The following is a 114,337-nucleotide window of genomic DNA, read 5'->3' on the forward strand; positions in this document are numbered from 1 at the left end:
CGATCTCCAGCCGTAGCTGGTCGTTCAGTTCCATGAGTTCGGCGGTGCGCTCGCGGACGCGCTGCTCGAGGTTCTGGTAGGCCTTGTGCAAGGCTTCGGCGGTGCGGCGGCGGTCGGTGATGTCGCGGATGAGCACGAAGATGCCCACCACCTCGCCATTGGCCTGGCAGTTGGGTACGTAGGACCGCAGCATGTAGCGCTCCTGCCCGGCGTGGTTGGCCTCGGCCATCTCGAAGCTGACGCTCTCGCCGGCCAGGGCGCGGTCGACGTAAGGTTCCAGACGCCGCCACTGCGCCTCGCTGTGGACGTCCCGCAGGCTTTGGCCGAGCATTGCGCCGCGTGGCCAGCAGTACCACTCCTCGTAGACCTTGTTGGTGAATTCGTACACCAGGTTGGCGTCCAGGTAGGCGATCAGCGCCGGAACGTGGTCCGTGATCAGCCGAATCCAGCGCTCGCTCTCGCGCAGCGCCTCGGCATGGCGATAGCGCTCGGTGATGTCGGTGAAGGTGTTGACGTAGCCGCCGGCCGGTAGCGGATGGGTGCGAATTTCCAGCATGCGGCCGTCGAACAGCCGTTGCTCCAGCTCGCGAATGGGTCGCCCGGCGTCATCGCGACTCGCGGGCGTGAGCAGCCGCAGCTCGCTCTCGGCCATCACCTCCTCGAACGCGCGGTGAGCCTGGATCGGCGCCAGCCCGCACAGTTCGAGAAAGCGCCGGTTCCACAGCTCCAGCGCTCCCTCGGTATTCACCATCGCCACGCCTTGCGACAGGTTGTCGACGGCGCGTTGCAGCAGGTGCGACTTCTGCGCCAGCGCCTGCTCGCGGCGGATGGTCTCGCTCTGCTTCACCTCGGTGATGTCGGTGTAGAGGATCACCCGGCCGCCCTCGCGGGTCGGCCGCTCGCTGACCTGCACCCAGCGCCCATTGCGCAGGCGGTAGAGCGTCGGCTCGGTGCCGCTGCCGGGGTGTTCCTCGACGATCAGCCCGGAGCTGCTCGCCAGCCGCCGCACTTCCGACAGCCGTGTGCCGGCGGTGATACGCGCGCGGGTCTTGGCCCAGAAGGACTTGAACCGGCTGTTGAACAGCACGATGCGCTGTTCCCGGTCGAACAGCACGAAGCCATCGGAAATGCTCTCGATCGCGTCGATGAGGTGTTGATGGGCCGTCTCGGCGCGCAAGCGGGCATCGCTGAGCAGCTGGTTGCTGGCGCGCAACTCGCCCATCGCCTGGTTCAGCGCATCGGTTCGTTCGCGCACCTGTTCGGCGAGCACCACCGAATGCTGGAACGCGGTGTAGGACGCGTCCCGCACCGAGCCGCTGGATTCGATGCGTTCGATCAGCGCCGCATTGATGCGTCGCAGCTTGGCATTGTCGTGTTCGAGCGCGGCGACCCGGGCCTCCAGCTCAGCGACAGGCCCGGCCTCTCGGGCGGCCGATGGCGACGCCGGTGAAGGTCTGGTTGATATGCATGCCATTGAACTGTTCCCCGTAGGTGTTGAAACCGATCACCCGCTGCCGACGAAGAAAGGCAGACGCCTGCGCCACCGTCGCCGTGGCTTCGACTTCCAGGCGCCGCAGGAAACAGTCGCAGCCGATGGTCAGCAGCGGCGGTCCCAGGCGCTGTTCGAGCCGCTCGAATACGGCCTCCAGGTTCGGCATCAGTGGACCGGTTCGCATGGCCGTCAGCACGATGCCGGTCTCGACGGCGCAGTAGAACGTCAGGCTGCCGTCCGGGTGGGCCTTCTGGATCGAGCGCACGTAATAGCGTTCGTTGATGCGTACCGCCAGCGGGTGGGCGGCGAACACGCGGTGATCAAGCGACTCGACCGGCACGCCGATCAACCGCGCGTATTCGTCCGCCGCCGGCTCGGCGTTGAGCTCGAAAACCCGTCGCGCGTGGCTGTCGGCGTGGGTCACCACCAGCTTTTCATCCCTGGGCAGGATGTGATGAGTGGTGAACACCTCGAAATCCAGCCAGGTATTGATCAGCACCACCGCCGCCGCCCCGCTGTGGAAGCGACCGTCGTAGTAGACGTGCGTGTTGGTGAGGTGGTTGTCGTCGCCGGCCGAGCCGCCGAAATGAGGAATGCTGCCGAACGCCGCGCTCAGCGCCGCGAGCACCACTTCCTCGCGGCTCGACAGGCCATCGAGCAGGGTCAGGGCGAAGCTGTGGTCCTTGATCGGGGCCAGCGAATTGCTGCGGCAATCGCCCACCAGCCGCTCGACCAGCTGCTGGGCCTCGAACAGGTTGAAGCGATCCATCTCGTCGATCAGCCCGCAGGCGATGGAAAAGCTGCGGTGGTCGAAGCCGATCGCGCTGACGCAGCCACGACCGTAGCCCTGCGAGGTGATCTCTCCGGCCGTCGTGCAACCGACCAGCCTCACGCCGCCGAAGTAGTGCCGCAGCGAATCGCCCAGCGCCTGCAGGTCGTATTCGGCCGAACAGAAGAACAGCACGAAGCCGAGGTGCGGGTGAATCAGCTGGCGGGCCAGGTCCTGCGCGACGGTCTCGGCATCCGGCGCCTGCGACATGGCGGTGCGCAGCATTTCGTTCTGTTCGTGCGACACCGGCCATGCCCCTTGGCTATCCGACGGACAACCCCATTCTAGGGAGCGGAAAAGGCCGGCAAATGCTACTTCAGTACCGGAGCCGCACTGCCAAGGTAGCGATCGCTGCGCCTGGCGATGGCGGCATCGGGAATCAGAACACCATGTCGGACAGACGCCAGACTTCGAAGGCCGGTGTCTCGTAAGGATGGGCGCGCTTGAGCGCCTTGACCACGTCGTGGATCAGCTCGTCGGCGACGACCAGCTCGACCTTCCATTCGGCGACCCGCTCGAGCTGGCCGACCTGACCGAGATAGGGCTGGCTGCCTTCCAGCGGACGGAACTGGCCCTGGCCGAGGGCCTGCCAGCAGCAACTGTCATAGGCGCCGATACGACCGCCACCGGCACCGAACACTGCCTTCTTCACGTCATCGAGATGGGATTCGGGTACGTAGAAGCACAGCTTGTACATCGGACAACTCCGAAAGATCACGGCATGCACCGGTATCCCGACCGGGCACTGCTGCCATCGACTGTCGCATCCGGGCGACAGCAAAGAGGGAACCGACTAGTTGGAACCCGCGAAACGGCACCTGTTCGGCCCGCCAGAAACGAATGTGCCAGGCTGTGAAGCCTGGCACATCGGGTTCTACAGGGTGCGGGCGGTCAATCGACCCAGACCCGTGCGTTGCGGAACATGCGCATCCAGGCGCCGTCTTCCTGCCAGTCGTCCGGGCGCCAGGAGTTGGTCACGGCGCGGAACACCCGCTCGGGGTGCGGCATCATGATGGTGACGCGACCGTCGCGCGTGGTCAGGCCGGTGATGCCGCGCGGCGAGCCGCTGGGGTTCGCCGGGTAGCGTTCGGTCACCTTGCCGTGGTTGTCCACGAGCCGGACGGCGACGCAGCCGGAGAGGTCCGCCTCGAGCAGCGCCTCTTCGCTTTCGAATTCCGCATGGCCTTCACCGTGCGCGATCGCGATCGGCATGCGCGAACCGGCCATGCCTTGCAGGAAGATCGACGGCGACTCCTGAATCTGCACCATGGCCACACGCGCTTCGAACTGCTCCGAGCGGTTGCGCACGAAGTGCGGCCAGACATCGCTGCCCGGAATCAGCTCATGCAGGTTGGACAGCATCTGACAGCCGTTGCAGATGCCGAGACCGAAGCTGTCCTTGCGCTCGAAGAAGGCGCTGAACGCATCGCGTGCGCGCGTATTGAACAGGATCGACTTGGCCCAGCCCTCGCCCGCACCGAGCACGTCGCCATAGGAGAAACCACCGCAGGCGACCAGGCCCTTGAAGCGGTCCAGCGTGACGCGCCCGGAGAGAATGTCGCTCATGTGCACGTCGATCGCGGCGAAGCCCGCCCGATCGAAGGCGGCGGCCATCTCGGTCTGACCGTTGACGCCCTGCTCGCGCAGGATCGCCACCTGCGGGCGGACACCGGTCCTGATGTAGGGCGCGGCGATGTCTTCGTTGACGTCATAACCAAGCTTGACGCTCAGGCCGGGGTTTTCCTCGTCCAGCAGCAGCTCGAACTCTTCGTCGGCGCATTCGGCGTTGTCGCGCAGGCGCTGGATGCGGTAGCTGGTTTCCGCCCACTGGCGCTGGAGCGCGCGGCGGTCGGCGCTGAACGCCTCGCGGTGATCGAACAGGACCCGCACCTCGGCATTGTTGATCGGCTGGCCGATCACCATGACGCACTCTTCCAGGCCGGCGGCGCTGAACTGGGCAAGCACTTCCTCGGTATCGTCCTGCCGCACCTGGATCACCGCGCCGAGCTCTTCGTTGAACAGCAACGCGCCGATCTCGCTGGCATCCTGCACCAGCCCGTCGAGGGACAGGTTGAGCCCGCAATGCCCGGCGAAGGCCATCTCCAGCACGGTCGTCAGCAGGCCGCCATCGGAGCGGTCGTGATAGGCCAGCAGCTTGCCGTCGCCATTGAGTCCCTGGATCACGGCGAAAAAGGCCTTGAGGTCTTCGGCATCATCGACGTCCGGCGCCTGGCGGCCGATCTGCCCGTACACCTGCGCCAGGATCGAACCGCCCATGCGCGCCTGGCCGCGGCCCAGGTCGATGAGAATCAGGTCGGTCTCGCCCTTGTCCAGCCGCAATTGCGGGGTGAGCGTGCGGCGCACGTCGCTGACCGGGGCGAAGCCGGAGACGATCAGCGACAACGGCGAGGTGACGCTCTTGTCGGTGCCCGCCTCGTTCCAGCGGGTCTTCATGGACATCGAGTCCTTGCCCACCGGGATGGTGATGCCCAGCGCCGGACACAGGTCCATGCCTACCGCGCGGACGGTGTCGTACAGGCGCGCGTCTTCGCCCGGGTGGCCGGCAGCGGCCATCCAGTTGGCGGAGAGTTTGATGTCGCCGAGTTTTTCGATCGGTGCGGCGGCCAGGTTGGTCAGCGTTTCACCGATGGCCATGCGACCGGAGGCCGGCGCGTCGAGCAGCGCCAGCGGCGTGCGCTCGCCCATCGCCATCGCCTCGCCGGTATGGACGTCGTAGCTGGTGGCCGTCACGGCGCAGTCGGCAACCGGCACCTGCCAGGGGCCGACCATCTGATCGCGAACGACCTGGCCGGTGATGCTGCGGTCGCCGATGGTGATCAGGAAGCTCTTGCTGGCCACCGCGGGGTGGTGCAGGACACGGCTGACCGCCTCGGCCAGGTCGACCTGCGCGGGATCGAAGTCATCGCCCGGCAAGGCCTCGCGACTGGCGCTGCGGTGCATGCGCGGCGGTTTGCCGAGCAGCACTTCGAGCGGCATGTCGACCGGCTTGTTGCCGAAGTGGCTGTCGGCCACGGTCAGGTGAGGCTCGGCGGTCGCCTCGCCCACCACGGCAAAGGGGCAGCGCTCGCGCTCGCAGATGGCCTTGAAGCGCTCGTAATCCGCTGCATCGACCGAGAGCACGTAGCGCTCCTGCGATTCGTTGCACCAGATTTCGTGCGGCGCCATGCCCGGCTCGTCGTTGGGAATGTTGCGCAGCTCGAAGCGGCCGCCGCGCCCGCCGTCGTTGACCAGCTCGGGGAAGGCATTGGAGAGGCCGCCGGCACCCACGTCATGGATGAACTTGATGGGGTTGTGCTCGCCCAGCTGCCAACAGCGGTCGATCACTTCCTGGCAGCGGCGCTCCATCTCCGGGTTGTCGCGCTGCACGGAGGCGAAATCGAGGTCCGCCGAACTCGCACCGGTGGCCATCGACGAGGCCGCGCCGCCGCCCAGGCCGATAAGCATGGCCGGGCCGCCCAGCACGATCAGCTTGGCGCCGACCGAGATTTCGGCCTTCTGCACGTGCTCTTCGCGGATGTTGCCCATGCCACCGGCGAGCATGATCGGCTTGTGATAGCCGCGCACTTCTTCGCCGCGCGGCGTCTGGATGGCCTGCTCGAAGGTGCGGAAATAGCCGTTGAGCGCCGGTCGGCCGAACTCGTTGTTGAACGCGGCACCGCCCAGCGGGCCTTCGATCATGATGTCCAGCGGCGTGACGATGCGCTCGGGCTTGCCGTAGGGCTTTTCCCAGGGCTGCTCGAAACCGGGGATGTTCAGGTTGGAAACGGTGAAGCCGGTCAGGCCCGCCTTCGGCTTGGCGCCACGGCCGGTCGCACCCTCGTCGCGAATCTCGCCGCCGGAGCCGGTCGATGCGCCCGGAAACGGCGCGATGGCGGTCGGGTGGTTGTGGGTCTCGACCTTCATCAGGATGTGCACCGGCTCCTGATGCGCGGCGTACTGGGCGCTGTCCGGCTCGGGGAAGAAGCGGCCCGCCGGGTGGCCGACGATGACAGCGGCGTTGTCCTTGTAGGCCGAGAGCACGCCTTCGCCGTGCATCTGGAAGGTGTTCTTGATCATGCCGAACAGGGACTTCTCCTGGCTCTCGCCGTCGATATCCCAGCTGGCGTTGAAGATCTTGTGCCGGCAATGCTCGGAGTTCGCCTGGGCGAACATCATCAGTTCGATGTCGTGCGGGTTGCGACCCAGGCCCTGGAAGGCCTTGACCAGGTAATCGATCTCATCGTCCGCCAGCGCCAGGCCGAGCGTGACATTCGCCTGTTCCAGCGCCGGGCGTCCGCCGCCCAGCACATCGACCGCCGTCAGTGGGCGGGGCTCCGCGTGGCTGAACAAGGGTTCGGCCTCTTCGAAACGGCTGAGCACCAGTTGGGTCATGCGGTCGTGCAGCAGGGCCGACGCGGCGGCCACGTCGGCATCCGAGAGGTCACCCTCCAGGTAGTAGGCGATGCCGCGCTCCAGCCGCTGGATGGCGCCCAGGCCGCAGTTGTGGGCGATATCGGTGGCCTTGCTCGACCAGGGCGAAATGGTGCCGAAGCGCGGCACCACCAGCAGCAGACGGCCCGTAGGCTCCTGCACCGGCACGCTGGGGCCATAACGAAGCAGACGGGCCAGCACCTGCTGTTCGGTTTCCCCGAGCGTTCCGAGGGTTTCGGCGAAGTGTGCGAACTCGGCGTAAAGGCCGCGAACCGCGGGGACCTTCTGGGTCAGTTGGGCCAGCAATTTGCCGTGACGGAAGGCGGAAAGTGCGGGAGCACCGCGCAGGATCAACATCGTCGGAACAGCCTCGGGAGGGGTGGCATGAGGCCGTGCATTCTAGCCGAACAGCAGCGCCGAGGCTAAAGGAGAACAGGCGACGGGCGGCGAACAGGTCGGCTCAAGCAGAGGCGCGGCAAGGCGTGCCGCATGCACACGCCTGCCTGCCCGCCACGGCATGGCCGGAAGCGGCGCCTCCAGCCTGCCGCCCGTGGCCCTAGTGCAGTATCTGACTGAGGAACAGCTTGGTCCGCTCGTTCTCCGGGTTGGTGAAGAACACGTCCGGCGCCGCCTGTTCGACGATCTCGCCCTTGTCCATGAAGATCACGCGGTTGGCGACCGTGCGCGCGAAGCCCATCTCGTGGGTCACGCAGAGCATGGTCATGCCGTCCTCGGCCAGCCCAATCATGGTGTCGAGCACCTCCTTCACCATCTCCGGGTCGAGCGCCGAGGTCGGCTCGTCGAAAAGCATGATCTTGGGCCGCATGCACAGCGCCCGGGCGATGGCCACGCGCTGCTGCTGGCCGCCCGAGAGCTGCCCCGGAAACTTGCCCGCCTGCTCGGGAATGCGTACCCGCTCGAGGTACTGCATGGCGATTTCCTCGGCCTCGCGCTTGGGCATCTTGCGCACCCACATGGGTGCCAGCGTGCAGTTCTGCAGCACGGTCAGGTGCGGGAACAGGTTGAAGTGCTGGAACACCATCCCAACCTCGCTGCGTATCGCCTCGATGCGCTTGAGATCGCTGGTCAGTTCATGGCCGTCGACCACGATGCGCCCCTGCTGGTGCTCTTCCAGCCGATTCAGACAGCGGATGGTCGTCGACTTGCCCGAGCCGGACGGCCCGCAGAGCACGATGCGCTCGCCCTGCCGGACCCTGAGGTTGATGTCCTTGAGTACGTGGAACTGGCCGTACCACTTGTTCACGCCCTCCATCTCGATCATCAGCGGATCGGCCGCCGGTTTTGCCTGTACGTCGTTCATGTCAGCTCCTCAATGCTTGTGGCCGGTATCCAGCTTGCGCTCCAGGTGCATGGAGTAGCGGGACATGCCGAAACAGAAAATCCAGTAGACGAGCGCCGCGAAGACATAGCCTTCGGTGGACATGCCCAGCCAGGCGGGATCGGTGGTGGCGCGCTTGATGCTGTTCAGGAAGTCGAACAGGCCGATGATGATCACCAGGCTCGTGTCCTTGAACAGCGCGATGAAGGTGTTCACCAGGCCCGGAATGACGAGCTTGAGCGCCTGCGGCAGGATCACCAGCACCATGCTGCGCCAATAGCCCAGGCCCATCGCCGCCGCGGCTTCGTACTGGCCCTTCGGAATGGCCTGGAGGCCGCCGCGCACGACTTCGGCGACGTAGGCCGCCTCGAAGAAGACCACCATCACCATCGCCCGCAGCAGCTTGTCGAGGTTCATCTCGACCGGCAGGAACAGCGGCAGCATCACCGACGACATGAACAGCACCGTAATCAGCGGCACCCCGCGCCAGAACTCGATGAAGGTCACGCAGATGACACGGATCGCCGGCATGTCGGAGCGTCGTCCCAGCGCCAGCATGATGCCCAGCGGCAGCGCGCCGGCGATGCCGACGGCAGCGATCACGATGGTCAGCATCAGCCCGCCCCAGCGGGTGCTCGGCACGGTTTCCAGGCCTAGAAAGCCGCCGTGCAGCAGCCAGTAGGCCACCAGCGGGTAGACCAGCAGGTAGCCGATCCCGTAGCGCACCTTGTGCGGCATCGCCTTGATGAACAGCGGCGCCGCACCGGCGATCGCCAGCACTGCCGCCAGGTCGACGCGCCAACGCAGCTCCGGCGGGTAGAAGCCATACATGAACTGGGCGAAGCGCGACTGGATGAAGACCCAGCAGGCACCTTCCCGGGTGCAGTCCTGCCGCGTGGTGCCGGTCCAGTCGGCCTGGAAGATCGCCCACTGTAGAAGCGGCGGCACGATGAGCCAGAGCAGGTACAGCCCCAGCAGCGTCAGGGCCGCGTTGAACCAGCTCGACAACAGGTTGGCGCGAATCCAGCCCAGTGCGCCGATGCTGGTGGTCGGTGCCGGAAGGTCCGGCTTGAACGTATGTGCGGTCATGCGCCCTCCCTAGCGTTCGATCAGCGCGATGCGCTTGTTGTACCAGTTCATCAGCAGCGAAATGCTGATGCTGATGGCCAGGTACACGCTCATGGTGATCGCCATCGTCTCGATCGCCTGCCCCGTCTGGTTGAGGACGGTACCGGCGAACAGCGACACCATGTCGGGGTACCCGATGGCGGCGGCGAGCGACGAGTTCTTCGCCAGGTTCAGGTACTGGCTCGTCAGCGGAGGGATGATCACCCGTAGCGCCTGCGGGATGATCACCAGGCGCAGGGTCTGGCCACCGCTCAGTCCGAGCGAGCTGGCCGCCTCGGTCTGCCCGTGGCTGACCGACTGGATGCCCGCCCGCACCGTTTCGCCGATGAAGGCCGCGGTGTAGATCGACAGCGCCAGCACGATCGAAACCAGCTCCGGGATCACCACCCAGCCACCGCGTATGTTGAAGCGCCGCAACTCGGGAATCTCCCAGTCGAACGGCGCGCCGACGATCATCACCGTCAGGCCGGGGACCACCAGCAGGATCGCCAGGCTCACCCAGAACACCGGCAACCGCTTGCCCGTGGCGTGTCGCAGGCCTTTCGCCCAGACCGCGAAGATCACCACCGCGAGCACGGCTACCGCGATGGCGACCAGGAACGGCCACATGCCGGGCGCGGCCAGCGGGGCCGGCATTTGCAGCCCTCGGTTGTTGACGAAGAACATGTCCGCCAGCGAGAGGCTGTCACGCGGACCCGGCAAGGGCGCCAGCACAGCGAAATAGAAGAAGAAGATCTGCAGCAGCGGCGGGATATTGCGGAAGGTCTCGATGTAGATGGTCGCCAGCTGGCGGATCAGCCAGTTCGACGAAAGCCGCGCCACGCCGAGGATGAAGCCCAGGATCGTCGCCAGGACGATACCAAGCACGCTGACCAGCAGCGTGTTGAGCAAGCCGATCCAGAACACCCGGCCATAGCTGTCGCTCTCGCTGTAATCGATCAGGTGTTGGGAAATGCCGAAGCCGGCGGCATTGTCGAGAAAGCCGAACCCGGAGGTGATGCCGCGGTTGGCGAGGTTGGTCTGGGTGTTATGGAAGAGATACCAGCCGATGCCGACCACGGCGGCGACGGCAATGATCTGGAATAGCCAGGCGCGTGCACGGGGATCGCTCAGGAGCGAGCCGCGCGCAGGCGTGGCGTCTAGGGTCGTACGCATTCAAAGCCCCCACGCGACGCACCGGCCAGGTGCCGGTGCGTCTATCAACGGTTTGCGGTCGCCACGGCGACCGAAAGGTCAACGCACCGGAGGCGCGTATTGCAGACCACCGTCTTTCCAGAGGGCGTTCAGGCCGCGCTCGATCTTCAGGTCGCTGTCGGCACCGACGTTGCGCGCGAAGACCTCGCCATAGTTGCCAACCTGTTTGATGATCTGGACGGCCCAGTCCTTCGGCAGGTTGAGGTCCTTGCCGTATTCACCTTCGGCACCAAGCAGCCGTGCGACGTCGGGGTTCTTGGTCGTCTTGGCCATTTCCTCGACGTTGCTCGAGTTGATGCCCAGTTCCTCCGCGTTGAGCATCGCAAAGAGCGTCCAGCGCACGATGTCGAACCATTCTTCGTCACCCTGGCGTACGGCCGGGCCGAGCGGCTCCTTGGAGATGACTTCCGGCAGCACGATGTACTGCTCGGGGTTGGCCAGCTTGATGCGCTGCGCATAGAGCTGCGACTGGTCGGAGGTCAGCACATCGCAACGACCGGACTCGAGCGACTTGGCGCTTTCATCCGAGGTGTCGTAGGTGATGGGCGTGTAGTTCATGCCGTTGGCACGGAAGTAGTCGGACAGGTTCAGCTCGGTGGTCGTCCCGGCCTGGATACAGACGGTCGCCCCGTCCAGCTCCTTGGCGCTCTTGACGCCGAGCTCCTTGTTCACCAGGAAGCCCTGGCCGTCGTAGTAGGTCACGCCGGTGAAGTTCAGGCCCATCGCCGCATCGCGCGAGCTGGTCCAGGTGGTGTTGCGCGAAAGCATGTCCACTTCGCCCGATTGCAGCGCGGTGAAGCGCTCCTTGGCGGTCAGCGGGCTGTACTTGACCTTGCTCGCGTCGCCGAACAGGGCGGCGGCCACGGCCCGGCAGATATCCACATCGATTCCCTTGTACTGGCCCTTCGCGTCGGCATAGGAGAAGCCCGGAAGCCCGTCGCTGATGCCGCACTGCACGAAGCCGTTGTTCTTGACCGCATCGAGCGTGGCGCCAGCATGGGCATTGGCGCCCACCCCCAGTGCCACTGCCGCCGAGAGAACAGCCAGCGTGGATTTGATCTTCATCTGAACCTCCAATGTGTTTTTTATTTTCGCGGAGTGAAGCAGCGCGCGACCGGACCATTGCGTGTCGGCCACGAAGCTTGCCGGACAGTCTAGTTGCTGACTGACGAACGGCAACCCCTGGCACGGTTCGCCAATGGTCGAAGGCCGCGCTGTTGCCTCCCCTGCGAAAAATCCTCGCCGCCGGTCGAGCGAAGCGGCGCCATTTCGCTTCAAGCAAGCGTCATACCAGCCGGCATAGAGTCGCCGCCGCGCGCAGCCGTACCGCCGCGCCCCGCGCCGCTCGTTCGCCGGAACACGCCGGACCGGGTAACCTGCGAGCCGCATCGCGAGCCTGCGCTCGCCCCAACGTGTAGCCGAATGCCCCGATCTGGAGCCATTGCATGACCGAACCCCTGATTCTCGAACCCCGGCAGGCCGTCGACGCCTGCGTCATCTGGCTGCACGGTCTGGGCGCCGACCGCTTCGACTTCCAGCCGGTCGCGCAGATGTTGCAGCAGCGCCTGCCCAGCACCCGCTTCGTCCTGCCGCAGGCACCGACGCAACCGGTCAGCATCAATGGCGGCTGGGCCATGCCGAGCTGGTACGACATCCTGGCGATGAGCCCGGCGCGGGCGATCGACAGTGACCAGATGGAGACTTCGGCCCAGACCGTCATCGGCCTGATCGAAGCCCAGCGCGACAGCCACGGCATCGACCCCGCACGCATCGTGCTGGCCGGCTTTTCGCAGGGCGGCGCGGTGGTGCTGCACACGGCCTTCTTGCGCTGGCAGGGACCGCTTGGCGGCGTGCTGGCGCTGTCGACCTATGCTCCGACGTTCACCGAAACCTTCGCCGTCGCCGAGACGCGCCGAGCCTGCCCGGTGCTCTGCCTGCACGGCACGCAGGACAACGTGGTGCTGCCGACGATGGGCCGCGCCGCGCACGATGCCCTCGCCGCGCAGAACGTTCCGGTGCAATGGCGCGATTACCCGATGGCTCACGAGGTGATCGGCCCGGAGATCGAAGACATCGGCCAGTGGCTGGTCGAGCGCCTGGCGCGATAGGGCACCGGACCGTCGGCCGGTGTGCTACGCCGGTCCGACGTCTTGCATTACACTGCCGCGACATCAATTCGACTGAATGAGAAAGCCGTGCTCAAAGCACTCAAAAAGCTCTTCGGCGCCCCAGACGCCGCGCCCACCGAGACGGCCCTGACGCCGCCCGCCACCCCATCCCGAGCCCCTTCCGCCGAGCCGACGCAACGGGCCGAACCGGCACCCAAGGCGGCAGAGCGCAAGCCGCGCAAGCCGCGTTCACGCGATACCGCGCCGGCCAAACCGGTACAGCCAGCCTGGTCGCTGGAGGATTTCGTCGTCGAACCCGTCGAAGGCAAGACGCGCTTTCATGACTTCACCCTCGACCCGCGGCTCATGCACGCCATCCACGATCTGGGCTTCCCCTATTGCACGCCGATCCAGGCGCAGGTGCTGGGCTTCACGCTCAAGGGCCGCGACGCCATCGGCCGCGCCCAGACGGGCACCGGCAAGACGGCGGCCTTCCTGATCTCCACGATCACCCAGTTGCTGCAGACCGAGCCGCCGAAAGAGCGCTACATGGGCGAGCCGCGCGCGCTGATCATCGCGCCGACCCGCGAACTGGTCGTGCAGATCGCCAACGACGCCCTCGGGCTGGCGAAGTACACCGGACTGAACGTCATGAGCTTCGTCGGCGGCATGGATTTCGACAAGCAGCTCAAGCAGCTCGAATCGCGCTATTGCGACATCCTGGTCGCCACACCGGGTCGCCTGCTCGACTTCAACCAGCGCGGCGAAGTGCACCTGGACATGGTCGAGGTGATGGTGCTGGACGAAGCCGACCGCATGCTCGACATGGGCTTCATCCCGCAGGTCCGCCAGATCATTCGGCAGACGCCCATGAAGGGCGATCGCCAGACTCTGCTGTTTTCCGCCACCTTCACCGAAGACGTGATGAACCTGGCCAAGCAGTGGACCGTCAACCCGGCCATCGTCGAGATCGAGCCGGAAAACGTCGCGAGCGATACCGTCGAGCAGCACGTATACGCCGTGGCCGGCAGCGACAAGTACAAGCTGCTCTACAACCTGATCTCGCAGAACGACTGGATTCGCGTGATGGTCTTCGCCAACCGCAAGGACGAGGTGCGCCGCATCGAGGAACGCCTGACGCGCGACGGCATCAGCGCGGCGCAGATGTCCGGCGACGTGCCGCAGCACAAGCGGATCAAGGTGCTGGAGGGGTTCCGCGAGGGCAAGATCCGCGTGCTGGTCGCCACCGACGTCGCCGGCCGCGGCATCCATGTCGAGGGCATCAGCCACGTCATCAATTTCACCCTGCCGGAAGACCCGGACGACTACGTGCACCGTATCGGTCGCACCGGCCGCGCCGGCAGCAGCGGCACCTCGATCAGCTTCGCCGGCGAAGACGACGCCTTCGCCCTGCCGCCGATCGAAGAACTGCTGGGACGCAAGATTCACTGCGAGATGCCACCGGATGAGCTGCTCAAGCCGGTGCCGCGGGCGCACAGAAGCTGATCGCCCGCCGCGTCGAACCCGCCCGGAAAAGCGAAGCGCCAGCTTCGCTTTTTTGTTGCTGAATCCCAACTCGGCGATGTTTGCCGCGTACGGCAAGCCTGCTGGAAGATTTCAGGCCGACTGCCTGCCCGGCTGTGTGAGCCGTGTCCTCAGACGAGGGTCAACACACCGACTGCGCTCAGTCGCGCTGGCGAAACAGCGCGCCTGAGGCAGCCACGTTTCGCCTGGTTCAGCGCTTCCAGCGCTCGATCGCCTGCTGGTCGCTGTCGCGCCCTTCGACCCATCGTTCGCCCGCGGCGGTGTCTTCCTTCTTCCAGAACGGCGCGCGGGTCTTCAGGTAATCCATGATGAAGTTGCACGCATCGAACGCCGCCTGCCGGTGGGCGCTGGCGACACCGACGAAGACGATCGGCTCCGCGGGCTCCAGCCGGCCCACCCGATGCACCACCTCGACCGTCAGCAGCGGCCAGCGCTCCCTGGCCTCCTCCACGATGCGGCCGAGCGCCTTTTCGGTCATGCCGGGGGCATGTTCGAGGTACATGCCCGACACCGGCTCGCCATCGTTGTAGTCCCGGACATAGCCGGTAAAGGCCACCACCGCACCGACGCCCGCGTTCGCCGCATGGACGGCGTTCAGCTGTGCACCCGGGTCGAACGTCGCTTGCTGAATCCGCACGCTCATCTCAGCCTCCCGTCACGGTCGGGAAGAAGGCGAGCACATCGCCATCGGCGACCGGCTCGTCCAGGTTGCAGAGTTCGTCATTGCGCGCGCACATCAGGTTGCGTTCATCCAGCACGCTCCAGGGGCCGCCGCGCCCGACGAGCGACGCGCGGACATCGTCCATGCACCTGAGCCCCTCGTGCCATTCGAGACGGTCCTGATCGCAGCCGAGCGTTTCGCGATAGCGCGCGAAGAATTGCACCCGAATCATGCCTCGACCTCCCAATGCCCGCTTTTGCCGCCAGACTTCTCGAGCAGCCGCACCCGCTCGACCGTCATGCCGCGATCGACCGCCTTGCACATGTCGTACAGCGTGAGCGCCGCGACGCTGGCGGCGGTCAGCGCCTCCATCTCGACGCCGGTCTGGCCGGCCAGTCGACAGCGGGCGACGATGCGTACGGCGTCCTCGCCCTCGGGCGTCAGGTCGACCTTGATACTGGTCAGCAACAGGGGATGGCAGAGCGGAATCAGCTCGTGGGTCTTCTTCGCTGCCTGGATGCCGGCGATACGCGCGACGGCGAACACATCGCCCTTCGGGTGCGCTCCGTCGGCAATCATGCGCAGGGTGGCTGGCTGCATCCGGACCAGCGCCTCGGCGGTGGCTTCGCGCGAGGTCACGGCCTTTTCCGTGACATCGACCATGTTGGCGCGCCCCTGTGAATCGAGATGGGTGAGCATGGGAATCCTGTTCGGAATGGAAAAAGGACGGCCAGTTTAACCAAGCCAACGCCGCCAGGTTCGACACGATGGGCGCTACCGGCGCTTTGCTTGTTGGATGCACCGCCTGCTCACCCCAGGCACTGGCGCCGCTGCGTCTCGCAGGGCGACCGTGGTCGCCCTATAGACCGACCCTCCGAGCAGGTCCGGCGTGAAAGCCCGCTACATATGCGCCTCGGCATATTCAGCCAGCACCGAGCGTGGGACGCCTTGCAGGGTGATGTGCACGCCGTGGGGGAAGTCCTTGAAGCGCTCGGTGAGGTAGGTCAGGCCCGAGCTGGTCGCCGACAGGTAGGGCGTGTCGATCTGCGCGAGGTTGCCGAGGCAGACCACCTTCGAGCCGGCGCCCGCACGGGTGATGATGGTCTTCATCTGGTGCGGGGTCAGGTTCTGGCACTCATCGATGAGGATCAGGCTCTGCTGGAAGCTGCGACCACGGATGTAGTTCAGCGATTTGAACTGCAGCGGCACCTTGCTGAGGATGTAGTCGACGCTGCCGTGGGTGTTCTCGTCCTCCATGTGCAGCGCTTCGAGGTTGTCGGTGATGGCGCCGAGCCAGGGCTCCATCTTTTCCGCCTCGGTACCGGGCAGGAAGCCGATGTCCTCGTCAAGGCCTTGCACGCTGCGCGTCGCGATGATGCGCCGGTACCGCTTGCTGACCATGCTCTGCTCGATGGCCGCAGCCAGCGCGAGGATCGTTTTGCCCGAACCCGCCGCCCCGCTCAGGTTGACCAGGTGGATGTCCGGCTCGAGCAGGGCGAACAGCGCCAGCGCCTGGTAGATGTCCCGCGGCCGCAGCCCCCAGGCTTCCTGATGAAGCAGCGGCTCCTGGTGCAGGTCGAGCAGCAACAGCTCGTCGGCACGGATGCCCTTCACCCAGCCGACGAACCCCTGCTCGTCGAGGATGAATTCGTTCATGTGCAACGCGGGCAGGTTGTCCGTCAGTTGCACGCGGTGCCAGGTCCGCCCGTGGGTCTGGCGGGTATCGACCTTGCTGACACGGTCCCAGAAGGAACCGGGCAGATCGTGGTATCCGCGCGACAGCAGCCCGACGTCGTCCACCAGCTGATCGGTGTGGTAATCCTCGGCGGCCACGCCGCAGGCCCGCGCCTTGAGGCGCATGTTGATGTCCTTGGTGACCAGCACGACCGGCGTGCCGGCGTGGCGGGTCTTGAGCTCGACCACCTGATTGATGATCCGGTTGTCGTTCAGGTCTTCCGGGAGCCAGGTCACCGGCTCGGCACGCTTGCTCATCAGGATCGACAGCGCGCCACTCGGGCCGCTCGGCCCCCGCTCGATCGGCACGCCCTGCTCCACCTGCTCGGGCGTGGCATTGCCCAGCACCTTGTCGATCAGGCGGATGGCCTGCCGGCATTCGGCCGCGACCGTATGCTTGCCGGTCTTGAGCTTGTCCAGCTCCTCCAGCACGGTCATCGGGATGGCGACATGGTGCTCCTGGAAATTCAGCAGCGCGTTGGGGTCATGGATCAGGACGTTGGTGTCGAGGACGTAGAGCGTGGGCCGGGTGGAGCGAGAACTGCCGTAATCATCCATACGCGATCACCTCTGCTGGGTCGGGCGGCGGCGTAGTCGCTACGCCGCGAAGAACCGCCGTGCGCCGTGGGGTGAGCGGGCTGGGAAGCCAGTGGGTTCGGAGCTCCCGAGGCCGCCACCTGTGTCGCAGGGTTCGGCGGTCTGCTTCGGTAATACCGCAAAAAAGATGACAGGCAAAAGTCTTTTCCGCCGAAAGCGCTCACCGGCACCCATCGCCCGCAAGACAGCGATTGACCTCCGTCGTGACGTGTACCAGCTCCGGGATCCGCGCCAGCGCGGCCTTGTAGCGATCCGGCGAGTGGCTCTGGTGCGTCACCACGCTCGCGACGCAGCTGTACTGATTGCGCCCGACACGCCAGAGATGCAGGTCGGCCACCTCGGTATCGGGCACCGCTTCGAGACCGGCGCGGACACGCTCGACCAGCGGCGAGTCCATTTCCCGATCGAGCAGGACTTTGCCGGTTTCGGTCAGCAGGCCCCGTGCCCAGAATGCGATGACGATCGCACCCAGCACGCCGATCAGCGGGTCGAGCCACGCCCAGCCGAACAGCTTGCCGCCCAGCAGCGCGAGGATCGCCGCCACCGACGTCAGGCCATCGGTCAGCACGTGGATGAAAGCGGCGTGGCGGTTCAGGTCTCGGCCACCGGCGCCGTGGTCGTGATCGTGATCGTGATCGTGATCGTGATCGTGATCGTGATCGTGATCAGCATGCCGGGCATGGCCATGATCATGCCCGTGGCTGTCACGCAGGAGCCAGGCCGAGGCCAGGTTGACCAGCAGCCCGATCACAGCCACCCACAGCGCCTGATCGAAACGGATCGTTGCCGGTTCGAACAATCGCCAGATCGACTCGTAGGCCATCAGCAGCGCGACCATCACCAGCAGCAGCGCACTGGCAAAGCCGGTCAGCACTTCGATCTTCCAGGTGCCGAAGGCGAAGCGGCGATCCTGTGCGTAGCGACGGGCGAAGAAGTAGGCCAATGCCGCCATACCGATGGCCACCATGTGCGAAGCCATGTGCCAACCGTCGGCGAGCAGCGCCATCGAATCGAACAGGTAGCCGGCGATGATCTCGGCGACCATCGTGAGGCCGGTCAGGAGCACCACCGCCCAGGTCTGGCGCTCCGAGCGGTTTTCCAGCGGACGGTACTCATGGGAGGGATGCCAGCGTGCGTGATCGCAGTCGTTCATACGGGTTCCTCTTATCAAGGCCTCCAGCCTGGCACTTGCCATGATGGGAAGGTCAACCCCGTCGGCGGCTGCCGGTCGGCTGGTAGAATCGCCGCGATCTGAACGGGAGCCTTCGCATGCTGATGGTGATTTCCCCAGCCAAGACGCTGGATTTCGATGCGCCGCCGACCACCTCGGCCTACACCCAACCCCGCCACCTCGACGACGCCGAAACGCTGATCGGCCTGCTGCGCGATTATTCGCCCAGCCAGCTTGGCGAACTCATGCATCTGTCGGACAAGCTCGCGGCCCTGAACGTTGCGCGGTACGGCAGCTGGTCCCGGCCCTTCACTCCGCAGAACGCCAAGCAGGCGCTGCTCGCGTTCAAGGGCGATGTCTACACGGGGCTACAGGCCGAGGACTTCAATGAGGACGACTTCAGCTTCGCCCAGGGCCATCTGCGCATGCTCTCCGGCCTTTACGGCCTGCTTCGTCCGCTGGACCTCATGCAGCCCTATCGCCTGGAGATGGGCACCAAACTGCCGAGCCCACGCGGCAAAGACCTCTACGCCTTCTGGGGTGCCCGGATCAGCGAATGGCTCAATAGCGCGCTGGCCGAACAAGGCGACGACGTGCTGCTCAACCTGGCCTCGAACGAATACTTCGGCGCGGTCCAGCGCAAGGCGCTCAAGGCGCGTGTCATCGACGTCGATTTCCGCGATCTGAAAAACGGTGAGTACAAGATCATCAGCTTCTACGCCAAGAAGGCGCGCGGCCTCATGGCCCGCTACGTCATCAAAGAGCGCCTCACCGATCCGGCCGCGCTGGTTCGCTTCGACTATGCCGGCTATCGCTTCAGCGAAGAGCGCTCCAAGACGGACCGCCTGGTGTTCCTGCGCGACACCCCCTCCGACTGAACCCGCACCGCCGCTGCCGGCCGCAGCGGCGCACATCACACCCCCGCGCTACCGGCCCGCACAGGGTCGCGGGCCTGCCCGACAGAACGCACATTCGCCCACCCCTGGCTCGGGAACTATCCGAACCCCCTGCACTCATAAGGCGCGTACCGACAATTCCAGTCTGGAAAGGGAAGTCGCACATGAACGTGCTCAGGGTCTTGGAACTGCAACCTGTCGAGTCCGCCGACAAGCGGACGGCAATCGATCGGCGAACGCCGACCACCTCCGATAGCCCCATAACCAGCCGCTGCTGGCCGGCCTCCCAGGACCTTCGGCTCGCGCACGGCCTCGTCGCGCGAGTTTCCAAGCGCCTCGAAACCAGCCCCGAGGCCGCGCATCTCATCCGCGTCGTACAGGACGAACATCACCGCCGGCCTCGGCTCACGATGGCCGTGACGAACCCCTGCGTCGGATCGGCCGCATCGTCGATCCGCCGAGCCTGATGGCAGAACTGTGAAAAGGCGTAGCCAGGCATTTGCGCCAAGGCGAACAAGAAGAAAGACCCTTCAACGAATCAGGAGACACACATGATCCCGGTCATTCTCTCAGGCGGAAGCGGCTCCCGGCTTTGGCCCCTCTCCCGCAAGCAGTTCCCCAAGCAGTTCCTCGCCCTCACCGGCGAGCAGACCCTCTTCCAGCAGACCGTCGAGCGGCTTGCCTTCGAAGGCATGCAAGCCCCGTTGCTGGTCTGCAACAAGGAACACCGCTTCATCGTCAAGGAGCAGCTGGCCACCCGCAAGCTGAGCGTGCAGGGCCTGCTGCTCGAGCCTTTCGGCCGCAATACCGCACCGGCCATCGCCATGGCCGCGATGAAGCTGATCGAAGAAGGCCGCGATGAGCTGTTGCTGGTCCTGCCGGCGGATCATGTGATCGAAGATCAGAAAGCCTTCCAGCGTTCCCTCGCCCTGGCGACCAATGCCGCCGAGCGCAACGCCATGGTGCTGTTCGGCATTCCCGCCGTCCGCCCGGAAACCGGCTTCGGCTACATCAAATGCGACCTGTCCGACCGCAAAGGCCTCCCGGAAGGCGTCAACAAGGTCGTCCAGTTCGTCGAAAAGCCCGACGAGCAACGCGCCCAGAGCTTCGTCGAATCGGGCGACTACTTCTGGAACAGCGGCATGTTCCTGTTCCGCGCCAGCGTCTTCCTCGATGAGCTGCGCAAGCACGACCCGGATATCTACGACAACTGCGAGCTGGCCCTCGCGCGCAGCCAGCGCAACGGCAATGAACTGCTGATCGATCCGGACAGCTTCGCCTGCTGCCCCGACAACTCCATCGACTACGCCGTGATGGAAAAGACCGACCTGGCCTGCGTCGTACCGCTCTCGGCCGGCTGGAACGACGTCGGCTCCTGGTCGTCGATCTGGGATGTGCACGAGAAGGACGAGAACGGCAACGTCATCAAGGGCGACGTGATCGCCGAAGACACGCATAACAGCCTGATCCACGGCAACGGCAAGCTGGTCACCGTACTGGGCCTGGACAACATCGTCGTCGTCGAGACCAAGGACGCGATGATGGTCGCCCACAAGGACAAGGTGCAGGACGTCAAGAAGCTCGTTGCCAAGCTCGACGCCAAGGAACGCTCCGAAACGCAGAACCACTGTGCCGTCTACCGCCCGTGGGGCTGGTATGACTCGGTCGACATGGGCGGCCGTTTCCAGGTCAAGCGCATCTGCGTGAACCCTGGTGCGAGCCTGTCGCTGCAGATGCACCACCATCGGGCGGAACACTGGATCGTCGTGTCGGGAACCGCGCAGGTCACCTGCAATGACAAGACCTTCCTGCTGACCGAAAACCAGTCGACCTACATCCCGGTCACGGCCATCCACCGCCTCGCCAACCCGGGCAAGATTCCGCTGGAAATCATCGAGGTGCAGTCGGGCAGCTACTTGGGCGAAGACGACATCGAGCGGCTTGACGATGTCTACGGCCGAGCCCCGGAACATGAATCCGAGGCCAATAGCGCACGGTAAGTCGCTTCGCGCTCCACAAAAAACCCGCGTTCGCCGCGGGTTTTTTCATGAGGCAATCGAACGATAACCTCCGCATACCGGCCCGCTCATTGGCGAGGCTACTGTCGCGAGTCCTCGGAAGCAGCTATCGACGCGTGGCTAGGGGGGGTTCGAATCCGCTTCCGTTTCGGCAGCGTCCGCCGCAGCGTCGCCGAGCCGACCGAGCAGTGCAGCCGCAGCGCTGAAATCGGCACCGCTCTCCTCGTTTAGCGCATCCGGATCGAACCGACTCAGACAGCCCTCGCCGATCGACGCCGGCAGGCCAGCCGCACCACGCTCCAGCGGATCTTTCATCGCGCCCTCTTCAGTTGAACACGACCGTCTTGTTGTCATGCACCAGCACCCGGTCTTCGAGGTGATAGCGCAGGCCACGGGACAGGACCATTTTCTCGACGTCCTTACCGAGTCGAACCATGTCTTCGATACTGTCGCGATGACTGATCCGCACCACGTCCTGTTCGATGATAGGCCCGGCATCCAGTTCCTGGGTCACGTAGTGACAGGTGGCGCCGATCAACTTGACGCCGCGCATCGACGCCTGGTGATAAGGCTTCGCACCGACGAAGGACGGCAGGAAACTGTGGTGGATGTTGATAACCCGCCCGGCGTATTCCTCGCAGAGCGAAGGCGGAAGAATTTGCATATAGCGAGCCAGTACAATGACATCCGCGTTCTTCTCGGAAACGATGGAAGCAACTTCGGAAAACGCCGCCTCCTTGTTTTGCGGATCGACCGGTACATGGCGATATTCGATCCCGTGCCATTCGACCATGCTGCGCAAGTCATCGTGATTGGCGATGACACAGGGGATGTCGCAATCCAGCTCACCGCTGTGCCAGCGATGTAGCAGATCGGCCAGGCAATGCGACTGTCGGCTCGCCATCAGTACCACGCGCTTTCTCTGGTCCGAATCAGTCACGCGCCATTGCATGGAGAACTCGCGGGCGATCGGCGCGAACGCCTGGCGAAAGCCATCTATATCGAACGGCAACGAATCGGCCCGTATCTCGTGACGCATGAAGAACCAGCCGCTCTGCTCGTCGGAATGGTGGCTGGCCTCGGTAATCCAGCCGTTGTAGGTCGCCAGGAAGTTGCTGACCTTGGCGACGATTCCCACGCCATCAGGGCATGCAATTACCAGCCTGAAAGTTCGCATCCGACAACACTCCTGCAGCGCATAAAAAAGTCGCGCATTCTAGCCTGTGCCTCTCCCGGCGGCCAACACGGAAAGACTCGTCATCCCGAGCCGGACTAAGCCCCCAAAAGCACATTAATCATCACCTCGTTCACATTCGGTTAATAAACTTAGCTGCTCTTTTATATTTACTTGAGCCTTTTGGCTGACTATGATTGCCGCAGTCATCGTTACTACTAACAAGGAAGCCCTCATGTCTCTCATCAGCGAATACCGCGCCACCGAAGAAGCCATCAAGGAACTGCAAGAACGGCTGAAAAACCTGTCCCAGGATGAAAAGCTGAAGAAAGAGCTGGAGTTCGAAGGAAAGTTGCGCGAACTCATGAAGGCTTACCAAAAAGACGAGTCCGACATTGTTGCATTGCTCGATCCGGATGCGCGCAATCGCAAAACGACCCGCAACACCAGCAATAACAAGGCCCCGACTTCCGGCAAGCGGGCACGCCGCGTCAAGCAATACAAGAATCCGCATACCGGCGAAGTCATCGAAACCAAGGGCGGAAACCACAAAACCCTCAAAGAATGGAAGGGCAAGTGGGGTGGCGACACGGTCGAAGGCTGGGCAACCCTGCTGGGCTGATCGATACGAGTTCAACGAAAAGGCGCCAATGGGCGCCTTTTCTATTTCTACGTCATGTCTACTTCTATAAGCGATAGCGCGTTTTCAATTCACGGGCGTGTTCGAGCCACGCCTGCAGCATCGCTTGCTCGGCCGGGGACACCGTAGCCAGCAGCGCTCGGGCGGCCTGCTCGAACGCTGCGAGCGTGTTCGGCGCTCCAGCGCCTGGATCGTTCAACCGTGTTGCGCAAAAAGCCGCCCAGCGTGCCTGTTCGGCGGCGGTTAGATATTCCGGGTGATTGCGTGCCTTGTAACGAAACAGCAACTCGGCCAGGCGTGGATCGGCGAACTTCCACCGATCGCAATCCAACGACTCACCGGGCTCCGATCGCACGCGATTACACAGCAGGCGATCTTCGTCACCCAGGAATCCGTCATAAAGCTGCTGCTCGGGATCGGTTGTCTCGAATCCTTCACCGGGTCGATACATTTCGCTCAGTTTGGGCGCCCAGTTGGCTTGTTGGGCAACCAGCGTCTGCGCGCGAGCCAAATAAAGGTCCATGTCCAGACCAAGACGTTCCTTATCTTCCGGGCGCAACACACTCAATGGCGCTATCACCGGACACCGGTTGATATGCAGCAACTTAAGGGGCACCGGCAACTCCCCTGCCATCAGGGCATCGCGCCGGAGATAAAGACGCCGGCTGAGTTCATCCGGATCTTCTTCAAGCAAGGGCGCCGGATCGCTGTGCAGATCGCACACGATAAGTGCATTGCGATTGACCGGATGCCAGGCCAGGGGCAAGGCGACGGCAAGATAGTGACGCTCGGCCGCATAGCGCCCGGATACATGCACCAGCGGCTCGAGCAGGCGAATCTGTTGCTGTACCGCATGTTTATGGCGCAAGCGATAAAGATAGGCATACAAGCGTGGCTGCCGATCGCGAATCAGGCGCGCCAGGGCGATCGTCGCACGCACGTCGGACAACGCGTCGTGTGCCTGCAGGTGTTCGAGTCCGTTTTCGCTGGCCAGTCGCTCCAGCTTGAGCGTCGGGCGACCGTCGTCGACGGGCCAGCGAATACCTTCCGGACGCAGCGCATAGGTCGTACGAACCAGATCGATCAAATCCCAGCGGCTGTTCCCGCCCTGCCATTCCCGCCCATAGGGATCGAAGAAATTGCGATACAGGCTGTAGCGCGTCATTTCGTCATCGAAACGCAGATTGTTATAGCCGGCCACGCAGGTGCCCGGCACCGAAAAGACCTCATGCAGGCGGGACATGAACACTGCCTCGCATACGCCCCGCTCTCGCAGAAGCGCTGGCGTGATACCGGTTACGAGGCAAGCGGCCGGGTGCGGCAGGATGTCATCGCTGGGGCGGCAATACAGGTTGAGGGGCTCGCCTACCTCCTGGAGCGCTTCGTCAGTACGAATACCGGCCACCTGAAGCGGGCGGTCGCAGCGTGGGGAAATGCCGGTCGTTTCGTAGTCGTACCAGAAAATGGTGGCAGCCAAGGGATCCGTCCTCGTCGTGTGAGCGGCAAGTCTATCGCAGCGGTCGGGTGCATCGCCGCTATCCCTCGAGCGGCCCGGCTTGCCGCCGGAGGGTGCGCGCTTTAGCATCCCGCGCCCCGGTATCTCGCCTTCATGGATGAGTCGATGAGACACCTTTTTCCGTGCGCCTCCCGGCGCGTCTGCAAACCTCGCCTGTCGTTCAGCCTGCCGACCGGCAATGCCGATCCGTCGTGGTTCTGCCTGCCTGCTCACCCACATGAATTGATCGGCGGCCGTCTTGGCGCATAGCATCGCCCTGCCCGACGCTCGCCACAGGTCCTTACCGTTGTCTGCGCCCAATACGCCTGCTTATCCGCTGGACAACCTACATCGCGTCGAAACGCCGGAAGGCATCGACCTCAACCTGCACCCCGCCGGCCTGGTGCCGCGCGCGCTTGCATTCGCCATCGATCTGGCCATTCGTGCCGTCCTGTTGATCGCGCTTGGCACGTTGCTGGCCATGCTCGGCGGGTTCGGCATCGGCCTCGGCGCCATGCTGCTGTTCGCCGTGCAATGGACCTACATGGTGGTGTTCGAGGTGTTCAACCAGGGGCGCACGCCCGGCAAGCAGTGGCTCGGCCTTCAGGTGATCCATGACGACGGCACGCCGGTAGGCTGGGCCTCGTCCCTGACCCGCAACCTGCTGCGCTTCGTCGATTTGCTGCCGTTCGGCTATTTTTTCGGCGTGATCTGCTGCCTCTGGCACCCATCGTTCAAACGCCTGGGAGACCTGGCCGCCGGCACCCTGGTGATCCACCGCCAACCCGCACCCGCCTCGGTACAGTTGCCTGTCGGCCCGGAACGGCCGCCCGCGCGACCGCTCGGTCTCGATGACCAGCGCACGCTGGTGGCCTTCGCCGAGCGCGCACCGTCGCTGTCCCCCGAACGACGACAAGAACTGGCCGAGATCCTTGCGCCCCGGTTCGGCGTGGCGCCCGAGGCGATGGAGAGCCACCTGATGGACATGGCCCGCTACCTGGTGGGCCGATCATGAGACAAGCGCACTTCGAGCGTCTGCATCGGCCCGGCTGGAACGCGTTCCAGCACAGCCTTCTCGCGCTGGAGAAAGGCCGCCGGCAGGATGCCGCAGCCGATCGCTTTCCCGCCGATTACCGCCGCCTCTGCCATCATCTGGCCCTGGCCGAGTCTCGCGGCTACAGCCGTCAACTGGTCGACGAGCTGCGCAACCTGGCCACGCGCGGCCATCAGCAGCTCTATCGGCACCGCAGCCTGCTGATGGCCAAGGTGCTGGGGTTCATCACTGGCGGCTTCCCGCGATTGGTGCGGGCCGAGCGCGGCGTCGTAACCTGCGCCTTCGCCCTGTTCTTCGGCGCCTTGCTGCTCACCGCCGCCTGGGTGGTGCTGTTTCCCGAGGCGGTCCACGCCATCGTTCCGCCCGAACAGCTCAGCGAAATGGAAGCCATGTACGACCCGGACGAAACCGGCCACGGCCGATTCGCCAGGCGCGGCTCCGATACCGACTGGTCGATGTTCGGCTTCTACATCATGAACAACATCGGCATCGCCTTTCAGACGTTTGCCAGCGGCCTGCTGCTGGGGCTGGGCAGCCTGTTCTTCCTGCTCTTCAACGGCATCACCATCGGCGCGATCGCCGGCCACCTCACCGCGATCGGCTATCACCAGCCCTTCTGGTCGTTCGTCATCGGTCATGGCGCCTTCGAGCTGACCGCCATCGCCCTCGCCGGTGCCGCGGGCCTGAAACTCGGTGTCTCGCTGATCGCGCCCGGCCATCGCACACGTCTGCGTTCGCTGCAGCACGCCGCCACCCGTGCCATCCGACTGGTGGCCGGCGCGGCGCTGTTTTTGCTGGTCGCCGCGTTCATCGAAGCCTTCTGGTCATCGACGCAGACGTTCGATGTCGCGTTCAAATATGCGATCGGCGCCCTGCTCTGGCTGTTGGTGGGTCTGTACCTCGGCTTCGCCGGGAGGTCCCGTGCGACCGAGTGACCTGAACCTGTCGGTGCGCCCGCGGCCGGCGCGGGAAGCACTCGACCTGGGCACCTTGCTCGCGCAGCGTCATCTCGGGTTGCTGATGGCGAACTGGGCGCTGCTGACCCTGCCGCTTCTCGGTGTGCTGACGCTGTTGCTATGGGATCACCCGACCGTCGTGTTCGTGCTGTTCTGGTGGCTCAAGCCCCTCTGCGACCGCCTGCCGCTCTACATCCTGTCACGCGCGATTTTCGGCGAAACGCCCACGCTGCCCGACTGCCTTCGTGCCCTGCCAGGGTGCCTGAAAGGGCATTGGCTCAGCGATCTGGTGTGGCGGCGCTTCACGCCGGTGCGCAGCTTCACCCTGCCCATTCACCAGCTCGAAGGGCTGTCGGGGCCTGCACGAGCGCGCCGCCAGGCGATCCTGTCTCAGCGCGACGCGGGCGCGGCGACCTGGCTGACGCTGGTCGGCGTGCATGTCGAATGGGTCCTGTCGCTCGGCCTGATGGGCGTGATGTTCCTCATGCTGCCGCATCAATGGGTCGAGCAATGGGATTGGCAGGTGCTGCTCCAGCAAGGCAGCGACTGGCTGTGGCTCGAGCATGCGAGCAACCTGCTCTACGCGCTGGTGCTGATCCTCTGGGAGCCGATCTACGTGGCCGGCGGCTTTACGCTGTACCTCAACCGACGCAGCCAGCTCGAGGCCTGGGACCTGGAACTCGGTTTCCGGCGCATGAGCGAGCGCTTGCGCGGCAGCCTGCCCGGCGCCGTCCTGACCCTGGTGCTGGTCGCCGGCTGTTTTGGCTCGCCGACCGACAGCTACGCCGCTCCCGCTCCGGAACAGCCGGCGACCGCCTTCGAGGAAACGCCCCAAGCCGCGCAGGCGCGCGAGCGCATCGAGTCGATACTGGCGGCCGAACCGTTCGAACACCGGGAAACCGTGACCCGTTGGCGCCTGCGCGGCAGCGATGAAGCGCCTGGCTGGCTACCCGACTCGCTGCCGCGCCTTCACGGCCTGTGGGATTTCATGGGGCAGGCCGCGCTCGTGCTGGAAATCCTGCTCTGGGCCGTCGTCGTTGCGCTCGTGGGTCTGCTGGCGTGGCGATACCGGCTGTGGCTCGCCATCTATGGCGGCAGGCTGGGCCATCGGCGGCGCCGCCCGTCAAACCGGCCGACCATCGAGCAGCTCGATCTTGCCGCCGAGACGCTGCCGGCCGACGTCGCCACCGAGGTCCTTCGGCTCTGGCCGAGCCAGCCACGCACTGCGCTGGGCTTGCTCTACCGCGCCCTGCTTCGCCATCTGGTCGAGCGTCACCAGCTGCCGCTCAGGGCTTCGGATACCGAGGCACAGGTAGTGGCGCGGCTCGGCGACCTGAATTCGCCGGCGCTGGCTGACCTGGCCGAACGCATCGCCCGGACCTGGAGCTCGCTGGCCTACGGTCATCGCCTGCCTGCCAGCGCCACCGTCGAAGAGCTCTGCCACCAGTGGCGAGAGCTGGCAGGAGAACGCCCGTGAACCGCCGTCGTGTCGGATTCATCCTCGCGCTCGGTCTGCTCGCCGTTTTGCTGGCGCTGATGCTGTCACGCCTCGAGCGCTACGAGGAAGTCGTCGATCACGGGCCCTCGCCGGCCGCGCAGGCAGACCCCTACCTCGCGGCCGACCGTTTCCTGGCCGAAAGCGGCCTGGCGGTGGAACGCGCGCGGCTGTCAGATGCGGTCGTCCGCCAGTCACCGGCAAACCACACCCTGCTGCTGCTCGGCGAGCGAGCCGACATGACCGCCGCCCAGAGCGAACGCTTGCTGGACTGGACCGCCCGCGGCGGGCATCTGGTCTTCGTCGCCGAGCAACTGTGGGACGAAGCATCCGGGCGCAGCGGCGACCTGCTGCTCGATGGCCTGGGCTTGCAACAGCATGAGGTCGAGACGAGGCGCACATCGGAAGCCGAACCGCGATCGAGCGAACCCGGCCCCGAGCTCACCCGGCTCTACATCGAGGAGCAGAGCGCACCGGCCTACCTGGCCTTCGATGTGCGCTTCCACCTCTACGACCCGAACGGCCGCGCCCATGCCTGGGCCAACAGCGCCGGCGCCACCCACATGCTGCAACTGCGGCACGGCGAGGGCCTGGTCACGGTCCTCACCGACGCCTGGATCTGGCAGAACGACCGCATTGGCCAGTACGACCACGCCTGGCTGCTCTGGTACCTGACTCAGGATACGCAGGTCACGATGGTCACCGAACGGTCATCGGCCAGCCTCCTCGCCCTGCTCGCCCGGCATTACCCGCTGAGCCTCGCGGTGCTAGGGCTGATTCTGATCCTGGCGCTCTGGCACTTTGGCTGGCGCGAGGGACCGATCCGGGACAGCGCGCAGCCGGCACGCCGCAGCCTCACCGAGCATCTGCGCGCCACCGCCGCCTTCCTGCTGCGCAATGGTGCCAGTGCAGAACTGATTCAACCGCTGCAGGCCGACATCGACCGCCGTGCAATCCGGCGTCGCCCCGGCTACGGCCAGCTGTCCATGGATGAGCGCCTGACGCTGCTCGCCGAGCTCAGCGGACTGCCCTCCGACAACGTGCGGATCGCCATGCGCCCCGCCGCCGGCAAATCCTCGCCGATCGAATTCACCCAGCAGGTCGCCCACCTGCAAAGCCTAAGGAACGCCCTATGAGCGATAGCCCCATGAATGACAGCGTTCGCGAAGCCAGCGACTCCGGCACGTTCGACGAACAGCGGCGGCGCGCCATCGAGCATGTCGCCGCCCTGCGACAGGAAATCCGCAAGGCGATCATCGGCCAGGATGCGGTGGTCGATGGCGTGCTCACGGCCCTGATCGCCGGTGGCCACGTGCTGATCGAAGGCGTGCCGGGACTCGGCAAGACCCTGCTGGTCAGGGCGCTGGCCCGCTGCCTTGGCGGGAGCTTTTCGCGCGTACAGTTCACCCCTGACCTGATGCCGGGCGACGTCACCGGGCATGCCCTGTTCGACCTCAAAACCGAGCAGTTCCGCCTGCGTCGAGGCCCGGTGTTTACCAACATCCTGCTCGCCGATGAAATCAACCGGGCCCCGGCCAAGACGCAGGCTGCGCTGCTCGAGGTCATGCAGGAAGGTCAGGTGACGATCGAAGGCCGCGCCCTTCCGGTTCCCCAGCCCTTCCTGGTGCTCGCGACGCAGAACCCGATCGAGCAAGAGGGCACCTATCCGCTGCCCGAGGCCGAACTGGACCGTTTCATGCTCATGCTGCGCGTCGATTATCCCGAGCTGGACGCCGAGCGGCTCCTGGTCCGCGCCGTGTGCGACGCACCGACCGATCTGCTCGTCGCGGCGGCGTTGCGCCCGTTGTGCCAGCCGGCCGATGTCTCGGCACTGCAACGCGTCGCCGCGGCGCTACCGGTGGATGATCAGGTCGTCGACTACGCGGTGCGCCTGGCACGGGCGACGCGCAACCAGCCGGGACTCGTGCATGGGGCCGGCCCCCGCGCCTCGATTGCGCTGGTCCGCTGCGCACGTGCGCGGGCACTGCTCCGCGGCGGCGAGTTCGTCATGCCGAGCGACGTGCGCGACTGCGCGCTCGATGTGTTGCGCCACCGTGTCCGGCTGTCGGCGGAGCTGGAAATAGAAGGCATCGGCATCGATCAGGTGCTCAACGGTCTCATTACGGAAACAGCGGCACCTCGGCTGTGATGACCGCCCACGTGCTCCCGAGCATCCGGCCATGAGCCCGTCCCTGCGGCTGGTGCAGCTGGTGTTGATCCTGTTGTTGCTGGCGCTCGCGCTGGAAAGCCTGGCGCTGCTGCATGCGCCGGCCGAAGCCGCGGTCATTCCCGCTTGGGGTGCGCTGGCGCTGGCCCTGTTGGTGGCCATGATCGATGCGGGACGCGCCCTGCGATTGCCGACGCCGTCGCTGACGCGCCAGTTGCCCGGCAACCTGCCGCTCGGCCGCTGGGCGGACGTGCGCCTGGTCATCCACTCCACCGCGCCACGCGCCGTGCAGCTCGATCTCATCGACCATGTGCCCGATGGGATGGAGATTTCGGGATTCCCCCTGGCCATCCGGTTGGCCGACGGCTCGTCGTCTCGCGTTGGCTATCGAGTACGCGCCACGCAGCGTGGCCGCTTCCGCTTCGAGCGGTGCGACGTCGTCCTCGGCAGTCCGCTGGGTCTGTGGCGCGTGCGGCGGCGAATCGCGCTCGAAGACGACACCCGCGTCTATCCCGATTTCATCGGTTCGCCCGTTACCGAGATGACCGGCATGGATGGCTGGCTCGATCGCCTGGGCATCCATCGCCAGACGCGGCGAGGGCATGGCCGGGACTTCCGCCAGCTGCGCGAGTACCGCGAAGGCGACACGCTGCGGCAGATCGACTGGAAAGCCACCGCCCGCATGCGCACGCCGATCGCCCGCGAGTACCAAGACGAACGCGACCAGCAACTGGTGATGCTGCTCGACTGCGGACGGCGCATGCGCAGCCAGGACGGCGAGCTTTCGCACTTCGATCATGCCCTCAACGCCTGCCTGCTGCTGTCGCACGTGGCGCTGCGCCAGGGCGATGCGGTGGGACTGGAAACCTTTGCGCTCGAACAGCCACGCCGATTGGCCCCCGGGAAAGGAGCCGGCCAGCTACGCGCCCTGCTGGACGCCTCGTGTGATCTGCAATGCACCCGCCAGCCGTCGGACTACAGCGAAGCGGTCGCGCGCCTGCTGCAGACCCATCGACGCCGCGCATTGGTCGTCCTGTTCACCAACCTGCGGGACGAAGAGACCGATGAAGACCTGGCCGCGGCGCTGCGCCTGCTGGGCGGCCGGCATCAGGTCCTGCTCGCCAGTCTCAGGGAAACGGTGCTCGACGATATCGGACGCCAGCCGGTTCGCGACGTCGAGGCTGCGCTCGCCTACGGGGGTGCGATGGCGTACCAGGCGGCGTGCCAGGGCCTGAAGGCCCGCTTGAATGCCCAGGGCATCCCCGTGCTCGAAAGCACGCCGCAGTCGCTTGGCCCGGCGCTGGTAGAGCGCTACCTGGCGCTGAAACGCGCCGGAACGCTCTGATTCAGCGCCCGTCGCGCAGCGGGACGGTCTCTCTCGGCGAACGGTTCGCGACGCCGAGCCCCAGCGAAAAACTGAAGTACTGCTGCAGGGCGGCGATCATGTCGCCCACCTCGGCCGGCGGTTCGACCATGCTGAAGCCGGAATCGAAACTGCCTGGCGTGACGTCCTCGCGGGACCAGAGGCAGTCGGCGTCGAAGTCGATCAGCCGCAGGCGTCCGTCCTTGCCTGGAATTTTCAATCGCATGCTGAAACGGGCCGACACCAGCATCGGATAGGGGCTGATCAGCATCAGTCCCGTCTCCGACAGGTTGCCGATGAAGCCCAGGGGTTTATCCGTGGTCCGGTTGAACACCTTGAGGTAGTACGGCAGTTGATGCCGCTCGATACGACGCTGATTCGCCATGCTTGATATCCCTTAGCCACCACGAGTATGGCTGCAAGGCATCGGGGCGACCAGTCACCGGCAACTACCGTTCATCTGGTCGCTCAAGGCCTTGCGCGCCGCCTCGATCTGCGCATCCGAGTAATAGTGCCGCTCGCCCGCCGCGTCCTGGCTGAAGTAACGACCGCCCTGTGATAGCGCCGCGAGTCGGCGCTCCAGCCCCTGGCATTCGCGCTCCCGTTCACCGCGCCGTTGCGATGCCTGCTGGCGTGCCGCATCGCGCTCCTCCCGGCGGGCATCGAACCAGCGCGCCGCGCGCTCGCGACCGTCGGCATCGCCTTCGATCACTTGCGGGCGTACCTCGACACGCTGGGCGCCGGCCGGCGGCCGCTCGCCGAAGTGCACCTGCCCCTGCGCATCGGTCCAACGGTAAACCTCGGCCGCCGCGCACGACGACCACAGCATTGCAATCCCTAGCCAAACGCGCATCGGCGCCTCCTGACGGTTCGTCCTCAGCGAGCCGCAGGGTGAGCGACCGCCGGTTCGCTCGGACGATGATGCCCGAGCTGTTCGAGCGTCTCCAGCCGTGCGCGGGCGCGGTAGGCGTATTCACTGCCAGGATAGCGCCCGATGATGAACAAATAGGTCTGTGCAGCGTCGACGAACAGGCCCTGCCGCTCCAGGCATTGCCCACGCAGCATGGAAATCTCCGGCTGCACCGCCGCGCCGGCTCGCACGCGGCGCTCGGCCTGCGACAGCGCGAGCATGACCTGCGCACAGTCGCCGGCTTCGTATTGCCGGTAGGCCTCGTCAAGGTGGCGATCGAGCGCGCCGCGGCTGCTGCAGCCAGGAATCAGCGCCAGGGTGAAGAGCAGGAATAGAGTGCAACGCATGGTGAGTCCTCCGTGTCCCTGGCTTATCGGCAGCCGCCCCGGTTACTCCAATCGAGGCGCCAACAGCGATGCGGACACGTCGAAAGGGTAGTAACGACGCGACGATGACTACACCGTCACCGCATAGTAGCCTCGCCGGCAATTCGTACAAGGAGCCCACAATGACCTCGCGCCGCACCAAGATCGTCGCCACCCTAGGCCCGGCCAGCAGTTCGCCGGACGTACTCGAGAAGATGATCCTCGCCGGGCTGGACGTTGCCCGCCTCAACTTCTCCCACGGCACGCCGGACGAACACCGCGCCCGCGCCCAGCTGGTTCGTGACCTGGCCGCCAAGCACGGTCGCTTCGTCGCGCTGCTCGGCGACCTGCAAGGCCCGAAGATCCGTATCGCCAAGTTCGCCAACAAGCGGATCGAGCTGGCCGAAGGCGATCAGTTCCGCTTCTCCGTCACGCACCCGCGCGATGCCGGTACTCAAGAGGTGGTGGGGATCGACTATCCCGACCTGGTGAAGGACTGCGGCGTGGGCGATGAACTGCTGCTCGACGACGGTCGCGTCGTCATGCGCGTCGACAGCAGCACCGCGGACGAACTGCACTGCACCGTACTCATCGGCGGGCCGCTTTCGGACCACAAAGGCATCAACCGCCGCGGCGGCGGGCTCACCGCACCGGCGCTGACGCCCAAGGACAAGGCCGACATCAAGCTGGCCGCCGACATGCAGCTCGACTACCTGGCCGTGTCCTTCCCGCGTGACGCGGCGGACATGGACCTGGCGCGCCGCCTGCGCGACGAGGCCGGCTCCAGCGCCTGGCTGATCGCCAAGATCGAGCGCGCCGAAGCGGTCGCCGACGACGAAAGCCTCGATGCGCTCATCCGCGCCAGCGATGGCGTCATGGTGGCTCGCGGCGACCTGGGCGTCGAAGTGGGCGATGCCGAGCTGGTGGGCATCCAGAAAAAGATCATTCTCCACGCGCGCCGCAACAACAAGATCGTCATCACGGCCACGCAGATGATGGAATCGATGATCCACAGCCCCATGCCGACGCGCGCCGAGGTCTCGGATGTAGCCAACGCCGTGCTCGACTACACCGACGCGGTGATGCTGTCGGCGGAGAGCGCCGCCGGCGAATATCCGATCGAGGCGATCAAGGCGATGGCGCGGGTCTGCATCGGCGCCGAGAAGCACCCTACCAGCATCAAATCCGGTCATCGTCTGGGCCAAAGCTTCAGCCGCTGCGACGAGAGCACGGCGCTGGCCGCGATGTACACCGCCAACCATTTCCCGGGAGTAAAGGCAATCATCAGCCTGACCGAGAGCGGCTACACGCCGCTGATCATGTCGCGCATCCGCTCCTCGATCCCGATCTTCGCCTTCACGCCGCACCGCGATGCGCAGGCGCGCGTCGCGCTGTTCCGCGGCGTCCAGACCGTGCCGTTCGACCCGGCGTCGTTGCCGGCGGACAAGGTCAGCCAGGCCGCGGTCGACGAGCTGATCAAGCGCAACGTCGTGCAGCCCGGCGACTGGGTGATCCTGACCAAGGGCGACCGTTATCACGGCACCGGCGGTACCAACACGCTGAAAATCCTGCACGTCGGCGATCCGCTGGTCTGATCCGACAGGGCGTGCCTTCGGGCGCGCCCTCCCCTCACGCGCCTGTTCCGCTCCCGCTCACGAAGCATTCGGCCCTGACCTGATTGCGCGGCAAGCCCGCCAGGTACAGCCCTCGCACGCACGCGTCCACGAAACCCTCGCTGCCGCATACCAGGGCGATCGTTCGCCTCGGCATCCGCCGCTCCTGGGCCAGCAGGTGGGCAAGCCCGCTGCGATCCAGCCACTCGACGCTCAATGACGGATGAGACGCCGCCAACGCCATCATGGGTTCGCGCAGGTAGGCGTCCCGTGCGACGTGCACCAGCCTGATCGGCCCGACCTGTCCCTTGGCGAGCGCATGCCGCGCAACGCTCCATAACGGAGCCAGGCCAGTGCCACCACCCAGCAGCAGCAATGGCTGATCGTCCCATTCCGGCTCGTAGGCCAGCGGCCCGCCCTGCACATCCGCGACCAGCAAGCGATCGCCTGCGCTGAGCGTGCGTGCGTGCGAGGCGAAGGCACCGGGTCGCGAACAATCGATGTGAAACTCCAGCCCGCTCTCCTCGCCAGGCACGCTGGCCATCGAATAGCGGCGCGCCAGACCCGAAGGGGTCCACAGCGCGGCGTGCTGGCCGGGCCGATAGCGAACCGGCGAGATGGTCGACAGGCGCAGCCGCAGCACCTCGCCCGCCAGCCACTCCGCCTGCTCCACGCATGCCGGCTGCCCGTCGCGCTCGGGCGAAAACGGCTCGACATGCAGGTCGCCGTCGACACGGCACTGGCAGGCAAGGCGCCAGCCCTCGCGACGTTGCACCGCGTCGAGGACGTCGGGCAAGAGATCGATCGGTTCACCCTCGATGCAACGCACCTTGCACACCTGGCAGCTGCCGGCGCGGCAACTGAAGGGAACGCGCTGCCCGGCGCGATGGAGCGCGTCCAGCAGGTTTTCCCCGCGTTCGGCGATCGACCGATGCGCGCCGCAACGCAGCTCAGGCACGGGCGGAAATCCAGTCCGCCTCGCAGCGGTTGCGTCCGCGCCGCTTGGCGCGATAGAGCGCCTGGTCGGCCCGGCTCAGCGCCAGATCGAGGTCATCGCCCCCCTGGAGCAGCGTCATGCCGATCGACAGGCTCAGATGGCCTGAACTGATCGCCGTATCGGCCGGCTCGGCCAACCGATACGCCTCGCGCAGGCGCTCGCAGCAGGTGGCCAGTTGCGCCGCATCCACGCCCGGCACCAGCAGGACGAACTCCTCGCCGCCATAACGAGCCAGCAGATCGCCGTCGCGCAGGCAGCCGGTCGCCGTGTGAGCGAACGATTGCAGAACGCGATCGCCGACCGCATGGCCATGCAAGTCGTTGATGCGCTTGAAATGATCGAGATCGATGATGGCCAGCCCGCTCTGCTGGCCCGGCCCCAGCCGACGCAGCTCCGCCTCGGCCTCGACCACGAAATGCCGGCGATTGCGCAAACCGGTCAGCCCATCGGTCGTGGCCAGGTCTTCGAGCTGGCGCATCATGCCGCGCAGGGTTTCCTGGTGCGCCTGGAGTGCCAGCCGCCGTTGCCGCATGCGCTGGCGAAGCCGATGCACGTAGCTGACGAACAGGCACAGCCAGACCAGCGTCACCGCCAGGATGCAGCCCTGCAGGAGCGCCATCTCCGGCTCGATCAGCCGGTGTTGCGGGACATCCCAGAGCGTGACGCCGATGAAGCTGCATAGCGCCAGCGCAGCGTAGCGCATGAACAGCGACGGCGGCAGGAACACCGCGAACGCCAGCACGAGGATATAAAGGACGAGAAACGAGCCGCGCGCGCTGCCGAGGTTGGACAGGAAGTAGGTCGCCCACAGCAGCCCGACCATCACCTGCGCCTCGGTCAGGCTCGGGTCCTTGAAGCGCTGGTTTTGGCCACTGGCGAACAGGCAGAGGAAGATCAGCTGGCTGGCGATGATCAGCACACAGCTGAGCAAGGCGCTGGACGGTGGCGCGTCGTAGTAGCCGACGAAGACCGTGATCCAGGTCAGCAACAGGGCCAGCCCATAGCTGAAGGCTGCCATGCCGAAGCGCTTGAGGTGCAATTGCTGCAGTTCCGACCGCTGATGCTGGGTTTGTGTCGAACCCATGACGTCCATTCCATCGTAGCAATTGGCCATCAATGTATCCCTTCTCGCCATGAAAGCCTAGCTGCGCATCGGCCATCCCTGGCTGCGGATGTGCCCGTCCGTCGGCCGCGCTATACTGCCGCGCCCCAAATTTCCCGCGGTGCCTTCGGCCGGCAGGCCGTCCCGACATCGCGGACCCGCCCGACAGCCCCGACAGAGGACGCGCTGCATGACCGTGATCAAGCAAGACGACCTGATTCAAAGCGTCGCCGATGCCCTTCAGTTCATCTCCTATTACCACCCCGTCGATTTCATCCAGGCGATGCACGAGGCCTACCAGCGCGAGGAGAACCCGGCGGCACGCGATGCCATCGCGCAGATCCTGATCAACTCGCGCATGTGCGCCACCGGGCACCGTCCGATCTGCCAGGACACCGGCATCGTCACGGTGTTCATCAAGGTCGGCATGGACGTCCGCTGGGACGGCGCCACCCTGAGCGTCGACGACATGATCAACGAAGGCGTACGCCGCGCCTACAACCTGCCGGAGAACGTGCTTCGCGCTTCGATCCTCGCCGATCCGGCCGGTTCCCGTAAGAACACCAAGGACAACACGCCGGCCGTCATCCATTACTCGATCGTCCCCGGCGACAAGGTCGAGGTGGACGTCGCGGCCAAGGGCGGCGGCTCCGAGAACAAGTCGAAGATGGCCATGCTCAACCCGTCCGACTCGATCGTCGACTGGGTGCTCAAGACCGTCCCGACGATGGGTGCCGGCTGGTGCCCGCCCGGCATGCTCGGCATCGGCATCGGCGGCACCGCCGAGAAGGCCGCGGTGCTGGCCAAGGAATCGCTGATGGATGAGATCGACATCCATGAACTCAAGGCCCGCGGCCCGCAGAACCGCCTGGAAGAGCTGCGCCTGGAAATCTTCGACAAGGTGAACCAGCTCGGCATCGGCGCGCAGGGCCTCGGCGGCCTGACCACCGTGCTCGACATCAAGATCAAGGACTACCCGACCCACGCCGCCTCGCTGCCGGTGTGCATGATCCCCAACTGCGCGGCCACCCGGCATGCGCACTTCGTGCTCGATGGCTCCGGCCCGGCCGCCCTCGAAGCGCCGCCGCTGGATGCCTACCCCGAGATCGTCTGGGAAGCCGGCCCGAGCGCCCGCCGCGTCGACCTCGATACCGTCACGCCGGAAGACGTGCAGAGCTGGAAGCCGGGCGAAACCCTGCTGCTCAACGGCAAGATGCTGACCGGCCGCGACGCCGCTCACAAGCGCATGGTCGACATGCTCAACAAGGGCGAGACGCTACCGGTCGACCTCAAGGGTCGCTTCATTTACTACGTCGGCCCGGTCGATCCGGTCGGTGATGAAGTGGTCGGCCCGGCCGGCCCGACCACCGCGACCCGCATGGACAAGTTCACCCGCCAGATTCTGGAGACCACCGGCCTCCTGGGCATGATCGGCAAGTCCGAGCGCGGCCCGATCGCCATCGAGGCAATCCGGGACAACAAGGCCGTCTACCTGATGGCCGTCGGCGGCGCCGCCTACCTCGTCGCCCAGGCGATCAAGGGCTCGAAGACCCTGGCCTTCCCGGAACTGGGCATGGAGGCGATCTACGAGTTCGAGGTCAAGGACATGCCGGTGACCGTTGCAGTCGACACCAACGGGGAGTCGGTGCATATCACCGGCCCTGCGATCTGGCAGAAAAAGATCGCCGAGAACCTCGCGGTCGAAGTGCAGTGACGCAGCGACGACGCATGAACGAGAAACCCGGCCATCAAGCCGGGTTTCTCGTTTCCGGGGCCGCGACGATCAGAGCGTGATGCGCGTACCCAGCAAGGCCAGGAACTGCGCCAGCCAGGCCGGGTGGGCAGGCCAGGCGGGCGCGGTGACGAGGTTGCCCTCGGTATGCGCCTGGTCCACCTCGATCTCGACGAAACGCCCGCCCGCCAGCCGTACCTCCGGCGCGCAGGCCGGATAGGCGCTGCAGGCTCGGCCTTCCAGCACACCGGCTGCCGCCAGCAGTTGCGCCCCATGACAGACCGCGGCGATCGGCTTGCCCGCCTCGGCGAACGCACGGACCAGCGCCAGTACCTGATCGTTCAGGCGCAGGTACTCCGGCGCACGTCCACCGGGAATCACCAGCGCATCGTAGGCCTCGGCCCGCACCTGATCGAAATCGAAATTCAGCACGAAGTTATGCCCAGGCTTCTCGCTGTAGGTCTGGTCGCCCTCGAAATCATGAATGGCGGTGCGCACGTGCTCGCCGGCCTTCTTGCCCGGGCAGACCGCGTGCACCTTGTGGCCGACCATCAGTAGCGCCTGGAAGGGCACCATCGTTTCGTAGTCCTCGGCGTAATCGCCGGCCAGCAGGAGGATGTTCTTGGCGGCCATTGCGTTTCTCCTTCGTTGAGCCTTGTTGCCGAAACGGCGTCCAGAACCATAGTCGGCCCAGACCCTCTGTGCCAGCCGCTCAGCCGTTGAAGAAGCGCATCACCACGCGGTCGACCGTGCCCCAGAACGCCTGGTTGACCCGCGTGAACCAGGAGCGTTCGCGCCAATCGTCGAGGTCGATCAGCTCGCTCTGGGCGAAATCGTTGCTGAAGCATTCGTGAACCTGCCCGGCAAGCGTCGGATCGACCGCCTCCAGATTCGCTTCCAGGTTCCAGCGCAGGTTCCAATGGTCGAAATTGCAGGAGCCGACGCTCACCCAACCGTCGACCATCGCCATTTTCAGGTGCGAGAAATGCGGCTGGTATTCATAGATCCGCACCCCGGCGCGGAGCAGGCCGGGATAGAAGCGCTGCCCGGCATAGCGGACCGGCGGGTGATCGGTATTGCGGCCGGTGAGCACCAGGCGCACGTCGACGCCACGGCGTGCGGCGCGAAACATCGCCCGGCGCAGCTTGCCGCCGGGCAGAAAGTACGGTGTGGTCAGCCAGATACGCTCGCGCGCCTGCGCCATCGCCCGCACCAGGCTGCGCACCACGTCGCGATGCTGACGTGCCGCGGCATAGGCCACCCGCCCATGGCCCGACTCGCCCCAGGGGATGTCCGGCACGTCCGGCGCCTTGCGCGGCAACGGCAACTGCCAGATGCGCCGCTCGATGCACGAATGCCACTGGCCGTCGAACAGGACCTGCCAGTCGTCCAGCACCGGTCCTTTGATTTCTACCATCGCCTCGTGCCAGAAGGCACCGCCCTTCTCCGGGTTCCAGAAATCATCGGTCACGCCGGCGCCGCCGACGAAGCCGATGCAGTCATCGATCAGCAGGATCTTGCGGTGATCGCGATGCAGGTTGCGAAAGCGCAGGCGCAGCGACAGCGGGTTATAGACGCGCAGCGCCACACCGACCTCGGACAGCCGCCTGCGATTGGCCTGACTGAGGTTCAGGCAGCCGAAGCCGTCGAGCAGGCAGCGAATCTCCACGCCCCGCGCGGCGGCCTGGCAGAGCACCTCGATCATGCGGTCCACGCAGTAGCCGTCTTCTACGAGGTACAGCTCGATATCGATGCGGTGTTCCGCGCGCCGGATGGCCTCGATCATGCGCGGGAAGAAAGTCGGGCCGTCGACCAGCAAGCGAAAGTGGTTGTCCGGGTGCCACTGGAATACAGGGCCGGCAAGTTTCATCGGTATGGCTCCAGGGTGCGCTGACGAGCCGGAGCGAGACGAACACTGGGCATGAAAGTCCTTTTCGTGCGCCTCATGGGCGCTGCTGGAAGTCGAGAATTGCCGAAACCGGAACCTCGGATGCGATGGCCGGCAGGTTGGCGACCTCGCGCAGCCGCTTCAAGCCGTCCTGCATGTCGAACAATTCAGCCTTCAGCACCACGGGCTCGAGCGTCGCGACCTGAATGCGCTTCTCGGCCAGGCGACTGACCATCACGTCGGCTTTCAGGCGCTGCTGGTGGCCGTGCAGATCGAGTTCGAAGTCGACGGTTCCGATTTCCGACTCGCCGACCGGCAGCTGCTCCCACTGCGCCAGATCGACCTGGCCGACCAGCTCGGCCTGAGGAAAGCGCTCGCTGCGAAACAGCAGATCGCGCATGCGCTCGTCGCGCAGCGCCAGCCCGCTGTCGAGGTCGGCGAACGGCATGACCACCCGCACCGCGCCCTGACCGTCGATCATTCCGGTGATGTTGGTGAACCGCTGCACCTCGGCGATATCGCCACGCTTGACCGACACGAAGCTGATGCGCGAATAGTCGGGCTCGACATGCCAGTCAGCCATCGCCCAGGGGCTGAGCAGCGACAGAAGGAGCAGCAGATAGCGGCGGCGCATGGGGACTCTCCTCGTTCACGGTCGGTTCGCTGGGTCCGCCAGTTATAGGCCAGAGGGCCGTGGGCGAGTTCCCTGGCGCTAGCGAGCCGCTACCGGTCCGGCGAGGCCCAGGTCCAGCCCGCACGCAGCCAGCGCCTTTTCCAGACGCCGCGCTCGTGCCTCCCCGGCGAGCGCCAGCACGGCGCGGTCGCGCCGCCAGGCAACGCCGTGCGGGCTGTCGCCGAGCGCCCGATCCAGTTCCACTGCCAGCGCATCGAAGGTCGCATTCAGCCCGGCCAGCAGCACATGGGTCTGCGGCGCCCGAACCGGGCCGCGCGCCGCTTCGCCGAGTCCGGCCAATAGCGCTGCCAGGCGCAGCGACAACGCCCCCGGCCACGACTGCTCCAGCGAGACGCCGTAAAGCCAGGCCGCCAGCGCGGCGAGCACATGCACATCCTCCAGCGTGCGGAAGGGTTTGACGTAATCCTCCCAGCCATCGCCGGCCAGGCGCTCGCAGGACGCATCGGTCAATCGCAGGCGGGCATGCGGAACGTCGGGCAGCAACGGCAGCTGCGGCCCTGGCGCGAGGGTGACGCCGGGATCGCCGACATGGACGACGCACAGGCTCAGGTGCGCCGCCTCGCCGGCGGCTTCGTCCCGCCCGCTGACGAGCAGCCACTGCGCGGCCGTGCCGCCGGTGACGAAGTCCTTCTCGCCGCGAAGCTGCAAGCCCTCGAGCCGGGTGTGCTGGTCGGCCGGACGTAGCCGGCGCTGCTCCGTCACGCACAGACCGCCCGGTCCGTCCGGGGCCGACGGCCAGAGCGCACGCAGCGCCGCCTGATAGCCGGCGAAAAAGGCCAGCCCTGGCGTGGCCGCCAGGCGCCCGCCGAGAACCGCCTGCTGGAAGGGCGTGGCGGAACCGGTCCGTTCGCGTAGCTGGGCGTACCAGGCGTCCAGCGCGAGCGTCGCGTCGAGTCGTGATTGGGGGCCGAGCAAGGCTTGCCAGGGCATCGCGTTTTCCTCGTGGGCTGTCATCGGAGCATCACCGGCCTGTCATGGAGGTGCCACTGCCCCTGCCTAGCCTGAGCGTGCACCGGATCGACGGCCCACACCATAACAACTCCCGCGCGCCGGATGCACTGCCAGCCGCGCCACAGGCGCAACAGGAGATCGCATGACCATGATGGCAATCAGTGTCCCCGTTCAACCCCGTCGCCTCCAGGCCGAACGCCTGTCCGGCGAACAGGCCCTGCGTGAAGCCCAAGGATTGCGCTACCGCGTCTTCAGCAGCGAATTCGGTGCCCGTCTCGCAGGCGCCGAGCAACGCCTGGATCTGGACCCCTACGACCCGCACTGCAGCCACCTGGGCGTCCGCGACCTGGACAGCGGCATGCTGGTCGCCACTACCCGGCTGCTCGACCATCAGGCCGCACGCCGGCTCGGCGGTTTCTACAGCGAAAGCGAATTCAGCCTCCACGGCCTGGGCGAACTGGACGGGCCGATCCTCGAGATCGGTCGCACCTGCGTCGACCCGGCCTACCGCAACGGCGCCACCATCGCCGTGCTCTGGAGCGAGCTGGCCGAGGCGCTCAACCAGGGCGGTTACGGCTACCTGATGGGTTGTGCCAGCATCCCGATGCGCGATGGCGGCATTCAGGCACGCGCCGTCATGCAGCGGCTGCGCGAGCGCTACCTGTGCCATGCCCATCTTCGCGCCGAACCGCGCAACCCGCTGCCACCGCAAGAGGTGCCCGCGAACGTGACCGCCGAGCTGCCGCCGCTGCTCAAGGCCTACATGCGACTCGGCGCCAAGGTGTGCGGCGAACCTTGCTGGGACCCGGACTTCCAGGTCGCGGACGTGTTCATCCTGCTCAAGCGCGCCGACCTCTGCCCGCGCTACGCACGCCACTTCAAGGCGGCGGTCTGATGGCGCTGCATACCCTGGCCCGTGCGGGCCGCCTGCTTGGTGTGGTCGCCGGCGGCCTGGCAGTCGCTACCTGGCTGGCCTGTCGCCCGCGTACCGGCGTCGCGCGTCGACAGCGCTGGACCCAGTGGTTCCTCGGCCGCCTCGCACGGGCGCTGCCGCTGACCATACAGGTGCATGGCCGCTGCGCACCCGGCCCGGCACTGTGGGTTTGCAACCATGTGTCCTGGGTCGACATCGCCGTGCTGGGCTCGCTGGCGCCGTTGTCGTTCCTGTCCAAGGCGGACGTGCGTGACTGGCCGATCGCCGGCTGGCTGGCGCACCAGGCCGGCACGCTGTTCATCCGCCGCGGCGCCGGCGACGGCATGCGCACCAACCAGCAACTGGCCGAGCGGCTGCAGACAGGCCATTCGCTGGTGATATTCCCCGAGGGTACGACCACCGATGGTCAGCAGCTACGGACCTTCCATCCGCGCCTGCTGGCCTGCGCCATCGATACGAGCACGCCCGTCCAGCCGGTGGCGATCCGGTATCGGCGCGACGGCGCGCCCGACCCGCTGGCACCCTTCATCGGAGACGACGATTTGCTGAGCCATCTGCGCCGGCTTCTGGCAGCCGACCGGGCGATCGTCGAGGTGCACCTGCTGCCACCGATTCGCTCGACGGGCCTTGACCGCGGCACGATGGCGGCGCAGGCACAGGCGGCGGTCGCCACTGCGCTCTTCGGCGTGATCGCCACTCAGCGGGACGCTGCCTGACCGGTAGCGCCGGCCGGGCGGGTCTCGGCTAAGCTGCCGCCATGAACTACCTCGCGCACCTGCACCTGGGCGGCAGCACGCCGCCCGAACTGCTCGGCAGCCTGTACGGCGATTTCGTCAAGGGACCGCTCAAGGGCGACTACGCCGACGCCATCGAAGCCGGCATCCGCCTGCACCGCCAGATCGACGCCTTCACCGATACGCACCCTCGGGTGCTGGCGGCGAAGGCGCGCTTCCCAGCGGAGCGGCGCCGTTATGCCGGCATCCTGATCGACCTGTTCTTCGATCACTGCCTGGCCGCGCACTGGTCCGGGTATAGCGAAGAGCCGCTCGACCGCTTCACCCGACGCGTCTATCTCGCGCTCTCCAGCGAACCCGCCCTGCCCGGCAAGTTAGCCGTGATCGCGCCACGCATGGCCGCACAGGACTGGCTCGGCAGCTACCGTGACTTCGGCGTACTGGAGCAGGTACTCGCCAACATGAGCCGTCGCCTGTCACGACCCGAAGGCCTGGCGGGCGGCATGCAGGAGCTGGAGCGGCTTTACCGGCCGCTCAGCGATGACTTCCAGGCGTTCTACGCGCAGTTGCAGGCCTTCGCCGAACGTCAGCTGGCAATGGAGGCTGCCGCGCTCGACAGCGCCGCACGAAACGCCAGGTAGTGTTCGAGCACGGCGTCGGGCGCTTCGATCTGCGGGTAATGGCCAATGCCCTCCAGCAGCACGCAGTCGGGGCGTTCGATCAGCGCCTCGTAGCGCCGAACCATGTGCGCGCCGGACACCGGGTCGAGGGCACCATCGATCACTCGCAGCGGCACCGCGGCGCGCTGCATCGCTGCCACCCAGCGCTCGCGCTGCTGGCGTCGCTCCGGGATGTAGCGAATCAACCGGTGCATCACGGCCGGTCCGTCGTGCGCCGACAGCAGGCTCCAGAACGCATCGATCTCGCGCTCGCCGGGCGGCGTCTCGGGGCCGAAGACCCGGGTCAAGCCCTGGGCCAGACGGTCGCGATTGAACATCCGGGCGACGATCGGCCCCAGCGGGCCCAACAGTAGCTTCTGCACCCGGACGGGGTGGTGCGTTTCCGGGAACAGACCGCCATTGAGGAACACGCAACTGGCGATCGGCCCGCGCCCTTCGCAATGGCGGGCGAGCAGCTCCTGCGCGACGCTGTCGCCGTAGTCGTGCGCCAGCAGATGGACCGGACCGTCGACACCCAGGTGCGCCAGCAGGTGCTGTTGCAGGTCGGCCTGCTCGAGCAGGCTGTAGCGATGGCCGCGCGGCTTGGCCGAATCGCCGAAGCCGAGCATGTCGCAGGCGATGACCCGATAACGCTCGGCCAAGGGCCGCCACAGGTAATGCCAGTCCCACGCCGCGGTTGGAAAGCCGTGGATGAGCAACAACGGCTCGCCCTCACCCGCCTCCCAGTAGCGGATGCGGTGCCATTGAAAGTTGAAGTCCCGCCCCTCGGCCCGCCACTGCGAGAGGGCGATGCCCGCCAGGGTCGTCATGCGTCGTAGCCCGGGTTGAGCCTGTCGAGCTTGCGCAGCAGGGCGGGCCACGCCAGCGCGCCACCCAGCCCGCTCTTGCTGCGCGTGACGCCCGCCGCCATCGCCCGCGCGCCATCGAGTATCGCCTGCGGAATCGGAATGAGCGCGCCACCGCCCGCCTGCGCCATGACCTGGATTTCGCACGCCCGCTGGAAGGTGAACATCATCAGGAAGGTATCGGGAATGCTGGGGCCGCAGGTGAGCAAGCCGTGGTTGTGCAGCAGCATGAAGCCGCACTGGCCAAGATCGCGCTGCAACCGCGCTTTTTCGTCATGGTCGAGCGCCACGCCTTCGTACCCATGGGTCGCCAGGCCGGAGAGCACGAACAGCGATTGCTGGCTCAGCGGGAGCAGGCCGTCGCGCTGCGCCGACACCGCCACCCCGGCCGCGGTGTGCGTGTGCAGCACGCAGGCGACATCCTCGCGCACCTCGTGGATGGCGCTGTGGATGGTGTAGCCGGCGGGGTTGATGTCGTAGGGGCCGTCGTCGAGCTTGTTCCCGGCGAGGTCGATTCTGACCAGGCTGGACGCGCTGATCTCGTCGAAGGTCTGCCCGTAGGGGTTGATCAGGAAATGCTCGGTACCGGGAATCTTCGCCGAGATGTGGGTGAAGATCAGATCGTCCCAGCCATGCAGCGCGATCAGGCGATAACAGGCGGCGAGGTCGACGCGGGTTTGCCATTCCTCGGCACTGACCTGGCGGCGCAGCGGGGACGGGTTCATCGAAGCGGGCTTGTTCGAAGCGGGCACGTTCATCGAAGCGGGCATGGGGCACCTTTGGGTGTTGTTCTTGTGCCCCACAGTCTAGCCGCGCCGCCGACGGCAATTGAGTCGCCTTGGCAGCCACCTCGGTGGCCGCGCGGGCCAGTCTCAGCCGCGCAGCGCCTCGGCGAAGCGCTCCAGCCAGGGTTCGGCGTCGCTTTCCGGCGTGACCGTCTCGCTGGCATCCAGGCGCAGCATCTCGATCACCTCACGCACGCCGAGCTCGGCATACAGCTCGCGGATCAGCTCGCCGCCGCCGCAGAAGGTGTCGCCATAGCTCGCGTCGCCCAATGCGATGACCCCGCCCGGCAGCCCCTGCCAGGCCGGCACGCGCTCGCGAATCTGGCCGTACAACGGCAACAGCCCGTCGGGCAGCTCGCCCATGCCGGTCGTCGAGGTGACCACCAGCAGCGCCTGCGGGGCGAATTCGAGAATGTCCTGCAACTGCGCGCGAGGCCCGTGCCAGGTGTCGAAACCGGCGGCCTTGAGCTGGTTGGCGGCGTGCCGCGCGACGTCTTCGGCGGTGCCGTAAACCGTGCCGGACAGGATGGCGACCTTCATCTGCTTCTCCTCTATCGAAAGCGCGAAGTATGCCGCACTGAGCGCACCATCGCCGACCGGATCGCCGCCTGGCCGGCAAACTAATGGCACCCCGCGCGGTCTATGCCTCGCGTACACAGGGACTCAGGCCGGGCCGGCCTGTCTCGCACCGCCCCAGCGAGGGACGATCATGGCGGATCAGAACATCCTCTCCAGCGAAGAGCTGGAATTCATCGGCAGCCTCATGGGCACCAACGGACGCGGCACGCCGACCACCACGGCCAGTTTCCGGGTCGATGGCGGGCCGCAATCGAACGACTTCCTCATGCGCCTGGTCGGCAACGCCGGATTGACGCTACAGGCGCAGTTCGACCAGTACTGCCTCGCCTTCTCCATGCACCTGGCGCAGGACGAGTTCCATAGCCTGCAGATGACGCTGAGCGCGCCGACGATCTACGAGCGCGGCCCGGTGCCACGGGCCTGGCGCCTGCAACTGGAAACACCGCTCCCCCTGCTCGAAGTCGACGGCAGCCGCAGCCCGCTCAGCGTGAAGGAGTTGTCGCCCAGCGGCCTGCTGGTGCGCAACAAGCCATCGCGCAGCGCACCCGAGCGATTCCATCTGATGCTCGCCCTGCCCGAAGGCGAGGCCCTGCCGGTCGATGCACGACGTGTGCGCCACGTCGCCTCGGACCTGACCGCCTACACCGTCGACTTCGCCGAGGAGCGCGACGCCGAGCGTGTCCGCCGCTACCTGTTCGAGGAACATCGCCACCGTCATCCGGAGCTGAACGAACCCGCGCTGCAACTGGGTTAAGCTGCGGCCAGCGCCGGGCATGCCGTCCGGCCCGAGCCTGATGGAGCGCCATGACAGCCCCGCCCTTGCCCGTCCTCATCACCGGCGCTGGCCAGCGCATCGGCCGCTACTGCGCCGAGCGCCTGCTCGACGACGGCCAGCCGGTGATCTTCACCTACCGCCGCGAGCGCGCCGGCCTCGATGCCCTTCGTCAGCGCGGCGCCATCGCCATTGAGGCCGACTTCTCGACCGACGCGGGCATCTTCGCCTTCATCGGCACGCTCAGGGCGCAGGTCAGCGCGTTGCGCGCGATCGTCCACAACGCCTCCGAGTGGTCAGCCGACGAACCGGATCCTGCCCACGCGATGCACCGGATGATGCAGGTCCATGTCCAGGCTCCCTACCTCATCAACCTGCAATGTGCCGACCTGCTCGCCCATGGCGGACCGGCCGACATCGTCCACATCAGCGATGACGTGACGCGCAAAGGCAGCGCCAAGCACGTCGCCTACGCCGCCAGCAAGGCGGCCCTGGACAACCTCACCCTGTCGTTCGCCGCACGGCTCGGCCCGGCGATCAAGGTCAACGGCATCGCCCCGGCGCTCATCCAGTTCAATGAGGGCGACGATGAAGATTACCGGCGCAAGGCATTGGCCAAGTCGGTGCTCGGCATCGAACCGGGGCCCCAAGTCGTCTATCAAAGCCTTCGCCACCTGCTCGACAACCCCTACGTCACCGGCACCACCCTGACCCTCAACGGCGGCCGCCACCTGCGCTAGCGGCGTCGCTCGGCAGCGCCGGAGCGGGTTAGACTGCCGCGCATCCGGCGGCCGAGCCGCAGAACCGACCCAGGAGTATCCCGCATGCCACGACTCGAACCCGGCATGGCCCGCATCCGTGTCAAGGACCTGAGCCTGCGCACCTACATCGGCATCAAGGAAGAGGAGATCAACAACAAGCAGGACGTGTTGATCAACCTGACCGTGCTCTACCCCGCCGACGCGGCGGTGCGCGACAACGACATCGATCACGCGCTGAACTACCGGACCATCACCAAGGCGATCATCGCCCACGTCGAGGAAAACCGTTTCGCCCTGCTCGAGCGCCTGACCCAGGAGATCCTCGATCTCGTGATGCGCCATCCCTCGGTGCGCTATGCCGAAGTGGAGGTGGACAAACCGCACGCCCTGCGCTTCGCCGAGTCCGTCTCCATCACCCTCGCTGCCCATCGCGATTGAGCAGCGTTGCCCGGCGAGCCGCGTTTGGCTCGTCTTTCCGGCGGCGCTATGATCGCGCCGATCCCCGCCAAGAGGCCTGAAACATGACTGACGAGCAACGCACCGAACTCGAGGCAGCCGCTTTCCGCCGCCTGATCCAGCATCTGCGCAGCCGCCCGGACGTTCAGAACATCGAGCTGATGAACCTGGCCGGTTTCTGCCGCAACTGCCTGTCCAAGTGGTACAAGGCCGCCGCCGACGACCTGGAGATCGAGGTCAGCCCGGAGCAGGCGCGCGAAGCGGTCTACGGCATGCCCTATGCCGAATGGAAAAGCCGCTACCAGAAGGAAGCGACGCCCGAGCAGCAAGCCGCCTTCGGCAAGGGGAAGGACGCATGAGTGCGCTGGGCGATTTTCGCCAGCAGCTGCGCAGCGGCGAGGCGCGGTTCGCCGACACGCTGGCGTTCGTCGAGGCGCACTACGACTATCGCCCGAGCGCCTTCGTCAACGGCGAGGTAAGCAACGCGGCCGATGAAAACGCCGGCTCCTGCAAGACGCTCGGCCTGGCCCTGCTGGAGAAGCTCACCGACGAAGAAGCCCTCCTGGCGTTCGGCGAGCATTACCGGGCCGTACTGGCCAACCCCGCGGGCAACGACCATCGCAACATCCGCGCCCTGATGCAGCACGGCCTTGCCGGCGTTCGCTTCGACAGCCTGCCGCTGTCACGCAAGACCGCCTGATCGGAAGCGACGCCGCGTCGAAACGGCATGGCGGTCGATCCGGTGCCCGGCATTCACCGCCACCGGCTCGACTCACTCCGCCGGATAGCTTCAGCAGCCCGGCTGGCCCCGAGATTCAGACCGGGACGATCGGGCGCCTGCCACCCTCACGCACCCACAGCACCGTCGCGCCCGCGACGGCCGCCGGCATCACCAGCACGTTCAGCCCCGGCACCAGCAGGGCGGCGTAGGTCACGGCGCCGAAGCTCAGGCTGCGCCAGCGTCGCTCCCTCAACCAGCCCATCATCTCGTCCCAGCCCAGCTTGTGGTTGTCGGCCGGGTAGTCGATGTACTGGACCGCCATCATCCAGACACCGAACGCCAGCCACAGCGGCGGGGCCAAGAGGTTCAGCCCCGGAATGAAGGACAGCACCAGCAAGCCGATCGCCCGCGGCAGGAAATAGCGCAGCTTGCGCAGTTCCCGCGCGACGGTTCGCGGCAGCATGGCCGCCAGTTCCGACCAGCGGAACGGCGGGAACAGGTCTTCGCCGCGCACCACGACTTCCACCTTCTCCGCCAGGAAGCCGTTGAACGGCGCAGCCACGATCGTGGCGAACAAGGTGAAGCTGAAGAACACGATCAGCACCACCAGCGCCACGAAGATCGGCCAGATCAGGTATTCGAGGAAGGCCAGCCACTGCGGCAGCGCCGGCATGAAGGCCTCGAGCCAGACGTCGAACTGCGCCACGGCGAAGTAGATCAGCGCGGCGAAGATGATCAGATTGACCAGCACGGGCAGGATCACGAACTGGCGCAGACCGGGACTGAGCACCAGTCTGAACCCTTCGCGCAGGCACTGCGGGCCGGTGAGAGCGGAGGTGGGCATGCAAAGGCTCCAAGAGAATGGCGACGCGACCTTACCGGCTTTGCCGAAGTGACGAAAGCAGGCGACCCGCCAGCTAGCGGCGCCCGGCCGGCATAGAGCGGCCCTATCGGGGACATCGAACAAGGGCATTGGGCGCCGCAACGCCGCCTCGCTACGCTCTGCGCCATCGATTTACGGGGCCATCCACCCAAGCCTTCCCCAAGATGCTCGGATGGCCCCTTTTTATTCCGGAGGTCCGCCATGTCGGTACGTCACGCTCGCCTGATCATCCTTGGCTCTGGCCCGGCCGGCTACAGCGCGGCGGTGTATGCCGCGCGGGCCAACCTCAAGCCGTTGCTGATCACCGGCATGCAGGCCGGCGGCCAGTTGACCACCACCACCGAAGTCGACAACTGGCCGGGCGATCCGCATGACCTGACCGGCCCGGCGTTGATGGCGCGTATGCAGGCGCATGCCGAACGCTTCGATACCGAAATCGTGTTCGATCACATCAATGCCGCGGACCTGGCCGGCCGGCCGTTCACCCTGCGGGGCGACAGCGCCACCTACACCTGCGATGCGCTCATCATCGCGACCGGCGCCAGTGCCCGCTACCTCGGCCTGCCCTCGGAAGAAGCCTTCATGGGCCGCGGCGTCTCGGCGTGCGCCACATGCGATGGCTTCTTCTACCGCAACCGTCCGGTCGCCGTGGTCGGCGGCGGCAACACGGCCGTCGAGGAAGCGCTTTATCTCGCGAACATCGCCAGCAGCGTCACCCTCATCCATCGCCGCGACGGCTTTCGCGCCGAGAAAATCCTGCAGGACAAGCTGCGCGAGCGGGTCGCCGAAGGCCGGATCGTTCTCAAGCTCGACGCTCAAGTCGATAGCGTGCTCGGCGATGCATCAGGCGTGACCGGCGTGCGCCTCGCGACGCCCGCGGGAGCGGAAGACATTCAGGTGGATGGCCTCTTCATCGCCATCGGGCATACGCCCAATACCGGCCTGTTCGAAGGGCAACTGGCGCTACGTGAGGGTTATCTGGTGGTCAATGGCGGCCGCGACGGCAACGCGACGGCGACCAACGTACCGGGCGTATTCGCCGCCGGTGACGTGGCCGACCAGGTCTACCGCCAGGCGATCACCTCGGCCGGGGCCGGCTGCATGGCCGCGCTCGATGCCGAACGCTTCCTCGACGGATTGCTCTGACATACCCCATGAACGACGAACCGGCCAGTTGGCCGGTTCGTCGTTCAGCGGGCTCGCTCACACCAGGGTTTTCAGCGCCTCGCGGCTGAACGGCAGGATGTCCTGCTCACGTCCGTCGCGTACTTTCTGCGCCCAGTCCGGGTCGACCAGCAGCGCCCGGCCGACTGCGACGAGATCGAACTCCTGCCGATTCATCCGCTCGATCAGGCTGTCCAGGCTCGCCGGCTGGGCGACCTCGTCGGTCTTGCCGAAGAACTGGGTGAACTCGCTGCCATCGAGGCCAACGCTCCCCACCGTGATGGTCGGCTTGCCGGTGAGCTTGCGCGTCCAGCCGGCCAGGTTCAGGTCGGAGCCTTCGAATTCCGGAATCCAGAAGCGCCGCGTCGAGCAATGGAAGATGTCGACACCCGCCGCCGACAGCGGCTCGAGAAAGGCACCCAGCTCCTCGGGCGTCTGCACCAGGCGTGCGCTGTAGTCCTGCTGCTTCCACTGGGAAAACCGGAAGATGATCGGGTAGTCGGGGCCGACGGCGTCGCGTACCGCACGGATCAGCTCGATGGCGAACCGCGAACGGTTGGCCAGGCTGCCGCCGTACTCGTCGGTGCGCTGGTTGCTGCCTTCCCAGAAGAACTGGTCGATCAGGTAGCCGTGCGCGCCGTGAATCTCGACGCCGTCCATGCCGATCGCCTTGGCATCGCGGGCCGCCTGGGCGAAGGCGGCGATGACGTCCTGGATGTCCTGCCGGGTCATGCCATGAACCACGACATTGCCGTCCTTCACTTTTTCCATCGGACCGAAGCCCGGTACCGCCGGGTCCGGCTCGGTGCCCAGGCGGCGCACGTTGCCCACATGCCACAGCTGGGGCGCGATCTTCCCGCCGGCCGCGTGGACGGCCTCGACCACGCGCTTCCAGCCGGCCAGCGCTTCATCGCCGTAGAAATGCGGAACGTTCGGATAACCGTTGGCGGCCGGGTGGCCGACCGTGGTGCCCTCGGTGACGATCAACCCGACGCCGCTGGCGGCGCGGCGACGGTAATACTCGATGACCGCCTCGTTCGGCACGCCGCCCGGCGAGAACGAGCGGGTCATCGGCGCCATTACCACGCGAGTAGGCAGGCTCAGCGGGCCAAGCTCGAACGGTTGGAACAGCGGTTTGGCAGCGGCATTCATGTGCGGTACTCCATCCGAAAGACAACGGCGGGCGCCCGTTCGGACGACCACCTCGTGTTAGACGACGAAGGATAGGAGTCGCTCGCCGCGGCGGCACACCATTATTGACGGGACTTATCGAGCGCCAACCACAGCCGGTATCGATCGTGCAGCTAGAGCCCGAGTGCGCGCTCGATCGCCTGCACGAGCGCCGGGTCGTCGGGCGCCGTGGGCGGCGAGAAGCGCCCCAGCACGCCACCGTCCGGGCCGATCAGGAATTTCTCGAAGTTCCAGCTGATGTCGCCGGGGTATTCGGCGCCCTCGCCCGCCAGCAACTGATACAACGGATGGCGCTGCGGGCCGTTGACGTCGAGCTTGGCAGTCATCGGGAAGGAGACGCCGTAGTTGAGGCGGCAGAAGTCACCAATCTCGGTCTCGCTGCCCGGCTCCTGTCCGGCGAACTGGTTGCAGGGCACACCGAGCACGCTGAAGCCGCTCTCGCGGTACTGCTCGTGGAGCCGTTGCAGGGCCGCGTACTGAGGCGTGAGGCCGCAGCGCGAGGCGACATTGACCACCAGCACGACCTGCCCTGCCAGGTCACTCAGGGGTAAGGGCTTGCCATCGAGCCCCGTCAGGGTCAACGCGTGAAAGGCACTCATGGCTCGCTCCGTATCAGGCGCAGACACGCTCGTCCGCCGGCAGGGCACTGCGCAGCGTCGAGCGGGTCATACGCAGGCCAGTCGTGAATGCAGACCGATCAGTGATGATGACCGCCTTCACCGTGAACATGACCGTGCGCCACCTCTTCGGCGCTGGCCTCGCGGACGTCGACGACCTTGACGTCGAAGTTCAGGCGCTGGCCGGCGAGCGGGTGGTTGCCGTCGACCACGACGTCATCGCCTTCGACGTCGCGGATGGTGACGATCTGCATGCTGCCGTCGGGGCCGGAGGCATGGAACTGCATGCCGACTTCCAGCTCATCGACGCCTTCGAACATGGCGCGGTTGAGCGTGGCGACCAGCTCGGGGCTGTACTCGCCATAGGCGTTCTCGGGCTCGACGGCCACCTGGATCTGGTCACCCGGCTGCTTGCCTTCGAGGGCTTTCTCGAGCCCGGCGATGATGTTGCCGGCACCGTGCAGATACACCAGCGGCGCGCCACCAGCGGAGCTGTCGATCACCTCACCGGCGTCGTTGGTGAGGGTATAGTCGATGGAGACTGCCTTGTTGGCGGCGATCAGCATGAGGCAAACCTTTTTGCTTGAGAATGAAGAACGGTCGAGTTTAACCGTCGCCCGCGGCGATTGCGAACCGGGCCCGGATGAACGGGACTTGACGAACGGAGCGGCTGTTTCCTATCCGGTTGATTTCCATCAGGACCCTGACGGCCACTGGGTGGCATCCTTGTCGTGCGGTCATACCCAGCACCTGCGCCACCAGCCGCCCTGGCAATCGCGTCCCTGGGTGCTCGATCCGAACCAGCGTCGCGCCCGTCTCGGCCAGCCGTTTCCATGCGGCTGGTGCGCCCGGGCCCGTATCGATTCAAAGGAGGCTTGATGCCCTCGCGCAATATTCTCGTCGTCAACTGCGGCAGCTCGTCGATCAAGTTCGCGCTGGTCAACGAGGCCGATCCGCACTTCCCGCTGAGCGGCCTGGCCGAGCGCCTCGGTTCGGAAGAAGCGGTGCTTCACTTGCAGCGCCGTAACGCCGACAAGGGGAGCGTGCCGATCCCCGGCGCCGATCACATCGCGGCACTCGCCAGGCTGCTGCCGATCGTGGAAACCGTCGCCGAAGGCCAGTTGCATGGCATCGGCCATCGGGTCGTGCATGGCGGCGAGTTCTTCACGGCCGCCTCGCTGATCGACGACGAGGTGCTCGATGCGATCCGCACGACCTCGCCCCTCGCCCCGCTGCACAACCCGGCCAACCTGCAGGGCATCGAGGCGGCGATGGCGCTGTTCGCGCAGCTACCGCATGTCGCGGTGTTCGACACGGCGTTCCATCAGACCTTGCCCGAGCATGCCTTCCGCTATGCCGTGCCGGATGTGCTCTACCGCGAGCACGGCGTGCGCCGCTACGGCTTTCACGGCACCAGCCACCGCTTCGTCAGCCGCCAGGCCGCCGACATGGCCGGCCTGGCCGTCGGCGACAGCAGCTGGCTGACCGCCCACCTGGGCAACGGCTGCTCGACCTGCGCGATCGCCAACGGCCAGAGCCTGGACACCAGCATGGGCCTCACGCCGCTGGAAGGCGTGGCGATGGGCACCCGCAGCGGCGATGTCGACCCCAACCTGCACAGCCACCTGGCGCGCACCCTGGGCTGGAGCCTCGAGCGGATCGACCGGATGCTCAACCACGACAGCGGCGTGAAGGGGCTGTCGGGCCTGTCCAACGACATGCGCACCCTGGAACAGGCACGCGAACAGGGACATGCCGGCGCCACGCTGGCGATCGAGGTCTTCTGCTACCGCATCGCCAAGTCGCTCGCCGCGATGGGGTGCGCACTGAGTCGCCTCGACGGGCTGATCTTCACTGGCGGCATCGGCGAGAACTCGCCGTTGATCCGCAGCAAGATCGTCGCGCACCTGAAGCTGCTCGGGCTCGAACTCGACGGCGAAGCCAACGCCCGCTGCATTCGTGGCGCCGGCGGCATGATCCACGCCGACGGCCACCCGCGCGTACTGGTGGTGCCGACCAACGAAGAGCGCCAGATCGCGCTCGACACGCTCGCCCTGTTGCCGGAATGAACGGACCACGCCCTCGCTAACCGCGCCTCGCTAACTAAACGCGCCTCGCTAAGGAGCACCGATGCACACGTTTTTCATCGCGCCGACCGGCTTTGGCGTCGGCCTGACCTCCATCAGCCTCGGCCTCGTCCGCGCGCTGGAGCGCGACGGGCTGAAGGTCGGCTTCTTCAAGCCGATCGCCCAACCCCACCCCGGCGATGAAGGCCCGGAGCGTTCGAGCGAGCTGATCGCCCGTACCCATGGCCTGACGCCGCCCAGGCCGCTGGGCCTCGGCCACGTCGAGCGGATGCTCGGCGAAGGCCACATGGACGAGCTGCTCGAGGAAATCGTCAGCCTGTTCCAGCAGGCTTCGCAGGACAAGGACGTGGTCGTCGTCGAAGGCATGGTGCCGACGCGGCATGCCAGCTACGCCGCACGGGTGAACTCGGAGGTCGCCCGCAGCCTGGATGCGGACGTCATCCTGGTCAGCGCGCCGGAAAACGAGACGCTCACCGAGCTCTATGACCGCATCGAGATCCAGGCGCAACAGTTCGGCGGGCCGAAGGACCCCAAGGTGCTGGGCGTGATCCTCAACAAAGTGCGCCACCCTGGCGGCCTCGATGAATTCGTCGACGTGCTGAAGGCGCATGCGCCGATGCTGCGCGGCGAGCAGTTCCGGCTGATCGGCTGCATCCCCTGGGCGGACGAGCTGAATGCGCCGCGCACGCGTGATGTGGCCGACCTGCTCGGCGCGCGGGTGCTCAATGCCGGCGACTACGAACAGCGGCGCGTCGGCAAGATCGTGCTATGCGCCCGCGCCGTGCCCAACACCGTCTCGCTGCTCAAGCCCGACGTGCTGGTGGTCACGCCCGGCGATCGCGACGACATCATCCTCGCCGCGAGCCTGGCGACCATGAACGGCGTGCCTCTCGCCGGCCTCCTGCTGTGCAGCGACTTCGCGCCCGATCCGCGCATCATGGAGCTGTGCAAGGGCGCGTTGCAGAGCGGGTTGCCGGTGCTCACCGTGTCCACCGGCTCCTACGACACGGCGACCAACCTCAACCGCATGAACAAGGAGATCCCGGTCGATGACCGCGAGCGCGCGGAAAAGGTGACCGACTTCGTTGCCGGCCATATCGAACAGGGCTGGCTGAAGCAGCGCTGCGGCAATCCCCGCGAATTGCGGCTGTCGCCACCGGCGTTCCGTTACCAGCTGGTCAAGCGCGCCCAGGCGGCGAACAAGCGCATCGTCCTGCCCGAAGGCAGCGAGCCGCGGACCATTCAGGCGGCGGCGATCTGCCAGGCCCGCGGCATCGCCCGCTGCGTCCTGCTCGCCAAGCCGGAAGAGGTGCACGGCGTTGCACAGGCGCAAGGCATCACGCTGCCGCCGGACCTGGAGATCCTCGATCCGGACGTGATTCGTGCGCGCTACATCGAGCCGATGGTCGAGCTGCGCAAGGGCAAGGGGCTGAATGCGCCGATGGCCGAGGCCCAGTTGGAAGATTCGGTGGTGATGGGCACCATGATGCTGGCGCTCGACGAGGTCGACGGCCTGGTCTCCGGGGCGATCCATACCACCGCCAACACCATCCGGCCGGCACTGCAATTGATCAAGACCGCGCCCGGCTACAACCTGGTGTCCTCGGTGTTCTTCATGCTGCTGCCCGATCAGGTGGTCGTGTATGGCGATTGCGCGGTCAATCCCGATCCCAGCGCGGCGGAACTGGCTGAAATCGCCATCCAGAGCGCCGACTCGGCCGCCGCGTTCGGCATACTGCCGCGGGTGGCGATGATCAGCTATTCGACCGGCAGTTCCGGCAGCGGCGAAGAGGTGGAGAAGGTCCGCGAGGCGACGCGCATCGCCCGCGAACTGCGCCCGGACCTGGCGCTCGATGGCCCGTTGCAATACGACGCAGCCGCGATCGAGAGCGTCGGCCGCCAGAAGGCCCCGGACAGCCCGGTGGCCGGCCGCGCCACGGTGTTCATCTTCCCGGACCTCAACACCGGCAATACCACCTACAAGGCGGTACAGCGCAGCGCCAACGTGATCAGCGTCGGCCCGATGTTGCAGGGCCTGCGCAAGCCGGTGAACGACCTCTCGCGCGGCGCGCTGGTCGACGACATCGTCTTCACCATCGCACTGACGGCGATCCAGGCCGCCAGCCAGCCGAGCTGACCGTAGGTACCCGGAAGCGCCACGGCATGCCCGGCGCTTCCAAGGCGCCGGGGCACGTCATGCGAGGGTTGCACCCGGCCACGCTTTGAGTACGCTTGCCGCCCCATCGAGACTGAACAAGAAAAGACCAATCGATGCTCAGCTTCCTTCCCGCGCCGCTGCGCGGCCTGCTTGCCGGCCTGATGCTGGCGCTCAACACGCTGTTCTGGTGCTGGCCCCTGTTTGCCCTGGCGCTGCTGAAACTGCTCATGCCGGTGCCACCGGTGCAGCGGGCCCTGCGCTATGGCATGCACTGGATCGCCGAATCCTGGATGGCGGTCAACAGCTTCTGGATGAACCTGGTACGGCGGATCGAGTGGGACGTGCAAGGCCTCGAACGGGTCGACATGGATCACTCCTATCTGGTCACCAGCAACCATCAGAGCTGGGCCGACATCCTGGTGCTGCAATACCAGCTCAGCCGGCGCATGCCGATCCTCAAGTTCTTCCTGAAACAGGAGCTGATCTGGGTACCGGTGATCGGGCTCTGCTGGTGGGCGCTGGAATTTCCGTTCATGAAGCGCTTCAGCAAGGAATACCTCGCCAGGCATCCCGAAAAGCGTGGGCAGGACCTGGCGACCACCCGCAAGGCGTGCCAGCGCTACAAGACCAATCCGGTGTCGGTGTTCAATTTCCTTGAGGGGACGCGCTTCACCCCGGCCAAGCATCAGGAGCAGCAGTCGCCCTACCGCTACCTGCTCAAGCCGCGCGCTGGCGGCGTGGCCTTTGTACTCGACGCGATGGGCGAGCAACTCAGCGCGCTGATCAACATCACCATCCATTACCCGGACGGGCGTCCGGACTTCTGGGACCTGCTGGCGGGCAACATCCGCCAGGTCGTGGTGCGTCTGGAGAGCCTGCCGATCCCGAGCGAATTCATCGGCCGGGAATATGACCAGGACGCGGCGTATCGCCTGCAATTCCAGCAATGGATCAATGGGCTCTGGGCCGACAAGGACGCCCTGCTCGCCCAGCTGCACGAGCGATTCCCCGCGCGTGGCCAGGTGGGTCCCTAGCTAGCGACCCTCCAGCCGTCGCCAGTCGACATGGCTCGGCAAGTCAACCACCTCGTCGGGCCGCAGACCCGGCGCAACGAGAAACCCCTGCATCACATCGCAGCCGTGCTCGATCAGCCAGTCGCGCTGGGCATGGGTTTCGACGCCTTCGGCGATCACCTCCAGCCCGAGGTTGCGCCCCAGGTCGATGATGGTGCTCACCACCGCCGCATCGCGCGGCGAGTCCAGCATGTTGGCGATGAACAGCCGGTCGATCTTCAGCGTATCCAGCTCGAAATGCCGCAGGTAGGCGAGTGACGAGTAACCGGTACCGAAGTCGTCGATCGCCACACGCACGCCCAGCTCGCGCAGCCGCCTGAGCTTCTCGCAGCTCTGGTCGAGGTCCTGCATCAGCGTGCCCTCGGTCACTTCGAGTTCGAGCTGCGCGGGCGCCAGGCCGTACTCCTCCAGCAGCCGACCGAGCACGTCGACCAGGCCCGGCCGCGCGAACTGGATGGGGCTGACGTTCAGGCTCAGGATCAGGCCCTCGCCGAAACGCTCGGGCCATTCGCGATGCTGGGCGATGCCCTCACGTAGCACCCATTCGCCGACCCGGTCGATCAGCCGCGTTTCCTCCAGCAGCGGAATGAACACGCCCGGCTGCACGTCGCCGGTACCGCTGTGGTCCCAGCGCAGCAACGCCTCGAACCCGCGCAGTCGGCCGCTCGCCAGCTCGATCTGCGGCTGGTAGACGAGGTCGAAGCCGTTGCGTTCGATGGTGCTGCGCAGGTTTTCTTCCATCACCAGCCGGGCGTGCGCGCGACCGTTCATTTCCTTCGAGAAGAACCGGAACTGCTGGCGGCCGGCACGCTTGGCCTCGTACATCGCCATGTCGGCGGCCCGCAGCAACTCCTCGACGCTGTGCCCGCAATCGGGAAAGCTCGCGATGCCGATGCTCGCGCCCAGCGTCACTTCGGTGTCGTCGATACGGTGGCGGACCGAGATCAGCTCGATGAGCTTCTCGGCCACCTTGGCGGCATCTTCGATATGGTCGAGCGAATCGAGCAAGGCGGTGAATTCGTCGCCGCCCATCCGGCCGAGGATGTCGTACGGCCGCATGCAGGTCTCCAGCAGGCGCGCCACCTTACAGAGGATTTCATCGCCCGCCTCGTGCCCGAGCGAGTCATTGATGCGCTTGAAGCCGTCGAGGTCGATGTACAGCACCGCCATGCACTTGCCGTTGCGGTCGACCCGCGCCAGCGCCGAATCCAGCGCCTGGTTGAAGCCGCGGCGATTGAGCAGGCCGGTCAGCGAATCGGTCACCGCCTGGGTTTCGAGTTGGGCATGCAGGTTGCGCACGACCGACATGTCGAGCGCGATCACCACCATCGAGCGTTGCTGGCGCGGCAGCGGCGAGCACGAGATGGCGACCGGCAGCGTGCCGCCATCGGCGGTGCGCAACTGCGCCTCGTGCAGGCGATAGGTCGCGCCGCTGCGCCAATGCAGGTAGAAGTCGCTTTCGCGCCAGGGCTGGGTCATTTCCGGGGACGCCAGGTGCGACAGCAGCGGCGTGCCCTTGAGCCCGTCCACCGAGCCGCGCAGCATGTGCGCGATGGCCGGGTTGGCGAAGCTGATGTAGCCGTCCTCGCCCACCACCAGGATGCCCTCGGCGGCGTTGTTCAGCACCGAGGCGTTGAACGCGCGCGCGCTGTCGAGCTGCTGGGTGAGCAGTTGCAGGTCGCGGCGATTGTGCTCGTGCGCCAGCAGGGTGTTGATCTTGTGCTTGAGCACCTGCGGATCGAACGGCTTGAGGATGAAATCGACCGCGCCGGTGGCATAGCCCTTGAGCACCGAATCGCGGTTATGGGCAATGGCCGACACGAAGATGATCGGCGTATAGCGGGTGTGCGGGTTGCCGCGCATCAGCCGGGCGACTTCGAAGCCATCCATGCCGGGCATCTGCACGTCGAGCAGAACCAGCTCGACATCCAGTTCCAGCAGCGCCTGCAAGGCCGCCTCGCCGGAATTGACGGTATGGACCTGCCAGTCGCCATCGCCGAGCAGGGCCTCCATCGCCACCAGGTTGGCTTCGCGGTCGTCGACCACCAGCAGGGTTCGAGTGCGCGGTTGTGCCTGAAGCTGAGGGCGGCTCATGCGCGATGCCTCCCGCGGCCAGTCGATCCGCATGCGCGTCGCTCGTGACGTCGCGACCGGGTCGAAACGACCGTGTGCCTGGGTAGTGGGTACAACACCGCCAATACTCCTTTTCTCATGTGCCTGCATGCGTCTCCGACGCACGTCCCAACCATTGTCTGATTCGCGTACCCAGCGAGGTGCGATCGGCCGGAAGCGGCAGTACATCGCTCGCACCGGCTTCACGCATACGCTCGGTCGCCTGCGGCGACACCGTTACGGCGATGATCGGTACCTGACAACCGTGACCTTCGCGGAGTTCCCTCACGACGCCCGGACCGTCCAGCCGTGCCGAACCGGTACCGACCATCACCAGGTCGAACGCCCCTTCATCGAACCGCGCCAGCGCCTCGGCGCTGTCCATTGCCGGCGTCACCTGCAACCCCAGCTCATCGAGCAACGCGGTCAGCGCATACAGGCTGCGCACGTCCTCTTCGGCCAGCAGGACCTGCTGCCCCAGCAACGGCGCATCGAAGCCACCTTCGCCGATCACCGCACTCTGGGAGCCGGGACGCAGCGCCTGGGCCACGCGCTCCAGGCTGTCGTCCTTGGACAACGCCACGGCCGAATAGCGCCGTACCCGTTGCAGATCGTGCTCGTCCAGCGGCTGAGCGCTGTAGACGATCACCGCCATGTCGCTGACCGGCCGCAGGCGGTTGAGGGCATCGAGCAGATCGAGCCCGCTTTCCTGCGGCAGGTCCTGATCGATCGCCACCGCGCTGAACAGTTGCTCGGCGAATGCCAGCCGGGCTTCGTCGCTGCTGCCGGCGATCGTCACGCTGTAGCCGAGCTGCTCCAGATAGTCGCGCAGCCGCTGGCGGCGCGCCTGGTCGCGCTCGACCAGCAGGAGCCGCAGGGGGTTGTCCTTGTAGCGGTTCAACTCGACGAACAACCGCTCGATATCGCCGCGCTGCACCGGTTTGACCAGATAGCGCGCACCCGCATCCTTCCAGTCATGCGGTTGCGGAACGGCGGAGATGATCGTCACCGGCACGCCGAAATGGCGCGGATCGGCCCGCAGCTCGCGGTAGACCTGCCAGCCACTCAGATCGGGGAGCAGCACGTCGAGCACCACCGCGGCGAAGCGCTCCTGGCGCAGGGCATCGAGCGCCTGCTGGCCCGTGCCGCACAGCAACGTCGCATAGCCGTGACTCTGCGCGGCCTCCGCGACGACCGAGGCGAAATCAGCATCGTCCTCCACCACCAGCAGCAGCGGGCCGCGGCCTTCGCGCACCGGACGCGCGGTGACCTCGAGGGCCGGCTTGGTCTCGACCTTGCGCACCGGCAACACCACCGTGAACACCGAGCCCTGGCCGGGCGTGCTGCGCAGCTCGATTCGCCCCTCGAGCACTTCGACCAGCTGACGCGTGATCGCCAGCCCAAGGCCCGTCCCGCCGTAGCGACGGCTGATGGACCCGTCGATCTGCTGGAACGCCTGGAAAACGCGCTCGTGCTCTTCCTCGGGAATGCCGATACCCGTATCGCTGACATCGATCCGCAGCGACTCGCAATCCGAGCGGTCGCTGGTGCCGCAACTGAGCCGCACCTCGACCCGTCCCTGCTCGGTGAATTTAACGGCATTCGACATCAGGTTATGAAGCACCTGCTGCAGCCGCGCCCGGTCGCTGAGCACGGTGGTCGGTACACCGGGCGTGATCACATAGCCGAGCGCAAGGCCCTTTTCCTGCGCCATGGGTTGCAAGGTGTTCTCGACGTCCCGCAGCAGCTCGTCGATGGCCACCGGCTCGGTCTTGAGCTGCATGGAACCGGCCTCGATGCGCGCCAGGTCCAGCACGTCATTGATCAGCTGCAACAGATCGGTGCCGGCGCGGTGCATGATTTCGGCATGCCGGACCTGCTTCTCGGTGAGATTGCCGGCGCTGTTGTGCCGAAGCTGGTCGCTCAGGATCAGGATGCTGTTGAGCGGCGTGCGCAGCTCGTGCGACATGTTGGCGAGAAACTCGGACTTGTAGCGGTTGGCGACCGCCAGCTGATCGGCCTGGTCGCGCAGACGCAGCTCGGCGGCACGGCGGTGGCTGATGTCCATGATCACCGCCTGCACGAGCATTTCGTTGCCACTGCGCATAGGCGAGAGACCGATCTCCAGCGGCAGCAGGCTGCCGTCGCGATGCCGACCGAACAGCTCGCGATTGCTGCCCATTCGCCGCGGCTCGGGGTGTTTCCAGTACTCCTCGCGCAACCGCTTGTGCGTCTCGCGCAGGGCGTCCGGCAACAGGATTTCCACACGCTCGCCCAGCAGCTCGTGCCGCTCGTAGCCAAACATCACTTCGGTCTGCCGATTGACCATGACGATGGTGCCCTCGCGGGAAATCAGCACGAAGGCATTGGGCGAGGCCTCGACCACGTTGCGGAAGCGCTCCTCCGCGCGCTTGCGCGCCTGCATGTCGACCAGGTTCAGCAGGTGGTGCATGCCGTCTTCGCGACGGAAACTGGTCAGGCTCACCGCGACCGGTACCAGCTCGCCGTCTTCGCGCTGGGCCTGGAGTTCTTCCTGATCGGCCTTGCGCGGCCCTTCCAGCTCCGCCTCGGTGAGCACGCCCGGCAGGTAACGGCTGACCCGCTCGCCAAGCAACTGGTCGACACTGCAACCGAGCAAGGCACCGGCGCTCTGGTTGGCGAGCTCGATGCGCCCCTTCGAATTGCCGAGCAGCGTGGCGATCGGAAGTTGCTCGATGAGCTGGCGGAACAGCGCCTCGCGCTCCTGCAACTTCTGGCTCAGGGCTTCACTGCTGGCCAGCTGCCGTTCGCGCAGGAACAGATACCCGCCCACCAGCAGCGAGAACAGCACGACGGCGGTGAGCGCGGCGAACAGGCTGAAGGTCATGCGGTTGTCGCGCAGCAGGGCGACGTATTCGGGCGTACTGGCCACCACCAGCTGCCAGCTGCGTCCGTACATGTGGATGTTGCGCACGCGCTTGAACACCGCATTGTCCGAGACCGGACCGCGCCCGGCCAGCAGCGGCAGATCCGGCTCGGCCGAATCGTAGAGCTGGATCTCGAACATCTCGCTACGCGCGCCAAGCACCCCCTCCATCAGATCGGTCAGGCGGAAGGCGCCATGCAAGGTACCGATGAAGGCGCGTCGCCGCTCGGCCTCGGTGGTGATCGGCGCGTTGCTGGCATAGACCGGCAGGAACAGCAGGACACCGATCTGGACGTCCTGCTCGGTCTCCTGCTTGAGCCGCAACGGGCCTGTGAGAACCGGGTTGCCGGTGTTGCGCGCCTGCACGATCGCCGTGCGCCGAGTCGGCTCGCTGAACATGTCGAAGCCCAGTACGCGGCGATTCCGCCAATCGAGCGGATGGATGTAGTCGACCACCACGTACTCGTCGCGAGCGCCTTCGGGGTACATGCGAAATTGTGGCCTGCCCCGCTCGCGGATCATGTCCACGACGCCGCTCAGGGTGTCCTGCCGGGCGTAGCGCGCGAAGCTGACGGCCTGGATGCCGGGGTAGATGTCTTGCAGCTGGAGCTGATCGATGGCGCGCATCCAGTCGTCGACGTCGACGCGGTCGGTGCCGGCGACCAGTCCGGCCAGCCCGCGCAGCACCATTTCATAGGCGCGCATGCGCTCGCGCAGGGTGCGTTCGATATCGTTGACTACGTAGGTAAAACGTTGCTCGCGATCAATCAGGCTGCGCGTTTCCAGCGCCTGCCATTGCCAGCCAACCCAACCGCCCAGCCCTGCCATCAAGGCGAGTGTCACCAATAACGGCAACCAGGGCTTGCGGGAATGGAGAGCGGGACGACTTTCCATTCGACCTCCTGTGCCACTACCGGCGCGCCATCACGTGCTTCAGAGTCGCGCACGATCAAGAGGTTCCGGTATTAACCCGCGGGACGACGGTGGGAAGCGAATTTCTTGACGACGTTTTAATGCCGCGCGCGAAGCCATTGCAGCCTCGCGCGCGATCTGCTTAGAGCGGCTGCAGGTCGATTTCGACGCGACGGTTCTGCGCGCGGCCTGCGGCGGTGTCATTGCTGGCGATCGGCTGGCTCGCGGCGGCGCCATAAGCCGAGATCCGCGCTGACGGCACGCCATTGCTTGCCAGGTAATCGGCCACGCTCTGGGCGCGGCGGTTCGACAGGTCCTGGTTGAGCTGCTGCGAGCCGGTGCTGTCGGTATGGCCGGTGATGGCGATGCCGTTCTTGTCGAACTCCTTGAACACCTTCACCAGCGAATTGAGGGTCGGGTAGAAGGAGCTGGAGATGTCCGCCGAGTTGCTGGCGAAGGTGATGTTGCCGGGCATGATCAAGGTGAGCTGGTCGCCAGTGCGCTGCACCTGGACGCCGGTGCCTTGCAGGGTCTGGCGCAACTTGGCCTCCTGGGTGTCGACGTAGTAGCCATAGCCACCGCCCGCCGCGCCGCCAACCGCCGCGCCAATCAGCGCGCCCTTGGTGCGGTCCTTCTTGCTGGACGTCGCCGCCCCGATGAGCGCCCCGCTGACCGCGCCGATACCGCCGTAGACGCCGGCCTTGCCGGCCTCGCGTTCGCCGGTGTAGGGGTTGTTGGTGCAGCCGGCCAGCAGTGCGATGGCGGCGGCCGCAACGGTCAGATTGCCGAGTTTTTTCATGGGATTACCTGCTCTCCTTGACGAAACGAGGGCGCCGCGGCGAACCGCGGCCCCGGGATGGGCGTTCAAGGGTAACAAGCACAGGGCCGATGACGCTGCGCCGGTGCGCAGATTTCGATCCGGGCGTTCAGAGCGACGAGATCGCCGGGTGGCCTTCGGCCTGCCACGTCGCGATCTGCTGGCGGATCACCTTCTTGTCCAGCTTGCCGACGCTGGTCTTCGGAATCTCCGTCACCGTGGCGATCTGGCTGGGGATGGCCCATTTGTTGATGCTGCCATCGGCCACGTAGGGTTCGAGATGCCGTTGCAGCGCCTGCGCATCGAGCTGCTGGCCGTCTCGCGGGACGATCAGCGCGAAGGGCCGCTCGCCCCAGCGCTCGTCGGGCACGCCGACCACTGCCACCTCGCGTACCGCCGCGTGTCGGCTGATGAGGTCTTCGAGCGCCAGCGACGACAGCCACTCCCCGCCCGTCTTGATGACATCCTTGATGCGGTCGCGAATCTCGATGTTGCCCATGGCATCGAGCGTGGCGACATCACCGGTATGCAGCCAGCCGCCGTGCCACAGCTCGTCGCCTTTCTCCGGCTCGCGGAAATAGCTCTGCGTGAGCCACGGCGCGCGCAAGACCAGTTCGCCCTGGCTGGCGCCGTCGGCCGGCAGGAATTGTCCATCGGCGCCCTGAATGGCCGCGTCCACGAGCACCACCGGCACGCCGGCTTTCAGTCGGAAGCGGTTGCGCGTGTCTTCATCGGCGTCGAGAAGCTCATCGTTAATGTGTGCCCCCGAAATCAGCGGGCAGGTTTCGGACATCCCATAGGCCGCCACCAGCTCCATGCCGGCGGCCTTGGCGGCTTCATACAACCCGTGGTTGAGCGCGCTACCGCCGATGGTGATCTTCCAGCCCTTGAAATGCGTGCCTTGCGCGGCCTTGGCGTTGAGCAGCATCTGCACGATGGTCGGCACGCAGTGGGAAAAGGTCACCTGTTCGCGACGCCACAACTCGATCAGGAACTCGGGATCGTAACGCCCCGGATAGACCTGCTTGAGCCCGAGCATGGTCGCTACGTACGGCAGCCCCCAGGCATGCACATGGAACATGGGCGTGATCGGCATGTAGACATCCTGGCTGCCCATCAGCCGCGGGTTGTCCAGGCTTCCCACCGTCACCGCAGCCGCCAGCGTATGCAGCACCAGTTGCCGGTGCGTGAAGTAGACACCCTTGGGATTGCCCGTCGTGCCGGTCGTGTAGAAGGTCGTGGCAACCGAGTTCTCATCGAAATCGGGAAAGTCGTAACTGGCCGACGCCGCCGCGAGCAGCTCTTCGTACTCGCCCGCACAGTCGGGGAGCGAGGTCGGCTGCTCGCCGCTGTCGCTCAGCAGGATGGTCTTGCGCACCGTGGTCAGCTGGCCGGCGATGGCCTGGTACAGCGGCACGAACTCGCTGTTGACCAGCACCAGGCGGTCTTCGGCGTGGTTCATGGTGTAGAGGATCTGCTCGGGCGACAGCCGCACGTTGATGGTGTGCGCCACGGCGCCGATCATCGGGATGGCGAACATGCATTCGAGGTAGCGATGGCTGTCCCAGTCCATCACCGCGACGGTATCGCCCGCCTGCACGCCGGCGGCCGTGAGGGCATTGGCCAGCCGTGCGACGCGCTCGCGCAGCGTCGCATAGTCGTAGCGCACCTGGTCGCGGTAGACGATTTCACGGGTCCGCTCGTAGCGCTGCCCCGACAGCAGCAGCCGCTTGATCAGCAGCGGATAGGCATAGGCATTGGCGGCGGGCGGAAGGATACGGGTCTGCAGCATCGCGGGGTCCTTTATTGGTGTTATTCCCGGCACTCTAGAGGCGGCGAGCCGCTGGCTTCATCAGCCCAAAGTGCGATTTTCCGGTATCACCGCGCTTGGACAGCGAAGCCAACAGGCCGTGCGCCGCGCACATGCCTTGTCACAGGTTCAGGCCAGCTCGCTCAGGGCGAGCCGCACGCCCAGCGCGACGAGCACGGCACCGGTCACGCGATCGAACCAATGGCCCATGCGGGCGAAGCCGGCGCGTACGCGGGCCCGGCTGAACAGCCAGGCCACCAGGCAGAACCACGCGGCGCTCGCCACGGCCAGATAAGCGCCATAGGCGGCCTGGACGAGCAGCGGCGTCTGCGGGTCGATGACGACCGTGAACAGCGACAGGAAGAACAGGGTCGCCTTGGGGTTGAGGCCATTGGTGACAAAGCCGACCGAAAACGACCGCCAGGCCGACTGGGCCGCCAGCCCGGACGGCGTACCGAGTTCGATCGGCGCCGGCCGCGCGCGCAAGGCACGCACGCCGAGATAGAGCAGGTAGCCGGCCGCCAGCCATTTGAAGAGGTTGAACAGCACCACCGACTGGGAGACCAGCAGCCCGATGCCCAACAGCGAGTAAGCGACGTGCAGCAGGATGCCGGCCCCCACGCCGAGCGCCGTCCAGCGCCCCGCATGACTGCCGCGGGCCACGCTTTCGCGCACCACCACGGCGAAATCCGGTCCGGGACTGGCGACCGCCAGCAGATGCACGAGCGCCACGGTGGCGAATTCCGTCCAGTACATGCCTTATCCTCACTCGCTGACTCAGGCCGCAAAGCGGGTAAGGTAACCCGGCTGCGGTGAAATGGCGCGACCGGCAGGCGATCCGCCACGCACTGCCCTGCACAAGGAATCCAAGCATGTCCCAGCGTAACGCCGTCTTCCTCGACCTTTCGCCGCTCGACCAGGGCGACCTCGATCTCGCCCCGCTCGAACGCGCCTTCGATCGCTTGACCCGACACGACACCAGCGCGCCCGGCCAACTGGCCGAGCGGCTGCAAGGCGCGCAGGTCGCGATCGTCAACAAGGTCGCGATCGATGCCGAAACCATGGCCGCCTGCCCGGAACTCAAGCTGATCCTGGTGTCGGCAACCGGCGTGAATAACATCGACCTGGCGGCCGCGCGCAGCCGCGGCATCGCCGTCAGCAATTGCCAGGGCTATGGCACGGCGACCGTCGCGCAGCACACGCTGATGCTGCTCCTGGCGCTCGCCACCCGCATGCCCGACTACCAGGCCGCCGTTCGCAGCGGCCGCTGGCAACAGGCCGGCGCCTTCTGCTTTCTCGACTTCCCCATCGTCGAACTCGAAGGCAAGACGCTCGGATTGCTCGGTCACGGCGAGTTGGGAAGCGCCGTGGCACGGCTGGCCGAAGCCTTCGGCATGCGCGTGGTGACCGGCAACCTGCCAGGCCGTCCGAAGCGCCCGGATCGCCTCGATCTGCATGAACTGCTCGCCGAAGCCGATGCGGTGACCTTGCACTGCCCCTTGACCGAGCAGACGCGCGGCCTGATCGGACGTGCCGAGCTGGACGCGATGAAACCCGGCGCCTTCCTGATCAATACCGCACGCGGGGGCCTGATCGACGAACAGGCGCTGGCCGACACCCTGCGCCGCGGCCATCTCGGTGGCGCCGCGACCGATGTGCTGACCCAGGAGCCCCCGGTCGATGGCAACCCCTTGCTCGCCCCCGACGTGCCACGCCTGATCGTCACGCCGCACAGCGCCTGGGGCAGCCGCGAAGCACGCCAGCGCATCGTTGGCCAGCTCGCCGAGAACGCCGAAGCCTTCTTCACCGGGCGCCCGCTGCGGCGCGTCGACTGAGGCGGCACCCAGATGCCTCCAGGCGCCGGCGCTGCTAAGCTGCGCGGCTTTTGCGGATGATCGACGTGGACCCTCGTAGCGAAGTGCTCCTGCGCCAGGCGGACCGATTCACCGGCCGCCTGCTTCTGGCCGGCCTGCCCGCCGACGACCTGCTCGGCCACTTGCCCGATGCGCAGGGCTGGAGCTGGCACGCGGGCGATCAGGCGGCGCTGACGGCACGCTTCGGTCCACGCGTCGAGTTCGGTACGGCGCCGCCGGCCGTGGACATCGAGTCCGCGGTGCTGTTCGTGCCCAAATCGCGCGAACTCACCGATTACCTGGTCGCTTCGCTGGCCTCCCGGCTGGCAGGCCGGTCGCTGTTCTTGGTCGGCGAAAAGCGCGGCGGCGTTGAGCGTGCGGCCAAGCAGGCCGGAGCCCTCGGCCCGCTTCGAAAGCTCGACAGCGCGCGGCATTGCCAGCTCTGGGAAATCGCCGTGACCGAAGCCCCGGCAACGCCCGATCTCGAGGCGCTGGCGCAGCGCCTGGATCTCGACACACCGGCCGGATCGCTGGAGATCGTCACCCTACCCGGCGTATTCAGCCACGGCCGGCTCGATCGCGGCACCGCGCTGTTGCTCGAACACCTCGACCGCCTGCCCACCGGCCGGATACTCGACTTCGGCTGTGGCGCGGGCGTCATCGGCGCCGTGCTGAAGCGGTTGTATCCCCACTGCGCGCTGTCGATGCTGGATGTAGACGCCTTTGCCTTGCACAGCACACGCCTGACGCTGCAAGCGAACGGGCTCGAGGCCGACCTGCTGGCCGCGGACGGCATCGAGCATGCGCACCGCGAGCTTGCGGCGATCGTCAGCAATCCGCCCTTCCACCAGGGCGTACACACCGACTACCGGCCCAGCGAGGCGCTTCTTCGTCAGGCGCCGCGGCACCTCGCGGCGTCCGGCGAGCTGCGCATCGTCGCCAACAGCTTCCTCAAATATCCGCCGCTGTTGCAGGACGCCTTCGGCCAGTGCCAGACGCTGGCCGAGCAGGATGGCTTTCGCATCTACCGCGCCTGGCGCGGATGACCGCGGGGTTGCGCTGCCGGACGGCGTTGGGCAAACTCGCGCCCGTCCTGGGGGAGTAGTCACCGGCGCGCCAAGCGCCGGGCATGCGTCAACACACTTGGTCGGCAGACCATGGCGCATGCGGTTCGCACGGTCGCAGAGCCGGCGTTCAGACAAGACCCATGACGCGCATACCGGACCCGGGGCGGGCTGGCTATGCCGTCATGGTGTCGTCGACCCGCCCCTCAAGGAAGTCACTTGGAATCGCTGCTGGTCCCCACCTTCATCGTCGCGCTCGCCGAAATCGGCGACAAGACACAACTCCTGGCCCTTTTGCTGGCCGCGCGTTATCGACGCCCGTGGCCGATCATCTGGGGCATCGTGGTCGCCACGCTCGCCAATCACTTTGCCGCCGCCGCCGTCGGCAGCTGGGTCGCCAGCGCTCTGTCGCAGGTCACGCTGAGCTGGTTGCTCGCCGCCGCCTTCCTCGCGGTCGCAGGCTGGACCCTCATTCCTGACAAGCTCGAGGAAGACGAGGCCGCGCGTGGCCGTCGCTTCGGCCCTTTCATCGCCACGCTGATCGCTTTTTTCCTCGCCGAGATGGGCGATAAGACGCAGGTCGCAACGGTGATGCTGGCCGCACAGTATCCTGACCTGGTGATGGTGATCCTGGGAACGACGCTGGGTATGCTGCTGGCCAATGTCCCGGTCGTGCTCGCCGGCAACTTTGCCGCCGATCGCCTGCCGCTGACGCTGATTCGCCGCGTGGCAGCCGCCGGTTTCGTTGCCCTGTCGCTCTATGCGGCCTACCAGGCGTTGAAGCTGGGCGGTCTCGGCGCCTGACGACCAGGCATGCACCGTCACACATCGCCACGGAGAGAGCAGGTGCATGTCGCCAGACGAACGCAAGAGACGGGTCCGCAGCCATGTCGACCTGACCTGGAACAAGGGTCGGCTGGCCTTGGCCGAGCGTCTTCAGAGCCGGTATTTCATCTACAAGGGATCGTTCATCGGTCAGCCGCTGGACGGCGCCGGCTTCGCCCGGATCGTCCGGCAGGTGCGCGAGGCGATGCCTGGCCTGGAGGTGGTGATCGATGAGTGCCTGAGCGATGGCGACAAGGTCGTCACCTCGAGCACCCTGATCGGCACGCTGGAGAAACCGGCCTTCGGCTACGCACCGAGCGACCGGGTGCTGGCGATCGCCGCGATGTCCATCTGGACCCTCACGCCGACCGGCGACATCCTCGAGCTCAGCACCCTTCTCGATCTCGGCGGTGCCCATAAGCAGCTCGGGCTGGACCGCCGAGCCCCGCTCGACGGCTTCCCGCTCTGATCGGTCACTCGGCCTGGCGGTACAACGGCATGACCTTGGGAATCGTCGCCTGCAAGGCCTCGATGCGACTGCTGGATGAGGGGTGCGTGCTGAGGAATTCAGGCGGTGCCGAGCCGCCGGCGGCGCTCATCTTCTTCCACAGCGAAATGGCCGCGTTCGGGTCGTAGCCGGCGCGGGCGGCCAGTTCGAGCCCGATCAGATCGGCCTCGTTTTCATTGCCACGGCTGTTGGGCAGGGTCATGAGGTACTGCACGCCGAGATTGGCCAGTTGCAGGCTGCCGTTGCCCACACCAAGCGCCGATCCCACCTGCGTTGCGAGCTGAACCCCATACGCCTTGGACATCGCCTCGCGACCGTGCTCGCGCAGCGCATGGGCGATCTCATGGCCCATCACCGCGGCGATCTCGTCGTCGGTCAGGTTCAGTTTCTCGATCAGGCCGGTGTAGAAAATGATCTTGCCGCCGGGGCCCGCGTTGGCGTTCAGCTCCGGGCTGTCGATGACGTTCACTTCCCAATTCCACTGGGCCGCATCAGGCCGGAACGCACCGACCTCGGCGATCAGGTCGCGCGCAATGCGGTTGACTCGCTTGGCGATTGGCGTGCTGTTCTCCAGCACCCCTTGGCTCTTCGCCTCGCTGACCGTCTGCTGGTAGGACTGCGCATACATCTGGTTGACCTGCTCGGTGGACAGCATGCTGAACATGTACTGCTTGCGGTCCACGCCAACGGTCCCGCCGCTGGTCGTGTTGACCGCCTGGCAGCCGGCCAGCAGCAGTGCCGCGAGCAGTGTGGGTATCGGGTAAAGCTTCGACATCGTCATCTCCTGGAGCAGGGGCCTTCCTGGTTACCGCGCGAAACGGGCGGTCAACGGCGTCGGTAGTCTGGCAAACGACCCTTCAGATCGCCAGACAGCGGTCGACAACTAGGTAACGACAATGACACCTCGGAGCCGACGCCCATGTTCAGATCCATCCAGACCGCCTTCGCGGCCCTGGCCGGCGCCAGCATCCTCGCTGTCATCGGTGCCTTGCTCGTCTATGTCCTGGTCTCGGGCGCCCGCACCCAGGACATGGTCGCCAGCAACACGCGCACATTGATCGAGGACATGGTCGAGCAACGTGTCACCAACCTGGCCCGCTATCAGGCGAGCCAGATCAGGGCGCAGCTGCAAACCCCGCTGTTGGTGACCACCGAGCTGGCCCGGGTCCACCGACTCACCGGCATGGTCGATGCCGAAGGCATGCCGATGGCGAACCTGACCCGCGAGGAGCTGATCAACCTCGGCCGTGCCACGCTCATCGACAACCCCGTCCTGACCAGCATGTACTTCGCCTGGGAACCGAATGCCATCGATGCGAATGACATCATGTACAAAAGAGGGGTTCCCGGCATGCTCGACGGGCGCTTCGCGACCTGGCTCTACCGTGACGACAAGGGTGCGCTGGTCGCCGAGACGCTGACCGACATCGAGGACGCCTCGCTGCTGCCCAGCGGCGTGCGGGCCGGCGAGTACTATTTGTGCCCGAAGGAAACGCTCAAACCCTGCGTGGTAGACCCGGCGACCTATGACATGTCCGGCGTGCCGACGCTGCTCTCCTCCTTCAATGCGCCGATCATTCTCGACGGGAAATTCCAGGGCATCGTCGGTGCGGACCTGCGCGTCGATTTCATCCAGCAGCTGCTCGTCGAAGCCAACGACCAGCTCTACGACGGCGCCGGCGAGATTGCGCTGATCTCCACCAACGGCCGCCTCGCCGCCTACACCGGCAATGCCGCGATGCTCGGCAAGCCGGCCACCGAGGTACTCGACAGCGATGACCTGCAGCGGGTGCAGCAGGGCGCGCTGGGCCAGCTCAGCTATCAGGTCGACCACGACAAGCAGCGCATCGAGCTGCTCATGCCCTTCTCATTCCCTGGTACCGATGCCCGCTGGACGCTCTGGCTGGAGCTGCCCGAGGCGGTGGTCATGAAGGATCTCGAGACGCTGCTCGCCTCGCTTGAAGCCGAGAACGAACGGAGCCTGACCGCGATGCTGCTCATCGGGCTGCTGGTCGCCGCCATCGGCCTTGGCGTGATCTGGCTGATCAGCCGGCGCATCACCCGCCCCTTGCGGCAGATGGTCGTCATGCTCGATGACATCGCTCAAGGCGACGGCGACCTGACCCGTCGGCTCGATGTCGACAGCCGCAACGAGCTGGGCCAGATCGCCGCCGGCTTCAATGCGTTCCTCGCCCGATTGCAGGCCATGATTCGCGACGTCGTCGCCTCGGTACAGCAGGTCAGCGATGCCTCGGAAAACACCGCCGACATCGCCATCCGCACCGACAAGGGCGTTCAGAAGCAGCTCGCGGAAATCGAACTGGTCGCCACCGCCGTGCACGAAATGACAGCGACCGCCCAGGACGTCGCACGCAACGCCACCCAGGCCGCCAGCGCCGCGCACAATGCCGACGATGCCGCCAACCAGGGCAAGCGCATCGTCGAAGAAACGGCCACCGCCATCTCCGATCTGGCCACCGAGATCGGCCGCGCGGTGGGCGTGGTGCAGACCTTGGCGCGCAACAGCGAGAACATTGGCGCCATCCTCGTCACCATCCGCAGCATCGCCGAACAGACCAACCTGCTCGCCCTCAACGCCGCCATCGAGGCCGCGCGGGCTGGCGAGCAAGGCCGTGGATTCGCAGTGGTCGCCGACGAGGTTCGCAACCTGGCGCAAAAGACCCAACAGGCCACCGGCGAAATCCAGACGATGATCGAGCAGCTTCAGGGCGGCACGCAGGATGTCGTCCAGGTCATGGAGCTCAGCCAGTCGCGCACCAACGACAGTGTCACGCAGGCGACCGAGGCCGCGCGCGCGCTGGAGGCGATCACCCAGGCGGTATCGGTCATCAATGACATGAACACGCAGATCGCCAGCGCCGCCGAAGAACAAAGCGCCGTCGCCGATGACATCAACCGCAACGTGGTCAACATCGGCCAGGTGGCACACGAAGTCGCCGCCGGCGCCGATGAAGCCAGCCAGGCCAGCGCCGGCCTGACCCGCCTGGCCGAGCAGCAGCGTCGTTTGGTCAATCAGTTCCGGGTGTGAGCAGGCGCCTGCTCAGGCAGGGGTAAGGCATTCCGGCGCATCCAGCGCCGGATCGTTCACCAGCGTGGCCAAGGGGCGTTCGCGCAGGCCAACCACAGGCGCCCGCAGCAACGATTCCAGCCGCTCCGGCGTGCTTTGCGGGTCCAGCCAGACGGCCTGCGCCTGCTCATCCAGAATCAGCGGGCGCCGCTGCGAGGCCACCTGGGTCGTGACCACGGCGGTACTCAGGTAGACGCGATCCCCAGCCGGATAGGCCTCCCACAGCGCCGCGAAGTAGAGCACCGAGTCGACGCCGGTCATCCAGTAAGGACGCTTGCGCTGCTGCCCCCGCCATTCGTAAAAGCCGTTGGCCGGCAACAAGCCGCGACGAAGTCGGAAGGGCTCACGAAACATCGCCTGCTCGCTCAACGTCTCGGCGCGGGCCTGCGCCGGGGTTCGCGACAGATCGTTCAGCCAGGCCGGCGTCAGCCCCCAGCGAACGTCATCGACACGGCGAGCGCCCTCGGCCGATCGCACCAGCAGCACGCGCGCACCGGGCGCAAGACTCCAATGAGGCGCCTGTTCGGCAGGAAAGCCGGGAAGCGCGGCGAACGCCGAATCCCAGCGAAAGAAAGCAAAGCGACTGCACATCGTTAGAACGTCGGACTGGTGTGGAAATTCAGCAGATCAGCTCGCCTGGATAGCTATCGGGCTCGCTGCCGGCCATGGGCCGGGCGGCATTGTAATCGGCGATCAACGCCCTGGCCCGCTCCGCCTGCCGGTCCGCGACCATCAATCCAAGCAGGCCGCCCATCGGCAGCTCACCGATCGCGCCGATCAGGTGGCGCCCGGCCAGGTGAGCGTCGACGCCCTCGGCCGCGAGCATGCCGATCAGCATCTCGGCTTCCAGTAGATCGCCAGGCTCGTATACCCGTTGCATCGCCCACCTCCTGCCTGCGTCCCGGTCACAGCGCACGCGGTCGCGCGGATGACTTGCCGCTATAATCGCCGTCTCATTCGACCAACGCCGCGTGTCTCACGGCCCTTTCGAGAGTCTATGGATCAGTTCGACGCCATCCGGCCTTTTTCCGACGCCGAAGTACCCCACGTCATGGCGCGCTTGTTCGCCGACGAAACCTTCCTCGACATTCTGGCACGCTTCCGCTTCCCCAAGCTTGCCGGCTCGCTGGGTTGGCTGCTCAAGCCGCTGATCGCCCACCGCCTGCGTCGTGAATTCGCAGGCATCCGCTCGGTCGATGCGCTGCAGAACAAGATCGAGCCCTATGTCGACCGCACGATCGAGCGCGCCACCGATGGCATCACCTACTCAGGGCTGGATCAACTTCAGCGCGGCGAGGCCTATCTGTTCCTGGCCAATCACCGTGACATCGTGATGGACCCGGCGTTCGTCAATTACGCGGTGTATCAGGCCGGCATGCGCACGCCACGCATCGCCATCGGCGACAACCTGTTGCAGCGTCCCTTCGTCAGCGACCTGATGCGACTGAACAAGAGCTTCATCGTGCACCGCTCGTTGACCGCCCGCCGCGAAAAGCTGGCGGCCTATCAACTGCTGTCGGCCTACATCAATCACTCGATCCTCAACGACGGAGAGTCCGTCTGGATCGCGCAGGCCGAAGGACGCGCCAAGGATGGCGATGATCGAACCGACTCGGCGATCCTCAAGATGATCCACATGAGCCGCAAGGACGCCCCCTTTTCCGAAGCGGTGGCCTCGCTCAAGCCCACGCCGGTGTCGATCAGCTACGAATACGACCCCTGCGATCAGGCCAAGGCACGCGAGTTGTACATCCGCGCCACGACCGGCAACTACACCAAGGCGCCCGGCGAAGACGACGCCAGCATCGCGCTGGGCATCACCGGCTACAAGGGCCGGGTGCATCTGGGCTTCGGTGCGCCAATGCGCGAAGTACCGGATGATCCCAAGCTGCTGGCGGCCGAACTCGATCGTCAGATTCTGGGCAACTATCGTCTGTTCCCGGTTCATTACCTGGCCTACGCCCTGTGGGAGGAGCGAGACGCGACGCTTCCGGTGCCGAATGTGGATTCACTGTTCGGTCGGGAAGAAATCCAGAAGGCGCAGGCCGAGTGGGAACGTCGGCTGGCGGCCTGTCCGGGAGTCCAGCGGCCTTATCTCGTCCTGCAATACGCGATGCCGGTACGCAATCACTACCGCGTCAAGGCCGGGCTGGACCTCTGAGTCAAGGCAGGCTAGAGCCCGCGACTGCCCCAGGAAAGCAGCAGCGCCAACCCCAGGCCGGCGAAGCCCACCCGGTAGAAAAGCTGATTCAGCCGGGCCATTGCCTCGACCTGGAAATTGCGCCCCGGCGCAGGCTCCAGCGGAGCGCGGATCGATGCCAGCCATTCACGCCAGCGCGTGGCCAGCAGCAACCATCCCGCTGCAACCGCAACGAGCATGGCGAGGGTATTGAGGAGTTGGGCCGGGTCCATCAACCCGATCGGCGCCTGCAGCGACATCTTCACCTCCGCTTGGGCCATTCGCGCGCGGGTTTGCGCGGTCGTCGCGCAGTCTAAAGGAGCGCGGACACGGCCCCGCCGGCACCCGACGAAAGGGCGCTCCATCCGTCCCGGTGAACGGGCGAATTAATTCTGCTGATGGTTGTTCCCCACCGCCCCGAGGCTGGCCTATATTGCCGGCGAGCCATCTGCACCGCGCTGTAAGTTCCTTGCTAGAGCGGTCGCAGCCTCGGCCTTACGGTTCATGAAGGTAGGCAAAATAGCCGTGTCCGCGTCGAGCAGTCGCCGCCTACACAAATGTCCCCAAAAACCGCCGCCTCAGACCTGCCTTGCACGCAACCGTTCAATTCGCCCAAAGGACAAGTACAAGATGAAGAAGCTGATTCTGACCACAGGAGCGCTGACCTTGACGCTTCTGGCAAGCGCCACGATGGCGGCGGTAGCCCCCGCAGAGGCTGCCCGCCTCGGCGACACCCTGACACCCATCGGAGCCGAGAAAGCCGGTAATGCGGCAGGCACCATTCCGGCCTGGACCGGCGGCCTGGCCGTCGACGCCGGCTCGGTGAATGCGGATGGCTTCGTGGCCGACCCGTTCCCGCAGGACACGCCCAAGTTCGTCATCACTGCGCAGAACTACGAGCAGTACCAGGAGAACCTGGCGCCCGGCCAGATCGCCATGCTCAAGCGGTACCCCGATACCTATCGGCTGCCCGTCTACGAGACGCGGCGGACCGCGGCCATGCCATCGTCGATCTACGAAGCCGCCGCACGCAACGCCACGCAGACCAAGCTGGTGCGCGGTGGCAACGGCCTGGAGAACTTCAACACGGCGATCGCCTTCCCGGTACCGAAGGATGGCCTCGAGGTGATCTGGAACCACATCACCCGCTACCGCGGCGGCTCGGCCCGGCGCGTCGTCGCCCAGGCGACACCGCAGGTGAACGGCGACTACAGCCTGGTCAAGTTCGTTGATGAGGTCGTCTACACCAACACACTGAAGGACTTCGATCCCGCCAAGCACGGCAACATCCTGTTCTATTTCAAGCAACAGGTGACCGAGCCATCGCGCCTCGCCGGCAACGTTCTGCTGGTCCACGAAACGCTCGACCAGGTGAAAGAACCCCGCATGGCCTGGATTTACAACGCCGGTCAGCGACGCGTACGTCGAGCGCCGCAGGTAGCGTACGACGGTCCCGGCACAGCGGCCGACGGTCTGCGCACCGCCGACAACCTCGACATGTTCAACGGCGCACCGGATCGCTATGACTGGAAACTGATCGGCAAGAAAGAGCTGTACATCCCCTATAACGCCTACCGGCTGGACTCACCGACCGTCAAATACGACGACATCATCCAGGCCGGGCACATCAACCAGGACCTGACCCGCTACGAGCTTCATCGCGTCTGGGAAGTCGAAGCGACACTCAAGAAAGGCGAGCGGCACATCTATGGCAAGCGCCACTTCTTCATCGACGAAGACACCTGGCAGGCCGCGGTGATCGACCACTATGACGGACGCGGCACGCTATGGCGCGTCGCCGAGGCCCATGCCCAGCAGTTCTACAACGTGCAGGTCCCGCTGTACTCGATGGAGACCCTGTATGACCTCGTCTCGGGTCGCTACTTGGTGATGGGCATGAAGAACGAAGAGAAGAACCCCTACACCTACAACTACGAAGCGAACTCGAACCAGTACACCCCGGCCGCGCTGAGAAATTCCGGCGTCCGTTAAGGCTCGAAATGAAAAACGCCCCGCTTGCCAGGCTTGCGGGGCGTTTTCATTTATTCACCGCTACTCGGCGGCGGATTGGATTCGCTGACACGACGCCGACGACGAATCTGCAACAAGTACTGCACCGGACCGGACACCGCGTACGCCAGGAAGATGAGCAAGAGAATACGCGGCGGATCGCTGAACACCACGGCGAACACCAGCACCACCACCAGGATCGCGAAGAAAGGCACTCGGCCTTTGAAGTCCAGATCCTTGAAGCTGTAGTACTTGATGTTGCTCACCATTAGCAGACCGGCCAGCGCCACCAGCAGCGCGAACAGCATGACCAGCACGAACGGCAACTCGGTACCGCGAATGCCCGTCTCGTCGAGCGCCCAGATCGCCCAGACCGAACCGGACACCACCCCGGCCGCCGCCGGACTGGCCAGCCCGATGAACCACTTCTTGTCGACCTTTCCGATCTGCGTGTTGAAGCGCGCCAGCCGCAGAGCGGCACAGGCGGCATAGATGAAGGCCACCGTGAGCCCGACGTTACCCAGCTCCAGCAGCGCCCATTGGTAAGCGAGAATGGCCGGCGCGAGGCCGAAAGCGACCATGTCGGACAGCGAGTCGTACTCGCCGCCAAATGCGCTCTGGGTATTGGTTAAGCGTGCGACCCGCCCGTCCATGCTGTCGAGCACCATCGCCACGAAGACAGTGGCGGCCGCGACATAGAAGTTGCCGTTCACGGCGTTGATGATCGAATAGAAGCCAGCGAACAGGTTGGCCGTGGTGAACAGGTTCGGCAGCAGGTAGATGCCCCGATGACGCACCTTGCGGCCCTCGGCGTCCTGCCCTTCTTCGACGTGCTCGTCGATCGGCAGAAGGCTCTCTGGCTCGGGATGCTTGTTTGGCTCTTGTGAATGCTCGGTCATGCGCATAAATCCTTAGCCGTCTGAATCAGTTCGACCGGACCCATCGTGTCAGGTTCAGCCTCCGCGACAGCGCTCATGTACTCGGTTTGACAGTGGCCCAAAGCAAAGACGCGGCCGAAGCCGCGTCCTGGTGGTCTCGAGCCGGAATCAGTTCTTGCTCTTGTCCACGATCTTGTTGGCGGCGATCCAGGGCATCATTGCACGAAGCTTCTCGCCGACCTGCTCGATCGGGTGCGCCGCGTTGTTACGACGGTACGCCGTCATCGACGGGTAGTTGGCGGCGCCTTCGGTGATGAACATCTTCGCGTATTCGCCATCCTGGATACGCTTGAGTGCGTTGCGCATGGCCGCTCGCGACTCGGCGTTGATGACCTCCGGCCCGGTCACGTACTCGCCGTACTCGGCGTTGTTCGAGATCGAGTAATTCATGTTGGCGATGCCGCCTTCGTACATGAGGTCGACGATCAGCTTGAGCTCGTGCAGGCATTCGAAATAGGCCATTTCAGGGGCATAGCCCGCCTCGACCAGCGTTTCGAAACCAGCCTTCACCAGCTCGACGCAGCCACCGCACAGAACGGCCTGCTCGCCGAACAGGTCAGTTTCGGTCTCGTCCTTGAAGGTCGTCTCGATGATGCCGGAACGGCCGCCGCCTACACCGCTGGCGTAGGACAGGGCGAGGTTCTTCGCGTTGCCGGAAGCATCCTGGTAGATCGCAATGAGGTCAGGGATACCGCCGCCCTTGACGAACTCGGAACGCACGGTATGACCCGGCGCCTTCGGCGCGATCATGATCACGTCCAGGTCCGCGCGGGGCACGACCTGGTTGTAGTGGATCGAGAAACCGTGAGCGAAGGCCAGGGTCACGCCCTTCTTCAGGTTCGGCTCGATCTCTTCCTTGTACAGGCGACCCTGGAACTCGTCCGGGGTCAGGATCATCACGACATCGGCAGCCGCAACGGCAGCCGGCACATCGCTGACCTTGAGGCCGTGTGCTTCGGCCTTGGCAATGGAGGACGAGCCGGGACGCAGACCGACCGTGACATCGACGCCGGAATCGCGCAGATTGCAAGCGTGCGCATGGCCCTGCGAGCCATAACCGATGATTGCGACCTTCTTGCCCTGGATGATGGAAAGATCGCAGTCCTTGTCGTAATACACTTTCATGAGTTACCCCTGTTGCTGGCCATGTAGGGCCTGTCTGAATTAGATGCTCAATACCTTGTCGCCACGGGAAATACCCGTGACGCCACTGCGAACGACCTCCAGGATCGAAGCGGTGCCGACCGCCTGGATGAAGCTGTCGAGCTTGTCGCTCGTTCCCGCCAGCTGAATGGTATAGACGGTGCTCGTCACATCGACGATCTGGCCGCGGAATATATCGGTGGTGCGCTTGACCTCGGCACGCTGGGCACCGGTTGCCTTGACCTTCACCAGCATCAGCTCGCGTTCGATATGGGCGCTTTCCGAGAGGTCCACCAGCTTGACCACCTCGATCAGCTTGTTGAGGTTCTTGGTGATCTGCTCGATCACTTCGTCATGGCCGATGGTGGTGAGCGTCAGGCGCGATAGCGTCGGATCTTCGGTCGGCGCTACGGTCAAGCTCTCGATGTTGTAGTTGCGCTGCGAAAACAGCCCGACCACGCGGGACAGCGCACCCGGCTCGTTTTCCATCAACAGGGAAATGATGTGTCTCATCAGGTGCGCTCCGTCTTGCTCAGCCACATGTCACGCATCGCGCCGTCACGGATCTGCATCGGATAGACGTGCTCGCTCGGATCGACCTGGATATCCAGGAATACCAGCCTGTTCTTCATGGCGAAGGCTTCTTCGAGGCCCGGCTTGAGGTCCTTGAGTTCGGTGATGCGCATGCCGACATGGCCGTATGCCTCGACCAGCTTCACGAAATCGGGCAGCGACTCCATGTAGGAATGCGAATAGCGGCTGTCGTACTGCATGTCCTGCCACTGCCGCACCATGCCCAGCGCACCGTTGTTCAGGTTCACGATCTTGACCGGCAGGTCGTATTGCAGGCAGGTGGACAGCTCCTGGATGTTCATCTGGATGCTGCCTTCGCCCGTCACACAGGCGACGTCATCGTCCGGGAAATTCAGCTTGGCGCCCATCGCCGCCGGAAACCCGAAGCCCATGGTGCCGAGGCCACCGGAGTTGAGCCATCGGTTGGGCCGGTCGAACCGATAGTATTGCGCCGCGAACATCTGGTGCTGGCCGACGTCCGAGGCGACGAAGGCTTTGCCGCCCGTCACTTCGCAGAGCGTTTCGATAACGGTCTGCGGTTTGATGATCGACCCATCGCCTTTCTCGTAGGGGAAGAGGCCACGGTTACCACGCCACTCCTCGATCTGCTTCCACCAGGTACCGAGGCTGTCGGCGACCTGGGCGGTACCGATTTCCTTCACGATCGCGACCATTTCGGTCAGCACGCTGTCCACGGGGCCAACGATCGGGATGTCGGCCTTGATGGTCTTGGAAATGGACGCCGGGTCGATGTCGATATGAATGATCTTGGCGTTCGGGCAGAACTTGGTTGCCCCGTTGATCACGCGATCATCGAATCGCGCGCCCACGGCCAGAATGACATCGGAATGGTGCATGGCCAGGTTGGCGGTGTAGCTGCCGTGCATGCCCAGCATGCCAAGGAACTGCCGATCGGTGCCCGGGTAGCTACCCAGGCCCATCAGGGTGTTGGTGACGGGCAGGTTGAGCAGCTTCGCCAATTCGGTCAGCTGAGCCGAGGCGCCACCCATGATGACACCACCGCCGGAGTAGACGATCGGCCGCTTGGCCGACAGCAGCAACTCCGCCGCCTTGCGGATCTGACCGGAATGCCCGCGCACCGCAGGGCTGTAGGAGCGCAGCTTGGCCTTCTTCGGGTAGACGTACTCGAACTTGTCCGCGGGGTTGGTCATGTCCTTGGGAATGTCGACCACGACCGGACCGGGACGCCCGGACTGTGCCAGGTAGAACGCCTTCTTCATGACTTCCGGAATCTCGGAGGCGTGCTTGATCATGAAGCTGTGCTTAACGATCGGCCGGGAGATGCCGATCATGTCGGTCTCCTGGAAGGCGTCGGTGCCGACCATGTTGCTGGCGACCTGCCCGGAAATCACCACCATCGGAATCGAGTCCATGTAGGCGGTGGCGATGCCGGTGATCGCGTTCGTGGCACCGGGGCCGGAGGTGACCAGCACCACGCCGGCCTTGCCGGTAGCACGGGCGTAGCCATCGGCCATGTGCGTTGCGGCCTGTTCATGCCGGACCAGGATGTGCGTAACCTCCTTTTCCTTGAACAAGGCGTCGTAGATATGGAGCAGGGCCCCGCCCGGGTACCCGTAGATATATTTAACGCCTTCGTCCCGCAGGAAGCGGACGACCATTTCAGCGCCGGATAAGAGTTCCACGATGTTCACCTCTAAAACGCCAGACAACCGCCCGCTACGGACGGCCAGAATAGGTAACTGCCAGGCAGAGCATGAGCGACGGTGGTCGCCGACTACGTCAGCTACTGACTGAGCGAGTATTGGGAGCAGCCGCAAGTGTTGATACGGACTCCCACCCAGCGCGAGGTAACGCGTTGCGGTTGTTGCGGTCGGCGCGGGTGTGCGCCTCATGATCTGCCAGTGGCAAACCCGGTAGGGCCGTCTGGACAGCAGACCCCGGATTGTTCGGATTAGGCCAGGGCAAGTCAAGTCTGGCGTGGCTGCAAGGGCCTTGCCGCCGAGCTGTGATGCCGCTCAGGTCAAGGCTCCGGCCTTTGCGTATAGTACGTCGACGTTCTGTCTCGAAAGGAATTCAACATGCGGTCTTTGGCCTTCCTCGGCGCCCTCGTGCTTTCGCTTGGCGCCAGCGCGCATGCAGCCCAGGTCTACAAGTGGGTCGACGCCCAGGGCATCACGCATTTCGGCGCACAACCGCCTGAAGGGCAGGCAGCTCAGCCAATCAATACTCAGGCCGCACCTCCTGCGTCGGCAGCTGAGCCAGTGCCGGCGGACCTCGACGAGCAGGAAGCACCCAGCCAGCAGGAAATCGATGAAAAGGTGAAGCAGCAGGTCGCCCAGCAGGAAGCGGAAATTCGCCGTTATTGCGAGACGCTACGGACCAACCTGGCCCAATTGCAGAACAACCCCAGGGTTCGCGTCGAGGAGAATGGAGAGGTGCGCCGGCTCGGCGAAGAAGAGCGGCAGGCTCGCATTGTCGAAACGACCGAGAAGATCGCCAAGGATTGCGACTGACAGCAGGCAGCCGCTTATTGGCCCAGCTGCTCGTGACGCTCGCTCACCTCGGTAATCAGGCGATCGAACGACTCGATCGCCTGCAGCAACCCGGCCACCGAAGGTCCTCGCCCCTGGTACGCAAGCTCCGCCATCGGAAGGATGCCACTCACGCGCGGCAGCGCATCGGCGCTTTCCAGAATGAGCTTCATCCTGGGCAGGAACACCCACTGCAGCCATTGCTCGAGCGGCAGCGTATCGATGCAGAACGGCTGCGTGCTGGCCAGCGCAGATGCCGATGGGGCTTGGGCTGTCCACATGTCCAGGCGTCGCAGCTCCCGTTCGATCAGGAGCAACTGATCGGCCAGGGACAGGATATGCGGTTCCATTACGCGCCGACTCGTGCTCGCTCGCGAGCCTGAGCGGCGCCAGCGGCATCGCCCATCCGCTCACGCGCCTGGGCAATGAGATTCCACAGGCTGGCCTGCAGGGCGGGCCGCCCGCTCGCATAGCTCAGTGCACGGCGTGCCAGTTGCTCGGTCTGTGCGACATCGCCTTGGGCAAGCCTTACCTCGGCCAATCGGTACAACACCTGGGGCTCGCGCGGGGCGATGCGCTGGGCCCGCTCGAGGCTCGACGCCGCACCGTTGAGATCCCCGCCACTTTGCTGCTGTTGAGCGGTGGTCAGCAGGGCGAGCACCGGCCCATCGAGTTGCTCGTCTTCCGCGAGCCCGCCTGCCGAGGGAACGCCACTTGGTCCGCTCGGTTGCGTCATCCCAGGCATCTGCGGAGGCTGGGACGACGCGCCCCATTGGCCCGGAGTGGACATGGGCGCCGGCTCGACCGGCAGCCCCTGTTCCGGTGCCGGAAAGGTTTGCAGCGGCGCGCCGGCGTTCTGCGGAACCATCACCACCACCCCCGAATCCGTCGGTGCGGCCGGCTGGGCCGCGGGCGGGTTGGCCTGGTAGGACGGCCGGCCCCCGCCTTCCGATACCGGCGCACTGGCATCGACGACGGGTATCGCACCGCGATCCACCGTCGCACAACCGGACACGGCAAGCACCGCCAACAACCACCACTGCTTATTCACACCATCGTCTCCTGCCACATACCGTTGCGGCTGTCATTGCAACCATCCACGCACCCAATCCATGACCGACTCGGCCGGCGCCGACAAGCCGCAGCCAGGGCCAGGCGGGGGCTCGCTGCCGCGAATATAGGGCATCTGCACGGCATCCGGACAGTTGCTGTCAGTGCCCTGCCCTGTCCGCGCATCCACCCAGACATAGTGGACATTGTCCGGAACGGGTGGATCGAGGGGGAGCGGATCGGCCCTGCGCATGAAATCCGCCCACACCTGCAACGCACCGGTGGCGCCGGTCAGCGGCGTCTTGCCGTTATCGTCACGGCCCAGCCAGACCACGGCCAGCAGGTCCTGGCTGAAGCCGGCGAACCAGCTGTCACGCGAATCATTGGTGGTCCCGGTCTTGCCGGCGACAGCAAGCGAGGCAGGCAACTGGTTGTAGGCCGAGCGCCCCGTTCCCTCACGCATCACCCGCTGCATGCCGTATTGCGTGAGATAGATGGCGCCTGGGTCGAAGCGTTGTTCAATCCGGAACGGATAGCGCTTGAGCGGCTCGCCCTCGGCGTCCAGCACGCTGCGGATCGCGCGAAGCGGCGTGTTGAAACCGCCGTTGGCGAGGGTCTGGTACATCCCGGCGACTTCGACCGGAGTCAGCGCACCGGCGCCCAGCAGCATTGACGGATAGGCCGGCCAATCGCGCTCGACGCCAAGCCGCTGCAAGGTCTTCAGCACGTTGGGCACACCGAGCTCCAGACCTAGACGGGCGGTCGACAGGTTGTAGGAGTTGGCCAGCGCCTGATATAGGTAGACATCCCCGTGCGCCTGGCGATCATAGTTCTGCGGCTTCCAGACCTGTCCATCCGCGCCCTTCACCGACAGCGGCTCGTCTTCGATCACCGTCGTCAGGGTGTACTGGCTGGGACGCTCGAGCGCAGTCAGATAGATGGCCGGCTTGATGAGTGAGCCGATCGGGCGCACCGCATCGAGCGCGCGATTGAAGCCGGCGAAACCTGGCTGCCGACTTCCCAGCAGCGCCTGGACTTCGCCCGTCTCGGGATTGGTCACGACCATAGCGCCCTCAACCTCCTCGGCTCCCTTACGGTTGCCCAGGCGCTTCAGGGTCTCGGTCATCGCCCGTTCAGCCTTCGACTGGGCGATCGGATCGAAACTGGTGAAAATCCTTAGCCCTTCTTCGGTCAGATCCTCTTCGCGGTAATCCTGGCGCAGCTGGCGTTTGACCAGATCCAGGAATGCCGGATACGAACTGTCGGCCATGCTGCCGCGACGACTCACATCGAGCGGCCGTTGCTTGGCGGCAGCCGCCTGCTCGGGGGTGATGATCGCCTGCTCCGCCAGAACGTCGATGACCAGGTTACGCCGCTCGAGCGCCCGCTCCGGATGCCGGCGCGGGTTGTAATAGGTCGGCCCCTTGACCATGCCCACGAGCAGCGCCACCTGATGCAACTTCAGCTCCGCCAGCGGCTGGCTGAAAAAGTACTGGCTCGCCAGGCCGAACCCGTGGATCGCGCGTCGCCCGTCCTGCCCGAGGAACACCTCGTTCAGGTAGGCCTCGAGAATCTCCTCCTTGTCATAGTGCAGCTCCAGCAGCACCGCCATCATGGCCTCGGTGGCCTTGCGCACAAGGGTGCGATCGCTTGTCAGGTAGAAATTCTTCACCAGCTGCTGGGTCAGCGTACTGCCGCCCTGACGCAACTCGCCGGCGGTCAGGTTCACCCACATGGCGCGTGCGATCGACTTGGGCGACACACCGAAGTGATCGAAAAATTCCCGATCCTCGACGGCCACAAGCGTTTCGATCAGGTACGGCGGCACCTGATCGATCTGGATAAGAATGCGGTCTTCGTTATGAGCCGGATAAAGCCCGCCGATCAGCAAGGGCTCGAGGCGAGCCACCGCAAGATCTCCCGCACCCACGCGGCTCAAGCCGGCCACCTTGTCGCCTGCAAACCGGACGCGCAGATGACGCGCCTCTTCGGCCCCCTCGTAGAACTGGAAGCCGCGGGTGTGCAGCTCGACCGCGTTGCTGGCGACAGACATATCGCCCGGACCGGAGACCGCCTTCTCACGGCGATAACCCAGCGCTTCCAGTTCGGTCAGGAAATCGTCCTTGTCCAGTTTCTGGCCTTCGAACAATTCGAGCGGGCGAGCGTAGACCTTGGCTGGCACCGTCCAGCGCTTGCCGGAGAATTTCTCCTGGACCACCGCATCGAGATAGACCGCCACGCCCGCCAGGATGACCAGGCCAACCAGCGACAGCTTCAGTGCCCAGCCCCACAACGGCGCGAACCGGCCGCGCGAGCCCTTGCGCCGGGGGCGCGGCGAACGACCGCCAGAGCGGCTCATGCTTCACCTCCGGTGCGACCGATCGATCCCTCGACGGCCATGCGGATTGGCCACGTCTGAAGGCGCTGCGGGCGGGTCGAGGCAAGATGGCGAGAAAGCGGCTTCCCCATGAAATCGGTGCCGAGTTCCGGTTGTTTCAACAAGCGATTCTCCTGACCTTCGCAGCGTCACTGCCGCGAAACTGGCGTGGCGAAATGTCCGGTCGCCGGACGTGGCGGCGCATTATACGCACTTCCACCGAGCGGCTGACGCCGCCTCGACGGTTTGCAGCACCGCTTGGGCCGGCCATAATGCCGGCCATCCTGCGCGTGAAGTGCTTCACAATTCATTCGCCCTCCCCTTCGAATCCGCAAGGAGCGACCGTGAGCCAAGCCCTGATTGCCGCCCTGCAAGACCCTGCACGCTATCCACACCCAACCGGCGATATCCGTGTGATCGAGACCCATATTTCATGGGTTGTTCTCACCGGGCCATTCGCCTACAAGATCAAGAAACCGGTGGATTTCGGCTTTCTGAATTTCACCGAACTGGCGGCACGCAAGCATTTTTGCGAGGAAGAGCTGCGCTTGAACCAGCGCCTCGCCCCCGACCTCTATCTGGAGGTGCTACCGATCGGCGGCACGGCCGAAGCACCACGCCTGGGCGAGGATGGCGAACCGATCGAATATGCGTTGAAGATGAGCGAGTTCGGCCAGGATCAGTTGCTCGCCGAAGTACAGGCGCGGGGTGAACTGACCGACGCGCACATCGACGCGCTAGCCAGACAGATCGGCGACTTTCATCTGCAAACGCCAGCCGTTCCGGCAGACCATCCGCTCAGCACGCCCGAGGCGATCGTCGCCCCGATGCGTCAGAACTTCGAACAGATCAGGCCACTGCTCACCGACGACGCCGATCGAGTGCAGCTCGACGCACTGGAAGCCTGGACCGAAAGCTCGATCCAGCGCCTGATGCCCCTGCTGCAAAAACGCTGTGACCTCGGCGCAATCCGCGAATGTCATGGCGATCTTCACCTTGGCAACGCAACGCTGATCAACGGTGAAGTTCTGCTCTTCGATTGCATCGAATTCAACGAACCGTTCCGGCTGATCGACATCGCATCCGACGCCGCCTTCCTCGCGATGGACTTGGAAGACCGGGGCCTGCGCTCCCAGGCCCGACGCTTCGTCAACGGCTGGCTGGAACGCACCGGCGACTATGATGCGCTGGGCCTCCTGAACCTCTACAAGGCCTATCGCGCGCTGGTCCGGGCGAAGGTGAATGCCTTCCGCCTGCACCAGGAACAGGACCCGGTCGAGCGCGCAGTGATCATGCGCCGCTACCGCAGCTACGCGAACCTGGCCGAGTCCTACAGCGCCATCCCACTGCGCTTTTTCATCATTACCGAAGGCGTTTCCGCAGTCGGCAAAAGCCACGTCGCATTACGGCTCGTCGAGTCGTTCGGCGCGGTGAGGCTGCGCTCGGACATCGAACGCAAACGCCTGGCACCCGATGATCTGTACAGCCAGGCGGCGACCCAATCGACCTACGCGCGCCTGCACGATCTGGCCCGAACAGCCCTGCAGGCCGGCTTTCCGGTCGTTGCCGACGCGACATACCTTCGACGGGTCCAACGCGACGAGGCCAGACGCATCGCTACCGAAACCGGCGTTCCCTTCCTCATCCTGGCATGCGAGGCGCCGGATGCAGTCATCGAGCAATGGCTGGCCCAGCGCCACGCAACCGGCGCCGACCCGTCCGACGCCACGATGGATGTCGTCCGCGCCCAGCAAACCAGTCGAGAACCGCTGGATGAGGATGAGCTGATCGCCTGCAAGCGCGTGCAGACTCACCTCGCCAGCGACATTGACAATCTGGTGGCGGTAATTCGGCAGCGCCTCGGACAATGCCAATAACGCGCGCCGACATGCGATCTTGAGCGAGAGCAGCCACCTGTTCGGGTCGGTAGCTGACGGCTACGCCAGCTTCCGCCCGGTCTATCCCGACGCTCTGTTCGACTGGCTGGTAGCCCGCGTCGGTCGATGTCGTGTCGCGCTGGACATCGGTGCAGGCAGTGGCCAGGCGAGCCGGGGGCTCGACAGGCGTTTCGAACAGGTAATCGCCTGCGATGCCAGCGAGCAGCAACTCCGCGCGAACCAAGGATGGGCGACGGTCATGCCGGTCGTCTGCGATGCGGAGCGACTGCCTGTAGCCGATTCGTCAGTCGACCTGATCATCGTGGCGCAGGCGCTGCATTGGTTCGCCACGGATGCGTTTTTTGCCGAAACGCGGCGGGTCCTGCACCCTTCGGGATTCTTCTGCGCCTGGTGCTATGGACTGATCGAGGTAACCCCAGCCATTAACGAGGTCATCCGCGAGCTGCACGGTGTTCAGCTGGCAGGCTTTTGGCCCGTGGGCCGGGAAAGCGTCGACCGTAGTTATGCAGATATCCAGCCGCCCTTTCCCAGGCAGCCCACGCCTGCCCTCATGCTGGAGACAGCATGGCAATTGACTGACCTGCTTGGCTACCTCAGGACGTGGTCAGCAGTCACTCGCTGGCAGAACAGGCATGGCGGCGACCTCATTCAGGTCATCGAGCCAAAACTTCGGCGAGCATGGAGGAGCGAAACGAAGCAACGGGTTCGCTGGCCCCTACATTTCATAGCGGGCTATCCGAACCGGATCTGACGGCCATACACGCCTGCGTGCCCCGGCGCCAACGACTCATACGAGCTAGCTCACATCCTCTCTTTCGCCCCATTTACGGCGCAAGGACGGCGCTCTACTGTGCGCACAATTCCGTCATGCTCGGCCACAAGGATTGCGCTATGTATTTGCTTGGAGAACAACCGGCCTATGCCGACCATCTGATCACTCGCCTTCAGCGCATCCCTTCGCAGCTACTCGCGGGCCTGGTGCCCAGCGGCTCATCGATTCGCGTCGACGCCACAGATGACCTCGGTTCGGCACTGCCGACTCACCAGTTGTTCATGATCGAAAGCGGCCTGGTGCACGCGCGCATAGACGGGCGCCCGCTGTTCTACCTACAGGAAGGCGACCTCATCGGCCTGCGTCAGGCCTCGGATCTCCCCGGCTGGGTGTATTGCGCCGATGAGCCGGTGTTGCTGCGACCCTTCGCCCGCAGCGCCGTGTTCACCCATATACACGCCGACGAGGAGCGGCAAGAGCTGTTTCTGCAATATCTCGTTGGCCAGACCGCTCTGCTCTCGGATGCGCTGGCACGTCTGAAACAGCCCGAAATTCGACCGACCACCGGCTTCCAGCAATTCGCCAGCGGCGCCGAGCTCATCCACCAAGGGGACGACGCCGACCACGTGTTCATCATCATCGATGGGGCAGCCGACGCATACGTCGACGGCTTGAAGGTCGGCGATGTGCAGAAAGACGAAATATTCGGCGCGATGGCCCTGTTTACCGGAGAACGACGAAGCGCCACCGTGATCGCCAGAGAGCCGTGTACGGTCATGGTCATTCCGCGCGACCAGTTTCTCGGGCTGATGCAGACGAACCCGAGGATCGCTCATAGCCTTATCGAAAGCATGGCCAGACGCATCGATCTGCTGAACAAGGAAGTCACTCAATTGAAGCTCGGCCTGGCCGGCTGACGCGAGGCGAAAAATCGCTCAAAAAGACGCTTGACCTGCTAATGAGAATTGTTATTATTATCTCAACTGGTCGCGAGATCAGCCGGTAAGCTGGAAGACAGGCAGTCGACTTTCAGGTTATCTCCTCATCAGGCTAATCACGGTTTTTGACCCGGCTCTGCCGGGTCTTTTTTTGCCTGCGATTTAAGGCCGATCACGAGTAGCGCAACGATTGCCAGAAACAAAAATCCGATGCCAGTTGCCTGGCATCGGATTTCGGGGAGCGCTCCGGCAACCGGAGCGCTCTAGTAACGCCAGGTGCTTCTCGAAGTCAGACGCCCGAGGCTTCTGCCGCCGCGACGTCCTTGATCGACAGCTTGATACGTCCACGGTTGTCGACATCAAGCACCAGCACTTTCACTTCCTGCCCTTCTTTCAGGACATCGGTCACTTTCTCGATGCGCTGATCGCTTATCTGAGAAATATGGACCAGACCATCTTTGCCCGGAAGGATGTTCACGAATGCACCGAAATCGACGATGCGCTCGACGCGCCCCGTATAGATCTTGCCGATCTCCGCTTCCGCAGTAATCGCCAGAACGCGCTGCTTAGCCGCTTCCGCTGCTTCCTTGGTCTCGCCGAAGATCTTGATCGAGCCGTCGTCTTCGATATCGATCGACGCCTTGGTCTCTTCGCAGATGCCGCGGATGGTGGCGCCGCCCTTACCAATGACATCGCGGATCTTGTCCTGGTCGATCTTCATCGCCAGCATGGTCGGTGCATTGGCCGACAGCTCGCTGCGCGACGTAGCGATGACCTGGCTCATCTGACCAAGAATGTTCAGGCGGGCTTCCAGCGCCTGGTTAAGAGCGATCTCCATGATCTCTTCGGTAATGCCCTGAATCTTGATGTCCATCTGCAGCGCAGTGACACCGTTGGCAGTACCCGCGACCTTGAAGTCCATGTCACCCAGGTGATCTTCATCACCGAGAATATCGGTCAGCACCGCGAACTTATCGCCTTCCTTGACCAGACCCATGGCGATACCGGCCACCGGCGCCTTCATCGGAACACCGGCATCCATCAGCGCAAGAGAAGCGCCGCACACCGAAGCCATCGAGCTGGAGCCGTTCGATTCGGTGATTTCCGATACCACCCGAATGGTGTACGGGAACTCAGCATCCTTCGGCAACATCGCCTGCACACCGCGGCGTGCCAGGCGGCCATGGCCGATCTCGCGACGGCCAGCGCTGCCCATCCGTCCCGCTTCACCCACCGAATACGGCGGGAAGTTGTAGTGCAGCATGAAGGCGTCCTTCTTCTCGCCTTCAAGGGTGTCGAGCAGCTGTGCGTCGCGAGCGGTGCCCAGCGTCGCGACAACCAGCGCCTGGGTTTCGCCACGGGTGAACAGGGCCGAACCGTGGGTCTTCGGCAGCACGCCCACCTCGATCTTCAGCGGGCGAACCGTACGGGTATCGCGGCCATCGATGCGGGGCTTGCCGTTGACGATATTCTCGCGGACGGTGCGGTATTCCAGCAGACCGAAAGCCTCCTTCACCTCGCCAACCGAGGGCTTGCCCTCCTCGTCGCCGGCAAAACGCTCGATGACCTGGTTGCGCAACTCATCCAGGCGGCCATAGCGCTGCTGCTTGACCGTGATGGTATAGGCCTCGGAGATTGCTTCCCCGAACTCGGCCTTGATTGCCGACAGCAGAGCGGTGTTTTCCGCAGGAGCGGTCCACTCCCAGGCAGGTTTCCCCGCCTCGGCAGCGAATTCCTTGACCGCCTTGATGACCGCTTGGAATTCCTGATGCGCGAACAGCACGGCGCCCAGCATCTGGTCTTCGGTCAGTTCCTTGGCTTCGGACTCGACCATAAGAACGGCGTCTTCGGTGCCGGCGACGACCATGTCGAGGCTGGACGCCTTGAGCTGCTCATAAGTCGGGTTCAGCAAGTAGCCGGTGTCTTCATGAAACGCTACGCGAGCAGCACCGACCGGGCCGCTGAACGGAATGCCGGAAACGGCCAGTGCGGCCGAGGTACCGATCATCGAAGCGATGTCCGGATCGGTTTTCTTGCTGGTGGACACGACGGTGCAGATGACCTGCACTTCGTTCAGGAAGCCTTCGGGGAACAGCGGACGGATCGGGCGATCGATCAGGCGCGACGTCAGCGTCTCCTTTTCGGAAGGACGACCTTCGCGCTTGAAGAAGCCACCCGGAATGCGACCGGCGGCGTAGGTCTTTTCCTGGTAGTGGACCGACAAGGGAAAGAACCCCTTGCCCGGATCCGCCTGCTTCGCACCGACGACCGTAACCAGCACGGTCACGTCTTCGTCGATCGAGACAAGTACGGCGCCGGATGCCTGGCGAGCAATGCGCCCCGTTTCGAGGGTGACGGTCGACTGACCGAATTGAAACTTCTTGATGACCGGATTCACGGTTCTTCCTTCTCTGTTGCCTTTGGGGAAATGGGTGGGAGTGCTGGGAGTCGGACCCAATTCATTCCCTTTGGATAGTCAAAAGCTGGAAGCCCGAACCGAAAGCCGGGGCAGGCCCCGTCGTTTCAACTTCGAACTTCCAGCTTCTGGCTTCCAGCTCGGTTGCGCCTTAGCGACGCAGACCCAGGCGACCGATCAGGGCGCTGTAACGAGTCGTGTCCTTGCCTTTGAGGTAATCCAGCAGCTTGCGGCGCTGGTTCACCATGCGGATCAGACCACGACGCGAGTGGTGGTCTTTGCCGTTGGCCTTGAAGTGGTCTTGCAACTTGTTGATGTTGTGGGTCAACAGTGCAACCTGCACTTCGGGCGAGCCGGTGTCGCCTTCGGATTGCTTGTACTCGTTAACGATCTGGGCTTTTTCTTCGACGCTCAATGCCATGATGGGCTCCTTGAGTGAACAGGCCGGGAATCGCTTCCCGTGTTATCGATAAGGAATGACCGTGCCTGCTGACAGCCACCCTTGGTACCGCACATCGCTGTACGGCATATTGCGGTCTACTTCGACCGAATTAACCGACGCGGGGCAACTCGCCCATCGTCACTTATCTCTCCGATACCGATGAAACGGTCGGCCTCGTCACGAACGCGCACAAGACCGAATTTCGGTGCCTCGGGCGCTCTGACCGGTTGACCATGCAACCAGTAGTAAGCCGTGTGCTCGGTAAGCGTCACTTGCGGCCAGTGATCCAGACCGCTGTCGACCGGCAGAAGGAATTCATCGAGTCCTTCGGCTCCTGCCTGCGCATGGACCTGCTCGAGTCTTTCCAACGTAACGACGCGATCAAGCCCGAATGGTCCTGCCTGCGTACGACGAAGTTCCGCCACATGCGCACCGCACCCCAGCACCTGCCCGAGGTCCTCGACCAGGGTCCGGATGTAGGTTCCCTTGCTGCATGCGACAGCGAGCCTCGCCTGATCACTGTCAAGCGACAATAGCTCCAGGCGCGCAATGGTAACAGAACGCGCCTCACGCTCCACCACCTCCCCCGCCCGCGCCAACTTATATAGAGGTTGTCCGTCGCGCTTGAGGGCAGAATACATGGGTGGGATCTGCTGAATCTCACCCTTGAAACGAGCCAGGGCAGTCTCCAGCCTTTCCCGATCGACGTCAGCTGGATGACGCTCGAGCACCTCGCCCTCGGCATCGCCTGTCGTCGTCGTGACCCCGAGCTGCATCAGGGTTTCGTACCCTTTGTCGGCCTCCAGCAGATACTGCGAGAACTTCGTCGCTTCGCCGAAGCATAGCGGCAGGACACCGGTTGCCAGCGGATCCAGACTGCCGGTATGCCCGGCCTTCTCTGCATTGAGCAACCAACGAACTTTCTGCAGGGCGGCATTCGATGTCAGCCCTTTCGGCTTGTCGAGCAGAATGACGCCATCGACGGCCCGGCGAACACGTTTTACCTGTGCCACGCTCAGTCCTCGCCTTCTTCGTTGTGCTTGCGATCCTCTAGCACGGCGCGCTCGATCAACGCGGACAGCTCAGCCCCCCGCCGTACGCTCGCGTCGTAGCGAAAGCGCAGCTGAGGAACCGTTCGCAACTTCATGGTCTTGCCTAACAGCATCCGCAGGTAACCCGCAGCCTCTGACAGTATCTGCAAATTCAACTCGACCGCGTCCGTATCGTCCTCGCGGCCCAGGACAGTCACGTATACCTGGGCATGGGAAAGGTCCCGACTGACGTCGACCGCGGTAATGGTCACCATCCCGAGGCGTGGATCTTTTATCTCGCGCTGTACGAGCAATGCCAGCTCGCGTTGCATCTGGTCGCCGATACGCTGGGTTCGACTGTAGTCTTTTGCCATGAATAACCCCGGCCCGCCGTTCAATGCGGAAAAATCGTCGTCACATAAAACCAAACGGCAAGCCCGATCGGCGGATGACCGCCTCCGGAGCTTGCCGCCTGGGCATTGCGTCCTGATTAGAGGGAACGCGCGACCTGAACCTTTTCGAACACCTCGATCTTGTCGCCGACCTTGACGTCGTTGTAGCTCTTGACGCCAATGCCGCACTCCATCCCGGCCCGTACTTCCGCCACGTCATCCTTGAATCGACGCAGGGATTCGAGCTCGCCCTCGAAGATCACCACATCTTCACGCAGCACGCGGATGGGGCGATTGCGGTGCACCATGCCCTCGATGACCATGCAACCGGCGACAGCGCCGAATTTCGGCGAACGGAACACATCACGCACTTCGGCGATGCCGAGAATGTTCTCGCGTACGTCGCTGCCAAGCATGCCGGTGAGCGCCTTCTTGACATCTTCGATGATGTCGTAAATGACATTGTAGTAGCGCATGTCGAGACCTTCGGCCTCGACGATCTTGCGCGCCCCGGCATCGGCCCGAACGTTGAAACCGAACAGTACGGCGTTGGACGCCAGCGCCAGGTTGGCGTCGGATTCGGTAATACCACCGACTCCTCCACCGACCACCCGCACCTGGACTTCGTCATTGCCAAGACCGTTGAGCGAGCCCTGCAGCGCCTCGAGGGAGCCACGCACATCGGCCTTGAGAACGATGTTCAGGGTCTTCTTCTCATCCTGGCCCATCGTTTCGAAGATGTTTTCCAGCTTGCCAGCATGAGCGCGGGCCAGCTTCACTTCGCGGAACTTGCCCTGGCGGAACAGAGCCACTTCACGGGCCTTCTTCTCGTCAGCCACCACGGTCAGATCGTCGCCGGCCTCGGGTGTGCCATCTAGACCGAGGATCTCGACCGGAATAGCCGGGCCGGCTTCCTTCACAGGCTTACCGTTCTCGTCGAGCATGGCGCGTACGCGACCGAAGTTGACGCCACACAGAACCATATCGCCCTGACGCAAGGTGCCGTCCTGAACCAGTACGGTCGCCACGGGACCACGGCCCTTGTCCAACCGCGACTCAACCACTACGCCCCGGCCAGGAGCCGAAGGGGTAGCCTTGAGTTCGAGGATCTCGGCCTGCAGCAGTACGGCCTCGAGCAGTTCGTCGACGCCGCTACCCATTTTCGCGGACACCGGAATGAACGGCGTATCGCCGCCCCACTCTTCCGGAATGACATCGAGCGCAGCCAGGCCGTTCTTGATGTTGTCAGGATTGGCTTCCGGCTTATCGATCTTGTTCACCGCAACCACGATCGGCACCCCGGCCGCCTTGGCATGCTGAACGGCTTCCTGCGTTTGCGGCATGACGCCATCATCCGCAGCGACCACCAGGATCACGATATCGGTCGCTTTCGCACCCCGCGCACGCATCGCGGTAAATGCCGCGTGGCCAGGGGTGTCGAGGAACGTGACCATGCCGCGGTCCGTTTCGACGTGATAAGCACCAATATGCTGAGTGATCCCGCCCGCCTCGCCCGAGGCCACCTTGGCACGGCGGATGTAGTCCAGCAGCGAAGTCTTGCCATGGTCGACGTGACCCATGACCGTGACCACGGGCGCCCGCGACACGGCCTCGCCTTCGAACTTCAACGACTCGGCCAGTTGCTCTTCCAGGGCGTTGTCACTGACCAGCTTGACCTTGTGACCGAGCTCCTCAGCGATCAGCTGTGCCGTTTCGCGATCGAGCACCTGGTTGATGGTGACAGGCGAGCCCATCTTGAACATGAACTTGATGACTTCAGCCGCCTTGACGGACATTTGCTGAGCCAGCTCGGCGACAGTAATGGTTTCACCAATTGAAACTTCGCGCACGACAGGTCCTGTTGGGTTCTGGAACCCATGCTGGTTTCGCTTTTTCAGTTTGGCCTTGCCACGACCACCGCGACGCCCGAAGCCATCGGCCTCATCGTCGCCGCTACGCACAGTACGGGTCAGCGGTGCGGCTTTGCCTTTCAGCGATGGGCGATGCTGCGCATGCTTGCGATCACGACGGTCGTCATCATCGCCGCGAGCCTTGTCCGGGCGACGCGGCTCTTCCTTCTTGCGCTCTTCCACCGCAGGAGCCGGGGCGGCAACTGCTGGTTCCGGCGTGGCTGGCGTGGATGCAGGGGCAGGCTCCGGTGCGGCTTGAACTGCTGCGGCACGCGCCTCGTCCTCGGCTTTGCGCCGTGCTTCTTGCTCCGCCTGCTCGCGCGCTTCGGCCTCTGCCTTCAGTCGAGCGGCCTCTTCCGCTGCCCGCAGCTCCTCGAGTTCGCGCTGCTTGTCTGCCTCAAGCTCATCTGGGCTGCGCTTGACGTAAGTCTTCTTCTTACGCACTTCGACGCTGATGGTTTTGCTGCCAGCCACCTTGAGCTTGGTGGTGGTCTTACGCTGTAGCGTGATTTTGCGCGGCTCCTCGAGCTTGTCCCCGTGGCTGCTTTTCAAATGAGCCAAGAGGGCCTGCTTTTCGTTATCGGTCACTACTTGCTCGGCGCTGGTGTGCGACAGTCCTGCCTCACGCATCTGCTGAAGCAGTCGCTCGACCGGTGTGTCGACCACCTGGGCCAGTTCTTTCACCGTGACTTGCGTCATGCATTACTCTCCTCGGGCCGCGAACTTATTCGAACCAATGGGCTCGGGCGGCCATGATCAGCTTGCCGGCTCGCTCTTCATCGATACCGTCTATATCCAACAAGTCATCGATCGATTGCTCGGCCAGGTCTTCGCGAGTCGCCACGCCACGGATGGCCAATTCGACCGCGGTTTCCTTATCCATGCCCTCGAGCGAGAGCAGGTCATCGGCGGGTTGCGCATCCGCCAGTTTTTCCTCGGTAGCGATCGCCTTGGTCAGCAGGCGATCCTTAGCACGCGATCGAAGCTCGTTGACGATGTCCTCGTCGAAGCCTTCGATGGCCAGCATTTCTTCCATCGGGACGTAGGCAATCTCTTCCAGCGAGGTGAAGCCTTCCTCCACCAGCACCTGAGCGAGCTCCTCATCGACATCCAGCTCTTCGATGAAGGACTGCAAGATGCCGCCGGTCTCTTCTTCTTGCTTGGCCTGAATATCCGCTTCGGTCATGACGTTCAATGTCCATCCCGTGAGCTGGCTGGCCAGCCGCACGTTCTGACCGCCGCGTCCGATGGCCTGAGCGAGGTTGTCCTCGGCGACTGCGATATCCATCGCATGGGCATCTTCATCCACGATGATCGCCGCCACCTCGGCAGGGGCCATCGCATTGATGACGAACTGCGCGGGATTGTCATCCCACAGAACGATGTCCACTCGTTCTCCGCCGATCTCGCCCGAAACCGCCTGGACGCGCGAGCCCCGCATACCGATACAGGCGCCTTGCGGATCGATACGCTTGTCCTTGGATCGAACTGCAATCTTGGCGCGAGAGCCTGGATCGCGCGATGCGCCCATCACTTCGATGAGGCCCTCGGAAATTTCCGGAACTTCAATTCGGAAAAGCTCGATAAGCATCTGCGGCGCGGTACGGGACAACACCAGCTGCGGCCCACGATTTTCCGTGCGAATTTCCTTAAGGAGAGCGCGAACGCGTGCGCCGACCCGGAATGTCTCGCGCGCAATGATGTCCTCGCGAGCCAGCAGCGCCTCGGCATTGTTACCGAGATCGACGATCACGCTGTCACGGGTCACTTTCTTGACCGTACCCGAGATGATTTCCCCGACGCGGTCGCGATAAGCCTCCACAATCTGCGCCCGCTCGGCCTCGCGGACCTTCTGAACGATCACCTGCTTTGCCGTCTGCGCAGCTATGCGTCCGAACTCGATCGATTCGATCTTTTCTTCGACGACCTCACCGACCGCAATGCCGGGATGCTCCTCTTGGGCATCCTCAACCGTGATCTCAGCGGCCGGATTCTGATAAGCCTCGTCTGCGACGATGGTCCAGCGCCTGAAGCTGTCGTACGCCCCGGTCTGGCGATTGATCTGTACGCGCAGATCGACCTCGTCCTCGTAACGTTTTTTGGTTGCGGTGGCCAATGCGAGTTCAAGCGCTTCGAATATGACGCCGGCTGGAACGCCTTTCTCATTGGATACGGACTCAACAACCAGCAGTACTTCTTTACTCATGTACGCCTCACCTTTCGTGATCCGATTCCCTGGGAGGGATCAACGCTATTCAAAGCTGGGAACTATGTTGGCTTTATCGATGGCATCTATAGGAAGCAAGTACTCGTGCCCGTCGATTTGCACGACAACTTCCTGGTCTTCGACACCTCTCAGCAGGCCTTGGAAATTGCGGCGACCTTCGAAGGGGGAACGCAGTTTCACCTTGACCTGCTCGCCAACGTGCGCCGCGAATTGATCCAGCGTAAAAAGCGGCCGATCCATTCCTGGAGACGACACCTCAAGGGTGTAATCAGCGCTGATAGGATCCTCGACATCGAGAACGCCGCTGAGTTGCCGGCTCACCTTCTCGCAGTCATCCACCAGGATGCCATTGGGATGATCGATATAAACCCGCAGTAACGAATGACGCCCCTGCGATAAGAACTCGATCCCCCAGCAAACGTAGCCTAAGGCTTCCACGACCGGAGCCAACAAGGCCTGCAACTGTTCTAGCTTGCTCGACATTGATGCCCTCTCGCATGCCAAAAATGAAAAATGGGCCTGAAGCCCATCCTGACGACCATCTATACGCGCCGATGGACTGGCTTTCAGCCAACAAAAAGCCCCTTAAAAGGGGCCTTGATTTAACTGGTTGCGGGGGCTGGATTTGAACCAACGACCTTCGGGTTATGAGCCCGACGAGCTACCAGACTGCTCCACCCCGCGACAAAGCTGGGCGCAAATTATATGCCCCAGCTAATTCCCAGTCAACCGACAAACAAGAAAGCCCGCTAATGCGGGCTTCTTGTTTTGGTACCGAGGAGGGGACTCGAACCCCTACAGCCTATGGCCACTACCACCTCAAGGTAGCGTGTCTACCAATTCCACCACCTCGGCAAAAACCTTTACTCGCTCTCCGGCTTGACCGGTATGTCCGATTGCGAAGACTCTTGACCTTCTATTACCGGAACATCGCCAGCCTCAGGCGAACTAGCGTCCGCAGGTAACTCCATAACCGCCGGATCTGGCAGACCAACCTGAGAAAGTTCGTCAGCCTGCTCCTTGGCAAAAAACGCCAAACCAAGACTTGTTGCAAAAAAAACGGCGGCCAGTATACCAGTAACTCGACTCAGAAAGGTAGCAGAACCTTGACTACCAAATACTGTCGCCGAAGCGCCAGAGCCAAATGATGCACCGGCATCCGCACCCTTTCCCTGCTGCACAAGCACCAACCCAACCAAACCCAGGGCCACCAGCAGATGCACCACGATAACAACAGTTTGCAACATCTGATCAGTTCCCTGCAGCGCGACAGATAGCGCTGAAATCATTCACTTTCAACGAGGCGCCACCAATCAGCCCCCCATCGATGTCAGCCATATCGAACAACTCGAGTGCGTTCTCTGGCTTCACGCTGCCGCCATAAAGAATTCGCGCTTTTTCGGCGAGCTCTACACTATTCTCAGCCAACCTAGCCCTTATAGCGGCATGCACTTCCTGCGCCTGTTCAGGCGTAGCGGAAAGACCACTACCTATTGCCCAGACAGGCTCATAAGCAAAAACAGCCTCGCCCAGCGATTCAACCCCAACGATGCGCATAACTGCATCGAGCTGGCGTTTAACTATCTCAAGCGTGCGCCCGGACTGTCGCTCACTCAGCTCTTCGCCCACACAAATTATGGGGCGAAGACCCGAATCAAGCACAACTCTAACCTTCTCAGCTACTAACTCATCAGATTCGCCCAACTCGATACGCCGCTCCGAGTGGCCAACCAAAACCCAATCACATCCAATATCTTTCAGCTGAGCAGCTGAGACCTCACCGGTCAGCGCTCCAAAACCAGGCTTCACCGAGCAATTCTGCGCGCCGATGCCTACCAAACTACTTGCCAGGCCGGAAACCACTCGATCGATATATATATACGGCGGCAGCACCACCACATCGACATTTTCCGGAAGAGCAACTTCATTCAGAGAGAGAGTTAGCTCGCCAACGCTGGCGCAGGTACCGTTCATCTTCCAGTTACCAGCTACCAAGGGGCGACGCATGCTCTACCTCGTCGATCAAAGTGGGCGCAGATGTTAATCCGGCCCCACACGTCTGGCAACCCCATCATGCGCAATTCTTTTCGACAATCGAGGCCAGCTCTTCAGCATAAGCATGCACACGCCCGGCATCCTCTCCCTCTACCATCACACGCACCAAGGGCTCGGTTCCCGACTTGCGCAACAACACGCGGCCACGCCCCTCCATAAGCCCTGTAATCCGATCGCACGCCGAGGCGACCTCTGGGCTCGACATTGGGTCCTTGCCGCCTTTCAACTTCACATTTATGAGCACTTGCGGACACTTCTGCCACGCCTGCCGGGCCATGGCCAATGACTGGCCCGAGCGGCGAAGCGCCAGAACCACCTGCAGCGCAGCGATGATGGCGTCTCCGGTGGTGACATGCTGGCCGCAGACGATATGCCCCGAGTTTTCGCCGCCTAGCTGCCAGCCCCGGGCGCTCATCTCCGCCATTACATAGCGATCCCCCACATTGGCCCGCACGAAGGGGATCGCCTCAGCATTCAACGCCAACTCGAGCCCGAGATTGCTCATCAACGTACCGACCACTCCACCTTCCAGGAGGCCTCGCTCTTTGAGATCGAGTGCAATAATGAACAGCAGCTCATCACCATCGACCACCGTCCCGGTATGGTCGACCATCATCACGCGGTCACCATCACCGTCAAAGGCAATGCCTAAATCGGCACCTTCGTCGACAACTGCCCGCTGAAGTGCTGAAACGTGCGTCGAACCAACACCTGCATTGATGTTGAGACCGTCAGGTTGCGCAGCAATCGTCACGACTTGCGCGCCTAATTCCCGAAACACGTTCGGTGCAATCTTGTATGTCGCCCCATGAGCGCAATCAAGCACCACCTTCAAGCCGGCGAGATCCGTCGTGGTCGGAACGCTACTCTTACAGAACTCGATATAACGTCCCGCCGCGTCATTTATGCGCGACGCTTTTCCCAACTGTTCAGAGTCAACCACCGACATTTCCGCATCAAGCAACTCTTCAATCATCAGCTCAACTTCATCCGGCAGCTTACTGCCACGACTAGAGAAGAACTTAATTCCGTTATCGTAATGAGGGTTATGCGAGGCACTGATGACGATACCGGCCTCAGCATGGAAAGTCCGAGTGAGATAGGCAATCGCCGGTGTCGGCATCGGCCCGAGGAGCAGAACATCAGCCCCAGCCGCTGAAAGTCCAGCCTGAAGGGCAGACTCAAACATATAGCCCGATATCCGAGTGTCTTTCCCTATTAGAATGCGACACTTTCCTTGGCGCCGAAACGCCATGCCCGCCGCCCAGCCCAGCTTGAGCATGAAATCCGGCGTAATCGGATATTGACCGACGCGCCCGCGAATTCCGTCGGTGCCAAAATACTTTCTGCCCATTGTCGACTTCCTTATTCAGCCGCTCGAACGGCAGCAATCATTCGAACCACATCAACCGTCTCGGCGACATCATGAACCCTCACGATGTTTGCGCCCTTCGCTATTGCAAGTCCCGCCAAAGCCAGACTCCCATACAATCGCCCGTCCACCGTACGATCCAGTACCTGACCAATCATGCTCTTGCGCGAAACACCTACTAGCAATGGATGACCTAGCGATGCCAAGTCCTCGAGCCTATTGAACAAGGTCAAGTTATGGCCGAGCGTTTTGGCAAAACCAAACCCAGGATCGACCACGATACGTTCAGCAGGCAAACCGGTCCGCGCACACGCCTCGACGCGCTCCATAAGGAACGTCTTCACTGCTTGAGTTACATCTTCGTAGCGGGGATTCAACTGCATCGTCGTGGGCTCGCCGACCATGTGCATCATGCACACAGGCAGCCCGGTATCTTTCGCGGCTTGCATGGCTCCCGAACGGCTTAACGACCGGACATCATTGATGAAGCCCGCACCCGCGCGAGCTGCTTCACGCATAACCTCAGCCGACGAGGTATCAACCGACACGATAACATCGAGCTCTCGCGCGATTGCTTCGACCACCGGCACGACACGTTCCAGCTCTTCGCTTGTTCCGACAGACGAGGCGCCTGGACGAGTCGACTCACCGCCCACATCGATCAACGAAGCGCCGGCCCTCACCATCGCTTCGGCATGACGCAACGCCGCCGCCACGCCCTGGTAACGGCCGCCGTCGGAGAACGAGTCGGGAGTAACATTGAGAATTCCCATCACATGAGGATGGGATAAATCGAGAACCCGGCTACCGCAGCGCAGCCGGGATACTTTTGGAAGGATCATTTGCCGTCTTAATGCTCGCCGGCAGGTCCGCCAATCGGCGCCTCAGGACGCCCGCCCTCTGGCTGGATCGGCGTACCCGACGCACCTGGGCCGCCCTGCCAATCGCGCGGCTCGCGAGGTACCCGACCCGCCATGATGTCGTCGATCTGATCGGCATCGATCGTTTCATACTTCATCAAAGCCTCTGCCATCATGTCGAGCTTGTCGCGGTTATCGGTAAGTATCTGCTTCGCCGTGCCGTAGCAATGATCGATGATGCTGCGAACCTCCTGATCGATCAGGCGCGCAGTGTCAGCCGAGACATTGGCGTGCTGGCTACCCGCGCTCCGTCCGAGAAAGACCTCGCCTTCCTCTTCGGCATACATAAGCGGCCCCAGCTTTTCGGAAAGCCCCCACTTCGTCACCATGTTCCGCGCCAATTGCGTGGCCCGCATGATGTCGTTGGAGGCGCCAGTGGTGACCCCTTCGAAACCGAGCGTCATTTCTTCGGCAATACGGCCGCCGAATAACGAGCAGATCTGACTGATCAAGGCGCGCTTAGACAGACTGTAGCGGTCTTCTTCCGGCAGGAACATCGTCACGCCAAGTGCACGCCCGCGAGGAATGATCGACACCTTGTAAACAGGGTCATGCTCGGGCACTACTCGCCCAACGATGGCATGTCCTGCTTCGTGATAGGCCGTATTCAGCTTTTCTTTTTCGGACATGACCATCGACTTGCGCTCTGCGCCCATCATGATCTTGTCTTTGGCCAGCTCGAACTCGCGCATGTCGACGACACGCTTGTTTGCACGGGCGGAAAACAGCGATGCCTCGTTCACCAGATTGGCAAGGTCTGCGCCGGAGAATCCCGGCGTACCACGCGCGATCACTGCAGGATCGACATGGTCACCGATTGGAACCTTGCGCATGTGAACCTTGAGAATCTGCTCACGCCCGCGAATGTCTGGCAAGCCAACCACCACCTGCCGGTCGAAGCGGCCCGGGCGCAGCAATGCGGGATCGAGCACGTCGGGCCGGTTGGTGGCCGCAATGACGATGATGCCATCGTTCATCTCGAAGCCGTCCATCTCGACCAGCAGCTGGTTGAGGGTCTGCTCGCGCTCGTCATGCCCACCACCGAGGCCGGCGCCACGATGGCGCCCTACGGCGTCGATTTCGTCGATGAAGATAATGCAGGGTGCATGCTTCTTCGCCTGCTCGAACATGTCGCGTACACGGCTAGCGCCGACACCGACGAACATTTCGACGAAGTCCGAGCCCGAGATGGTGAAAAACGGAACCTTGGCCTCGCCGGCGATTGCCTTGGCGAGCAAAGTTTTACCCGTACCGGGAGGGCCAACCATCAGGACGCCCCGCGGGATGCGGCCGCCGAGGCGCTGGAACTTACCGGGATCACGAAGAAACTCGACCAGCTCGCTCACCTCCTCCTTGGCCTCGTCGCAGCCAGCGACGTCCGCAAAGGTGGTTTTGACCTGATCTTCCGACAGCAGCCTGGCCTTGCTCTTGCCAAAGCTCATGGGCCCGCCTTTTCCACCGGCGCCCCCTTGCATCTGCCGCATGAAGAACATGAACACGGCGATGATCACGAGAATCGGAAAGCTGGCTACCAGCAACTGCGTCCAAATGCTCTGTTGCTCGGGCTGCTTGCCTTCGATTTCAACGTTGTTGTTGATCAGATCGCCGATCAAACCGTCATCCTGAATCGCCGGCCGTATGGTCTTGAAGGTGCCGCCATCGGCACGGGTACCAGTGATGACGAAACCGTCGACGGTGACGCGCTCTACGCTCCCGGACTTCACTTGTTCGATGAAGTCGGAGTAATTCAGCGTCTGCGGCTCGCTGGGGCTGGAGAAATTGTTCATCACCGTCACCAGTACGGCGGCGATGATCAGCCACAGGATCAGATTCTTTGCCATGTCGTTCAATTAACTACCCTCTGAAGCAGGCCGGGCAAAGGCCCGATCTGCATGACGGCCGATTGGTTGCCAGGCTACGTTACTACACAACATAGCTGGCCGCTCAGGTCACTACTGTAACCCTATATGAATCAGCACTACCCTCTTCGACTGCCCATCGCACGCATGGTGCCATCGTAGGCGGTTCCAGCCTTGAAGCCACGAGCCAGCAAATACTGCTCCGCGTGAGCGGTCCCGAGATGACGGCCGCTTGCGGATCATCACGTTGTCGAACTGTGGCGAACCTGTCTCAGTAGGCATCGAATCCCTCGCCTTGGAAGGCCTGATCAGGAATCGCCATTCGGACCCAGCACTCGGGCGGCCATATCCAGCGCAAGCGCATATAAGAACATAGCGCGCGGCTGGTCAGCGGCCGTACCCACTCATATTGGGGCCATGTCGGAAATCACAAGGTCCACCGATCGATCGCCGACTGTTCTTCAACCATCGCGGGTTGGCCTTGGACCGTGGCAATCGAGTACCTCACTGGGCGCCCTAGGACCTCTCGGTTAAACTAGGCGCCCTTCATTCATCGCGACCCGGGTGTCGAATTATGCCGCTCACCAATGAGCAGAAAAAAGAATACAAATCTATCGGCCACCACCTGAAGCCGGTATTGACCGTGGCCGAACACGGCCTTACGGAAGGTGTGCTTGCCGAGCTGGATCGAGCACTCAACGATCATGAACTGATCAAGGTTCAACTCCGGATCGCTGAACGCGACGCTCGCCAAGGTCTGCTCGAGGAACTCTGCAAGGCCGGGCGTTGCGAGCTTGTGCAAACCATCGGCAAGGTCGCCCTCGTCTACCGCAAGAACGCCAAGCCCAATCGTCAGCTGTCGAACATTCATCGCAACCAGGCGTGATGCCCTAGCCGACATCCTTGTTCGGCACGGGCTGCAAGACGAGCAGCACGCCGCAGAATGCAATCGACAGGTAGCTGAAGACCGGCCAGAACCCACCCGATGCAACCAGTGCCGTGCGTCCGGCGAAATGACCGATGGCCAACCCAAGCACGACCAGCAACAATTGCCCGCGAGGATCGCGCCAGAAGCCGCTAAAGCCGGTGACCTGAGCGAGCAATAACGCCTGGAACAATGCGCAAAACCCGGCGAAACCAACCAGCGTTGGCCTGAGGCCAGCAGCGATCTCTTCGATCAAGAGCGGGGCGAGACCAATCCGGTCGAGCCCCGGCAACACGACGAAATGCAACAACCATAGCCCGCCGACCCAGAACGCCTGAGCAAGCGCCCAGCTAGCGCTGGCGGCCCGCAGCCTCAATGATTCAAACGTGGCGAACCTGGACAATCTCGTACTCGACCAAACCACTAGGCGTCTTGACCGCCACCGCATCGCCCTCTTCCTTGCCGATCAAGGCGCGAGCGATTGGCGAGCTGACCGATAGCTTGCCCAATTTGATGTCCGCCTCGTCATCTCCAACGATCTGGTAGCTGACCTGCTCATCCGTCTCTACGTTAACGATGTCGACGGTGGTGCCGAAGATGACCTTGCCTGTGTGGGCGATGGCGGAGACATCGATCACCTGGGCATTCTGCAAACGCCCCTCGATGTCCCGTATACGCGCTTCAACCATGCCTTGCTGCTCGCGCGCGGCATGGTATTCGGCATTCTCCTTCAGGTCGCCGAGTTCGCGCGCCTCGGCGATCGCCTGAGTGATTTGCGGGCGGAGTACGGTCTTCAGATGCTTGAGTTCTTCTTCCAGGGCGCGAGCGCCCTGGACGGTCATTGGAAATTTCGTCATGCATTGATTCCTGCGTGAAGATCCTGCAGACGGCGCACGGTCTTCTCAGGACCGAACTTCAGCGCCTCACAGATCGCTTCGGCACCCGCCAGCGTGGTGGTGCAGCAAATCTTGTGCTGCAGCGCGTTGCGACGTATGGAATAAGAATCCGCGATCGATTGGCGACCCTCGGTCGTGTTGATGATCAAGGTCACCTCATCGTTCTTGATCATGTCGACAACGTGCGGGCGCCCTTCGGTCACCTTGTTCACGCGGCGGACCGGTAACCCGGCAGCCTCGATCATCTTCGCCGTACCGGCAGTCGCGACGATCTCGAAGCCCAGCGAGACAAGGCTGCGAGCGACATCCGCCACCATCGGCTTGTCATCGTCCCGCACGCTGATGAACGCGCATCCGCTGTTCGGCAACACCTCGCTAGCACCCAGCTGAGCCTTGGCGAATGCCTCGGCGAAGCTGTCGCCGACACCCATCACTTCGCCAGTGGATTTCATCTCCGGGCCAAGGATCGGGTCGACGCCCGGGAACTTGGCGAAGGGGAACACCGCTTCCTTGACGCTATAGAAGTTAGGGATGATTTCCTGCGTGAAACCTACCTGTGCCAAGGTCTTCCCCGCCATCACCCGTGCCGCGACCTTGGCCAGCGATTCACCGATGCACTTGGAGACGAAGGGCACGGTACGGGATGCACGTGGGTTCACCTCCAGCACGTAGATATCTTCGCCCTGCACGGCCATTTGCACGTTCATCAGGCCGACCACACCCAGCTCGAGCGCCATCTTGGCAACCTGCTCACGAATCTCATCCTGGATGTGCGTGGGCAACGAGTACGCCGGCAGCGAACAGGCCGAGTCGCCCGAGTGCACGCCAGCTTGCTCGATGTGCTGCATGATGGCACCGATCACCACCTGCTCACCGTCGCAGACGGCATCGACGTCCACTTCGATCGCACAGTTCAGGAAGTGATCGAGCAGAACCGGGCTGTCATTGGAAACCTGCACGGCCTCGCGCATGTAGCGCTTGAGCTCGTCTTCTTCGTAGACGATTTCCATCGCGCGACCACCCAACACATAGGAAGGGCGGACCACCAGCGGGTAACCGATCGCCTTGGAGGCAGCGATTGCCTCTTCCTCGCTGCGTGCCGTTGCATTCGGCGGCTGGCGAAGATTCAGACGCTCGACCATTTGCTGGAAGCGCTCGCGATCCTCGGCGCGATCGATCGCATCGGGGCTGGTTCCGATGATCGGAACACCGGCTTCTTCGAGCGCACGGCATATCTTCAGCGGCGTCTGACCGCCGTATTGCACGATCACCCCTTTGGGCTTCTCGACGCGGACGATTTCAAGGACGTCCTCGAGCGTAACCGGCTCAAAGTACAGGCGATCGGAGGTGTCGTAATCGGTCGATACGGTCTCCGGGTTGCAGTTGACCATGATGGTCTCGTAGCCGTCCTCGCGCATCGCGAGCGCGGCGTGCACGCAGCAATAGTCGAATTCGATGCCCTGACCGATGCGATTCGGACCGCCACCAATGACCATGATCTTTTCACGATCGCTCGGATTGGCCTCGCATTCTTCCTCGTAGGTCGAATACATGTAGGCGGTATTGGTTGCGAACTCCGCGGCGCAGGTGTCCACGCGCTTGTAGACCGGCAGAACCTTGAGTTTCTGCCGATGGCTACGCAGGTTCTTTTCAGTCACGCCCAGGAGATGAGCCAGTCGCGCATCGGAGAAACCCTTGCGCTTCAAGCGGCGCATCAGCTCGAAGTCGATGTTCGACAGGCCCAGCGTCTTGACCTTTTCCTCTTCCTTGACCAGATCTTCGATCTGAACCAGGAACCACGAATCGATCTTGGTAAGCGCAAACACCTCTTCCACCGACTTGCCGGCACGGAAGGCATCCGCCACGTACCAGATGCGCTCGGCGCCCGGTACGGTCAATTCCCGCTTGAGTCGGCTTTCGGCTTCGCTGTCTTCAAAATTCAGTTTCGGATCGAAGCCCGTCGCACCCACTTCCAGGCCACGCAGCGCCTTTTGCACCGATTCCTGGAAGGTCCGGCCAATCGCCATGACTTCGCCCACCGATTTCATCTGGGTGGTCAGACGAGCGTCGGCCTTGGGGAATTTCTCGAAGGCGAAGCGCGGGATCTTGGTGACCACATAATCGATGGCCGGCTCGAAGGATGCCGGGGTGCGGCCGCCAGTGATGTCGTTCTGCAGCTCGTCGAGGGTGTAACCCACCGCCAGCTTGGCCGCGATCTTGGCGATCGGGAAACCCGTAGCCTTGGAGGCCAGCGCGGAAGAGCGCGATACGCGCGGGTTCATCTCGATCACCACCATGCGCCCGGTGTCCGGATGGATGCCGAACTGCACGTTGGAGCCGCCGGTTTCCACACCGATCTCGCGCAGCACCGCCAGCGAGGCGTTGCGCATGATCTGGTATTCCTTGTCGGTCAGGGTCTGCGCCGGGGCGACGGTAATGGAGTCGCCGGTGTGCACGCCCATCGGGTCGAAGTTCTCGATCGAGCAGACGATGATGCAGTTGTCCTTCTTGTCGCGGACCACCTCCATCTCGTATTCCTTCCAGCCGATCAGCGATTCGTCGATCAGCAGCTCGCTGGTCGGCGACAGATCCAGGCCGCGGGCGCAGATTTCCTCGAATTCTTCGCGGTTGTAGGCGATGCCGCCACCGGTGCCGCCCATGGTGAAAGACGGACGAATAATGCAGGGGAAGCCGACCTTGTCGAGCACGCCGTAGGCTTCATCCATGTTGTGCGCGATGCCGGACACCGGGCAGGCCAGGCCGATGTCACGCATGGCCTTGTCGAAGCGTGAGCGGTCTTCGGCCTTGTCGATGGTATCGGCGTTGGCACCGATCATCTCGACGCCGAACTTCGCCAGCACGCCGTGCTTTTCCAGGTCCAGCGCGCAGTTCAGTGCGGTCTGGCCGCCCATGGTCGGCAGCAATGCATCGGGGCGCTCCTTCTCGATGATCTTGGCCACCGTGGCCCACTTTATCGGCTCGATGTAGGTCGCGTCCGCCATCGCCGGGTCGGTCATGATGGTGGCGGGGTTGGAGTTCACCAGGATGACGCGGAAGCCTTCTTCCTTGAGCGCCTTGCACGCCTGGGCGCCGGAGTAGTCAAACTCGCACGCCTGGCCGATGACGATCGGGCCGGCGCCGAGGATCAGAATGCTTTTGATGTCTGTACGTTTTGGCATGGTCTCTCTCGAATTCTGTGCTCGGCAGGCTTAGCGGCGCTTGGCCATGGCGTCGACGAAACGGTCGAACAGCGGCGCGACGTCATGCGGGCCGGGGCTCGCTTCCGGATGGCCCTGGAAGCTGAACGCCGACTTGTCGGTGCGCTCGATGCCTTGCAGCGTGCCGTCGAACAAGGACTTGTGAGTGGCGCGAAGGTTGGCCGGCAACGTCGCTTCGTCCACCGCAAAACCGTGGTTCTGGCTCGTGATCATCACGGCACCGGTCTTGAGGTCTTGTACCGGATGGTTGGCCCCATGATGCCCGTTCGGCATCTTGACCGTCGAAGCGCCCGATGCCAGCGCCAGGAGCTGATGCCCCAGGCAAATGCCGAATACTGGAATGTCCGTTTCCAGAATCTCTTGGATGGCCTTGATCGCGTAGTCGCACGGCGCAGGATCACCGGGGCCATTGGCGAGGAAGATGCCATCCGGATTCAACGCCAGCGCGTCGCTGGCGGAGCTCTGCGCGGGCAATACGGTAATGCGGCAGCCGCGCGCCACGAGCATGCGCAGAATGTTGTATTTGACGCCGTAATCGAAGGCGACCACGTGATACGGCAAGTCGTCAGCCGGAATCTCGGCATGCCGATCGGTATCCAGGCACCAGACACTCGAGCGCCACTCGTAGCGCTCCTTGACACTGACCTCCTTGGCCAGGTCCATGCCATTCAGACCGGGGAAACTACGCGCCAGATCGAGCGCGCGCTCTTCCGTCGCACCTTCACCTGCCAGGATGCAGCCGTTCTGGGCGCCTTTTTCACGAAGGATACGCGTCAGCCGACGGGTATCGATTCCGGCAATCGCCAAGGTACCGTTGGCCTTGAGGTAGTCAGGCAGGGATTGCCGGTTACGCCAGTTACTGGCCAACAGCGGAAGGTCGCGGATCACCAGGCCTGCGGCCCAAACGCGCCAGGATTCGGCATCCTGCTCGGTGGTACCGGTATTACCCACATGCGGGTAGGTCAATGTAACGATCTGCTGGGCGTAGGAAGGATCGGTGAGGATTTCCTGATAGCCGGTCATGGCAGTGTTGAACACTACCTCACCGACAGTTTGCCCGTCGGCGCCGATCGATTCGCCATGAAAGATGCTGCCATCAGCAAGGGCGAGTATGGCTGGCTTAGTCAAGAGACCTCCCGTAGATCAAGGCTGCATACGCAGATTGTAAAAAAGCGGGATGACGTGTGAAGGTCATCCCGCTTTTTTATTTGAGCCATTTCTGCGTAACTTTTAGTGGACACACTAAAGCGGGCAGTCTACAGAAAAAGGATCTTCCGGTCCACCCGAACGCTGCGCCAGCTTAAGCTTGCGCAGCCGCTTCCCTTCCTGAGTTAGCGCAAACCCAGCACATCCTGCATGTCGTAAAGCCCTGCGGCGCGACCATCCAGCCAAAGCGCCGCACGAACGGCGCCCTTGGCGAATGTCATACGACTGGACGCCTTGTGAGTGATCTCCACTCGCTCTCCCTCGGCCGCAAACAGGACGGTGTGATCGCCCACCACATCGCCCGCACGCACCGTGGCAAATCCAATGGCCTCCCGCTGCCTCGCCCCGGTTTGCCCCTCGCGCCCATACACCGCGACCTTGTCCAGATCGCGACCCAGCGCCTGAGCCACGACCTCGCCCATGCGCAGCGCCGTGCCAGACGGTGCATCCACCTTGTGGCGATGATGCGCCTCGATGATCTCGATATCGACTTCATCGCCGAGCACACGGGCAGCCGTATCCAGCAATTTCAGGCAGAGGTTGACCCCAACGCTGAAATTTGCAGCGAAGACGATGGGAATATCTTTCGCGGCCGAGGCCAATCGCTCTTTTTCGTCGGCAGAGAACCCAGTAGTACCGATCACCATGGCCTTGCCCGCCTTGCGGCAGATGTCGAGATTTTTCAGCGTGACGGTCGGATGAGTGAAGTCGATCAGTACATCAAAGTCTTCGACAGCCCGGGCCAAATCGCCAGTCAGCGGCACGCCCAGCCGTCCAAGTGCAGCCAGCTCACCCGCATCGGCACCCACCAGCGTGCTATCGGGCCGATCGATCGCCGCGGTCAACCCTGCCGCGCCACCGGTCTGCTGCACTGCCTCGATCAGCGTTTTGCCCATGCGCCCGGCGGCGCCCATCACTGCAATTCTTCGCATCGTTTTCCCTGTACAAGAAGGAACCGGAAGGAATGCGCGGGCACCTTGCCCGCGCGCTGATCGATCACAAATCGCCGAAGAATCGCTTCACGCCCTCGAACCAACCGCTGGCTTTGGGCGAATGCGAGCTATCGCTCTGCAAGCTCTTGCGGAACTCATCGAGCAATTCGCGTTGCCGCTTGTTCAGGTTCACAGGCGTTTCGACCGCGACACGGCACATCAGATCGCCCGGGGCGCCGCCGCGCACAGGGGCCACGCCCTTACCACGCAACCGGAACAACTTGCCGGTCTGAGTCCCTTCCGGAATCTTGAGCTTGACCCGCCCATCGAGCGTCGGCACCTCGAGCTCGCCGCCGAGCGCCGCGTCAGCGAAGCTGATCGGGACATCGCAATAAAGGTGCTTGCCATCACGCTGGAAGATCGCATGCTCACGCACCGACACGACCACATAAAGATCGCCCGCCGGCCCGCCCTGCGTTCCCGCCTCGCCCTCACCACTCAGGCGGATACGGTCACCCGTATCGACGCCGGCCGGCACCTTCACCGACAGCGTTTTCTGCTCTTCCACACGGCCCTGCCCATGGCAGTTGCCACAAGGGTCGGTGATCATCTTGCCGCTGCCATGGCAGCGCGGGCAGGTCTGCTGCACGGAAAAGAAGCCTTGCTGCATGCGCACCTGGCCAATGCCACCGCAGGTGGTACAGGTCACCGGCGTGGTTCCTTTCTTGGCGCCCGAGCCATGGCAGACATTGCACTCGGCCAGCGTCGGTACGCGGATGGTCACGGTTGTGCCGCGCACCGCCTCTTCGAGGTCGAGTTCCAGGGTGTAACGCAGGTCACTGCCACGCGAGGCGCCGCCCCGGGCATTGCCACGGGCACCTCCGAAGAAGTCGCTGAACACGTCGCCGAAGATGTCGGAGAAGTTGGCGCCCCCGTAGCCAGCGCCCGCCGCGCCGGCACCCATGCTCGGATCGACCCCAGCGTGTCCGTACTGATCGTAGGCACCGCGCTTGTTGGCGTCCGAAAGTACCTCGTAAGCCTCGTTGGCTTCTTTGAATTTGTCCTCCGCCTCCTTGTCACCAGGATTGCGGTCGGGGTGATACTTCATGGCCAGGCGGCGATAGGCCTTCTTCAGCTCGGCTTCACTCGCGCCGCGCTCGACGCCTAGCACTTCGTAATAATCACGTTTGGCCATATCGGTCCTGAATCCTCACAGTCGTGCTCTCCGCTCGTCATGGCGATCGATGGCGTGGGCAGATGATGGTCCGCACACGGAAATACGTCGCCCAGACACGCCAACGCGGGAGCGAACTCCCGCGTGGCGGCGACGACCGCCCAAGACGGTCGCTAGAGCGGAAGCAAGCGTACCTTACTTGTTGTCCTTGACCTCTTCGAACTCCGCGTCGACCACATCGTCGGCGCCGCCCTGCGCGTTGTCCTTGCTGCCACCGGCCTGTGCATCGGCACCCCCTTGCGGCTGCTCGGCGTACATCTTTTGCACCAGCGGCGTAGAAGCCTGGGACACCGCCGCCATCTTGGCATCGATCTCCGCCTTGTCGTCGCCCTTGAGGGCAGCTTCCAGTTCACCGACCGCCTTCTCGATGGCGGCCTTCTCCTCAGCGGTGGCCTTGTCGCCAGCCTCGGTCACCATCTTGCGCGTCGCGTGAACCAGTTGGTCACCCTGATTGCGAGCGCTGGCCAGTTCCTCGAACTTGCGGTCTTCCTCGGCATTCGCTTCGGCGTCCCGGATCATCTGCTCGATTTCTTCGTCGGACAGACCCGAGTTGGCCTTGATGACGATCGACTGCTGCTTGCCGGTGGCCTTGTCCTTGGCGGACACGTGCAGGATGCCGTTGGCGTCGATATCGAAGGTCACCTCGATTTGCGGCACGCCGCGCGGCGCCGGCGGAATATCGGCCAGATCGAAGCGGCCGAGCGACTTGTTCTGCACCGCCTGCTTGCGCTCGCCCTGCAGCACGTGGATGGTCACGGCGCCCTGGTTGTCGTCGGCGGTCGAGAACACCTGCGACTTCTTGGTCGGGATGGTGGTGTTCTTCTCGATCAGCGGCGTC

At 64.2% G+C, this 114,337-nt stretch carries 106 protein-coding genes, 2 tRNA genes, 1 pseudogene and 1 riboswitch (2 of these 110 only partly in view); of the genes and pseudogenes, 39 read left to right on the plus strand and 70 right to left on the minus strand.

Going from position 1 to position 114,337, the window contains the following annotated elements:
* The 8 genes from nahK to D7325_RS11345 all read right to left on the minus strand — a co-directional run.
* On the minus strand, positions 1 to 1,474 hold the 5' portion of the coding sequence (gene nahK / locus D7325_RS11310; RefSeq protein ID WP_120995738.1) for a hybrid sensor histidine kinase/response regulator NahK/ErcS'. It extends 1,163 nt beyond the left edge of the window; only the first 1,474 of its 2,637 coding nucleotides appear in the window; the start codon lies at positions 1,472 to 1,474; its stop codon lies off the left edge, out of view.
* Positions 1,404 to 2,546, minus strand: a complete 1,143-nt coding sequence (nosP, locus tag D7325_RS11315; protein WP_162988044.1) for a nitric oxide-sensing protein NosP — start codon at positions 2,544 to 2,546, stop codon at positions 1,404 to 1,406. Before nosP ends, nahK begins: the two co-directional genes overlap by 71 nt.
* A gap of 154 nt (positions 2,547 to 2,700) precedes the next feature.
* Positions 2,701 to 3,018, minus strand: coding sequence for a YqfO family protein (locus tag D7325_RS11320; RefSeq protein WP_120995742.1), 318 nt, complete (start codon positions 3,016 to 3,018; stop codon positions 2,701 to 2,703).
* A gap of 194 nt (positions 3,019 to 3,212) precedes the next feature.
* Positions 3,213 to 7,109 (minus strand): phosphoribosylformylglycinamidine synthase, encoded by a 3,897-nt coding sequence (gene purL / locus D7325_RS11325; RefSeq protein WP_120995744.1) that lies wholly within the window; start codon positions 7,107 to 7,109, stop codon positions 3,213 to 3,215.
* 199 nt (positions 7,110 to 7,308) lie between these two features.
* Entirely contained in the window at positions 7,309 to 8,073 is a 765-nt protein-coding gene (locus D7325_RS11330) for an amino acid ABC transporter ATP-binding protein (protein ID WP_120995746.1), read from the minus strand.
* A gap of 9 nt (positions 8,074 to 8,082) precedes the next feature.
* The gene (locus D7325_RS11335; RefSeq protein ID WP_120995748.1) at positions 8,083 to 9,180 is read right to left on the minus strand and encodes an amino acid ABC transporter permease; all 1,098 of its coding nucleotides are present in this window, start codon (positions 9,178 to 9,180) and stop codon (positions 8,083 to 8,085) included.
* A gap of 9 nt (positions 9,181 to 9,189) precedes the next feature.
* Entirely contained in the window at positions 9,190 to 10,374 is a 1,185-nt protein-coding gene (locus D7325_RS11340) for an amino acid ABC transporter permease (protein WP_120995750.1), read from the minus strand.
* Between the two features lie 78 nt (positions 10,375 to 10,452).
* On the minus strand, positions 10,453 to 11,478 hold the full coding sequence (locus D7325_RS11345) for an amino acid ABC transporter substrate-binding protein (RefSeq protein WP_120995752.1): 1,026 nt from the start codon (positions 11,476 to 11,478) through the stop codon (positions 10,453 to 10,455).
* Between the two features lie 380 nt (positions 11,479 to 11,858).
* Between D7325_RS11345 and D7325_RS11350 the strand changes: the two genes are divergently transcribed.
* Together D7325_RS11350 and rhlB are read left to right on the plus strand one after the other, a co-directional pair.
* Positions 11,859 to 12,521 (plus strand): alpha/beta hydrolase, encoded by a 663-nt coding sequence (locus D7325_RS11350; protein WP_120995754.1) that lies wholly within the window; start codon positions 11,859 to 11,861, stop codon positions 12,519 to 12,521.
* Positions 12,522 to 12,608: 87 nt separating this feature from the next.
* A complete protein-coding gene (gene rhlB / locus D7325_RS11355) occupies positions 12,609 to 14,027 on the plus strand; it encodes an ATP-dependent RNA helicase RhlB (protein WP_120995756.1) in 1,419 nt (472 codons plus the stop codon).
* Positions 14,028 to 14,256: 229 nt separating this feature from the next.
* Here rhlB and moaE read toward each other — a convergent pair whose 3' ends face one another.
* From moaE to dmeF, 5 genes are all read right to left on the minus strand, one after another.
* Positions 14,257 to 14,709 (minus strand): molybdopterin synthase catalytic subunit MoaE, encoded by a 453-nt coding sequence (gene moaE / locus D7325_RS11360; protein WP_120995759.1) that lies wholly within the window; start codon positions 14,707 to 14,709, stop codon positions 14,257 to 14,259.
* A gap of 1 nt (position 14,710) precedes the next feature.
* Positions 14,711 to 14,959 (minus strand): MoaD/ThiS family protein, encoded by a 249-nt coding sequence (locus D7325_RS11365; protein WP_120995761.1) that lies wholly within the window; start codon positions 14,957 to 14,959, stop codon positions 14,711 to 14,713.
* Complete coding sequence (gene moaC / locus D7325_RS11370; RefSeq protein ID WP_120995763.1) at positions 14,956 to 15,426, minus strand: cyclic pyranopterin monophosphate synthase MoaC; 471 nt, start codon at positions 15,424 to 15,426, stop codon at positions 14,956 to 14,958. The genes D7325_RS11365 and moaC overlap by 4 nt, the downstream gene beginning before the upstream one ends.
* Positions 15,427 to 15,627: 201 nt before the next feature.
* Positions 15,628 to 17,019, minus strand: a complete 1,392-nt coding sequence (locus tag D7325_RS11375) for a PhoH family protein (RefSeq protein ID WP_120995765.1) — start codon at positions 17,017 to 17,019, stop codon at positions 15,628 to 15,630.
* A 199-nt stretch (positions 17,020 to 17,218) separates the two neighbouring features.
* Positions 17,219 to 18,211, minus strand: coding sequence for a CDF family Co(II)/Ni(II) efflux transporter DmeF (gene dmeF / locus D7325_RS11380; RefSeq protein WP_120995767.1), 993 nt, complete (start codon positions 18,209 to 18,211; stop codon positions 17,219 to 17,221).
* Positions 18,212 to 18,327: 116 nt separating this feature from the next.
* Here dmeF and yaaA point away from each other — a divergent pair, with 116 nt between their 5' ends.
* The 3 genes from yaaA to D7325_RS11395 all read left to right on the plus strand — a co-directional run bounded on the left by yaaA (position 18,328) and on the right by D7325_RS11395 (position 21,125).
* The gene (gene yaaA / locus D7325_RS11385; protein WP_120995769.1) at positions 18,328 to 19,107 is read left to right on the plus strand and encodes a peroxide stress protein YaaA; all 780 of its coding nucleotides are present in this window, start codon (positions 18,328 to 18,330) and stop codon (positions 19,105 to 19,107) included.
* A gap of 182 nt (positions 19,108 to 19,289) precedes the next feature.
* Positions 19,290 to 19,592 (plus strand): hypothetical protein, encoded by a 303-nt coding sequence (locus tag D7325_RS11390; RefSeq protein ID WP_120995771.1) that lies wholly within the window; start codon positions 19,290 to 19,292, stop codon positions 19,590 to 19,592.
* 84 nt (positions 19,593 to 19,676) lie between these two features.
* Entirely contained in the window at positions 19,677 to 21,125 is a 1,449-nt protein-coding gene (locus tag D7325_RS11395; protein ID WP_120995773.1) for a mannose-1-phosphate guanylyltransferase/mannose-6-phosphate isomerase, read from the plus strand.
* A gap of 138 nt (positions 21,126 to 21,263) precedes the next feature.
* Here D7325_RS11395 and D7325_RS11400 read toward each other — a convergent pair whose 3' ends face one another.
* Both D7325_RS11400 and purU read right to left on the minus strand, forming a co-directional pair.
* On the minus strand, positions 21,264 to 21,458 hold the full coding sequence (locus D7325_RS11400) for a hypothetical protein (RefSeq protein ID WP_120995775.1): 195 nt from the start codon (positions 21,456 to 21,458) through the stop codon (positions 21,264 to 21,266).
* Between the two features lie 10 nt (positions 21,459 to 21,468).
* On the minus strand, positions 21,469 to 22,320 hold the full coding sequence (gene purU / locus D7325_RS11405) for a formyltetrahydrofolate deformylase (RefSeq protein WP_120995777.1): 852 nt from the start codon (positions 22,318 to 22,320) through the stop codon (positions 21,469 to 21,471).
* A 232-nt stretch (positions 22,321 to 22,552) separates the two neighbouring features.
* Between purU and mvaT the strand changes: the two genes are divergently transcribed.
* Positions 22,553 to 22,939: a histone-like nucleoid-structuring protein MvaT gene (mvaT, locus tag D7325_RS11410; RefSeq protein ID WP_120995779.1), complete on the plus strand. Its 387-nt coding sequence runs from the start codon at positions 22,553 to 22,555 to the stop codon at positions 22,937 to 22,939.
* Between the two features lie 64 nt (positions 22,940 to 23,003).
* Here the strand turns inward: mvaT and sbcB are convergent, their stop codons facing one another.
* Positions 23,004 to 24,434 carry an exodeoxyribonuclease I gene (gene sbcB / locus D7325_RS11415; protein ID WP_120995781.1) on the minus strand — a complete coding sequence of 477 codons (1,431 nt, stop codon included), beginning with the start codon at positions 24,432 to 24,434 and terminating at the stop codon, positions 23,004 to 23,006.
* A gap of 325 nt (positions 24,435 to 24,759) precedes the next feature.
* Here sbcB and D7325_RS11420 point away from each other — a divergent pair, with 325 nt between their 5' ends.
* The 6 genes from D7325_RS11420 to D7325_RS11445 are packed head-to-tail and all read left to right on the plus strand — an operon-like array spanning position 24,760 to position 31,469.
* Entirely contained in the window at positions 24,760 to 25,467 is a 708-nt protein-coding gene (locus D7325_RS11420) for an RDD family protein (protein WP_120995784.1), read from the plus strand.
* Complete coding sequence (locus D7325_RS11425; RefSeq protein ID WP_120995786.1) at positions 25,464 to 26,441, plus strand: stage II sporulation protein M; 978 nt, start codon at positions 25,464 to 25,466, stop codon at positions 26,439 to 26,441. Before D7325_RS11420 ends, D7325_RS11425 begins: the two co-directional genes overlap by 4 nt.
* Positions 26,428 to 27,939 (plus strand): DUF4129 domain-containing protein, encoded by a 1,512-nt coding sequence (locus D7325_RS11430; RefSeq protein WP_120995788.1) that lies wholly within the window; start codon positions 26,428 to 26,430, stop codon positions 27,937 to 27,939. The genes D7325_RS11425 and D7325_RS11430 overlap by 14 nt, the downstream gene beginning before the upstream one ends.
* Entirely contained in the window at positions 27,936 to 29,093 is a 1,158-nt protein-coding gene (locus tag D7325_RS11435) for a DUF4350 domain-containing protein (protein ID WP_425452298.1), read from the plus strand. The genes D7325_RS11430 and D7325_RS11435 overlap by 4 nt, the downstream gene beginning before the upstream one ends.
* A gap of 11 nt (positions 29,094 to 29,104) precedes the next feature.
* Positions 29,105 to 30,106, plus strand: a complete 1,002-nt coding sequence (locus tag D7325_RS11440) for an AAA family ATPase (RefSeq protein WP_245962075.1) — start codon at positions 29,105 to 29,107, stop codon at positions 30,104 to 30,106.
* Positions 30,107 to 30,137: 31 nt separating this feature from the next.
* A complete protein-coding gene (locus D7325_RS11445; RefSeq protein WP_120995792.1) occupies positions 30,138 to 31,469 on the plus strand; it encodes a DUF58 domain-containing protein in 1,332 nt (443 codons plus the stop codon).
* 1 nt (position 31,470) lies between these two features.
* Here D7325_RS11445 and D7325_RS11450 read toward each other — a convergent pair whose 3' ends face one another.
* From D7325_RS11450 to D7325_RS11460, 3 genes are read right to left on the minus strand one after another with little or no spacing between them, the layout of a single operon-like run.
* Complete coding sequence (locus tag D7325_RS11450) at positions 31,471 to 31,872, minus strand: PilZ domain-containing protein (RefSeq protein WP_120995794.1); 402 nt, start codon at positions 31,870 to 31,872, stop codon at positions 31,471 to 31,473.
* A 54-nt stretch (positions 31,873 to 31,926) separates the two neighbouring features.
* Positions 31,927 to 32,340 carry a DUF4124 domain-containing protein gene (locus D7325_RS11455; RefSeq protein ID WP_120995796.1) on the minus strand — a complete coding sequence of 138 codons (414 nt, stop codon included), beginning with the start codon at positions 32,338 to 32,340 and terminating at the stop codon, positions 31,927 to 31,929.
* A gap of 23 nt (positions 32,341 to 32,363) precedes the next feature.
* The gene (locus D7325_RS11460; RefSeq protein WP_120995798.1) at positions 32,364 to 32,744 is read right to left on the minus strand and encodes a tetratricopeptide repeat protein; all 381 of its coding nucleotides are present in this window, start codon (positions 32,742 to 32,744) and stop codon (positions 32,364 to 32,366) included.
* A gap of 161 nt (positions 32,745 to 32,905) precedes the next feature.
* Here D7325_RS11460 and pyk point away from each other — a divergent pair, with 161 nt between their 5' ends.
* Positions 32,906 to 34,357, plus strand: a complete 1,452-nt coding sequence (pyk, locus tag D7325_RS11465) for a pyruvate kinase (protein WP_120995800.1) — start codon at positions 32,906 to 32,908, stop codon at positions 34,355 to 34,357.
* Positions 34,358 to 34,391: 34 nt separating this feature from the next.
* On the opposite strand, the gene D7325_RS11470 is transcribed toward pyk, so the two are convergent.
* Both D7325_RS11470 and D7325_RS11475 read right to left on the minus strand, forming a co-directional pair.
* A complete protein-coding gene (locus D7325_RS11470; RefSeq protein WP_120995802.1) occupies positions 34,392 to 35,333 on the minus strand; it encodes an iron-sulfur-binding ferredoxin reductase in 942 nt (313 codons plus the stop codon).
* A complete protein-coding gene (locus D7325_RS11475; RefSeq protein WP_120995804.1) occupies positions 35,326 to 36,456 on the minus strand; it encodes a GGDEF domain-containing protein in 1,131 nt (376 codons plus the stop codon). Before D7325_RS11475 ends, D7325_RS11470 begins: the two co-directional genes overlap by 8 nt.
* A gap of 208 nt (positions 36,457 to 36,664) precedes the next feature.
* Here D7325_RS11475 and D7325_RS11480 point away from each other — a divergent pair, with 208 nt between their 5' ends.
* Positions 36,665 to 38,188 (plus strand): fumarate hydratase, encoded by a 1,524-nt coding sequence (locus D7325_RS11480; RefSeq protein ID WP_120995806.1) that lies wholly within the window; start codon positions 36,665 to 36,667, stop codon positions 38,186 to 38,188.
* 69 nt (positions 38,189 to 38,257) lie between these two features.
* On the opposite strand, the gene D7325_RS11485 is transcribed toward D7325_RS11480, so the two are convergent.
* From D7325_RS11485 to D7325_RS11500, 4 genes are all read right to left on the minus strand, one after another.
* Positions 38,258 to 38,839 (minus strand): DJ-1/PfpI family protein, encoded by a 582-nt coding sequence (locus D7325_RS11485; protein ID WP_120995808.1) that lies wholly within the window; start codon positions 38,837 to 38,839, stop codon positions 38,258 to 38,260.
* A 79-nt stretch (positions 38,840 to 38,918) separates the two neighbouring features.
* A complete protein-coding gene (locus D7325_RS11490) occupies positions 38,919 to 40,076 on the minus strand; it encodes a phospholipase D-like domain-containing protein (RefSeq protein WP_120995810.1) in 1,158 nt (385 codons plus the stop codon).
* 73 nt (positions 40,077 to 40,149) lie between these two features.
* A complete protein-coding gene (locus D7325_RS11495; protein WP_120995812.1) occupies positions 40,150 to 40,728 on the minus strand; it encodes a YceI family protein in 579 nt (192 codons plus the stop codon).
* 78 nt (positions 40,729 to 40,806) lie between these two features.
* Positions 40,807 to 41,718: an acyl-CoA dehydrogenase middle domain-containing protein gene (locus D7325_RS11500; RefSeq protein WP_120995814.1), complete on the minus strand. Its 912-nt coding sequence runs from the start codon at positions 41,716 to 41,718 to the stop codon at positions 40,807 to 40,809.
* Between the two features lie 163 nt (positions 41,719 to 41,881).
* On the opposite strand from D7325_RS11500, the gene olsB reads away from it, so the two are divergent.
* The 3 genes from olsB to D7325_RS11515 are packed head-to-tail and all read left to right on the plus strand — an operon-like array spanning position 41,882 to position 44,048.
* Positions 41,882 to 42,634, plus strand: coding sequence for an L-ornithine N(alpha)-acyltransferase (gene olsB / locus D7325_RS11505; protein ID WP_120995816.1), 753 nt, complete (start codon positions 41,882 to 41,884; stop codon positions 42,632 to 42,634).
* A complete protein-coding gene (locus tag D7325_RS11510; protein ID WP_120995818.1) occupies positions 42,634 to 43,389 on the plus strand; it encodes a lysophospholipid acyltransferase family protein in 756 nt (251 codons plus the stop codon). The genes olsB and D7325_RS11510 overlap by 1 nt, the downstream gene beginning before the upstream one ends.
* Positions 43,390 to 43,430: 41 nt before the next feature.
* Positions 43,431 to 44,048 (plus strand): acyl carrier protein phosphodiesterase, encoded by a 618-nt coding sequence (locus tag D7325_RS11515; RefSeq protein ID WP_120995820.1) that lies wholly within the window; start codon positions 43,431 to 43,433, stop codon positions 44,046 to 44,048.
* On the opposite strand, the gene D7325_RS11520 is transcribed toward D7325_RS11515, so the two are convergent.
* The 3 genes from D7325_RS11520 to D7325_RS11530 all read right to left on the minus strand — a co-directional run bounded on the left by D7325_RS11520 (position 43,994) and on the right by D7325_RS11530 (position 46,257).
* Entirely contained in the window at positions 43,994 to 44,896 is a 903-nt protein-coding gene (locus tag D7325_RS11520; RefSeq protein ID WP_120995822.1) for an alpha/beta fold hydrolase, read from the minus strand. The two genes, D7325_RS11515 and D7325_RS11520, sit on opposite strands and share 55 nt — an antisense overlap.
* The gene (locus D7325_RS11525) at positions 44,893 to 45,657 is read right to left on the minus strand and encodes a class II aldolase/adducin family protein (RefSeq protein WP_120996128.1); all 765 of its coding nucleotides are present in this window, start codon (positions 45,655 to 45,657) and stop codon (positions 44,893 to 44,895) included. Before D7325_RS11525 ends, D7325_RS11520 begins: the two co-directional genes overlap by 4 nt.
* Positions 45,658 to 45,804: 147 nt before the next feature.
* Positions 45,805 to 46,257, minus strand: a complete 453-nt coding sequence (locus tag D7325_RS11530; RefSeq protein WP_120995824.1) for a flavodoxin — start codon at positions 46,255 to 46,257, stop codon at positions 45,805 to 45,807.
* Between the two features lie 169 nt (positions 46,258 to 46,426).
* Here D7325_RS11530 and D7325_RS11535 point away from each other — a divergent pair, with 169 nt between their 5' ends.
* The 5 genes from D7325_RS11535 (at position 46,427) to D7325_RS11555 (ending at position 48,985) form a co-directional block, all read left to right on the plus strand.
* Positions 46,427 to 47,050, plus strand: coding sequence for a PilZ domain-containing protein (locus tag D7325_RS11535; protein ID WP_120995826.1), 624 nt, complete (start codon positions 46,427 to 46,429; stop codon positions 47,048 to 47,050).
* A 50-nt stretch (positions 47,051 to 47,100) separates the two neighbouring features.
* A complete protein-coding gene (gene folM, locus D7325_RS11540; protein WP_120995829.1) occupies positions 47,101 to 47,808 on the plus strand; it encodes a dihydromonapterin reductase in 708 nt (235 codons plus the stop codon).
* A gap of 84 nt (positions 47,809 to 47,892) precedes the next feature.
* A complete protein-coding gene (folX, locus tag D7325_RS11545; RefSeq protein ID WP_120995831.1) occupies positions 47,893 to 48,267 on the plus strand; it encodes a dihydroneopterin triphosphate 2'-epimerase in 375 nt (124 codons plus the stop codon).
* An 83-nt stretch (positions 48,268 to 48,350) separates the two neighbouring features.
* Positions 48,351 to 48,644, plus strand: coding sequence for a DUF1244 domain-containing protein (locus tag D7325_RS11550; protein WP_120995833.1), 294 nt, complete (start codon positions 48,351 to 48,353; stop codon positions 48,642 to 48,644).
* Complete coding sequence (locus D7325_RS11555) at positions 48,641 to 48,985, plus strand: HopJ type III effector protein (RefSeq protein WP_120995835.1); 345 nt, start codon at positions 48,641 to 48,643, stop codon at positions 48,983 to 48,985. The genes D7325_RS11550 and D7325_RS11555 overlap by 4 nt, the downstream gene beginning before the upstream one ends.
* Positions 48,986 to 49,100: 115 nt before the next feature.
* Here D7325_RS11555 and cysZ read toward each other — a convergent pair whose 3' ends face one another.
* A complete protein-coding gene (gene cysZ, locus D7325_RS11560; protein WP_120995837.1) occupies positions 49,101 to 49,850 on the minus strand; it encodes a sulfate transporter CysZ in 750 nt (249 codons plus the stop codon).
* A 240-nt stretch (positions 49,851 to 50,090) separates the two neighbouring features.
* On the opposite strand from cysZ, the gene trxB reads away from it, so the two are divergent.
* Positions 50,091 to 51,035: a thioredoxin-disulfide reductase gene (gene trxB, locus D7325_RS11565; RefSeq protein ID WP_120995838.1), complete on the plus strand. Its 945-nt coding sequence runs from the start codon at positions 50,091 to 50,093 to the stop codon at positions 51,033 to 51,035.
* A 57-nt stretch (positions 51,036 to 51,092) separates the two neighbouring features.
* On the opposite strand, the gene D7325_RS11570 is transcribed toward trxB, so the two are convergent.
* From D7325_RS11570 to D7325_RS11580, 3 genes are all read right to left on the minus strand, one after another.
* Entirely contained in the window at positions 51,093 to 52,205 is a 1,113-nt protein-coding gene (locus D7325_RS11570; RefSeq protein ID WP_120995840.1) for an NADH:flavin oxidoreductase, read from the minus strand.
* A gap of 152 nt (positions 52,206 to 52,357) precedes the next feature.
* On the minus strand, positions 52,358 to 52,843 hold the full coding sequence (locus tag D7325_RS11575; protein ID WP_120995842.1) for a glutathione peroxidase: 486 nt from the start codon (positions 52,841 to 52,843) through the stop codon (positions 52,358 to 52,360).
* A 98-nt stretch (positions 52,844 to 52,941) separates the two neighbouring features.
* Positions 52,942 to 53,427 (minus strand): FKBP-type peptidyl-prolyl cis-trans isomerase, encoded by a 486-nt coding sequence (locus D7325_RS11580; RefSeq protein ID WP_120995844.1) that lies wholly within the window; start codon positions 53,425 to 53,427, stop codon positions 52,942 to 52,944.
* Here D7325_RS11580 and D7325_RS11585 point away from each other — a divergent pair.
* The 4 genes from D7325_RS11585 to D7325_RS11600 all read left to right on the plus strand — a co-directional run bounded on the left by D7325_RS11585 (position 53,396) and on the right by D7325_RS11600 (position 58,140).
* Positions 53,396 to 53,740, plus strand: a complete 345-nt coding sequence (locus D7325_RS11585; RefSeq protein ID WP_120996130.1) for a DUF3565 domain-containing protein — start codon at positions 53,396 to 53,398, stop codon at positions 53,738 to 53,740. The genes D7325_RS11580 and D7325_RS11585 overlap by 32 nt on opposite strands.
* Positions 53,740 to 54,930, plus strand: coding sequence for an acetate kinase (locus tag D7325_RS11590; RefSeq protein ID WP_120995846.1), 1,191 nt, complete (start codon positions 53,740 to 53,742; stop codon positions 54,928 to 54,930). Before D7325_RS11585 ends, D7325_RS11590 begins: the two co-directional genes overlap by 1 nt.
* Before the next feature lie 61 nt (positions 54,931 to 54,991).
* On the plus strand, positions 54,992 to 57,085 hold the full coding sequence (gene pta / locus D7325_RS11595) for a phosphate acetyltransferase (protein WP_120995848.1): 2,094 nt from the start codon (positions 54,992 to 54,994) through the stop codon (positions 57,083 to 57,085).
* Between the two features lie 134 nt (positions 57,086 to 57,219).
* On the plus strand, positions 57,220 to 58,140 hold the full coding sequence (locus tag D7325_RS11600) for an acyltransferase (RefSeq protein WP_120995850.1): 921 nt from the start codon (positions 57,220 to 57,222) through the stop codon (positions 58,138 to 58,140).
* Here the strand turns inward: D7325_RS11600 and D7325_RS11605 are convergent, their stop codons facing one another.
* The 5 genes from D7325_RS11605 to D7325_RS11625 form a co-directional block, all read right to left on the minus strand.
* Positions 58,141 to 60,273, minus strand: a complete 2,133-nt coding sequence (locus D7325_RS11605; protein WP_120996132.1) for a two-component system response regulator — start codon at positions 60,271 to 60,273, stop codon at positions 58,141 to 58,143.
* Between the two features lie 115 nt (positions 60,274 to 60,388).
* Positions 60,389 to 64,090 carry a CHASE domain-containing protein gene (locus D7325_RS11610; protein WP_120995852.1) on the minus strand — a complete coding sequence of 1,234 codons (3,702 nt, stop codon included), beginning with the start codon at positions 64,088 to 64,090 and terminating at the stop codon, positions 60,389 to 60,391.
* Between the two features lie 160 nt (positions 64,091 to 64,250).
* Positions 64,251 to 64,907 (minus strand): YiaD family glycine zipper/OmpA-like lipoprotein, encoded by a 657-nt coding sequence (locus tag D7325_RS11615; protein WP_120995854.1) that lies wholly within the window; start codon positions 64,905 to 64,907, stop codon positions 64,251 to 64,253.
* Between the two features lie 127 nt (positions 64,908 to 65,034).
* Entirely contained in the window at positions 65,035 to 66,717 is a 1,683-nt protein-coding gene (locus D7325_RS11620; protein WP_120995856.1) for a fatty acid--CoA ligase, read from the minus strand.
* A gap of 147 nt (positions 66,718 to 66,864) precedes the next feature.
* On the minus strand, positions 66,865 to 67,491 hold the full coding sequence (locus D7325_RS11625; protein WP_120995858.1) for a LysE family transporter: 627 nt from the start codon (positions 67,489 to 67,491) through the stop codon (positions 66,865 to 66,867).
* Between the two features lie 116 nt (positions 67,492 to 67,607).
* Between D7325_RS11625 and D7325_RS11630 the strand changes: the two genes are divergently transcribed.
* The 4 genes from D7325_RS11630 to D7325_RS11645 all read left to right on the plus strand — a co-directional run bounded on the left by D7325_RS11630 (position 67,608) and on the right by D7325_RS11645 (position 70,946).
* Positions 67,608 to 68,570, plus strand: a complete 963-nt coding sequence (locus D7325_RS11630; RefSeq protein ID WP_120995860.1) for a 2-hydroxyacid dehydrogenase — start codon at positions 67,608 to 67,610, stop codon at positions 68,568 to 68,570.
* 65 nt (positions 68,571 to 68,635) lie between these two features.
* Positions 68,636 to 69,634 (plus strand): methyltransferase, encoded by a 999-nt coding sequence (locus D7325_RS11635; RefSeq protein ID WP_120996134.1) that lies wholly within the window; start codon positions 68,636 to 68,638, stop codon positions 69,632 to 69,634.
* Positions 69,635 to 69,665: 31 nt separating this feature from the next.
* Positions 69,666 to 69,825: riboswitch (yybP-ykoY riboswitch) on the plus strand.
* A 46-nt stretch (positions 69,826 to 69,871) separates the two neighbouring features.
* Entirely contained in the window at positions 69,872 to 70,456 is a 585-nt protein-coding gene (locus D7325_RS11640; protein ID WP_120995862.1) for a TMEM165/GDT1 family protein, read from the plus strand.
* Between the two features lie 46 nt (positions 70,457 to 70,502).
* Positions 70,503 to 70,946, plus strand: coding sequence for an ester cyclase (locus D7325_RS11645; RefSeq protein WP_120995863.1), 444 nt, complete (start codon positions 70,503 to 70,505; stop codon positions 70,944 to 70,946).
* A gap of 4 nt (positions 70,947 to 70,950) precedes the next feature.
* On the opposite strand, the gene D7325_RS11650 is transcribed toward D7325_RS11645, so the two are convergent.
* Positions 70,951 to 71,760 carry a M48 family metallopeptidase gene (locus D7325_RS11650; RefSeq protein WP_120995865.1) on the minus strand — a complete coding sequence of 270 codons (810 nt, stop codon included), beginning with the start codon at positions 71,758 to 71,760 and terminating at the stop codon, positions 70,951 to 70,953.
* 144 nt (positions 71,761 to 71,904) lie between these two features.
* On the opposite strand from D7325_RS11650, the gene D7325_RS11655 reads away from it, so the two are divergent.
* Complete coding sequence (locus tag D7325_RS11655; RefSeq protein ID WP_120995867.1) at positions 71,905 to 74,034, plus strand: methyl-accepting chemotaxis protein; 2,130 nt, start codon at positions 71,905 to 71,907, stop codon at positions 74,032 to 74,034.
* A 12-nt stretch (positions 74,035 to 74,046) separates the two neighbouring features.
* On the opposite strand, the gene D7325_RS11660 is transcribed toward D7325_RS11655, so the two are convergent.
* Positions 74,047 to 74,664 carry an SOS response-associated peptidase gene (locus tag D7325_RS11660; protein WP_120995869.1) on the minus strand — a complete coding sequence of 206 codons (618 nt, stop codon included), beginning with the start codon at positions 74,662 to 74,664 and terminating at the stop codon, positions 74,047 to 74,049.
* A 28-nt stretch (positions 74,665 to 74,692) separates the two neighbouring features.
* Complete coding sequence (locus D7325_RS11665; protein ID WP_120995871.1) at positions 74,693 to 74,953, minus strand: putative signal transducing protein; 261 nt, start codon at positions 74,951 to 74,953, stop codon at positions 74,693 to 74,695.
* 117 nt (positions 74,954 to 75,070) lie between these two features.
* On the opposite strand from D7325_RS11665, the gene D7325_RS11670 reads away from it, so the two are divergent.
* Positions 75,071 to 76,234 (plus strand): 1-acyl-sn-glycerol-3-phosphate acyltransferase, encoded by a 1,164-nt coding sequence (locus D7325_RS11670; protein WP_120995873.1) that lies wholly within the window; start codon positions 75,071 to 75,073, stop codon positions 76,232 to 76,234.
* An 11-nt stretch (positions 76,235 to 76,245) separates the two neighbouring features.
* Here D7325_RS11670 and D7325_RS11675 read toward each other — a convergent pair whose 3' ends face one another.
* Complete coding sequence (locus tag D7325_RS11675) at positions 76,246 to 76,512, minus strand: hypothetical protein (RefSeq protein ID WP_120995875.1); 267 nt, start codon at positions 76,510 to 76,512, stop codon at positions 76,246 to 76,248.
* A 370-nt stretch (positions 76,513 to 76,882) separates the two neighbouring features.
* On the opposite strand from D7325_RS11675, the gene D7325_RS11680 reads away from it, so the two are divergent.
* A complete protein-coding gene (locus D7325_RS11680; protein WP_120995877.1) occupies positions 76,883 to 78,244 on the plus strand; it encodes a DUF1329 domain-containing protein in 1,362 nt (453 codons plus the stop codon).
* A 50-nt stretch (positions 78,245 to 78,294) separates the two neighbouring features.
* Here the strand turns inward: D7325_RS11680 and pssA are convergent, their stop codons facing one another.
* From pssA to D7325_RS11700, 4 genes are all read right to left on the minus strand, one after another.
* Complete coding sequence (gene pssA, locus D7325_RS11685; RefSeq protein WP_120995879.1) at positions 78,295 to 79,161, minus strand: CDP-diacylglycerol--serine O-phosphatidyltransferase; 867 nt, start codon at positions 79,159 to 79,161, stop codon at positions 78,295 to 78,297.
* A 147-nt stretch (positions 79,162 to 79,308) separates the two neighbouring features.
* The gene (ilvC, locus tag D7325_RS11690) at positions 79,309 to 80,325 is read right to left on the minus strand and encodes a ketol-acid reductoisomerase (RefSeq protein WP_120995881.1); all 1,017 of its coding nucleotides are present in this window, start codon (positions 80,323 to 80,325) and stop codon (positions 79,309 to 79,311) included.
* Between the two features lie 39 nt (positions 80,326 to 80,364).
* Positions 80,365 to 80,856, minus strand: a complete 492-nt coding sequence (gene ilvN / locus D7325_RS11695) for an acetolactate synthase small subunit (protein WP_120995883.1) — start codon at positions 80,854 to 80,856, stop codon at positions 80,365 to 80,367.
* Positions 80,856 to 82,580 carry an acetolactate synthase 3 large subunit gene (locus tag D7325_RS11700; protein WP_120996136.1) on the minus strand — a complete coding sequence of 575 codons (1,725 nt, stop codon included), beginning with the start codon at positions 82,578 to 82,580 and terminating at the stop codon, positions 80,856 to 80,858. Before D7325_RS11700 ends, ilvN begins: the two co-directional genes overlap by 1 nt.
* Positions 82,581 to 82,976: 396 nt before the next feature.
* On the opposite strand from D7325_RS11700, the gene D7325_RS11705 reads away from it, so the two are divergent.
* Positions 82,977 to 83,411 carry a DUF4124 domain-containing protein gene (locus D7325_RS11705; protein ID WP_120995885.1) on the plus strand — a complete coding sequence of 145 codons (435 nt, stop codon included), beginning with the start codon at positions 82,977 to 82,979 and terminating at the stop codon, positions 83,409 to 83,411.
* Positions 83,412 to 83,425: 14 nt separating this feature from the next.
* Here the strand turns inward: D7325_RS11705 and D7325_RS11710 are convergent, their stop codons facing one another.
* The 3 genes from D7325_RS11710 to mrcB are packed head-to-tail and all read right to left on the minus strand — an operon-like array spanning position 83,426 to position 86,838.
* On the minus strand, positions 83,426 to 83,779 hold the full coding sequence (locus tag D7325_RS11710; RefSeq protein WP_120995887.1) for a YqcC family protein: 354 nt from the start codon (positions 83,777 to 83,779) through the stop codon (positions 83,426 to 83,428).
* Positions 83,779 to 84,480, minus strand: coding sequence for a tetratricopeptide repeat protein (locus tag D7325_RS11715; protein WP_177431794.1), 702 nt, complete (start codon positions 84,478 to 84,480; stop codon positions 83,779 to 83,781). Before D7325_RS11715 ends, D7325_RS11710 begins: the two co-directional genes overlap by 1 nt.
* A 33-nt stretch (positions 84,481 to 84,513) precedes the next feature.
* Positions 84,514 to 86,838 (minus strand): penicillin-binding protein 1B, encoded by a 2,325-nt coding sequence (gene mrcB, locus D7325_RS11720; protein WP_120995889.1) that lies wholly within the window; start codon positions 86,836 to 86,838, stop codon positions 84,514 to 84,516.
* Between the two features lie 362 nt (positions 86,839 to 87,200).
* Here mrcB and D7325_RS11725 point away from each other — a divergent pair, with 362 nt between their 5' ends.
* The 3 genes from D7325_RS11725 (at position 87,201) to D7325_RS11735 (ending at position 90,443) form a co-directional block, all read left to right on the plus strand.
* Positions 87,201 to 88,733, plus strand: coding sequence for a bifunctional aminoglycoside phosphotransferase/ATP-binding protein (locus D7325_RS11725; RefSeq protein ID WP_120995891.1), 1,533 nt, complete (start codon positions 87,201 to 87,203; stop codon positions 88,731 to 88,733).
* 19 nt (positions 88,734 to 88,752) lie between these two features.
* Positions 88,753 to 89,505, plus strand: coding sequence for a class I SAM-dependent methyltransferase (locus tag D7325_RS11730; RefSeq protein WP_245962070.1), 753 nt, complete (start codon positions 88,753 to 88,755; stop codon positions 89,503 to 89,505).
* Between the two features lie 140 nt (positions 89,506 to 89,645).
* Positions 89,646 to 90,443 (plus strand): Crp/Fnr family transcriptional regulator, encoded by a 798-nt coding sequence (locus D7325_RS11735; protein ID WP_120995895.1) that lies wholly within the window; start codon positions 89,646 to 89,648, stop codon positions 90,441 to 90,443.
* A 310-nt stretch (positions 90,444 to 90,753) separates the two neighbouring features.
* Here the strand turns inward: D7325_RS11735 and pnp are convergent, their stop codons facing one another.
* From pnp to D7325_RS19290, 15 genes and pseudogenes are all read right to left on the minus strand, one after another.
* Positions 90,754 to 92,862, minus strand: a complete 2,109-nt coding sequence (pnp, locus tag D7325_RS11740; RefSeq protein ID WP_120995897.1) for a polyribonucleotide nucleotidyltransferase — start codon at positions 92,860 to 92,862, stop codon at positions 90,754 to 90,756.
* 169 nt (positions 92,863 to 93,031) lie between these two features.
* A complete protein-coding gene (gene rpsO / locus D7325_RS11745; RefSeq protein ID WP_120995899.1) occupies positions 93,032 to 93,301 on the minus strand; it encodes a 30S ribosomal protein S15 in 270 nt (89 codons plus the stop codon).
* Positions 93,302 to 93,417: 116 nt separating this feature from the next.
* A complete protein-coding gene (truB, locus tag D7325_RS11750; protein WP_120995901.1) occupies positions 93,418 to 94,335 on the minus strand; it encodes a tRNA pseudouridine(55) synthase TruB in 918 nt (305 codons plus the stop codon).
* Between the two features lie 2 nt (positions 94,336 to 94,337).
* Complete coding sequence (rbfA, locus tag D7325_RS11755; protein WP_120995903.1) at positions 94,338 to 94,727, minus strand: 30S ribosome-binding factor RbfA; 390 nt, start codon at positions 94,725 to 94,727, stop codon at positions 94,338 to 94,340.
* Positions 94,728 to 94,843: 116 nt separating this feature from the next.
* Positions 94,844 to 97,354, minus strand: a complete 2,511-nt coding sequence (gene infB / locus D7325_RS11760) for a translation initiation factor IF-2 (protein ID WP_120995905.1) — start codon at positions 97,352 to 97,354, stop codon at positions 94,844 to 94,846.
* 25 nt (positions 97,355 to 97,379) lie between these two features.
* Positions 97,380 to 98,861, minus strand: a complete 1,482-nt coding sequence (gene nusA, locus D7325_RS11765) for a transcription termination factor NusA (protein WP_120995907.1) — start codon at positions 98,859 to 98,861, stop codon at positions 97,380 to 97,382.
* Between the two features lie 45 nt (positions 98,862 to 98,906).
* On the minus strand, positions 98,907 to 99,365 hold the full coding sequence (gene rimP, locus D7325_RS11770; RefSeq protein WP_120995909.1) for a ribosome maturation factor RimP: 459 nt from the start codon (positions 99,363 to 99,365) through the stop codon (positions 98,907 to 98,909).
* 124 nt (positions 99,366 to 99,489) lie between these two features.
* Positions 99,490 to 99,566 (minus strand) — tRNA-Met (locus tag D7325_RS11775).
* Positions 99,567 to 99,651: 85 nt separating this feature from the next.
* Positions 99,652 to 99,737: transfer RNA gene (locus D7325_RS11780), tRNA-Leu, on the minus strand.
* A gap of 8 nt (positions 99,738 to 99,745) precedes the next feature.
* Positions 99,746 to 100,129: a preprotein translocase subunit SecG gene (gene secG / locus D7325_RS11785; protein ID WP_120995911.1), complete on the minus strand. Its 384-nt coding sequence runs from the start codon at positions 100,127 to 100,129 to the stop codon at positions 99,746 to 99,748.
* A 4-nt stretch (positions 100,130 to 100,133) separates the two neighbouring features.
* Positions 100,134 to 100,889 (minus strand): triose-phosphate isomerase, encoded by a 756-nt coding sequence (gene tpiA, locus D7325_RS11790; RefSeq protein ID WP_120995913.1) that lies wholly within the window; start codon positions 100,887 to 100,889, stop codon positions 100,134 to 100,136.
* Between the two features lie 64 nt (positions 100,890 to 100,953).
* Positions 100,954 to 102,291, minus strand: coding sequence for a phosphoglucosamine mutase (glmM, locus tag D7325_RS11795; RefSeq protein ID WP_120995915.1), 1,338 nt, complete (start codon positions 102,289 to 102,291; stop codon positions 100,954 to 100,956).
* An 11-nt stretch (positions 102,292 to 102,302) separates the two neighbouring features.
* Positions 102,303 to 103,151 (minus strand): dihydropteroate synthase, encoded by an 849-nt coding sequence (gene folP / locus D7325_RS11800; protein ID WP_120995917.1) that lies wholly within the window; start codon positions 103,149 to 103,151, stop codon positions 102,303 to 102,305.
* An 8-nt stretch (positions 103,152 to 103,159) separates the two neighbouring features.
* Positions 103,160 to 105,070: an ATP-dependent zinc metalloprotease FtsH gene (gene ftsH / locus D7325_RS11805; RefSeq protein WP_120995919.1), complete on the minus strand. Its 1,911-nt coding sequence runs from the start codon at positions 105,068 to 105,070 to the stop codon at positions 103,160 to 103,162.
* 137 nt (positions 105,071 to 105,207) lie between these two features.
* Positions 105,208 to 105,543 (minus strand): annotated as a pseudogene (locus D7325_RS19290) (SAM-dependent methyltransferase); the annotation flags it as partial.
* A gap of 119 nt (positions 105,544 to 105,662) precedes the next feature.
* Between D7325_RS19290 and yhbY the strand changes: the two are divergent.
* Positions 105,663 to 105,974 carry a ribosome assembly RNA-binding protein YhbY gene (gene yhbY / locus D7325_RS11810; RefSeq protein WP_120995921.1) on the plus strand — a complete coding sequence of 104 codons (312 nt, stop codon included), beginning with the start codon at positions 105,663 to 105,665 and terminating at the stop codon, positions 105,972 to 105,974.
* 4 nt (positions 105,975 to 105,978) lie between these two features.
* Here the strand turns inward: yhbY and D7325_RS11815 are convergent, their stop codons facing one another.
* The 7 genes from D7325_RS11815 to dnaK all read right to left on the minus strand — a co-directional run.
* Positions 105,979 to 106,383, minus strand: a complete 405-nt coding sequence (locus D7325_RS11815) for a DUF4149 domain-containing protein (protein WP_120996140.1) — start codon at positions 106,381 to 106,383, stop codon at positions 105,979 to 105,981.
* A 10-nt stretch (positions 106,384 to 106,393) separates the two neighbouring features.
* Complete coding sequence (gene greA / locus D7325_RS11820) at positions 106,394 to 106,870, minus strand: transcription elongation factor GreA (RefSeq protein WP_120995923.1); 477 nt, start codon at positions 106,868 to 106,870, stop codon at positions 106,394 to 106,396.
* Positions 106,867 to 110,088, minus strand: coding sequence for a carbamoyl-phosphate synthase large subunit (carB, locus tag D7325_RS11825; protein WP_120995925.1), 3,222 nt, complete (start codon positions 110,086 to 110,088; stop codon positions 106,867 to 106,869). Before carB ends, greA begins: the two co-directional genes overlap by 4 nt.
* 30 nt (positions 110,089 to 110,118) lie before the next feature.
* On the minus strand, positions 110,119 to 111,255 hold the full coding sequence (gene carA, locus D7325_RS11830) for a glutamine-hydrolyzing carbamoyl-phosphate synthase small subunit (protein WP_120995927.1): 1,137 nt from the start codon (positions 111,253 to 111,255) through the stop codon (positions 110,119 to 110,121).
* 203 nt (positions 111,256 to 111,458) lie between these two features.
* Entirely contained in the window at positions 111,459 to 112,265 is an 807-nt protein-coding gene (dapB, locus tag D7325_RS11835) for a 4-hydroxy-tetrahydrodipicolinate reductase (protein WP_120995929.1), read from the minus strand.
* 64 nt (positions 112,266 to 112,329) lie between these two features.
* On the minus strand, positions 112,330 to 113,460 hold the full coding sequence (dnaJ, locus tag D7325_RS11840; RefSeq protein WP_120995931.1) for a molecular chaperone DnaJ: 1,131 nt from the start codon (positions 113,458 to 113,460) through the stop codon (positions 112,330 to 112,332).
* Positions 113,461 to 113,634: 174 nt separating this feature from the next.
* Positions 113,635 to 114,337: the 3' portion of a molecular chaperone DnaK gene (gene dnaK, locus D7325_RS11845; RefSeq protein WP_120995933.1), read on the minus strand. It continues 1,223 nt past the right edge of the window; only the last 703 of its 1,926 coding nucleotides appear in the window; its start codon lies beyond the right edge, outside the window; its stop codon occupies positions 113,635 to 113,637.

The sequence above is a fragment of the Stutzerimonas urumqiensis genome (genome assembly GCF_003640395.1).
In the GTDB taxonomy this organism is placed as follows: Bacteria; Pseudomonadota; Gammaproteobacteria; order Pseudomonadales; family Pseudomonadaceae; genus Stutzerimonas; species Stutzerimonas urumqiensis.

Coding starts and splice junctions, on each gene's coding strand:
- nosP (WP_162988044.1), bottom strand. CDS start 2,546: ATGCTGCGCACCGCCATGTCGCAGGCGCCGGATGCCGAGACCGTCGCG.
- D7325_RS11320 (WP_120995742.1), bottom strand. CDS start 3,018: ATGTACAAGCTGTGCTTCTACGTACCCGAATCCCATCTCGATGACGTG.
- purL (WP_120995744.1), bottom strand. CDS start 7,109: ATGTTGATCCTGCGCGGTGCTCCCGCACTTTCCGCCTTCCGTCACGGC.
- D7325_RS11330 (WP_120995746.1), bottom strand. CDS start 8,073: ATGAACGACGTACAGGCAAAACCGGCGGCCGATCCGCTGATGATCGAG.
- D7325_RS11335 (WP_120995748.1), bottom strand. CDS start 9,180: ATGACCGCACATACGTTCAAGCCGGACCTTCCGGCACCGACCACCAGC.
- D7325_RS11340 (WP_120995750.1), bottom strand. CDS start 10,374: ATGCGTACGACCCTAGACGCCACGCCTGCGCGCGGCTCGCTCCTGAGC.
- D7325_RS11345 (WP_120995752.1), bottom strand. CDS start 11,478: ATGAAGATCAAATCCACGCTGGCTGTTCTCTCGGCGGCAGTGGCACTG.
- D7325_RS11350 (WP_120995754.1), top strand. CDS start 11,859: ATGACCGAACCCCTGATTCTCGAACCCCGGCAGGCCGTCGACGCCTGC.
- moaE (WP_120995759.1), bottom strand. CDS start 14,709: ATGAGCGTGCGGATTCAGCAAGCGACGTTCGACCCGGGTGCACAGCTG.
- D7325_RS11365 (WP_120995761.1), bottom strand. CDS start 14,959: ATGATTCGGGTGCAATTCTTCGCGCGCTATCGCGAAACGCTCGGCTGC.
- moaC (WP_120995763.1), bottom strand. CDS start 15,426: ATGCTCACCCATCTCGATTCACAGGGGCGCGCCAACATGGTCGATGTC.
- D7325_RS11375 (WP_120995765.1), bottom strand. CDS start 17,019: ATGGATGATTACGGCAGTTCTCGCTCCACCCGGCCCACGCTCTACGTC.
- dmeF (WP_120995767.1), bottom strand. CDS start 18,211: ATGAACGACTGCGATCACGCACGCTGGCATCCCTCCCATGAGTACCGT.
- yaaA (WP_120995769.1), top strand. CDS start 18,328: ATGCTGATGGTGATTTCCCCAGCCAAGACGCTGGATTTCGATGCGCCG.
- D7325_RS11390 (WP_120995771.1), top strand. CDS start 19,290: ATGAACGTGCTCAGGGTCTTGGAACTGCAACCTGTCGAGTCCGCCGAC.
- D7325_RS11395 (WP_120995773.1), top strand. CDS start 19,677: ATGATCCCGGTCATTCTCTCAGGCGGAAGCGGCTCCCGGCTTTGGCCC.
- D7325_RS11400 (WP_120995775.1), bottom strand. CDS start 21,458: ATGAAAGATCCGCTGGAGCGTGGTGCGGCTGGCCTGCCGGCGTCGATC.
- purU (WP_120995777.1), bottom strand. CDS start 22,320: ATGCGAACTTTCAGGCTGGTAATTGCATGCCCTGATGGCGTGGGAATC.
- mvaT (WP_120995779.1), top strand. CDS start 22,553: ATGTCTCTCATCAGCGAATACCGCGCCACCGAAGAAGCCATCAAGGAA.
- D7325_RS11425 (WP_120995786.1), top strand. CDS start 25,464: ATGAGACAAGCGCACTTCGAGCGTCTGCATCGGCCCGGCTGGAACGCG.
- D7325_RS11440 (WP_245962075.1), top strand. CDS start 29,105: ATGAATGACAGCGTTCGCGAAGCCAGCGACTCCGGCACGTTCGACGAA.
- D7325_RS11445 (WP_120995792.1), top strand. CDS start 30,138: ATGAGCCCGTCCCTGCGGCTGGTGCAGCTGGTGTTGATCCTGTTGTTG.
- D7325_RS11450 (WP_120995794.1), bottom strand. CDS start 31,872: ATGGCGAATCAGCGTCGTATCGAGCGGCATCAACTGCCGTACTACCTC.
- D7325_RS11455 (WP_120995796.1), bottom strand. CDS start 32,340: ATGCGCGTTTGGCTAGGGATTGCAATGCTGTGGTCGTCGTGCGCGGCG.
- D7325_RS11460 (WP_120995798.1), bottom strand. CDS start 32,744: ATGCGTTGCACTCTATTCCTGCTCTTCACCCTGGCGCTGATTCCTGGC.
- pyk (WP_120995800.1), top strand. CDS start 32,906: ATGACCTCGCGCCGCACCAAGATCGTCGCCACCCTAGGCCCGGCCAGC.
- D7325_RS11475 (WP_120995804.1), bottom strand. CDS start 36,456: ATGGGTTCGACACAAACCCAGCATCAGCGGTCGGAACTGCAGCAATTG.
- D7325_RS11480 (WP_120995806.1), top strand. CDS start 36,665: ATGACCGTGATCAAGCAAGACGACCTGATTCAAAGCGTCGCCGATGCC.
- D7325_RS11485 (WP_120995808.1), bottom strand. CDS start 38,839: ATGGCCGCCAAGAACATCCTCCTGCTGGCCGGCGATTACGCCGAGGAC.
- D7325_RS11490 (WP_120995810.1), bottom strand. CDS start 40,076: ATGAAACTTGCCGGCCCTGTATTCCAGTGGCACCCGGACAACCACTTT.
- D7325_RS11495 (WP_120995812.1), bottom strand. CDS start 40,728: ATGCGCCGCCGCTATCTGCTGCTCCTTCTGTCGCTGCTCAGCCCCTGG.
- D7325_RS11500 (WP_120995814.1), bottom strand. CDS start 41,718: ATGCCCTGGCAAGCCTTGCTCGGCCCCCAATCACGACTCGACGCGACG.
- olsB (WP_120995816.1), top strand. CDS start 41,882: ATGACCATGATGGCAATCAGTGTCCCCGTTCAACCCCGTCGCCTCCAG.
- D7325_RS11510 (WP_120995818.1), top strand. CDS start 42,634: ATGGCGCTGCATACCCTGGCCCGTGCGGGCCGCCTGCTTGGTGTGGTC.
- D7325_RS11515 (WP_120995820.1), top strand. CDS start 43,431: ATGAACTACCTCGCGCACCTGCACCTGGGCGGCAGCACGCCGCCCGAA.
- D7325_RS11520 (WP_120995822.1), bottom strand. CDS start 44,896: ATGACGACCCTGGCGGGCATCGCCCTCTCGCAGTGGCGGGCCGAGGGG.
- D7325_RS11525 (WP_120996128.1), bottom strand. CDS start 45,657: ATGAACCCGTCCCCGCTGCGCCGCCAGGTCAGTGCCGAGGAATGGCAA.
- D7325_RS11530 (WP_120995824.1), bottom strand. CDS start 46,257: ATGAAGGTCGCCATCCTGTCCGGCACGGTTTACGGCACCGCCGAAGAC.
- D7325_RS11535 (WP_120995826.1), top strand. CDS start 46,427: ATGGCGGATCAGAACATCCTCTCCAGCGAAGAGCTGGAATTCATCGGC.
- folM (WP_120995829.1), top strand. CDS start 47,101: ATGACAGCCCCGCCCTTGCCCGTCCTCATCACCGGCGCTGGCCAGCGC.
- folX (WP_120995831.1), top strand. CDS start 47,893: ATGCCACGACTCGAACCCGGCATGGCCCGCATCCGTGTCAAGGACCTG.
- D7325_RS11550 (WP_120995833.1), top strand. CDS start 48,351: ATGACTGACGAGCAACGCACCGAACTCGAGGCAGCCGCTTTCCGCCGC.
- D7325_RS11555 (WP_120995835.1), top strand. CDS start 48,641: ATGAGTGCGCTGGGCGATTTTCGCCAGCAGCTGCGCAGCGGCGAGGCG.
- cysZ (WP_120995837.1), bottom strand. CDS start 49,850: ATGCCCACCTCCGCTCTCACCGGCCCGCAGTGCCTGCGCGAAGGGTTC.
- trxB (WP_120995838.1), top strand. CDS start 50,091: ATGTCGGTACGTCACGCTCGCCTGATCATCCTTGGCTCTGGCCCGGCC.
- D7325_RS11570 (WP_120995840.1), bottom strand. CDS start 52,205: ATGAATGCCGCTGCCAAACCGCTGTTCCAACCGTTCGAGCTTGGCCCG.
- D7325_RS11575 (WP_120995842.1), bottom strand. CDS start 52,843: ATGAGTGCCTTTCACGCGTTGACCCTGACGGGGCTCGATGGCAAGCCC.
- D7325_RS11585 (WP_120996130.1), top strand. CDS start 53,396: ATGGAGACTGCCTTGTTGGCGGCGATCAGCATGAGGCAAACCTTTTTG.
- D7325_RS11580 (WP_120995844.1), bottom strand. CDS start 53,427: ATGCTGATCGCCGCCAACAAGGCAGTCTCCATCGACTATACCCTCACC.
- D7325_RS11590 (WP_120995846.1), top strand. CDS start 53,740: ATGCCCTCGCGCAATATTCTCGTCGTCAACTGCGGCAGCTCGTCGATC.
- pta (WP_120995848.1), top strand. CDS start 54,992: ATGCACACGTTTTTCATCGCGCCGACCGGCTTTGGCGTCGGCCTGACC.
- D7325_RS11600 (WP_120995850.1), top strand. CDS start 57,220: ATGCTCAGCTTCCTTCCCGCGCCGCTGCGCGGCCTGCTTGCCGGCCTG.
- D7325_RS11605 (WP_120996132.1), bottom strand. CDS start 60,273: ATGAGCCGCCCTCAGCTTCAGGCACAACCGCGCACTCGAACCCTGCTG.
- D7325_RS11610 (WP_120995852.1), bottom strand. CDS start 64,090: ATGGAAAGTCGTCCCGCTCTCCATTCCCGCAAGCCCTGGTTGCCGTTA.
- D7325_RS11615 (WP_120995854.1), bottom strand. CDS start 64,907: ATGAAAAAACTCGGCAATCTGACCGTTGCGGCCGCCGCCATCGCACTG.
- D7325_RS11620 (WP_120995856.1), bottom strand. CDS start 66,717: ATGCTGCAGACCCGTATCCTTCCGCCCGCCGCCAATGCCTATGCCTAT.
- D7325_RS11625 (WP_120995858.1), bottom strand. CDS start 67,491: ATGTACTGGACGGAATTCGCCACCGTGGCGCTCGTGCATCTGCTGGCG.
- D7325_RS11630 (WP_120995860.1), top strand. CDS start 67,608: ATGTCCCAGCGTAACGCCGTCTTCCTCGACCTTTCGCCGCTCGACCAG.
- D7325_RS11645 (WP_120995863.1), top strand. CDS start 70,503: ATGTCGCCAGACGAACGCAAGAGACGGGTCCGCAGCCATGTCGACCTG.
- D7325_RS11650 (WP_120995865.1), bottom strand. CDS start 71,760: ATGTCGAAGCTTTACCCGATACCCACACTGCTCGCGGCACTGCTGCTG.
- D7325_RS11655 (WP_120995867.1), top strand. CDS start 71,905: ATGTTCAGATCCATCCAGACCGCCTTCGCGGCCCTGGCCGGCGCCAGC.
- D7325_RS11660 (WP_120995869.1), bottom strand. CDS start 74,664: ATGTGCAGTCGCTTTGCTTTCTTTCGCTGGGATTCGGCGTTCGCCGCG.
- D7325_RS11665 (WP_120995871.1), bottom strand. CDS start 74,953: ATGCAACGGGTATACGAGCCTGGCGATCTACTGGAAGCCGAGATGCTG.
- D7325_RS11670 (WP_120995873.1), top strand. CDS start 75,071: ATGGATCAGTTCGACGCCATCCGGCCTTTTTCCGACGCCGAAGTACCC.
- D7325_RS11675 (WP_120995875.1), bottom strand. CDS start 76,512: ATGTCGCTGCAGGCGCCGATCGGGTTGATGGACCCGGCCCAACTCCTC.
- D7325_RS11680 (WP_120995877.1), top strand. CDS start 76,883: ATGAAGAAGCTGATTCTGACCACAGGAGCGCTGACCTTGACGCTTCTG.
- pssA (WP_120995879.1), bottom strand. CDS start 79,161: ATGACCGAGCATTCACAAGAGCCAAACAAGCATCCCGAGCCAGAGAGC.
- ilvC (WP_120995881.1), bottom strand. CDS start 80,325: ATGAAAGTGTATTACGACAAGGACTGCGATCTTTCCATCATCCAGGGC.
- ilvN (WP_120995883.1), bottom strand. CDS start 80,856: ATGAGACACATCATTTCCCTGTTGATGGAAAACGAGCCGGGTGCGCTG.
- D7325_RS11705 (WP_120995885.1), top strand. CDS start 82,977: ATGCGGTCTTTGGCCTTCCTCGGCGCCCTCGTGCTTTCGCTTGGCGCC.
- D7325_RS11710 (WP_120995887.1), bottom strand. CDS start 83,779: ATGGAACCGCATATCCTGTCCCTGGCCGATCAGTTGCTCCTGATCGAA.
- mrcB (WP_120995889.1), bottom strand. CDS start 86,838: ATGAGCCGCTCTGGCGGTCGTTCGCCGCGCCCCCGGCGCAAGGGCTCG.
- D7325_RS11735 (WP_120995895.1), top strand. CDS start 89,646: ATGTATTTGCTTGGAGAACAACCGGCCTATGCCGACCATCTGATCACT.
- rpsO (WP_120995899.1), bottom strand. CDS start 93,301: ATGGCATTGAGCGTCGAAGAAAAAGCCCAGATCGTTAACGAGTACAAG.
- rbfA (WP_120995903.1), bottom strand. CDS start 94,727: ATGGCAAAAGACTACAGTCGAACCCAGCGTATCGGCGACCAGATGCAA.
- infB (WP_120995905.1), bottom strand. CDS start 97,354: ATGACGCAAGTCACGGTGAAAGAACTGGCCCAGGTGGTCGACACACCG.
- nusA (WP_120995907.1), bottom strand. CDS start 98,861: ATGAGTAAAGAAGTACTGCTGGTTGTTGAGTCCGTATCCAATGAGAAA.
- rimP (WP_120995909.1), bottom strand. CDS start 99,365: ATGTCGAGCAAGCTAGAACAGTTGCAGGCCTTGTTGGCTCCGGTCGTG.
- secG (WP_120995911.1), bottom strand. CDS start 100,129: ATGTTGCAAACTGTTGTTATCGTGGTGCATCTGCTGGTGGCCCTGGGT.
- tpiA (WP_120995913.1), bottom strand. CDS start 100,889: ATGCGTCGCCCCTTGGTAGCTGGTAACTGGAAGATGAACGGTACCTGC.
- glmM (WP_120995915.1), bottom strand. CDS start 102,291: ATGGGCAGAAAGTATTTTGGCACCGACGGAATTCGCGGGCGCGTCGGT.
- folP (WP_120995917.1), bottom strand. CDS start 103,151: ATGATCCTTCCAAAAGTATCCCGGCTGCGCTGCGGTAGCCGGGTTCTC.
- ftsH (WP_120995919.1), bottom strand. CDS start 105,070: ATGGCAAAGAATCTGATCCTGTGGCTGATCATCGCCGCCGTACTGGTG.
- yhbY (WP_120995921.1), top strand. CDS start 105,663: ATGCCGCTCACCAATGAGCAGAAAAAAGAATACAAATCTATCGGCCAC.
- greA (WP_120995923.1), bottom strand. CDS start 106,870: ATGACGAAATTTCCAATGACCGTCCAGGGCGCTCGCGCCCTGGAAGAA.
- carB (WP_120995925.1), bottom strand. CDS start 110,088: ATGCCAAAACGTACAGACATCAAAAGCATTCTGATCCTCGGCGCCGGC.
- dapB (WP_120995929.1), bottom strand. CDS start 112,265: ATGCGAAGAATTGCAGTGATGGGCGCCGCCGGGCGCATGGGCAAAACG.
- dnaJ (WP_120995931.1), bottom strand. CDS start 113,460: ATGGCCAAACGTGATTATTACGAAGTGCTAGGCGTCGAGCGCGGCGCG.